104 protein-coding genes and 1 riboswitch are annotated in these 115,343 nt (G+C 62.3%); of the genes, 65 read left to right on the top strand and 39 right to left on the bottom strand.

Features of this window, described 5'->3' with window-relative positions:
• Positions 1-163: 163 nt before the first annotated feature.
• Complete coding sequence (locus GTP45_RS04580) at positions 164-943, bottom strand: substrate-binding periplasmic protein (RefSeq protein WP_161012724.1); 780 nt, start codon at positions 941-943, stop codon at positions 164-166.
• A 121-nt stretch (positions 944-1,064) separates the two neighbouring features.
• Here GTP45_RS04580 and GTP45_RS04585 point away from each other — a divergent pair, with 121 nt between their 5' ends.
• Entirely contained in the window at positions 1,065-1,976 is a 912-nt protein-coding gene (locus GTP45_RS04585) for a LysR family transcriptional regulator (protein WP_161012725.1), read from the top strand.
• On the opposite strand, the gene GTP45_RS04590 is transcribed toward GTP45_RS04585, so the two are convergent.
• From GTP45_RS04590 to GTP45_RS04605, 4 genes are read right to left on the bottom strand one after another with little or no spacing between them, the layout of a single operon-like run.
• Entirely contained in the window at positions 1,977-2,462 is a 486-nt protein-coding gene (locus GTP45_RS04590; RefSeq protein WP_161012726.1) for a Dps family protein, read from the bottom strand. It lies immediately after the preceding gene.
• Positions 2,463-2,506: 44 nt separating this feature from the next.
• Positions 2,507-3,928: an efflux transporter outer membrane subunit gene (locus GTP45_RS04595; protein ID WP_161012727.1), complete on the bottom strand. Its 1,422-nt coding sequence runs from the start codon at positions 3,926-3,928 to the stop codon at positions 2,507-2,509.
• The gene (locus GTP45_RS04600; protein WP_161012728.1) at positions 3,925-5,076 is read right to left on the bottom strand and encodes an efflux RND transporter periplasmic adaptor subunit; all 1,152 of its coding nucleotides are present in this window, start codon (positions 5,074-5,076) and stop codon (positions 3,925-3,927) included. The genes GTP45_RS04595 and GTP45_RS04600 overlap by 4 nt, the downstream gene beginning before the upstream one ends.
• Positions 5,066-8,290 carry an efflux RND transporter permease subunit gene (locus GTP45_RS04605; protein ID WP_161012729.1) on the bottom strand — a complete coding sequence of 1,075 codons (3,225 nt, stop codon included), beginning with the start codon at positions 8,288-8,290 and terminating at the stop codon, positions 5,066-5,068. Before GTP45_RS04605 ends, GTP45_RS04600 begins: the two co-directional genes overlap by 11 nt.
• A gap of 222 nt (positions 8,291-8,512) precedes the next feature.
• Between GTP45_RS04605 and GTP45_RS04610 the strand changes: the two genes are divergently transcribed.
• Entirely contained in the window at positions 8,513-9,247 is a 735-nt protein-coding gene (locus tag GTP45_RS04610; RefSeq protein WP_161012730.1) for an alpha/beta fold hydrolase, read from the top strand.
• Between the two features lie 85 nt (positions 9,248-9,332).
• Here GTP45_RS04610 and GTP45_RS04615 read toward each other — a convergent pair whose 3' ends face one another.
• Genes GTP45_RS04615 through GTP45_RS04625 form a run of 3 tightly spaced genes read right to left on the bottom strand, consistent with a single transcriptional unit; the run spans position 9,333 to position 11,447 of the window.
• Positions 9,333-10,697: a YncE family protein gene (locus GTP45_RS04615; protein ID WP_161012731.1), complete on the bottom strand. Its 1,365-nt coding sequence runs from the start codon at positions 10,695-10,697 to the stop codon at positions 9,333-9,335.
• Positions 10,694-11,101: a DUF305 domain-containing protein gene (locus GTP45_RS04620; protein WP_161012732.1), complete on the bottom strand. Its 408-nt coding sequence runs from the start codon at positions 11,099-11,101 to the stop codon at positions 10,694-10,696. Before GTP45_RS04620 ends, GTP45_RS04615 begins: the two co-directional genes overlap by 4 nt.
• Positions 11,102-11,105: 4 nt before the next feature.
• On the bottom strand, positions 11,106-11,447 hold the full coding sequence (locus GTP45_RS04625) for a CzcE family metal-binding protein (protein ID WP_161012733.1): 342 nt from the start codon (positions 11,445-11,447) through the stop codon (positions 11,106-11,108).
• Between the two features lie 127 nt (positions 11,448-11,574).
• On the opposite strand from GTP45_RS04625, the gene GTP45_RS04630 reads away from it, so the two are divergent.
• The 6 genes from GTP45_RS04630 to GTP45_RS04655 all read left to right on the top strand — a co-directional run bounded on the left by GTP45_RS04630 (position 11,575) and on the right by GTP45_RS04655 (position 16,725).
• Entirely contained in the window at positions 11,575-12,246 is a 672-nt protein-coding gene (locus GTP45_RS04630; protein ID WP_161012734.1) for a heavy metal response regulator transcription factor, read from the top strand.
• Positions 12,246-13,631 carry a heavy metal sensor histidine kinase gene (locus GTP45_RS04635; protein WP_161012735.1) on the top strand — a complete coding sequence of 462 codons (1,386 nt, stop codon included), beginning with the start codon at positions 12,246-12,248 and terminating at the stop codon, positions 13,629-13,631. Before GTP45_RS04630 ends, GTP45_RS04635 begins: the two co-directional genes overlap by 1 nt.
• A gap of 86 nt (positions 13,632-13,717) precedes the next feature.
• A complete protein-coding gene (locus GTP45_RS04640) occupies positions 13,718-14,197 on the top strand; it encodes a VOC family protein (RefSeq protein WP_161012736.1) in 480 nt (159 codons plus the stop codon).
• Between the two features lie 10 nt (positions 14,198-14,207).
• Positions 14,208-14,621 (top strand): YciI family protein, encoded by a 414-nt coding sequence (locus GTP45_RS04645; protein WP_161012737.1) that lies wholly within the window; start codon positions 14,208-14,210, stop codon positions 14,619-14,621.
• A 36-nt stretch (positions 14,622-14,657) separates the two neighbouring features.
• Positions 14,658-15,470 carry a YciI family protein gene (locus tag GTP45_RS04650; RefSeq protein WP_161012738.1) on the top strand — a complete coding sequence of 271 codons (813 nt, stop codon included), beginning with the start codon at positions 14,658-14,660 and terminating at the stop codon, positions 15,468-15,470.
• A 31-nt stretch (positions 15,471-15,501) separates the two neighbouring features.
• A complete protein-coding gene (locus GTP45_RS04655) occupies positions 15,502-16,725 on the top strand; it encodes an RNA polymerase sigma factor (protein WP_161013430.1) in 1,224 nt (407 codons plus the stop codon).
• A 1-nt stretch (position 16,726) separates the two neighbouring features.
• Here GTP45_RS04655 and msrC read toward each other — a convergent pair whose 3' ends face one another.
• The gene (msrC, locus tag GTP45_RS04660) at positions 16,727-17,230 is read right to left on the bottom strand and encodes a free L-methionine (R)-S-oxide reductase MsrC (protein WP_161012739.1); all 504 of its coding nucleotides are present in this window, start codon (positions 17,228-17,230) and stop codon (positions 16,727-16,729) included.
• 157 nt (positions 17,231-17,387) lie between these two features.
• Here msrC and GTP45_RS04665 point away from each other — a divergent pair, with 157 nt between their 5' ends.
• From GTP45_RS04665 to GTP45_RS04715, 11 genes are all read left to right on the top strand, one after another.
• A complete protein-coding gene (locus GTP45_RS04665) occupies positions 17,388-17,561 on the top strand; it encodes a hypothetical protein (protein WP_161012740.1) in 174 nt (57 codons plus the stop codon).
• A gap of 80 nt (positions 17,562-17,641) precedes the next feature.
• The gene (locus tag GTP45_RS04670) at positions 17,642-18,697 is read left to right on the top strand and encodes a ligase-associated DNA damage response exonuclease (RefSeq protein WP_161012741.1); all 1,056 of its coding nucleotides are present in this window, start codon (positions 17,642-17,644) and stop codon (positions 18,695-18,697) included.
• Positions 18,690-20,309, top strand: coding sequence for an ATP-dependent DNA ligase (locus GTP45_RS04675; protein WP_161012742.1), 1,620 nt, complete (start codon positions 18,690-18,692; stop codon positions 20,307-20,309). Before GTP45_RS04670 ends, GTP45_RS04675 begins: the two co-directional genes overlap by 8 nt.
• On the top strand, positions 20,306-22,723 hold the full coding sequence (locus GTP45_RS04680; protein WP_161012743.1) for a ligase-associated DNA damage response DEXH box helicase: 2,418 nt from the start codon (positions 20,306-20,308) through the stop codon (positions 22,721-22,723). The genes GTP45_RS04675 and GTP45_RS04680 overlap by 4 nt, the downstream gene beginning before the upstream one ends.
• A complete protein-coding gene (pdeM, locus tag GTP45_RS04685) occupies positions 22,720-23,367 on the top strand; it encodes a ligase-associated DNA damage response endonuclease PdeM (RefSeq protein WP_161012744.1) in 648 nt (215 codons plus the stop codon). Before GTP45_RS04680 ends, pdeM begins: the two co-directional genes overlap by 4 nt.
• A 113-nt stretch (positions 23,368-23,480) precedes the next feature.
• Entirely contained in the window at positions 23,481-23,912 is a 432-nt protein-coding gene (locus tag GTP45_RS04690) for a KGG domain-containing protein (protein ID WP_161012745.1), read from the top strand.
• Between the two features lie 145 nt (positions 23,913-24,057).
• The gene (locus tag GTP45_RS04695; protein WP_161012746.1) at positions 24,058-24,705 is read left to right on the top strand and encodes a PepSY-associated TM helix domain-containing protein; all 648 of its coding nucleotides are present in this window, start codon (positions 24,058-24,060) and stop codon (positions 24,703-24,705) included.
• 18 nt (positions 24,706-24,723) lie between these two features.
• Positions 24,724-25,233 (top strand): DUF2271 domain-containing protein, encoded by a 510-nt coding sequence (locus GTP45_RS04700; protein ID WP_161012747.1) that lies wholly within the window; start codon positions 24,724-24,726, stop codon positions 25,231-25,233.
• A gap of 14 nt (positions 25,234-25,247) precedes the next feature.
• A complete protein-coding gene (locus GTP45_RS04705; RefSeq protein WP_161012748.1) occupies positions 25,248-26,090 on the top strand; it encodes a DUF4198 domain-containing protein in 843 nt (280 codons plus the stop codon).
• A 7-nt stretch (positions 26,091-26,097) separates the two neighbouring features.
• Complete coding sequence (locus tag GTP45_RS04710; RefSeq protein WP_161012749.1) at positions 26,098-27,108, top strand: FAD:protein FMN transferase; 1,011 nt, start codon at positions 26,098-26,100, stop codon at positions 27,106-27,108.
• Positions 27,105-28,475, top strand: a complete 1,371-nt coding sequence (locus GTP45_RS04715; protein ID WP_161012750.1) for a sulfite reductase subunit alpha — start codon at positions 27,105-27,107, stop codon at positions 28,473-28,475. The genes GTP45_RS04710 and GTP45_RS04715 overlap by 4 nt, the downstream gene beginning before the upstream one ends.
• Positions 28,476-28,540: 65 nt before the next feature.
• Here the strand turns inward: GTP45_RS04715 and GTP45_RS04720 are convergent, their stop codons facing one another.
• The 6 genes from GTP45_RS04720 to GTP45_RS04745 form a co-directional block, all read right to left on the bottom strand.
• A complete protein-coding gene (locus GTP45_RS04720) occupies positions 28,541-29,830 on the bottom strand; it encodes a DUF2325 domain-containing protein (RefSeq protein ID WP_161012751.1) in 1,290 nt (429 codons plus the stop codon).
• A 16-nt stretch (positions 29,831-29,846) separates the two neighbouring features.
• Complete coding sequence (locus GTP45_RS04725; RefSeq protein WP_161012752.1) at positions 29,847-30,179, bottom strand: hypothetical protein; 333 nt, start codon at positions 30,177-30,179, stop codon at positions 29,847-29,849.
• Between the two features lie 107 nt (positions 30,180-30,286).
• Positions 30,287-30,490, bottom strand: a complete 204-nt coding sequence (hemP, locus tag GTP45_RS04730; protein ID WP_174821633.1) for a hemin uptake protein HemP — start codon at positions 30,488-30,490, stop codon at positions 30,287-30,289.
• Positions 30,491-30,669: 179 nt separating this feature from the next.
• Positions 30,670-31,461 (bottom strand): Crp/Fnr family transcriptional regulator, encoded by a 792-nt coding sequence (locus GTP45_RS04735; protein WP_161013432.1) that lies wholly within the window; start codon positions 31,459-31,461, stop codon positions 30,670-30,672.
• Between the two features lie 207 nt (positions 31,462-31,668).
• Positions 31,669-32,313: a response regulator gene (locus tag GTP45_RS04740; RefSeq protein WP_161012753.1), complete on the bottom strand. Its 645-nt coding sequence runs from the start codon at positions 32,311-32,313 to the stop codon at positions 31,669-31,671.
• 89 nt (positions 32,314-32,402) lie between these two features.
• Positions 32,403-32,867, bottom strand: a complete 465-nt coding sequence (locus tag GTP45_RS04745) for a universal stress protein (RefSeq protein ID WP_161012754.1) — start codon at positions 32,865-32,867, stop codon at positions 32,403-32,405.
• 268 nt (positions 32,868-33,135) lie between these two features.
• Here GTP45_RS04745 and GTP45_RS04750 point away from each other — a divergent pair, with 268 nt between their 5' ends.
• The 20 genes from GTP45_RS04750 (at position 33,136) to GTP45_RS04845 (ending at position 54,756) form a co-directional block, all read left to right on the top strand.
• On the top strand, positions 33,136-33,969 hold the full coding sequence (locus tag GTP45_RS04750; RefSeq protein WP_161012755.1) for a protein phosphatase CheZ: 834 nt from the start codon (positions 33,136-33,138) through the stop codon (positions 33,967-33,969).
• Positions 33,969-35,858 (top strand): chemotaxis protein CheA, encoded by a 1,890-nt coding sequence (locus GTP45_RS04755; RefSeq protein WP_161012756.1) that lies wholly within the window; start codon positions 33,969-33,971, stop codon positions 35,856-35,858. Before GTP45_RS04750 ends, GTP45_RS04755 begins: the two co-directional genes overlap by 1 nt.
• A gap of 280 nt (positions 35,859-36,138) precedes the next feature.
• Positions 36,139-37,542, top strand: a complete 1,404-nt coding sequence (gene leuC / locus GTP45_RS04760) for a 3-isopropylmalate dehydratase large subunit (protein ID WP_161013433.1) — start codon at positions 36,139-36,141, stop codon at positions 37,540-37,542.
• Positions 37,543-37,599: 57 nt separating this feature from the next.
• Positions 37,600-37,725 carry an entericidin A/B family lipoprotein gene (locus GTP45_RS04765; protein WP_161012757.1) on the top strand — a complete coding sequence of 42 codons (126 nt, stop codon included), beginning with the start codon at positions 37,600-37,602 and terminating at the stop codon, positions 37,723-37,725.
• A 40-nt stretch (positions 37,726-37,765) separates the two neighbouring features.
• Positions 37,766-38,413 carry a 3-isopropylmalate dehydratase small subunit gene (gene leuD, locus GTP45_RS04770; protein ID WP_161012758.1) on the top strand — a complete coding sequence of 216 codons (648 nt, stop codon included), beginning with the start codon at positions 37,766-37,768 and terminating at the stop codon, positions 38,411-38,413.
• A gap of 11 nt (positions 38,414-38,424) precedes the next feature.
• Positions 38,425-39,495 carry a 3-isopropylmalate dehydrogenase gene (leuB, locus tag GTP45_RS04775; protein ID WP_161012759.1) on the top strand — a complete coding sequence of 357 codons (1,071 nt, stop codon included), beginning with the start codon at positions 38,425-38,427 and terminating at the stop codon, positions 39,493-39,495.
• Positions 39,496-39,521: 26 nt separating this feature from the next.
• The gene (asd, locus tag GTP45_RS04780; RefSeq protein ID WP_161012760.1) at positions 39,522-40,649 is read left to right on the top strand and encodes an aspartate-semialdehyde dehydrogenase; all 1,128 of its coding nucleotides are present in this window, start codon (positions 39,522-39,524) and stop codon (positions 40,647-40,649) included.
• A 323-nt stretch (positions 40,650-40,972) separates the two neighbouring features.
• Positions 40,973-43,657: a motility hub landmark protein FimV gene (locus GTP45_RS04785; protein WP_308494584.1), complete on the top strand. Its 2,685-nt coding sequence runs from the start codon at positions 40,973-40,975 to the stop codon at positions 43,655-43,657.
• 60 nt (positions 43,658-43,717) lie between these two features.
• On the top strand, positions 43,718-44,521 hold the full coding sequence (gene truA / locus GTP45_RS04790) for a tRNA pseudouridine(38-40) synthase TruA (protein WP_161012762.1): 804 nt from the start codon (positions 43,718-43,720) through the stop codon (positions 44,519-44,521).
• Between the two features lie 101 nt (positions 44,522-44,622).
• The gene (locus GTP45_RS04795) at positions 44,623-45,318 is read left to right on the top strand and encodes a phosphoribosylanthranilate isomerase (protein WP_161012763.1); all 696 of its coding nucleotides are present in this window, start codon (positions 44,623-44,625) and stop codon (positions 45,316-45,318) included.
• A complete protein-coding gene (gene trpB / locus GTP45_RS04800) occupies positions 45,296-46,516 on the top strand; it encodes a tryptophan synthase subunit beta (RefSeq protein ID WP_161012764.1) in 1,221 nt (406 codons plus the stop codon). The genes GTP45_RS04795 and trpB overlap by 23 nt, the downstream gene beginning before the upstream one ends.
• A gap of 11 nt (positions 46,517-46,527) precedes the next feature.
• Entirely contained in the window at positions 46,528-47,325 is a 798-nt protein-coding gene (trpA, locus tag GTP45_RS04805) for a tryptophan synthase subunit alpha (protein ID WP_161012765.1), read from the top strand.
• A 69-nt stretch (positions 47,326-47,394) separates the two neighbouring features.
• Complete coding sequence (locus GTP45_RS04810; RefSeq protein WP_161012766.1) at positions 47,395-47,667, top strand: BrnT family toxin; 273 nt, start codon at positions 47,395-47,397, stop codon at positions 47,665-47,667.
• Positions 47,668-47,743: 76 nt separating this feature from the next.
• Positions 47,744-48,616 (top strand): acetyl-CoA carboxylase, carboxyltransferase subunit beta, encoded by an 873-nt coding sequence (gene accD, locus GTP45_RS04815; protein WP_161012767.1) that lies wholly within the window; start codon positions 47,744-47,746, stop codon positions 48,614-48,616.
• 80 nt (positions 48,617-48,696) lie between these two features.
• The gene (gene folC, locus GTP45_RS04820) at positions 48,697-49,986 is read left to right on the top strand and encodes a bifunctional tetrahydrofolate synthase/dihydrofolate synthase (RefSeq protein WP_161012768.1); all 1,290 of its coding nucleotides are present in this window, start codon (positions 48,697-48,699) and stop codon (positions 49,984-49,986) included.
• 22 nt (positions 49,987-50,008) lie between these two features.
• Entirely contained in the window at positions 50,009-50,977 is a 969-nt protein-coding gene (locus GTP45_RS04825; protein WP_161012769.1) for an SPOR domain-containing protein, read from the top strand.
• A 13-nt stretch (positions 50,978-50,990) separates the two neighbouring features.
• Positions 50,991-51,479, top strand: a complete 489-nt coding sequence (locus GTP45_RS04830; protein ID WP_161012770.1) for a CvpA family protein — start codon at positions 50,991-50,993, stop codon at positions 51,477-51,479.
• A 51-nt stretch (positions 51,480-51,530) separates the two neighbouring features.
• Complete coding sequence (gene purF, locus GTP45_RS04835; RefSeq protein ID WP_161012771.1) at positions 51,531-53,057, top strand: amidophosphoribosyltransferase; 1,527 nt, start codon at positions 51,531-51,533, stop codon at positions 53,055-53,057.
• Between the two features lie 2 nt (positions 53,058-53,059).
• A complete protein-coding gene (locus GTP45_RS04840; RefSeq protein ID WP_161012772.1) occupies positions 53,060-54,304 on the top strand; it encodes a cystathionine gamma-synthase family protein in 1,245 nt (414 codons plus the stop codon).
• Between the two features lie 2 nt (positions 54,305-54,306).
• Positions 54,307-54,756, top strand: coding sequence for a hypothetical protein (locus tag GTP45_RS04845; protein ID WP_161012773.1), 450 nt, complete (start codon positions 54,307-54,309; stop codon positions 54,754-54,756).
• Here the strand turns inward: GTP45_RS04845 and lexA are convergent.
• Entirely contained in the window at positions 54,683-55,321 is a 639-nt protein-coding gene (gene lexA, locus GTP45_RS04850) for a transcriptional repressor LexA (RefSeq protein ID WP_161012774.1), read from the bottom strand. The genes GTP45_RS04845 and lexA overlap by 74 nt on opposite strands.
• 213 nt (positions 55,322-55,534) lie before the next feature.
• Between lexA and rpsF the strand changes: the two genes are divergently transcribed.
• From rpsF to GTP45_RS04885, 7 genes are all read left to right on the top strand, one after another.
• Positions 55,535-55,915: a 30S ribosomal protein S6 gene (gene rpsF, locus GTP45_RS04855; protein ID WP_161012775.1), complete on the top strand. Its 381-nt coding sequence runs from the start codon at positions 55,535-55,537 to the stop codon at positions 55,913-55,915.
• A gap of 21 nt (positions 55,916-55,936) precedes the next feature.
• The gene (gene priB, locus GTP45_RS04860; protein ID WP_161013434.1) at positions 55,937-56,242 is read left to right on the top strand and encodes a primosomal replication protein N; all 306 of its coding nucleotides are present in this window, start codon (positions 55,937-55,939) and stop codon (positions 56,240-56,242) included.
• Positions 56,243-56,257: 15 nt separating this feature from the next.
• Positions 56,258-56,548, top strand: coding sequence for a 30S ribosomal protein S18 (gene rpsR, locus GTP45_RS04865; RefSeq protein WP_090176193.1), 291 nt, complete (start codon positions 56,258-56,260; stop codon positions 56,546-56,548).
• 27 nt (positions 56,549-56,575) lie between these two features.
• On the top strand, positions 56,576-57,028 hold the full coding sequence (gene rplI / locus GTP45_RS04870; RefSeq protein WP_161012776.1) for a 50S ribosomal protein L9: 453 nt from the start codon (positions 56,576-56,578) through the stop codon (positions 57,026-57,028).
• A 121-nt stretch (positions 57,029-57,149) separates the two neighbouring features.
• Positions 57,150-58,535 carry a replicative DNA helicase gene (locus GTP45_RS04875; RefSeq protein ID WP_161012777.1) on the top strand — a complete coding sequence of 462 codons (1,386 nt, stop codon included), beginning with the start codon at positions 57,150-57,152 and terminating at the stop codon, positions 58,533-58,535.
• Positions 58,536-58,591: 56 nt separating this feature from the next.
• Complete coding sequence (locus GTP45_RS04880; RefSeq protein WP_161008522.1) at positions 58,592-59,218, top strand: DUF47 domain-containing protein; 627 nt, start codon at positions 58,592-58,594, stop codon at positions 59,216-59,218.
• 18 nt (positions 59,219-59,236) lie between these two features.
• Positions 59,237-60,250: an inorganic phosphate transporter gene (locus GTP45_RS04885; RefSeq protein ID WP_161012778.1), complete on the top strand. Its 1,014-nt coding sequence runs from the start codon at positions 59,237-59,239 to the stop codon at positions 60,248-60,250.
• Positions 60,251-60,276: 26 nt separating this feature from the next.
• On the opposite strand, the gene GTP45_RS04890 is transcribed toward GTP45_RS04885, so the two are convergent.
• Positions 60,277-60,540 (bottom strand): AbrB/MazE/SpoVT family DNA-binding domain-containing protein, encoded by a 264-nt coding sequence (locus GTP45_RS04890; RefSeq protein WP_161012779.1) that lies wholly within the window; start codon positions 60,538-60,540, stop codon positions 60,277-60,279.
• Positions 60,541-60,666: 126 nt separating this feature from the next.
• Between GTP45_RS04890 and GTP45_RS04895 the strand changes: the two genes are divergently transcribed.
• Positions 60,667-61,053, top strand: a complete 387-nt coding sequence (locus GTP45_RS04895; RefSeq protein WP_161012780.1) for a hypothetical protein — start codon at positions 60,667-60,669, stop codon at positions 61,051-61,053.
• A gap of 4 nt (positions 61,054-61,057) precedes the next feature.
• Here GTP45_RS04895 and GTP45_RS04900 read toward each other — a convergent pair whose 3' ends face one another.
• Positions 61,058-61,468 carry a type II toxin-antitoxin system VapC family toxin gene (locus GTP45_RS04900; RefSeq protein WP_161012781.1) on the bottom strand — a complete coding sequence of 137 codons (411 nt, stop codon included), beginning with the start codon at positions 61,466-61,468 and terminating at the stop codon, positions 61,058-61,060.
• The gene (locus GTP45_RS04905) at positions 61,468-61,704 is read right to left on the bottom strand and encodes an antitoxin (RefSeq protein WP_161012782.1); all 237 of its coding nucleotides are present in this window, start codon (positions 61,702-61,704) and stop codon (positions 61,468-61,470) included. Before GTP45_RS04905 ends, GTP45_RS04900 begins: the two co-directional genes overlap by 1 nt.
• A 106-nt stretch (positions 61,705-61,810) precedes the next feature.
• Between GTP45_RS04905 and GTP45_RS04910 the strand changes: the two genes are divergently transcribed.
• The 3 genes from GTP45_RS04910 to GTP45_RS04920 all read left to right on the top strand — a co-directional run bounded on the left by GTP45_RS04910 (position 61,811) and on the right by GTP45_RS04920 (position 63,790).
• A complete protein-coding gene (locus tag GTP45_RS04910) occupies positions 61,811-62,290 on the top strand; it encodes a GNAT family N-acetyltransferase (RefSeq protein WP_161012783.1) in 480 nt (159 codons plus the stop codon).
• A complete protein-coding gene (locus GTP45_RS04915) occupies positions 62,287-63,153 on the top strand; it encodes an alpha/beta hydrolase (RefSeq protein WP_161012784.1) in 867 nt (288 codons plus the stop codon). The genes GTP45_RS04910 and GTP45_RS04915 overlap by 4 nt, the downstream gene beginning before the upstream one ends.
• 70 nt (positions 63,154-63,223) lie before the next feature.
• The gene (locus tag GTP45_RS04920) at positions 63,224-63,790 is read left to right on the top strand and encodes a hypothetical protein (RefSeq protein WP_161012785.1); all 567 of its coding nucleotides are present in this window, start codon (positions 63,224-63,226) and stop codon (positions 63,788-63,790) included.
• On the opposite strand, the gene GTP45_RS04925 is transcribed toward GTP45_RS04920, so the two are convergent.
• Genes GTP45_RS04925 through GTP45_RS04935 form a run of 3 tightly spaced genes read right to left on the bottom strand, consistent with a single transcriptional unit; the run spans position 63,673 to position 67,070 of the window.
• A complete protein-coding gene (locus tag GTP45_RS04925) occupies positions 63,673-65,991 on the bottom strand; it encodes a GspE/PulE family protein (RefSeq protein ID WP_166454545.1) in 2,319 nt (772 codons plus the stop codon). The genes GTP45_RS04920 and GTP45_RS04925 overlap by 118 nt on opposite strands.
• 10 nt (positions 65,992-66,001) lie before the next feature.
• Positions 66,002-66,898 (bottom strand): MBL fold metallo-hydrolase, encoded by an 897-nt coding sequence (locus tag GTP45_RS04930; RefSeq protein WP_161012786.1) that lies wholly within the window; start codon positions 66,896-66,898, stop codon positions 66,002-66,004.
• Positions 66,888-67,070 carry a hypothetical protein gene (locus GTP45_RS04935; protein WP_161012787.1) on the bottom strand — a complete coding sequence of 61 codons (183 nt, stop codon included), beginning with the start codon at positions 67,068-67,070 and terminating at the stop codon, positions 66,888-66,890. Before GTP45_RS04935 ends, GTP45_RS04930 begins: the two co-directional genes overlap by 11 nt.
• 39 nt (positions 67,071-67,109) lie before the next feature.
• Between GTP45_RS04935 and GTP45_RS04940 the strand changes: the two genes are divergently transcribed.
• From GTP45_RS04940 to GTP45_RS05000, 13 genes are all read left to right on the top strand, one after another.
• Complete coding sequence (locus GTP45_RS04940) at positions 67,110-68,726, top strand: HD domain-containing phosphohydrolase (RefSeq protein ID WP_161012788.1); 1,617 nt, start codon at positions 67,110-67,112, stop codon at positions 68,724-68,726.
• Entirely contained in the window at positions 68,726-71,005 is a 2,280-nt protein-coding gene (locus GTP45_RS04945) for a CHASE2 domain-containing protein (protein ID WP_161012789.1), read from the top strand. Before GTP45_RS04940 ends, GTP45_RS04945 begins: the two co-directional genes overlap by 1 nt.
• 215 nt (positions 71,006-71,220) lie before the next feature.
• Complete coding sequence (locus tag GTP45_RS04950) at positions 71,221-78,207, top strand: YDG domain-containing protein (protein WP_161012790.1); 6,987 nt, start codon at positions 71,221-71,223, stop codon at positions 78,205-78,207.
• A 175-nt stretch (positions 78,208-78,382) separates the two neighbouring features.
• Positions 78,383-79,966, top strand: coding sequence for a ShlB/FhaC/HecB family hemolysin secretion/activation protein (locus GTP45_RS04955; protein ID WP_161012791.1), 1,584 nt, complete (start codon positions 78,383-78,385; stop codon positions 79,964-79,966).
• A gap of 15 nt (positions 79,967-79,981) precedes the next feature.
• A complete protein-coding gene (locus tag GTP45_RS28525; RefSeq protein ID WP_229258344.1) occupies positions 79,982-85,558 on the top strand; it encodes a two-partner secretion domain-containing protein in 5,577 nt (1,858 codons plus the stop codon).
• Positions 85,527-86,390, top strand: coding sequence for a FecR family protein (locus GTP45_RS04965; RefSeq protein ID WP_161012792.1), 864 nt, complete (start codon positions 85,527-85,529; stop codon positions 86,388-86,390). Before GTP45_RS28525 ends, GTP45_RS04965 begins: the two co-directional genes overlap by 32 nt.
• Before the next feature lie 67 nt (positions 86,391-86,457).
• Positions 86,458-88,626 carry a heavy metal translocating P-type ATPase gene (locus GTP45_RS04970; RefSeq protein ID WP_229258345.1) on the top strand — a complete coding sequence of 723 codons (2,169 nt, stop codon included), beginning with the start codon at positions 86,458-86,460 and terminating at the stop codon, positions 88,624-88,626.
• Positions 88,623-89,009 (top strand): Cu(I)-responsive transcriptional regulator, encoded by a 387-nt coding sequence (gene cueR, locus GTP45_RS04975; RefSeq protein WP_161012793.1) that lies wholly within the window; start codon positions 88,623-88,625, stop codon positions 89,007-89,009. The genes GTP45_RS04970 and cueR overlap by 4 nt, the downstream gene beginning before the upstream one ends.
• Positions 89,010-89,013: 4 nt before the next feature.
• A riboswitch (cobalamin riboswitch) is annotated at positions 89,014-89,231 on the top strand.
• Positions 89,232-89,368: 137 nt separating this feature from the next.
• On the top strand, positions 89,369-89,965 hold the full coding sequence (locus GTP45_RS04980; RefSeq protein ID WP_161012794.1) for a MotA/TolQ/ExbB proton channel family protein: 597 nt from the start codon (positions 89,369-89,371) through the stop codon (positions 89,963-89,965).
• A 1-nt stretch (position 89,966) separates the two neighbouring features.
• Positions 89,967-90,302, top strand: a complete 336-nt coding sequence (locus GTP45_RS04985) for a DUF2149 domain-containing protein (RefSeq protein WP_161012795.1) — start codon at positions 89,967-89,969, stop codon at positions 90,300-90,302.
• A complete protein-coding gene (locus tag GTP45_RS04990; protein WP_161012796.1) occupies positions 90,289-94,308 on the top strand; it encodes a cobaltochelatase subunit CobN in 4,020 nt (1,339 codons plus the stop codon). Before GTP45_RS04985 ends, GTP45_RS04990 begins: the two co-directional genes overlap by 14 nt.
• The gene (locus GTP45_RS04995; protein ID WP_161012797.1) at positions 94,305-96,350 is read left to right on the top strand and encodes a TonB-dependent receptor; all 2,046 of its coding nucleotides are present in this window, start codon (positions 94,305-94,307) and stop codon (positions 96,348-96,350) included. Before GTP45_RS04990 ends, GTP45_RS04995 begins: the two co-directional genes overlap by 4 nt.
• 24 nt (positions 96,351-96,374) lie before the next feature.
• Positions 96,375-97,082, top strand: a complete 708-nt coding sequence (locus tag GTP45_RS05000) for a glutathione S-transferase (RefSeq protein WP_161012798.1) — start codon at positions 96,375-96,377, stop codon at positions 97,080-97,082.
• Here GTP45_RS05000 and GTP45_RS05005 read toward each other — a convergent pair whose 3' ends face one another.
• The 12 genes from GTP45_RS05005 to GTP45_RS05060 all read right to left on the bottom strand — a co-directional run bounded on the left by GTP45_RS05005 (position 97,083) and on the right by GTP45_RS05060 (position 108,063).
• Complete coding sequence (locus tag GTP45_RS05005) at positions 97,083-97,283, bottom strand: heavy-metal-associated domain-containing protein (protein ID WP_161012799.1); 201 nt, start codon at positions 97,281-97,283, stop codon at positions 97,083-97,085. It abuts the gene before it with no gap.
• 64 nt (positions 97,284-97,347) lie between these two features.
• On the bottom strand, positions 97,348-97,638 hold the full coding sequence (locus GTP45_RS05010) for a type II toxin-antitoxin system HicB family antitoxin (protein ID WP_161012800.1): 291 nt from the start codon (positions 97,636-97,638) through the stop codon (positions 97,348-97,350).
• Between the two features lie 281 nt (positions 97,639-97,919).
• Positions 97,920-99,743, bottom strand: coding sequence for a PhoH family protein (locus GTP45_RS05015; protein WP_161012801.1), 1,824 nt, complete (start codon positions 99,741-99,743; stop codon positions 97,920-97,922).
• A gap of 228 nt (positions 99,744-99,971) precedes the next feature.
• Complete coding sequence (locus GTP45_RS05020; protein ID WP_161012802.1) at positions 99,972-100,427, bottom strand: peroxiredoxin; 456 nt, start codon at positions 100,425-100,427, stop codon at positions 99,972-99,974.
• Positions 100,428-100,448: 21 nt separating this feature from the next.
• Positions 100,449-101,393: a polysaccharide deacetylase family protein gene (locus GTP45_RS05025; RefSeq protein ID WP_161013437.1), complete on the bottom strand. Its 945-nt coding sequence runs from the start codon at positions 101,391-101,393 to the stop codon at positions 100,449-100,451.
• 22 nt (positions 101,394-101,415) lie between these two features.
• Positions 101,416-102,456: a bifunctional UDP-4-keto-pentose/UDP-xylose synthase gene (locus tag GTP45_RS05030; protein WP_161012803.1), complete on the bottom strand. Its 1,041-nt coding sequence runs from the start codon at positions 102,454-102,456 to the stop codon at positions 101,416-101,418.
• Positions 102,457-102,481: 25 nt separating this feature from the next.
• Complete coding sequence (locus tag GTP45_RS05035; protein ID WP_161012804.1) at positions 102,482-103,408, bottom strand: formyltransferase; 927 nt, start codon at positions 103,406-103,408, stop codon at positions 102,482-102,484.
• The gene (locus GTP45_RS05040; protein ID WP_161013438.1) at positions 103,401-104,414 is read right to left on the bottom strand and encodes a glycosyltransferase; all 1,014 of its coding nucleotides are present in this window, start codon (positions 104,412-104,414) and stop codon (positions 103,401-103,403) included. The genes GTP45_RS05035 and GTP45_RS05040 overlap by 8 nt, the downstream gene beginning before the upstream one ends.
• Before the next feature lie 5 nt (positions 104,415-104,419).
• Entirely contained in the window at positions 104,420-105,559 is a 1,140-nt protein-coding gene (locus GTP45_RS05045) for a DegT/DnrJ/EryC1/StrS family aminotransferase (protein ID WP_161012805.1), read from the bottom strand.
• A gap of 62 nt (positions 105,560-105,621) precedes the next feature.
• Complete coding sequence (locus tag GTP45_RS05050; RefSeq protein WP_161012806.1) at positions 105,622-105,993, bottom strand: SMR family transporter; 372 nt, start codon at positions 105,991-105,993, stop codon at positions 105,622-105,624.
• 16 nt (positions 105,994-106,009) lie between these two features.
• A complete protein-coding gene (locus GTP45_RS05055; protein WP_161012807.1) occupies positions 106,010-107,671 on the bottom strand; it encodes a glycosyltransferase family 39 protein in 1,662 nt (553 codons plus the stop codon).
• On the bottom strand, positions 107,671-108,063 hold the full coding sequence (locus tag GTP45_RS05060; RefSeq protein WP_161012808.1) for an Mth938-like domain-containing protein: 393 nt from the start codon (positions 108,061-108,063) through the stop codon (positions 107,671-107,673). Before GTP45_RS05060 ends, GTP45_RS05055 begins: the two co-directional genes overlap by 1 nt.
• A gap of 173 nt (positions 108,064-108,236) precedes the next feature.
• Between GTP45_RS05060 and GTP45_RS05065 the strand changes: the two genes are divergently transcribed.
• Together GTP45_RS05065 and GTP45_RS05070 are read left to right on the top strand one after the other, a co-directional pair.
• Positions 108,237-109,469 carry a pyridoxal phosphate-dependent aminotransferase gene (locus tag GTP45_RS05065; RefSeq protein ID WP_161012809.1) on the top strand — a complete coding sequence of 411 codons (1,233 nt, stop codon included), beginning with the start codon at positions 108,237-108,239 and terminating at the stop codon, positions 109,467-109,469.
• 24 nt (positions 109,470-109,493) lie between these two features.
• Positions 109,494-110,816, top strand: a complete 1,323-nt coding sequence (locus tag GTP45_RS05070; protein ID WP_161012810.1) for a homoserine dehydrogenase — start codon at positions 109,494-109,496, stop codon at positions 110,814-110,816.
• 114 nt (positions 110,817-110,930) lie between these two features.
• Here GTP45_RS05070 and GTP45_RS05075 read toward each other — a convergent pair whose 3' ends face one another.
• The 5 genes from GTP45_RS05075 to GTP45_RS05095 all read right to left on the bottom strand — a co-directional run bounded on the left by GTP45_RS05075 (position 110,931) and on the right by GTP45_RS05095 (position 115,247).
• On the bottom strand, positions 110,931-111,248 hold the full coding sequence (locus GTP45_RS05075; RefSeq protein ID WP_161012811.1) for a BON domain-containing protein: 318 nt from the start codon (positions 111,246-111,248) through the stop codon (positions 110,931-110,933).
• A 191-nt stretch (positions 111,249-111,439) separates the two neighbouring features.
• Positions 111,440-112,840, bottom strand: a complete 1,401-nt coding sequence (locus GTP45_RS05080; RefSeq protein WP_161012812.1) for a sigma 54-interacting transcriptional regulator — start codon at positions 112,838-112,840, stop codon at positions 111,440-111,442.
• On the bottom strand, positions 112,837-113,400 hold the full coding sequence (locus tag GTP45_RS05085) for a hypothetical protein (protein ID WP_161012813.1): 564 nt from the start codon (positions 113,398-113,400) through the stop codon (positions 112,837-112,839). The genes GTP45_RS05080 and GTP45_RS05085 overlap by 4 nt, the downstream gene beginning before the upstream one ends.
• Positions 113,390-114,823, bottom strand: coding sequence for a sensor histidine kinase (locus tag GTP45_RS05090; RefSeq protein ID WP_161012814.1), 1,434 nt, complete (start codon positions 114,821-114,823; stop codon positions 113,390-113,392). The genes GTP45_RS05085 and GTP45_RS05090 overlap by 11 nt, the downstream gene beginning before the upstream one ends.
• 82 nt (positions 114,824-114,905) lie before the next feature.
• On the bottom strand, positions 114,906-115,247 hold the full coding sequence (locus tag GTP45_RS05095; protein WP_161012815.1) for a ribonuclease E inhibitor RraB: 342 nt from the start codon (positions 115,245-115,247) through the stop codon (positions 114,906-114,908).
• Positions 115,248-115,343 lie beyond the last annotated feature (96 nt).

Consider the following 115,343-nt stretch of genomic DNA (forward strand, 5'->3'; position numbering starts at 1 on the left):
CCGGCAGCACAGCCGGCGCTGAAGCTGGCCGCCAAACCAGCCGCCAAGCCGGCCGCCCGTCCCGCAGCCAAGCCAGCTGCACGTCCCGCCGCAGCGCGGCCCGCGCCCAAGGCGCCGGCGGCCGACCGCAACGACGAGTGGGAAGAGTTCTAAGGCGCTGCGATTAAAGCTGGCAGAACTCGCCGCTGCCGGCGACCTGCCATTTTTTCGCCAGGTGATCGAGCTCGCCGCTGTCTTTCAGCTTGCGCAGCGCCGCCGACAGGCGCTGCTGGATGGCAGGCGGCACGTGTGGGCCGACCAGCATATAAGCCTGCGCCTGCCGCATCACGCCGGGCAGCACGCGGATTTGGCGATGTGCGCAGTATTCGCGGATCAGCGGATGGTTGGCGGGCGAGCGGTAGTAGAAAAACCGCCCGCGCCCGATCATCAGCTTGTGAAGATTTTGCCGCACACTGGCCGAGCCGGCGTCCACCCTTAGCGCTGGTATGGTGCTGAGTTGGCGGCTCGGGCCGGTGCCATTCACCGACAGCACCACGTTTTCGCCTCCCATCTGGATGATGTCCTGCCAGCGCGATACGGCCACTGTATCGTCAGCGCGCGCCAACAGCACGTACTGCAAGCTGAACAGGGCCGGTTCCAGCAGCTGCCGATCCTGCCGCTCCGCTGTTTTGGTCATGCCGCAGGCGACATCGAGCAGGCCGGCGTTGAGGTTGGCGTCGATCCGCGCCGACGGGCTCCAGCCTTGGTCACCGCTGAATAGCAAGCCGCTATCGGTTTTCTCGATGGCGCGAAAAATATCAATGCACAAGCCTTGAACGACCGGTTCGCCGTAGTGATCACCGGCGATAAACTTCGGTTCCGCCTCGGTTTGGGCGGCGGTGCGCAGGGTTGTGGCGCATGCGTTGGCGGTCAAGGCCATGAGGGAGATCAGCAACCATTTCATGACGTTCTCTCGGTCAGTGAAGAAGGTGATACCAGCGTATGCGTTGGCGATACCACAAACAATGCAGTTCAGTGGCGGATGTTTACTCTCAGAGTAATGAAAGCGCTATGATTCCCACATCATGATGATCGACGACGTGATCACGCTGAAGAAGCTGGAAGTGCTGTTGACCTTCATGGAGGTCAACAACCTCGCACGCGCGTCCGAAATGCTGGGACAGAGCGTGGTCAGCGTGCACCGCTCGCTGCATTCGCTGGAGGAGGGCTTGCGCTGCCCGCTGTTCAAGCGCGAGGGCCGCAACCTGGTGCCGCTGCCGGCCGCTTTTGCGTTTGCCAATTATGCGCAGCGTGCTTTGGGCGAAGTCGACAAGGGCGTGCGCAAGGCGCGCGAAGTGGCCGGTTTCGCTGCCGACCGCCTGAAAATGGGCTCGCTGTATTCGCTGACGCTGCGCTGCATCCCGCGCCTGATGACCGGGCTGAGCCTGCGCAAGCCGGATCTGCACATTGACCTGACCATGGGTTCCAACCGCGAGCTATTCCAGGGCTTGACCGATGGCCGCCTGGACGCCGCCGTGGTCGGCCTGCCGCCGGATTTCCAGCATGCGGATCTGCAGGCGGTGCCGCTGTTTGATGATGACCTGTATCTGGCCGCAGCGATACCTTCGGCCTATGCCGGAAGGGATAGCATCGATCTGGAAGAACTGCGCGGGGAAAAATTTGTGCGGCTGGCCGATGGCTTTGCCACAGCGGACAGCTTCGACCACGCCTTTGCGGTGGCCGGATACCAGCCCGACATCGCCGTCTCGGTCGGCGACATTTTCTCGCTGATTAACCTGGTGAGCGGCGGCTTGGGCTACAGCCTGTTACCGGGACGCGTGGCTGATTTCAGCCCGCGCATGCAGCTGTTGCCGCTGGCGGCACGTTACGCCAGTTGCCAGCGGGTCACGCTGCTGTTTGCGAAAAACCGCGAGCGTGATCCCAATCTGCTGGCGCTGGCCGCCGAATGCCGCATGTATCGCAATGCGGACGCTTGATTACTCTTCCAGCAGGCTACGCAGCATCCACGCGGTTTTTTCGTGGACGTCGAGACGTTGCGTGAGCAAGTCGGCGGTTGGCTGATCGTCGGCTTCGTCCACTACCGGCAGCAGCTTGCGCGCGGTGCGGGCCGTCGCTTCCTGCGCCGCCACCAGGTGACGCACCATGTCCAGCGCCGCCGGCACGCCTTCGATTTCCTTGATGGTCGCCAGCTTGACGAACTGGGCGTAGGTGCCCGGCGCCGGGTAGCCCAGCGCGCGGATGCGTTCGGCGATCTGATCCAGCGCCGCCCACTGCTCGGTGTACTGGGTCATAAACATCTGGTGCAGGGAGTTGAACATCGGCCCCTTCACGTTCCAGTGGAAGTTGTGGGTCATCAGGTACAGCGTGTAGCTATCGGCGAGCAGGCCGGACAGGCCTGCTGCGATAGTGGCGCGGCTTTCGTCGGAAAGGCCGATGTCGATCTTGATTGCTTTGTCACCCATCACATGCTCCTTCATTAATCAACGCAGACCTTTCCATTGTAGCGCTATGTGGCCGGCTCTGCCTGTACCGCTGACCAGCCGCCGCCGATGGCTTTCACCAGCTGCACGCCGGCCTGGCGGTAGCGCGTGGACAGGTCAAGTTCGCTGCGGCGCGATTGCAGGTAGGCCGTTTGCGCGGTCACTACTTCGAGATAGCTGGCGGCGCCCTGGTCGTAGCGCTTCTTGGCCAGGTCGAGTGCGCGGCCCGCCGCTTCTGCGGCCTGGTGGTCGAACCTGGCCGCCTCGTCGTAGTTGTTGAGCAGGGCGAGCTGGTCTTCCACTTGCTGGAAGGCGGTCAGCACCACCGAGCGGTAGCGCTGGCCGGCTTCGTCCAGCACCGCTTCCGCACCGGCGATTTGCGCTTTGCGGCGGCCGCCGTCGAGCAGGCTCACAGCCAAGGTCGGGCCGACTGCCCAGAACAGGTTGGACGCTTGCGCAAAGCGGCCAAAGTCGCTGCTTTGCAGGCCGGCGCTGGTACCCAGGTTCAGCGAAGGGAATAGCGCCGTGCGCGCCACGCCAACCTGGTCGCTGGCGGCCGCCACGCGCAGCGCAGCGGCGGCGATGTCGGGACGGCGTTGCAGCAGCAGCGACGGCACGCCGACCGGCAGCGCCGGCGTGGTGAAGCTGGCGTCGGTCGTTTCGACTTTGAAGCTGGAAGCGCTGGCGCCCACCAGCGCCGCAATCGCGTGTTCCTGCACGCTGCGCTGCGCCTGGCGCTGGCGCAGCAGGGAGCGCGTCGATTCCAGTTGGGTTTGCGCGCGGGCGAGATCCAGGCCGGAGGCGGTGCCGCCGTCGTGGCGCTGGGTTACGAGATCGGCTTGGCGTTGGTAGGCGGCCTCGGTGTCGCGCAGCAGCTTGATGTCGGCATCGGCGCCGCGCAGGGCCAGCAGCGTGTCGGCCAACTGGATTTGCAGCGACAAGCGCGCCGCAGCCAGGTCGGCATTGGCGGCGCGTTCCTGCGCCACGCCGGCGCTCACTTGCTTGCTGATGCGGCCCCACAGGTCTACTTCGTAGCCAAGGTCGAATTGCAGCGTGCCGCTGTTGTACTCCGACGGCGAGGTCGCGCCGCGCAGCGGCTTGAGGTCGGACTGGCGGATGCGCTGGCCGTTCAGCGAGGCGCCCAGCGTTGGCGATTCGGCCGCGCGCAGCACGCCGGTGGCGGCTTGCGCCTGCTTGTAGCGGGCGAGGGCGCTGGCCAAGTCCGGGCTGTTGGCGATCAGCTGCTGTTCCAGCTGATTCAACTGCGGATCCTGGTACATGGTCCACCATTCGGCCGGCAGCAGCGGCGCTTTGGCGTTGGCGTCGGCCCAGCCGGCGGGAATCTCGCGGAAGCTGTCAGCCATCGGCACTGCCGGCGGCTGCTGCACCGGCGCTTGCGCGCAAGCGGCAAGGGCCAGTGCCAGGGTAGTAGCGTAAAGGATCTTCACAGCTTGGCCTTTGCGTTGTTGGCGGCGGCCACGCGCACCACGTCGCCGGTGGCCACGCCGTCCGGCGGATTGGCGATGACCTGGTCATTGCGGTCGATGCCGGACGAGACTTCGAGCACATTGCCCAGGTCGCGGCTGACGGTAATCTGCTTGAGCACCACGCGGTTGTCCTTGCCCAGCGTTGCCACTTGGGTGCCGGCCTTGTTGAAGATCAGCGCGCTCGGCGGGATGCTCAGCGCATTGCTGCTCAGCGGCGAGTCGAAGTGAATCGACGCGTAGCCGCCCGGCAGCAGTTCGCGGTTATCGTTTTGCACGGTCAGCTGCACCAGCATGGCGCCGGAGCTGGCGTTGATGGCCTGCGACAGCGATTGCACGGTGGCGGTGAAGGTCTTGCCCGGACGTTCAGGCACGCTCAACTCGGCCTTGTCGCCGACCTTGATGGCAGCCACCTGGCGCTGCGGCACGTTGACGTAGACGCGCAAGCGGCTGATGTCGGACACCACGAACAACTCGCTGCCGACGGCGCCGCCGACGTTAATCAGCGCGCCGACATCGGTGTTGCGCGCAGTGACTACACCGTCAAACGGCGCCACCAGGCGTGTGTAGCGCTGCAGCGCCTGCACGCGGTCGACGTTGGCTTGCATGGCGTTGACGGCCGATTGCTTGGCTGCCAGATCGCCGGCTTTCTCATCGGCCTCTTGATGCGAGACGGCGTCCGCCGCCAGCAAGCCTTGCCAGCGCTTGGCGGTGCTGCTGGCCAGCGTCAGGTTGCTGCGCGCGGTGGCCAGTTCGGCTTTCGCTTGCAGCAGTTGCTGGTCGAGATCCGGGGTTTCGATATCGGCCAGCGTCTGGCCCGATTTCACCGGCGCGCCGATGTCGACATTCCAGTTTTTCAGGTAGCCGCTGACGCGGGCGTAGATCGGCGCGCGCGCCCATGGTTCGATGCGGGCCGGCAGTTCCAGCGAGGCGCCGGTCGCCTGGCCGGCGGCCAGTACGCTCACCACCGGAATCACCGGCGTGCTGGCTTCCTTGATTTGTCCGGCGAGCGAACGGCGGCTCATCACACCGGCCGCGACCAGCGCGACGGCAATGACGATGAGTCCTACGGCCAGCGGTTTGTGGCCCTTGCGAATGGTATTAGATGGCATGAGCAGGTGCTCCAGGAAGAGGTTGGTCGTTGGACTTGGTTTTAGGCGCGTGTTTCTTGTGCACGAGGCTGAACACGACCGGCACGAACAGCAGGGTAGCGGTAGTCGCGAAGATCAGGCCGCCGATCACGGCGCGGCCCAGCGGCGCATTTTGTTCGCCGCCGTCGCCGAGGCCCAGCGCCATCGGCAGCATGCCGATGATCATGGACAGGGCGGTCATCAGCACCGGACGGAAGCGCACGGAGCCGGCCTCCAGCGCAGCGGCAGTCGCATCGCCCAATTCATCGAGGCGTTCGCGGGCGAAGGAAATCACCAGCACCGAGTTGGCGGTAGCCACACCCATGCACATGATGGCACCGGTCAGCGCCGGCACCGACAAGGTCGTGTTGGTGGCAAACAGCATCCAGACGATGCCGGCCAGCGCGGCGGGCAGCGCCGACACGATCACCGCTGGATCGAGCCACGACTGGAAGTTCACCACGATCAGCAGGTAGATCAGTACCACCGCGCCGAGCAGGCCAAACAGCAGGCCGGCAAAGGCGCGATCCATGGTTTTCACTTGGCCCAGCATCTGCACGGTCGAGCCTTTCGGCAGCTCGGCCTTGGTTTCTTCCAGCACCTTGTTGATGTCCTTGGCGACGGCGCCGAGGTCGCGGTCTTGCGTGGTGGCGTAGATCTGCACCATCGGCTGGATGTCGTACTGGCTGATCAGCGCCGACGCGGTGCTGCGCTCGAAGCGCGCCACGCCGCCCAGCGTTGCGGTGCCGGTGGTCGCGCCGTTACCGACCGGCAGATTGGCCAATGCCGACAGTGAGTCCAGTTGCGGCTGCGGCGTTTGCATCACGATCGGGTAGCTGACGCCGTTGGCTGGATTGAGCCAGAAGGTCGGCGCCACCTGCGAGGAACCGGCCAGGTTGACCACCATGCTGTTGGTGATGTCGCGCGTGGTCAGGCCCAGTTGCTGCGCCTGGGTGCGGTCTACGTCAACGTTAAACACCGGCGCCTTGTTCGATTGCTGGATGCGCGCATCGGCCACGCCCGGAATGGCGCGCAGGCGTTTCAGCAGCTTCTCGGCGTAGACGTAGTTGTCGCCGATCTTGGCGCCGCGAATCTGTACGTCAATCGGCGCGGGCGAACCGAAGTTCAGAATCTGCGAGACGATGTCGGCCGGCGGGAACGAGAAGGTGGTGTCCGGGAATTCTTCCGGCAGCACCTTGCGCAGCTTGCGCACGTACTCGGCGGTCGGCTGGTGTTCCTCGCTGAGGGCGATCTGGAAGTCGCCGTCCTGCGTGCCCATCATGCCGGTGTTGTTGTAGGTGACGTTGATCGAGCTGGCCGGCATGCCGATGTTGTCGGTCAGGGTGACGATTTCCTCGGCCGGAATCACGCGCCGGATCGCTTGCTCGATGCGGGCAAAGCGCGCCGCGGTTTCCTCGATACGGGTGCCGACCGGCACGCGCACGTGGATCAGCACCTGGCCCGAGTCCACCGACGGGAAGAAGTTACTGCCCAGGAACGGCACCATCGAGAACGACGCCAGCACCACCAGCATGAAGCCGATGATGAACTTGCGGCGGTTAGCAACGGCCGATTCCAGGATGCCCGAGTAGCCGGCGCGCAGGCGCTCGAAGCGGGCTTCGAAAGCGCGCTGGAAACGCACCAGCGGATTGCCCGACGGCGCAGGCGTGCCGTGGCCGCCGTGGCCATGGGCATGGCCCTCGCCGGTGTCGTGCGGTTTCAGCAGGTAGTTGGCCATGGTCGGCACCAGGGTACGCGACAGGATGAACGAGCAGATCATGGCGAAGATCACCGCTTCGGCCATCGGCACGAACAGGAAGCGCGACACGCCGTCCAGGAAGAACATCGGCACGAATACGATACAGATACACAGCAGCGACACGAAGGCTGGCGTGGTGATCTGCGCCGCGCCGTCGAGGATCGCGGTTTCCACCGGCTTGCCGTGCTCAAGGTGCCAGTTGATGTTTTCAATGGTCACGGTGGCATCGTCGACCAGGATGCCGACTGCCAGCGCCAGGCCGCCCAGCGTCATCAGGTTGAGCGATTCGCCGATCGCCGACAAGGCGATGATGGAGCCGAGAATCGACAGCGGGATCGACACCGCAATGATGATGGTCGAGCGCCAGCTGCCGAGGAACAGCAGAATCATCAAGCTGGTCAGCGCAGCGGCGATCACGCCTTCGGAGGCCACGCCTTTAATGGCGGCGCGCACAAACACGGATTGGTCGTTGATCGGCGTAACTTTCAGGGCGTCCGGCCAGCCGGCTTTCAGCGTGTCGATCTTGGCGCGGATGCCGTCGACGATGTCCAGCGTGGAGGCCGAGCCGTTTTTCAGCACCGACATCAGCACCGAACGGCTGCCGTCCACGTGCACCACATTGGTTTGCGGCGCGTTGCCGTCGTGGACGTTGGCGATATCGCCAAGGTAGATGGTGGCGCCGTTGACCACTTTCACGGGCAGGCGCGCCAGATCGGCAATTGCCGACGGTGCGCTGTTCAATTGGATGGTGTATTCAAGCGTATCGATTTTCTGTGTGCCGACCGGGGTCAGCACGTTTTGCGCCGCCAATGCGTTGGCGATGTCTTGCGCCGACAGGCCGCGTGCTTGCAGCAAGGCTGGATCGACGTCGATCTGCACCTGGCGCTGCTTGCCGCCGTACGGCAGCGGGATCGCCGCGCCCGGCACGCTGACCAGCGGCGTACGCACCGTGTTGGTGCCAAGGTCGGACAGCTGCTGTTCGGACAAGCCCTTGCCGGACAAGGCTACCTGCAAGATCGGCACGGTGGCGGCGTTGTAGTTCAGGATCAGCGGCGGGGTAATACCGGCTGGCATTTGCTTAAGCAGCGACTGCGAGATCGCCGTCACCTGCGCGTTGGCCACCGCCACGTTGACGCCCGGCTGGAAGAAGATCTTGACGATGCTGACGCCGGTGTAGTTGTTGGCCTCGATGTGTTCAATGTCGTTGACCGTGGTGGTCAGCGCGCGCTGGAACTGGGTCGAGATGCGGCCGGCCATCTGGTCGGGCGGCTGGCCGGTGTACTGCCACGCCACCGCGATCACCGGGATCTTAATGTCGGGGAAGATGTCGGTCGGCGTGCGCAGCGCCGCCAACGGGCCGGCGATCAGCAGCAGCAAGGCCATGACCACAAATGTATAGGGGCGCCGAAGCGCCACACGGACGATATCAATTAACAAAGGTTACTCCCTGAGACAGGTTGCGGCGGAGTCGCGGCGCGAGGAATGCTACATTAGTGAATTATTCTATCTGGTTAATGGTTATGGCTGACTTAAGAATTGTTTCTGGCATGTATCAAGGTGTATCGGCGCGGCTGTAATCTGTTTGTAATCCGCGCGTCATGTTGCGGTCAGCGGGCGGTTTCTATACTGGGCACATCATCAACCCACAAGGAAATCATCATGAACAAGCTGTTACTTGCCGGCGTATTCGCGGCGGTCTTTTCCGGTGCTGCTTCGGCAGCTGTCAATAATATCGTTTTAGTCCATGGCGCGTACGCCGATGGCTCGGGCTGGAATGAAGTGATCGCTCGCTTGCAGAAAGCCGGCAAGCACGTGACCTCGGTGCAGAACCCGCTGACCTCGCTGGCCGACGACGCCGAAGCCACCCGCCGCGCGCTGGCGCAGCAGGATGGCCCGACGATTTTGGTCGGCCACTCGTGGGCCGGCACCGTGATTAGCGAAACCGGCACCGATCCGAAAGTGAAGGCCTTGGTCTACGTGGCGGCGCGCGCGCCGGATGCGGGCGAGGATTACACCGCGCTGGCCGCCAAGTTCCCGGCGCCGCCAGCCAGCAAGGGCCTGGTCAAGACCCCGGACGGTTTCGCGCAGTTGAGCGAAGAAGCGTTTGTGCGCGATTTCGCCGGCGATCTGGATCCGGCCCAGGCGCGCGTGCTGTATGCAGGCCAAGGCCGCATTTCGCAGACCCTGTTCAGCGGCCGCACCACGCAGGCCGCGTGGAAGGTCAAGCCGACCTACTACGCGGTGTCGACCAACGACCGCACCACCTCGCCGGAACTGGAGCGCTTCCTGGCCAAGCGCATGGGGGCAACAACCATCGAACTGCCATCGAGCCATTTGTCGATGATTTCTCACGCCGACGAAATTACCGCATTGATTCTCGAAGCCGCCAAATAAAACCCCGCAACCTTAAGCGATACGCCAGCCGTACCACTTAGGGGTCTGACCCCGTACGGGGTCAGACCCCACATGGCAGTGCGGGTTAAGGAGCACCAACCAGCACCGCGCCGCCGCCAGCTTCCTTCACCGAAATGGTGGCGGGGCTGGCGGCATTATCGTTGGCTGCCGCCGCGCGCACCGGGCCGATCATGGTGCCATTGGCCATGCCCATGGCGTTGGTGCGGAAGCTGCCGATCGGTGCGGCCTGACTGCTGATGTAGATGTCGTACTGCGTATCCGGCTTCAGCTGGTACAGGAAGGCTTCGATGGCATCCACCACGCCGAGGTTACGCACCACCATGAAGCCCTTGCCGCCGGTGCCGCTTGGCTTGAGCTGGATGTTGTGCGCATCCTGATTCACGCGCGGCGCCAGGTTGGCGCGGTCGTCGGCGCTGGCCGCCACGTTGGACAGGTAGACCAGCGCTTGCGGCGCTTGCCCGCCGCCCATGGTAGCGACGATTTTATTGGTGGCGGTATCGATCACCTGCACACCGTCGCCGTTTTCCAGGCCGATGTAGACGCGCGTATTATCGTCCGACGTCCACGCGCCGTGCGGCAGCGCGCCGCTGGCGATGGTCGCCAGCAGCCTGGCTTCCTTACCGGTGCTGTAGACCTTGACCGCATTCTCGCCGCCCACCGTCACGTAGGCGCGCACCTCGCCGCCCACCTTGGCAAAGGCCAGATGGTTGGTGATAAAGCCGGTGTCGATCACGCCGGTGACTTCCAGCGTCTTGGTGCTGATGCGCGTGACCTTGCCCACATCCTTATGCGTCATCCAGATTTCGCTGAAGTCGGGCGTGAACTGCAGGAAGGGCGAGAACGGGCTGACCACGCTGATGCGCTTGATGATGGTATGCGTAGCGACATCGATAATGTCAACCGTCGGCGTAAAGCTGGAAACGGCAAACGCCAGCTTGCCATCCGGGTGGAACTGCACCATGCCCGGGCCAAGGTCGGTCTGGATGCGGCGCGTCTCCTTGAACGTGACCGGATCGATGACCGAGATATAGTCCTCGCCGCGCACCACTACCCAGACCTCTTTGCCGTCAGCGGTAAAGAAGCCCTCGTGCGGCGAGCGGCCGATATAGGTCTTGCCTTTGACCTTGTTGGTGGCGGTGTCGATAAACGTCACCGAGTTGGAGCCGTTGGAAATGGCGATCAGGGTCTTGTGATCCGGCGAGAAGCCAAGGCCATGGACATTGATCTCGCCACGGTACAGCGGCGACAGCACATCCGGCCGTGCATTTCCCAGCTTGATCTGGCCCAGCAGCGTGTTGCTGGCGGGGCTGAAGACGGAGATGGTGTTGGTATTCTGATCCGCCGTATAAACACGATCCAGCGGCGAGGTGGCGGCGACGGCGCAGGCGCAGCACAGTGCCGCGCCCGCAGCCAGTGCGAGTTGTTTCATTTGGTGGTCTCCTTGGAAGAGTGGCGTTGCAGCCAGGCCTGCATGACGTTGATCTCGTTCTGCTGCTCGGCGATGATGCCCAGCGCCAGGTTGCGGATCTCTGGATCCTGCGTGTGCAGCAGCACGGCTTTGGCCATATCGACAGCGCCCTGATGGTGGGGCATCATCATGGTGACAAAGTCGTGCTCCGCGATGCCGTTCATGGGCGCTTGCTGCATGCCTGCGTCCATGACGGCCATGGCGTCGTCCATCAGCGCGCTGAATGGCTTGGTGCTGCTGGCGACGAAGGGGGGCGGCGGCGCGGCCATGCTGTCCGCGCCGCCGTGGTGATGGTGTTCCTGCGCTTGCGCCCCTGCCGCCATCAGCGGCAGGATGGCGAGGCAGGCGATGATCGCCGGGCGCATTGGCTTAGCCGCGGTACAGCGGGTTGCTGGCGACGTAGACGGTCACCATGCCGGTGTTGATGCCTTCCGGCGCGATTTTCGACAGGTCGAAGGCTTCTTCGCTGTGCAACGTGTCAAAATGCCAGGTGAAGCGCTTGCCGTTGATGTCGAAGGTGACAGTGTCGCCGTTGTTGACGTTGACCCACTTGGTATCGGCGTTGATGGTGATCTGGCGGTCGGCGTTGGCGGCGGCGCTGGCCATGCCGAACTGCGGCTGCGGATTGACCGAGGCGTAAGCGGCGCCGGCGGATATAGCCGCAGCGGCAATGGCGGTAGCGATAATGGTGGTGCGCAGTGCTTTAAACATGATGCTTCCTTTCGTGGTTGAGTGAAGATGTAGCCAGTCTAAGGAGCGGGCACTGACAAGAAGATGACGTCCAGATGACAGATTTGTAATCCCTGCGGCCAGCTAAAAAGCCGACAATGAGCGCATCATGAAAATACTGATTGTTGAAGACGAACCGAAGGCAGGCGACTATCTGGTCAAGGGCCTGCACGAATCCGGCTACGTGGCGGATCTGGCGCGCAATGGCGTCGACGGCCTCGCGCTGGCGCTGGAACACGATTACGAATTGATCGTGCTGGACGTGATGCTGCCGCAGATGGATGGCTGGACGGTGATCAGCCGCCTGCGCGAACGCAAGGAAACGCCGGTGCTGTTCCTGACCGCGCGCGACGATGTGGTCGACCGCGTCAAAGGGCTGGAACTGGGCGCGGACGATTACCTGGTCAAGCCGTTTGCCTTTGCCGAACTGCTGGCCCGCATCAAGACGCTGATGCGGCGCGGGCCGGTGCGCGAGGCGGAAGTGATCCGCGTGGCCGACCTGGAAATCGATGTGCTGCGGCGGCGCGTGACGCGCGGCGGCCAGCGCATCGATCTCACGGCCAAGGAGTTCGCGCTGCTGCACCTGCTGGCCAAGCGCCAGGGCGAGGTGCTGTCGCGCACCCAGATCGCCTCCATGGTCTGGGATATGAATTTTGATTCGGACACCAACGTGGTGGACGTGGCGATCCGCCGCCTGCGCGCCAAGGTGGACGATCCGTTCCCGCTTAAGCTGGTGCAGACGGTGCGCGGCATGGGCTATCTGCTGGAGGAGCGCTCCTGATGCGCCGCCCGCTGTCGCTGACGCTGCGCGTGGCGCTGCTGCTGTCGGCGGTGTCGGTGGCGTCCTTCCTCGCCGTCGGCGCCTACTTGTACGCCACGCTGCAACGGCAAATGGCGCATCGCGACGACGTTGAGCTGATCGCCAAGGTGGATCAGATCCGCCATATCCTGGCGGAGCTGCCGTCGCTGGCTGCCATAGCGCAGGACAGCAAGCCGCTGACCGACACGCTGTTCGGCCACAATGACTTTATGCTCAAGGTGAACGCGCCAGATGGCAAGGCGCTGGTGCAAACCTCGGTCACGTCACGCCCGCTGCCGCACGTGGATAGCGTGCCCGCCGGGCGGCCGCTGACTCTTGATGATATCCACGACTGGCAGCCCGCCGTGGGCATCGGCCGTATGGTGCGCGCGACGGCAACCGTGGGCGGCGTGGATCCGGTACAAGTGACGCTGGCGCGCGAGCGCTCCGACCGGCTTAAACTACTGCGCGCCTACGCGGTGGATTTGCTGATGGCGCTATGCGGCGGCGCACTGCTGGCGACCTTGCTCGGCTACGCGGTGGTGCGCCACAGCATGCGCCGGCTGCGCAGCGTGATCGCCAAGGCCAATGACATCAGCACCAGCCGCATGAACACGCGCTTGTCGGTGCAGGATGCGCCGATTGAATTGCGCGAAATGGGCGAGGCGTTCAACGCCATGCTGAATCGATTGGAAGATGGCGTGCAGCGCCTGTCCGGCTTTGCCGCCGATCTGGCGCATGATATGCGTACCCCGCTCAATACGCTGATGCTGGAAACGCAGGTCGCGCTATCGAATACACGTTCGGCGGAGGAGTACCAGCAACTGCTGGCCTCCAACCTGGAAGAATACGAGCGGCTGGCGCGCATGATCGACAACACGCTGTTCCTCGCCCGCGTGGACAACGCCCAACTGGCCTTGCAGCGCGAATCGCTGGACGTGCAAGTGGAGTTGCAGCGCATTCACGACTATTTCGAGATGCTGGCGGAGGACGTGGGCGTGCAACTGAGCGTGGATGCGCCGCCGCTGCGAGCCGAGATCGATCCGATGCTGTTGCAGCGCGCCGTCAGCAACGTGCTGTCGAACGCGATCCGCCACACGCCGGCCGGCGGCGCGGTGCGGGTATCGGCGCGCGCGCTGGATGATGGCGTGGAATTGGCGGTCAGCAACACCGGCCCCGGCATCGCGCCCGAGCATTTGCCGCATATTTTTGACCGCTACTACCGCGCCGATCCGGCCCGTACCGCCGGTGCAGGCCTGGGCCTGTCCATCGTCCGCGCCATCATGGCCCTGCATGGCGGGAGTATCACCGTGGACAGCCAGCCGGGCGTCAAAACCACTTTTTTCATGATATTTAAAAAAATCTAAAAAAATTCAAAAAACCTGTCGATTTTTGTCGTGCTGCTTCGTCGTAGGTATAGAGTTACCCGTTCAATCACCCAAAGGAGACCGTCATGAATGCAAAAGTAGAGCCGATTCCACAAGACATGCACACCGTCACCCCGCACCTGATCTGCGAGGGCGCAGCCGACGCCATCGAGTTTTATAAAAAAGCCTTCAACGCCACCGAGTTGATGCGCCTGCCCGGCCCGAATAACCGCGTAATGCACGCCGGGATCAAGATCGGCGACTCGGTGATTATGCTGGCCGACGATTTCCCGGAATACGGCGGCCTGGGCCCGAAGGCGCTGAAAGGCAGCCCGGTCACGCTGCACCTGTACGTGGTCGATACCGACGCCGCATTCAAGCAAGCGGTGGACGCCGGCGCCTCGGTGCGCATGCCGCCGGCCGACATGTTCTGGGGCGACCGCTATGCGCAGGTCACCGATCCATTCGGCCATCACTGGTCGATTGCCACCCACATCAAGGATCTGACGCCGGAAGAAATGATGGAGGCGATGAAGCAGCAAGTGCCGCCATCCGACTGCCAATAAGGAGGCTTCCATGCGTTTCATGATTATCGTAAAAGCGACTGCCGACTCGGAAGCGGGCAAGATGCCGAGTACCGAGTTGCTGACGGCCATGGGCAAGTTCAACGAGGAGCTGGTCAACGCTGGCGTGCTGCTGGCGGGCGAAGGCTTGCATCCGAGTTCCAAGGGCGCGCGCATCCGCTACGACGGCGCCAGCCGCACCGTGATCGACGGCCCGTTTGCCGAGACCAAGGAGTTGATCGCCGGTTTCTGGCTGATTCAGGTGAAATCCAGGGAAGAAGCTATCGAGTGGATGAAGCGCTGTCCGAATCCGTTCGACGGCCCGTCGGAAATCGAAATCCGCCAGGTGTTTGAAATGAGCGACTTCGGTGATGCGGCAACACCGGAAGTAGTGGCGCAGGAAGAGGCTTTGCGCGCCCGCTTGTGATACCTTTATGCCTGGTATAGCTTGGAGCACGATGTAATGGAATTCATGGTACTGCGCCGCGCCAATCAGAGTACGGAACGAGGCATACAACCACCCGCGCTGGAGCCAGGTACTTTCCTGCGCCCCAGCGCGCAGGCGGTGCGGCTGCTGCGCCGCGAGGGCGAATGGAGCGAGGTGCGCGGCCCGTTCCCGCCCAAGGAGCTGGTGGCCGGCTTCGTGCTGCTGGAGGCGGAGTCGCGCGAGGACATCATCGAGCAGGTACGGTGGTGGCCCTTGTTCGACAGCGGTGCAGTCTATGAAATCCGCGACGCTGGCTGCCCCGGCAACTGCGTCGGCTTCGATGAACGCGGCACGGCCGCCGGCACCATCCCGCAGCGCAAGGAGGAGCTTACGCGCTACGTGGTGTTCCTGCGGTCGGACGCGGACAGCGAATCGGATGCGGTGCCGCCGCCGGAAGTCATCGATGTGATGAACCAGCATAATGAAAGCGGCGTGCAGCAAGGCGTGCTGCTGGCCGGTGAAGGCTTGAAAGGCACCACCGGCGCGGCACGTGTTCACTACGCCAATTCCAAGACCACCGTGGTGGACGGCCCGTTCACCGAGGTGAAGGAACTGATTGCCGGCTACTGGATGCTGCAAGCGGCGTCGATGGAGCAGGCGATTGCCTGGGCCAAGGCTTATCCGTATCCGCAACCGGGCGACCTCACGCTGGAAGTGCGCGAGGCGTGCGAACGTGTGTCGCACACCGAGTTCACACCGGAGATGGTCGCCGCCGAGGCGCGCATGCGTGCCGAACTGCTGGAGGCGGGCTTGCGCAACGCCTTCAGCAAAGCAGCCCGTGGCGGCTGACGTACACAAAATCGTCGAAGCGGTTTGGCGGATGGAGTCCGCCAGGATTATCGCTACGCTGGCGCGCATGCTGCGCGATGTCGGCCAGGCCGAAGAGCTGGCGCAGGATGCCCTGGTGCAGGCGCTGGAGCGCTGGCCGGAAAGCGGTGTGCCGGAGCAGCCGGCCGCCTGGCTGACCACTGTCGCCAAGAATCGCGCACTCGACGTGCTGCGCCACCGCGCCATGCATGCGGAAAAAGAAGCGGCCATCAGCTACGAGATCGATCATCAGCTACAGGATGCGGCGCCGGATCTGGAGGCCGCCGTCATCGATGCGCTGGAAAATGATATCGGCGATGATTTGCTGCGGCTGGTGTTTGTCGCCTGTCACCCGGTGCTGCCGACCGATGGCCGCGTGGCGCTGACCTTGCGCATGTTGGGCGGCTTGAGTACCGACGAAATCGCGCGTGCCTTCCTGGTGCCGGAGAAGACGGTGGCGCAGCGCATCGTGCGCGCCAAGCGCACGCTGTCGGAAGCCAGGGTGCCGTTTGAAGCGCCACGCGCGCATGAACTGGGCGAGCGCCTGGCCTCGGTGCTGCAAGTGATCTACCTGATTTACAACGAAGGCTACTCGGCCAGCGCCGGCGAGGATTGGATGCGTCCCGCGCTGTGCGAGGAGGCGCTGCGGCTGGGCCGGATCCTGGCTGAGTTGCAGCCGGATGAGCCGGAGGTGCATGGACTGGTGGCGCTGATGGAAATCCAGTCGTCGCGCGCCCGCGCTCGCGTGGGGCCGAAGGGCGAGCCGATCCTGCTGCTGGAGCAGGATCGCACGCGCTGGGATCAACTGCTGATACGGCGCGGCCTGGCCGCGCTGGCGCGCGCCGAGCACACGGAGCGCGGCTTCGGGCCGTATGCGCTGCAAGCGGCCATCGCGGCTTGCCATGCACGCGCGCGGCGTGCCGAGGATACCGATTGGGCGCGCATCGCGGCGCTGTATGACGCACTGGCGCAGTTGTCGCCATCGCCGATCGTGGAATTGAACCGTGCTGTCGCGCTGTCGATGGCCTACGGGCCGCAAGCGGGACTGGAGGTGGTGGATAGCCTGCTCGATGCGCCGGCCCTGAAGAACTACCATCTGCTGCCCAGCGTGCGCGGCGACTTGCTCGCCAAGCTGGGACGGCACGATGAAGCGCGCGCGGAATTCGAGCGCGCCGCGTCGCTGACGCAAAATCTGCGCGAACGCCAACTGCTGCTGGCGCGCGCCTCGTCCAACTAAATTACAGCGTCGCTTCCAGCACTTTGACCAGCGACTCGATGCCGTCGGCGTCGGTTTGGTCGAAGCGGTTCGGCAGCGGGCTATCCAGGTCGAACACGCCGACGATGGCGCCGTCCGGGCCGCGCACCGGCACCACCAGTTCCGAACGCGAGTTGACGTCGCAAGCGATGTGGCCGGGGAAGGCGTGCACATCTGGCACAACGATGGATTTGCCTTCCACCACGGTGGTGCCGCAGACGCCGCGGCCTTTCTTGATGCGGATGCAAGCCGGTTTGCCCTGGAACGGGCCGAGAACCAGTTCGTCGCCTTTGAGGAAGTAGAAACCGGCCCAGTTCAGGCCGGGCATGCTGTTGAACACCAGCGAGCTGAAATTGGCGGTGTTGGCGATCAGGTCGGATTCGCCGTGAACCAGGCCTTGCAGTTGCGGGCGCAGGTCGTTGTACATGGCATTTTTGGCATCGGCACTGTCGGTGCCGTAGACGGTGTCGCTGATGGTGAAGGTCATGATGTGCTGTGCGGTAAATATGCGAAGGGCTATATGGTAGCGCATCCCAACAAATCGCGACGTGTTCCTACCCCTTTTGTAAGCAGTCTCCTATAGCGCGGGCGCGGCGCAGGGATTACTCTGGTGAGCACACCAGTCCTGCCATGGGGAGGAAGACATGAGCACCAAAAGAAAGCGCGCCGTTAGCGCCCCGCCTAAAACGGCCAAGGCCATGCCGCCGCCAGCCATCGACATTGAGCTGCTGCTTACCCTCGGGGAAGACAGGCTGCGCTTTGATTGTGAGGAAAGTGACAATGTTTACTTTATGGCAGAGCTGATTGACCCCATGTGACCACAGAAATTAGTGCGTTGCCTGACAGAGCGTAATGCGGCGCGGAGGTATCATCGGCTATCGTCATTTGAAAGCCGTTTATGTCCGCAGATATGGTGATCGTCCGCCGTGAGGGCCTGTATTGTGTACCCGGCGATTTTTATATCGACCCGTGGCGTCCGGTCGAGCGCGCGGTAATTACCCATGGGCACGGCGATCATGCGCGCGGTGGCCATCAGCATTATCTGACCGCCGCCGAGGGCGTCAATGTGTTGCGCTCGCGGCTCGGCCAGGTCGATATTACCGGCCTGGCCTACGGCGAGCGGGTGCTGCACAACGGCGTGACGGTGTCGCTGCATCCGGCTGGCCACGTGCTGGGCTCGGCGCAAGTGCGGATGGAATACCGCGGCGAAGTGTGGGTGGCGTCTGGCGACTACAAGGTCGAGCCGGATCGCACCTGCACGCCGTTTGAACCGGTGCGTTGCGATACCTTCATCACCGAGTCGACCTTTGGCTTGCCGATTTATCAGTGGCGGCCGCAGCAGGAGATTGAGGACGACATCAATGCTTGGTGGGCTGCCAATGCGGCGCAGCAGCGCACCAGCGTGCTGCTCGGCTACAGCTTCGGCAAGGCGCAGCGCATGCTCAGTGGACTGGACTCCGGCATCGGCCCGATTGTCTGCCATGGCGCGGTGCAAAACCTCAACCAGGTCTACCGTGAAGAAGGCGTGTGGCTGCCGCCGACGCTGATGGTTGACCAGGTCGCCAAGAGCGAGCTTGGCAGTGCGCTGGTGCTGGCGCCGCCGTCAGCGGCCGGCTCGCCATGGATCAAGCGCTTCGGCGACTACAGCGATGCGTTTGCCAGCGGCTGGATGCAGTTGCGCGGCGCGCGCCGGCGCCGGGGCGTTGATCGCGGCTTTGTGCTGTCCGACCACGCAGACTGGCCGGGTTTGCTGTCAGCGATTACCGCCACCGGCGCCGCGCGCGTGATTGTCACCCACGGTTCGATTGCGGTCCTGGTGCGCTGGCTGCAGCAGCAAGGCTTGCAAGCGAGCGGCTTCGACACCGAGTACGGCGACGACGAGGCGGAGGACGCCGCTCCTGCCGCTGCCTCCTTATCGCTGGCAACCAGCGCCGAAGGTGGCCGCGATGCGTGAGTTCGCCCGCCTTTACGCCGCCCTCGACGAGACCACGGCCACCAACCGCAAGCTGGCGGCCTTGCAGGCCTATTTTGCCAGCGCCGCACCGCAAGACGCGGCGTGGGCGGTCTATTTCCTGGCGGGCGGCAAGCCGCGCCAAGCCGTGCCGACCAAGCTGCTGCGCTTATACGCCACCGAGTATGCCGGTCTCGACGAGTGGCTGTTTGATGAGTGCTATCAAGCCGTTGGCGACCTGGCTGAAACGATTGCCCTGATCCTGCCGCCGCCGCGCCATCCGAGCGAGATCGGGTTGGCCGACTGGATTGAGCTCGGTATCGCGCCATTGCGCGGCGCGGCGCCGGAAGCGGTGCGCGCTGCACTGTTCAGCTATTGGGATCAGCTCGAAGCGCGCGAACGGTTTTTGCTGACCAAGCTGATAGGCGGCGGTTTCCGGGTTGGCGTCTCGCGCCTGTTGGTGACGCGTGCGCTGAGCGCCATCGCCGGTCTGGACAGCAAACTGATCGCCCAGCGTCTGATGGGCTGGACCGATGGCAGCGTCAGCCCGACGGCGGCCGGTTATCAGCAATTGATCGCTGCGCACACGGCGCAAGAGCAAGCCGAGCGCGGCGGCCAGCCCTATCCGTTTTTCCTGGCCCACCCGCTGGAACGCGAGCCCTCCACGCTGGGCGCGCTGGGCGACTGGCAAGTCGAATGGAAGTATGACGGCATGCGCGCCCAGCTGGTGCGGCGCGACGGGCAAACCTGGCTGTGGTCGCGCGGCGAGGAATTGATCACCGAGCGCTTCCCCGAGCTGGCGGCGTTGCGCCTGCCGGAGGGCGTGGTGCTGGACGGCGAAATCCTGATCTGGCACGGCGGTGCCGCGCCGGCCCCGTTTTCCGACCTGCAAAAGCGCATGGGCCGCAAGCAGGTCTCGGCGCGCCTGCTGGGCGAACTGCCGGCGGTGATGGTGGTCTATGACTTGCTGGAACTGGATGGACGCGATCTGCGCGCGGCGCCCCAGGCTGAGCGGCGCCGCTTGCTCACGCAACTGATCGGTAGCATGCCGGGCTCGCCGCACTTGCGTCTGGCGCCGCTGATTAAGGCCGATAGCTGGGCGCAGCTGGCCCAGATCCGCACCGAGTCGCGCGCGCGTGGGGTGGAAGGCATGATGCTGAAAGCGCGCGACGCCCAGTACGGCGTCGGCCGCACCAAAAATGCCGGCACCTGGTGGAAATGGAAGATCGATCCCTACAGCGTGGATGCGGTGCTGATTTACGCTCAGGCCGGGCACGGCCGGCGCGCCTCGCTGTACACCGATTACACCTTTGCCGTATGGGACGAACAGCGCAATCTGGTGCCGTTTGCCAAGGCGTATTCCGGCCTGACCGATGCCGAGATTGCCAAAGTCGACCAGGCGATCCGCAAGACCACCATCGAAAAATTCGGCCCCGTGCGCAGCGTCACGCCGAGCATGGTGTTTGAGATCGGCTTTGAAGGCATTGCCAGTTCGCCGCGCCACAAGTCCGGCGTGGCGGTGCGCTTTCCGCGCATCTTGCGGCAGCGCCCGGATAAATCGATCGAGCAGGCCGACACGCTGGCGTCGCTGAAAAGCCTGCTGGCGGCAGCATGAACGGCGAGCAGTGGTTTGCCGCGCGCGGCTGGACGGTGTTTCCGTTTCAGCGCGAAGTGTGGGATGCTGCAGCGGCGGGGCGCTCGGGTTTGCTGCATGCGAGCACCGGCGCCGGCAAGACCTACGCCGTCTGGTTTGCCGCGCTGGAGCGCGCCGCCACGGTACGTTCGCCAGCTGGTCTGCGCATATTGTGGATCACGCCGATGCGGGCACTGGCCGCCGATACCTTGCGCGCGCTACAGGAGGCCGCGCCCGACTGGCAGGTGGAAGTGCGCAGCGGCGACACCAGCTCCGCGCAGCGCGCGCGCCAGAACAAGCGTCTGCCGGACGCCCTGATCACCACGCCGGAAAGCCTGACCCTGCTGCTCAGCCATGCCGATGCCGCCGAGCGCTTCCGTCATTTGCAGATGGTAATCATCGACGAATGGCACGAACTGATGGGCAACAAGCGCGGCGTGCAAACCCAGCTGGCGCTGGCGCGCTTGCGGCGCTGGCAGCCGGGGCTGCTGGTGTGGGGCCTGTCCGCCACCCTCGGCAACCTTGAGTGCGCCCGCCAGGCATTGATGCCGGACGGCGTGATCGTCGAAGGCCACGTCGCCAAGCCGCTGCTGATCGATACGCTGATCCCGGCCGCGCCGTCGCGTTTTCCGTGGGGCGGACACTTGGGCGTCCACATGCTGGCGCCGGTGATCGACGAAATCGAGCGCCACAGCACCACGCTGGTGTTCACCAACACCCGTTCGCAAGCCGAGCTCTGGTATCAGCATTTGCTGGAAGCGCGACCGGACTGGGCTGGGCTGATCGCGCTGCATCATGGTTCGCTGGACAAGGAGGTGCGCGAGTGGGTGGAACTGGGGCTGAAACAAGGGCAGTTGAAAGCGGTGGTGTGCACTTCCAGCCTCGACCTCGGCGTCGATTTCCTGCCGGTGGAACGCGTGCTGCAAATCGGCAGCGCCAAGGGGATTGCGCGGCTGCTGCAGCGGGCCGGGCGCAGCGGCCACGCGCCGGGCCGGGTGTCGCGCTTGACGCTGGTGCCGACGCAAAGCCTGGAATTGCTGGAGGCGGCTGGCGCGATTCAGGCCGTGGCGGCGCGCGACATCGAGGCGCGGCCAGTGCCGCACAAGCCGCTCGACGTGCTGGTGCAGCATCTGGTGACCATCGCGCTGGGCGGTGGCTTTCGCGCGCCGGAGTTGCTGGCGGAAGTGCGCAGCGCCTGGTCTTACCGCGAGCTCAGCGACGAAGAATGGCAATGGGCGCTCGATTTCGTCGCGCGCGGCGGCCAGACGCTGGAGGCGTATCCCGAATACCGCCGCGTGTTGCCGGATGATGAAGGCGTCTACCGGGTGCCGGATGTGGCGCTGGGGCGGCGCCACCGGATGGGCATCGGCACCATTGTTGCCGACGCTTCCTTGCAGGTGAAGTACGTCAGCGGCGGGCGGCTGGGCAGCGTTGAGGAATCGTTTATTGCGCGGCTGCGCAAGGGCGACCATTTCCTGTTTGCCGGCCGCATCCTCGAGTTCGTGCGTTTGCACGAAATGACTGCCTACGTAAGGCGCGCAACGGGCGCGCGGGGCGCGGTGCCGCGCTGGCAAGGCGGGCGCATGCCGCTGTCGTCGGAATTGGCGCACGCGGCGCTGGCGCAACTGGCGCTGGCCCAGGCCGGACGCTACGAGGGGCCGGAAATGCAGGCGCTCAAGCCGCTGCTGGCGATCCAGCAGCGCTGGTCGTCGCTGCCGACGGCGCAGGACACGGTGATCGAAGCCATGCACAGCCGCGAAGGCTGGCATCTGTTCATGTTTCCGTTTGCTGGCCGCTCGGTGCACCTGGGACTGGCGGCGTTGCTGGCCTACCGGGTCGGCCGCCAGCAGCCGGCGACGTTTTCGATGGCGATCAACGATTACGGACTGGAGCTGCTGTCAGCGCAGCCGCTGGACTGGGGAGCGCTGCTCGACGCCGGCACCGGCGCCGACATCGGTCTGCTCAGCACGGAGCACTTGCTGGAAGACGTGCTCGCCAGCCTGAACGCCAGCGAAATGGCGCAGCGCCGCTTCCGCGAAATTGCCCGCATCGCCGGGCTGGTGTTCCAGGGTTATCCTGGACAAGGCAGGAGTGCGCGCCAGTTGCAGGCATCGTCGTCGTTGTTCTTTGCCGTGTTCAGCAAGCACGACGCTGGCAACCTGCTGCTGACGCAGGCGCAGCGCGAGGTGCTGGAGCAAGAGCTGGAACTGGGACGCCTGCGCGCCACCTTGCTGGACTTGCAGGCACGCACGGTGCGTTTCCACGCGATTAAGCGCGCCACGCCGTTCGGCTTTGCCTTGATGGTGGAGCGTTTCCGCGAAAAACTCAGCACCGAAAAACTGTCGGATCGCGTGTCGCGCCTGGTACGCCAGCTGGAACGGGCGGCAGGCCCATGAGCTTGACGATCACAGTGGCCGGCGAGGCATTGCTCCTGCTGCCGCAGAAGGCCGTGTACTGGCCGAGCGAGCAAGTGCTGGTGGTGGCCGATATTCATTTCGGCAAGGCGGCCGCGTTCCGCGCGTTGGGCGTGCCGGTGCCGGCCGGCACCACCGGCGCCAACCTGGCCGCGCTCGATGCGCTGCTGGGGCTTTACCCGGTGCGGGAAATCCTGTTCCTCGGCGACTTCCTGCATTCGCGCACGGCGCGCGCGCCGGCCACGCTGACGGCGATGCAGGCATGGCGCGCGCGCTGGCCGCAAGTGCAGCTGACCTTGGTGCGCGGTAATCACGACGCGCATGCCGGCGATCCTCCCGCTGCACTGGGTATGCTGAGTGTGGATGAGCCGTATCAGCGCGGGCCGTTTGCATGCTGCCATCATCCGCAACCGGTGAGTGGCAGCGTGGTGCTGGCCGGACATCTTCACCCGGTGTACCACCTGCGCGCAGGTTGGGAGACGGTGCGTCTGCCGTGCTTTCTGCTGGCACCGGGGCGGCTGGTGCTGCCGTCGTTCGGCGCTTTCACCGGCGGCCATGCGGTGCAGCCTGAGCCGGGAGAGCGGGTTTTCGTCACCAGCGGCGAGACGGTGCTGGAAATTCCTTGATGCTGTTCTCCTACACTGCTTACTGCACACGTCCTACATCGTGTGCCCGGACGGTGCACTAGGATGACTACTCCTGCGCTGCAAGCAGGGCAGTCTTTAACGAGGAGATCATCATGGCAACCAGCGACAAAGGCAACAAGCAAGACGAGAAATCCGGCAACAAACAAAGCGGCGACACCAGCAAACGCGGTTTCGCTTCCATGGATCCAGAACAGCAGCGCGAAATTGCTGCTGAAGGCGGCCGCGCCGCGCATGAAAAAGGCACGGCGCACGAGTTTACCTCGGAAGAGGCGCGCCGCGCTGGCAGCATGAGCCACAAAAACGATGCGGGGCGCAGCAGCCAGAGCACCTCGTCGGATAGCGGTTCGCGCGGCAGCACTGGCGGCGGCAATAAAGGCAGCGCCGGCAGCTCGGGCAGCACCAAAGACGATGAGGATGAGGACACCGGTGACAACAGCCGTGGCGGCAGCGGTTCGCGCGGCGGCTCGGGCAGCAGCAGCGGTGGCTCAGGCGGTAGCTCGGGTGGTAGCCGTTCCAAGTCTTGACCATCCACAAGTAGTCCAATCGCAACCGCGGGCCATGCGCCTGCGGTTTTTTTTCGCCTGCGACTTTACATAATAGATACACAAGTTGGATTGACTCTTCAAATGATAATCATTATCATTTATGTTTTTCATCGAAGGAAGATCCGTGAGCGTACAAAGCGCCAGCTCCGCCCGCAATGCCAGCCGCGCCGTCTGGCTCAAGCATTTGCACCAGTGGCATTGGATCAGCTCGGCCATGTGCCTGCTCGGCATGTTCCTGTTTGCGATCACCGGCATCACCTTGAACCACGCCTCGCAGATCGAGGCCAAGCCGCACATCGTGCGCCAGCAGGCGCAGGCGCCGCAAGCGCTGACCGCTGAATTGCGCGCCTACGCAGAGCAGCACGACGGCGCCAAGGAGCCGCTGCCGGCCAAGGCTGAAGCATGGCTGGAACAGACCTTCAAGGTGCAGCCGGGCGGCCGCGCTGCTGAATGGTCGGTCGATGAAGTGTACCTGCCGATGCCCAAGGCCGGCGGCGATGCGTGGGTGCGCATCGGGCTGGAAGATGGCGCGACCGAATTTGAAAATACCGACCGCGGCTGGATCTCGTGGCTGAACGACGTCCACAAGGGCCGCAACACCGGCGCGGCGTGGAACTGGTTCATCGACATCTTTGCCGTGGCCTGCCTGGTGTTCTGCATCACCGGCTTACTGATCTTGAAATTCCACGCGGCCAACCGGCCGTTCACTTGGCCGATGGTGGGCCTGGGTGTACTGATTCCCGTAGTAATTGCACTGCTGTTTATTCACTAATCTCACGACAGGACTTCCATGAAATTACGCTACTCCATCGCGCTTAGTCTGCCACTTGCCAGTGCTTCGGCCATGGCTGCCGACCTCGCCCTGAAACTCGACGTGCCGCAACTGAACGTGGCCGAGTACCACCGTCCGTACATCGCCGCGTGGCTGGAGAACGCCGACCAGAAAGTGGTGGCCAACATCGCCGTGCTGTACGACACCAAGAAGAAGGACAACGCCGGCACCAAGTGGCTGAAAGACATGCGCCAGTGGTGGCGCAAGACCGGCCGCGAGCTGAGCATGCCGATGGACGGCGTGTCGGGCGCAACCAAGGCGCCGGGCGAAATCACCTTGAACGCCCCGAAAGGCGCGCTGGACAATCTGCCGGCCGGCCAATACACCGTGCTGGTGGAAGCCTCGCGCGAAGCCGGTGGCCGCGAAGTGGTGAAAGTGCCACTGGCATGGCCGCCAAAATCGGCTGCCAGCGTGAACGGCCAGGGCAAGGAAGAACTGGGCGCAGTTGTCGTGCAAGTCAAACCATAAGAACGGACGGGGATATGTCGAAACTGAATAAAACTGTAGTGGCGCTGGCGCTGGCTGGTTTGTCGATGGTGTCGCTGAGCGCGCACGCGCACAAGCCATGGCTGCTGCCATCGTCGAGCCAAGTGGAAGCGGGCCGCGACGGCAACGCCTGGGTGACCGTGGACGCCGCCATCTCGGAAGGCCTGTTCGATATCGATCACCAGCCGCTGAAGCTGGACGGCATTGAAGTCACCGGCCCGGACGGCGCCAAGGTGGCCATGGAGAACGCCAACAACGGCAAGCTGCGCAGCACCTTCGACCTGAAACTGGTGAAGACCGGCACCTACAAAATCGCGCTGGTGTCGCAAAGCGTGTTCGGCAGCTACAAGGACAAGGAAGGCAATGTGAAGCGCTTCCGCGGCACCGAGGAGTCGCTGGCCAAGGATGTACCGGCGGACGCCACCGAGGTGAAACTGTCGCGTACCGACAGCCGCTTGGAAACCTTCGTGTCGAATGGCGATGCAAGCAAGGAAGTGCTGAAGCCGACCGGTAAGGGACTGGAGCTGGTGCCGGTCACCCATCCGACCGAACTGCGCGCGGGCGAGAAGGCCACCTTCCGCTTCCTGCTGGACGGCAAGCCAGCCGCGAATCAAGGCGTGAGCCTGATTCCGGGCGGCGTGAAGTTCCGTGGCACGCTGGGCGAAATCCGCAAGAGCACCGACGCCAACGGCGAACTGACGTTTGTGCTGCCGGCAGCCGGCGCGTACATGGTCAGCAGCAGCTGGCCGGCAGCGGCGCCGCAAGTGCCGGGCCAGCCGCCGCAAATGCCTGCGCGCCGCGCGACTTACGCGGCCGTGGTCGAGATCCTGCCGGAATAAGGCTGGCATGCGCCGGGTTCTCCTGCCTCACGACATTTCCGACGACCCGGCGCCAGCAGGCGGCGTGATCCGCGACTACGCTGGCCGCAGCATGGGCACCAGCTGGTCAGTGCGGCTGGTGGCCGCGCCGGATGCGGCTTGCGATCATTTACAGGACGGGCTGCAACAGCAGCTCGATTCCATCGTGGCCGAGATGAGCCACTGGGAAGCGGAGTCCGACCTGGGCCGCTTCAACCGCGCGCCGAACGATAGCTGGCAGGTGTTGCCGCCGGCTTTCTTTGATGTGCTGTCTTACGCCATGGGCGTGGCGCGCGACTCCGGCGGCGCTTACGATCCGTGCGCTGGTTCGCTGGTCAACCTGTGGGGCTTCGGGCCGTATGGGCGTTTCGACCAGCCTGATTTTGTCGCCCCTTCGCAAGATGAAATTACCATCGCCCGCGCGCAGTTGGCGGCGCGGCCGGTGCAATTGCAGCGCGACGGCCGCCGCGCCTTGCAGCCGGGCGGCGTGCAGCTGGATTTGTCAGCCGTGGCCAAGGGCTACAGCGTGGACCGGCTGTCTTACTACTTGAAAACGCGGGGCTTTGCGCATCACCTGGTGGAGGTGGGCGGCGAGCTGCGCGGCGCCGGCGTCAAACCGGACGGGCAGCCGTGGTGGGTGATGCTGGAGCAGGTTACCGGCGCCGAGATGGACGAAATGGTGCTGGCGCTGCACGGCTTGTCGGTCGCCACCTCGGGCGACTACCGCCGCTACTTCGAGATGAACGGCCGGCGCTACTCCCACACCATCGACCCGCGCAACGGCATGCCGATCGCGAACGATCTGGCTTCCGTGACTGTGGTGCACCCGCAATGCATGGCGGCCGACGCCTGGTCGACCGCGCTGACCGTGCTGGGCAGCCGCGATGGCTTGCAGTTGGCCGAGCAGCAAGGCTTGGCTGCGCGATTTGTCGTTCGCCAAACGGACGGCAGTTTTACCGAATACCTGAGTTCCCATTTACGCAATATGCTTGACGAATGATTTGGACTAACGACCCCACCCGATTAATGCTGGTGGCAGGCATGGGCGCGGCTTACGCGCTGGTCTGCCTCGCGCCTTACTTGCGCACGCGCCGCAAGCGCTTGGCTGCCGCGCGCGCCAAGGCGGAAGCGGCGGCCATGCCCGACACTGGCTGGATCGTCGCCTACGCTAGCCAGACCGGCAATGCCGAGGAACTGGCGCAGCAGACCGCTGCCACCTTGAAGCTGGCCGGGATTCCGGCGCAGTTGTCCGAATTGTCTGAACTTGGGGCGGAAGATTTACAGCGCGCCGAGCGCGTGTTGTTCTTGGTCAGTACCTACGGCGAGGGCGATGCGCCGGATGGCGCAGCGGCGTTTGTCGGCCGCTTGATGACGACCTCGCTGCCGCTGCCGCGATTGCACTATGCGGTGCTGGCGCTGGGCGACAGTGCGTACGCGCAGTTCTGCGGTTTCGGCCGCGCGCTCGATCAGTGGCTGCAGGCGCAAGGCGCGCAGGCCTTGTTCCCGCGGGTGGAAGTGAATCGCAGTTCGGATGAGGCGATAGCGCAGTGGCGTCAGCAGTTGAGCCACTTGGTAGGCACCAGCGATGCGCCCGATTGGAGTGCGCCGGCGTTTGGCGAGTGGCGCTTGAGCGAGCGTGTGCAGTTGAATCTGGGTAGCGCGGGTGAGCCGATTTATCACCTGGAACTGGAGCCGGTTAGCGGTGTGCTGCCGGAGTGGCAGTCGGGCGATCTGGTGCAAGTTGCTGCACCGGCCGATCCATCGCGCGCGCGCGAGTATTCGATCGCGTCGATTCCTGCGGATGGACGCGTGCATTTGCTGGTGCGCTTGCATACGCATGAGGATGGCACGCATGGCGTGGCGTCGGGATGGTTGACGCAGCAGGCAGCGCTGGGTTCCAGCGTGCAGTTGCGGCTGCGCCAGCATAAGCGTTTCCGTTTGAATGGCAATTCGGAGCGGCCATTGATCTTGATCGGCAACGGCAGCGGCATCGCTGGTCTGCGCGGGCACTTGAAAGCGCGCGCGCTGGCGGGGCAGGGACGTAACTGGCTGCTGTTCGGCGAGCGCAATGCGGCTTACGATTACCACTACCGCGCCGAGCTCGACGGCTGGCAGCGCGATGGCATGCTGGAGAAACTGGACATGGTGTTCTCGCGCGATCAAGCCGAGCGGCGTTATGTGCAGGATCGTCTGGCCGAACAGGCCGACGAGGTGCGCGCGTGGGTGGCGCAAGGTGCGGCGATTTACATCTGCGGTAGCCTGGAGGGGATGGCGGCGGGAGTTGATACGGCCTTGGCAGCAGCCTTGGGCCGTGAAGTCCTTGATGACCTCGCTGCCACCGGCCGCTACCGTCGCGACGTCTACTAAAATTCGGGGTCAGTTCTGCCATTGGTACATGAGTACGTGTGCGATTGGCAGAACTGACCCCGAATTTAGTCTGCACCGGCCTGTTCGAGGCCGCGCGCCAGGCTGGAGATGCTAGGGTTGTCGATGAACACGCAACGCTTGCCGTTGCGCTTGCAGTAGTCTTTCACGCGCCAGTAGGCGCTGTGGCTGATGCAGCCGGTCTGGCAGATCACCAGGTCGGCCGCCGCCAGGCTCGCTTCGAGCCGGTTGGCGTTATCCTCCAAGCCGCCGTCATGATGCGTAAACTGCGCGCCTTCACGCTCGATCAACTCGCGGTAGCTGGCCACATTGCCATTCCTCCCGCCCACGCACAGCACGGCGCGATCGCTCAAGCGCAGCGGCATCTTCATGACGTGCTCAACCACTTGCTGTGCTTCTTCTTGCACTGCAACCGGCGCTTCAGCAGCGCGTGCTAATTCCAGCTTCAGCTCGTTGATCTGATTGCGCATGGCGCGCTCGCGTTCCTCCATCTGCGCCAGGCGCTCGGCCAGCCTGGCGCGCGACTCCAGTCCCGGAATCGACTCGCGCAACTGTTCCAGCTCAATCTTCAGCGAGTCGATCATGCTGTCCTTGCCCACCACTTGTGCGCGCAACTGCATCAGCTGCGCGCCATGCTTCTCGGCCTCGCTGCTTTTCTCGGCCATCAGGGCGGTAGCGCGCTGCTGCGCCTTGTTCAAATCGTGCGCCAGGCGCTTGTTCTCTTCCAGCGTGGCGTTGAACTTGCTGATGTCGGCACGCACACAAGCGCCGGCCTGGTGCTGCACCATGTGCAGGTCGCGGCACATCTGTTCTTCCAGCTCGGAAGTGCAGCGCGGGTGCGTGAGACCGGCCCAGAACGCGCCGGCCACGTCGCCATTCGCCACGGCGGTGCGCCACAGCTCGGCCACCTGCTCGGTGCTCTTGGCGTTGCGGAAGCGCAGCAACACCGGCGCGTAACGGCGCTCCAGCTCTTTTTGCAGTGCCTCGGACAGCCGGTTGCGCGTCGAGCATTCGGTCACCGCGCCGACGTGCACCTCGTAATCATCGGCCACCACCTTGCCATTGGTGACTTTATCGACCAGCTTGCGCAGCACGCCCAGCGGGAAGCCGACACCGACCAGCGGACAATGGCAGGCATGGCCCAGTTCCCACAGCCGGCGGCGGCGCGAAGCCTGCGCTTCCGGCTCTTTCGCCAGCGCGCTCAGCACATTGTTGATGACCGGCTTGATGACTTGCTGCTTGGCTTGTTCCGGCGCGCGGGTGGCGCCCACCGGGCCGCTAACCTGCGGCATGGCGGCGGCAATGATGGCCGCCAATGGATCGTGTTTTTCGCACATGTGAAGCGCTCCCGATTCAGGCCACCGACGGCGCGGTGCGCGCGCGTGCCATGATGCGGCTGAGGAAGTTGGTCTTTTCCTGCTCGTGCATATTGCGCTCCACCTCGTGCGCCCACTGCTCGGACAGCTGGGCGCAGGTTGCGCTCAGCACCGGCGCCAGGTCAGGCAGGCTAGCCAGTGCTTTCAAGTGGCGCTCGATGACCGAGGCCAGCTTGACGCAGCCGCCAGCGTCGTCGCTGCCGGCTGTGTAATGCGACATCAGATGCAGCACGGCGGACAGCATCAGTTCGGGATTGTGGCCGCCATGCGATGGGGCGAGGAAGATCGGGTTGCTTTGTTCGATGGCCATCAGACGCTCCTGATTCGGAAAGAGAGTTTGGCTGGCTAGGTTGGCTGGCTACTCGAGGGGGAGAGTGGGCGCGGCGGCGCCCTTTAACGCACAGTTAATTGGAATGCTTAAGCGGTGAGAATCAATTTATTCAGCTGGGTGATGCGCAAGCGGTAAACGCGGCCGCTGTGTTCGATTTCGAGCTCGCGGCCGCCTTCCATCAGGCTGGCGCTGGTGATGCGCTTGACTGGCTTGACGGCTTGTACGGCGGCAGCTGCAGCAACTGGGTGGGCAGCGATGGCAGGAGGCATGGCAGGGGTCGTTGTAATCATCGTCTGGTTCTCCATAAATAAGAATGATTCGTATTTGCATTCATTATTGTGGAAGCCGCGATGGAATGCAAGCCTTTTTCAGTTATAAATTCATTAAAAAAATGGCCCGGTCAGAAACCGGGCCCAAGGCTGGGTAATACGGGGGGTAATACTGAGTAAGACGACTGAGGTGCTACGTGCTACAAGGCCGCCAGCAACTGGCCGGACGGTACGGTATCGCCGCGCTTGCTGCGCGAAGCAGGGCGGCCGCGCGTGCGCGACGGCGGCAGGCGGCGTAAAGTTTTCAGGGCTTCGGGATCCTTGATGCCGATGGTGCGCTGGTCGACGCTGATCATGCCGATTTCGTTGAAGGCCGACAGCGTGCGGCTCACGGTTTCGAGCGTCAGCCCGAGGTAGCTGCCGATTTCGTGGCGCGTCATGCGCAGGTTGAACAGCTTGCTCGAATAGCCCATCTGCGCGAAGCGTTCGGCCAGCGCCACCAGGAAGCGCGCCACCCGCGCCTCGGCGCTCAGCGCGCCCAGCATGCCGATCATCGATTGCTCGCGTACCAGCTCGCGGCTCATCACGCCGTACATCATGTTTTCCAGCTCCGGGTGGATGCGGCCCAGCGTGGTCAGCTTCTTGAATGGCAGCAGGATCAGGTCGCAATCGGACAGCGCCACCGCTTCCGACGAGTAATGGCGGGTGTGGATGCCGTCCACGCCCAGCATGTCGCCCTTCATCGGGAAGCTCAGCACTTGCTCGTTGCCGTATTCGTCGATGAGCACGGTTTTCAAGAAGCCGGAATTGACGATGTACAGGGTGTCGAACGGCTGGCCGATGGTGTGGATGCGCTGGCCGGTTTTAAATTGCACGTGCTGGAACAGCAGCTCCTCGTTGGCCAGCGAGTTGGCCGCCGGAATGTGCAGGAGGTCGCAGACTTCCTTGAGGTTCGACCAGAGCCGCCCCTGACGCTGGCGGCCGGCTTCCATCGACGACGATTGCAGCGTCGTCGTGGCCGGGCGAATTTCAGTCGTTTGCGTAGACAGCATGGTTATCTCTCCTGTGGGCTAGGTGCTGTGCGGTATGGTTTCAGTATGCCAACACAGGGGAGGGATAGATATCAGCAAAGGCTGAATGTAGACGTAGGACTCACGCCGGCAAATGTAGGAGTTCTCCTACGCCCGAGCTTGCTTCGCTCAGGTCTTGAAGGGGGACAATAATCGATGGGCCACCGCGTACTGAACCATTTCCGACAGCGAACCCATGCCCATCTTCTGCATGATGCGGGTCTTGTGGGTGCTGACGGTTTTCACGCTCAGGTGCAGGCTGTTGGCGATCTCGGTAATGGAGCGGCCGGCCACCAGCAGCGAGAACACCTCGAATTCGCGGTCGGATAATTGTTTATGCAGCAGCGACTCGTGCGGCATCATGATGTTGAGCGCCAATTGCTCCGCCACTTCGGTACTAATATACGGACGGCCGGAAGCGACCTTGCGGATGGCGCCGACCAGCTGGGTGCCGGCGCTTTCCTTGGTCAGATAGCCCTGCGCGCCGGCGCGGATGGCGCGCACCGCGTACTGTTCTTCCTCGTGCATGGTGAGAATCAGGATGGCCAGCTTGGGGGCCTCGGCCTTGATCTGGCGGATCAGGTCGACGCCGCTGCGGCCGGGCATGGACAAGTCCAGCAGCAGCAGGTCGAAGCCGCCTTGGCGCACGTGGCCCAGCACCTCGAAGCCGTCGATGGCTTCGCCCACGATGTCGATGTCCGGCGCACCGTCGAGTATGCGCTTGAGGCCTTCACGCATGATGGTGTGGTCATCCGCAATGACGATACGAATCATAAGGGCCGCTAAAAAAGTGATTAATAGTAAGTGTTATTATGTTTGAATCAATCTTATGATCTTACTACAGAAAAGCGGCCGCACGCTGATTATTTGCCGGGTTCCTTGATTAAGCGGTGCACCAGTACCGGGATTTTGGAGTTGTGCAACACCTTGTTGGTTACACTGCCCAGCAGCAATTGGCCCCAGCCGCTGCGTCCGTGGGAGCCGATGAAGATCAGGTCGCAGCCGTTCTGTTGCGCCACGTCGACGATCTTCAGCGCGGCGCTCTCGTGGAACGCGGTCATGGCCTCGCAGCGCACGCCGCGCCGGGCGCAGGACGCGACCACGTCCTGGGTGTGCTCTTGCCCGGCACGCTGCATGGCGGCGCGGTATTCGTCCTCGCTGGGATAGCTGGGCGGGATGATTTCAACGTAGATCGGGTACTGGTACTCGGGCGCCACGAACAGCGCCAGCACCTCGGCGCCCAGCTGCTCGGCAAACTGCACGCCGGCGCAGGCGGTCTTGCTGGAGACGGCGGAACCGTCGGTGGTGATCAGGATTTTGCGGTACATGATGAACCTCCTTTCTGATTCAGCTCACAGCTTCATTGTAGTCGCGATTTACATTATTGATACTATGGAAAGACTTGATATTTATCAAATAAAAGTGCTTTGTCCTGCGGAGCGCGGTGTGGGCTTTTATGCTTTTTACAGGTTTTTTTTGCACTAAAGCACTACTTTTGTGTCTCGCGGCATACTCCGTTGTTCTATCCAATGTTAGTATCTCCAAATACAGCTAGTTTAGGGCAGCAAATTTACCAAATATGGAGAAGCAGGGATTATGACTAACGCCGCTGACGATTTCGACGCATTATTTGAAGAAGTGTCCGCTCAGAGCAAATCCGCAGCGCCAGCTCCAGCACCAGCACCCGCGCCGGCCGCTGCTGCGGAAGATGACCTGGAAAGCCTGTTCGAAGAAGTCGCCGCCGCCAGGCCGCCCGATGCGGCGGCATCCGCCGCACCCGAAGCCGCTCCTGCGGCTGCACCTGCCGCCGACGGCGGCGAGGGCGAGGGCGGCAAGGACGTGATGTTTGAACGCCTCGGCGGCATCGTGCGCCTGCTGCACGATTCGCTTCGCGAACTCGGCTACGACAAGGCGCTGACCGAAGCCGCGACCCAGATCAGCGACGCCCAAGACCGCCTCGAATACGTCGCCTCGCTTACCGAGCAAGCCGCCAACAAGGTGCTCAACACCCTGGACGAGGGCATGCCGGAGCAGGACGTGCTGTCCAAGCAGTCCAAGGACATGGAAACCCGCTGGGCCGACCTGTTTGCCGGCAAATTGAGCCTGGAACAGTTCAAGCAACTGGCCGGCGACTCGCAGAAATTCGCCGTGGCCGTGTCGGCCGCTACCGAAGCCGAAAAAGCCCGCCTGCTGGACATCATGATGGCGCAGGACTTCCAGGACATTACCGGTCAGCTGATCAAGAAGGTGGTGCACATCACCAAGACCGTGGAGCAAGAGCTGGCGCAGCTGCTGAAAGACAATGCGCCGCCTAGCGTCAAGGAAAAAATTGCGCAGAAAGAAGTGTCCCTGATGTCCGGCCCATCGGCTCCGACCGTGGCGCTGAATCAGGATAGTGTTGACGACCTTCTTGCCGATCTGGGGTTCTAATGGACGATATGCTGAAGGATTTCGTCGTTGAGGCGATGGATCTGGCGGTCAACGTGGAGGAGCACCTGCTGCGCCTCGAACGCGACCCGGACAATAAAGAGACGCTGAATGCGGTGTTCCGTTCCTTCCACACGATCAAGGGCGGTGCTGGTTTCATGGGCTTGCCTGCGCTGGTCGCGGCCTGCCACCTGACCGAAAACTTGTTCGACGCATTGCGTACCGGTGCTGCGCCGGTCACCCCGCTGTCGATCGAAGCGGCGTTGCAGGCCTCCGGCTTTGTGGCCGACCAGCTGGCTGAACTGAACGACGGCGCCGAACCGAGCAGCCTGCCGGCCTTGCCGGGCGACCTGGAAGCGCTGTTGAACGACGCCATTGCCGGCAAGTCCGACTCGGCGCCGGCCAAGCCTGCCGCCGCACCGGCGCCTGCCGCTGCCGCGCCAGCCCCGGTTGCCGCTGCTGCGGTCGCTGCGCCAGCCGCCGCGCCATCGGCCGACGGCCTGGACTGGGAAGGCATGTATGAAAGCGTGATGCCGGCCGGTAGCTATACCCGTTCCGCACCGCCGCCTGCTGCAGTTGCTGCCGCACCGGCCGCTGCGCCGGCCGCGCCTACCTCGGCTGAAATCGCCGCCGTTGCTGCTGAAGTCAAGGCTGCGCCGCGCCGCGAAGCCTCCGAGAAAAAGGAGGAGCGCCCGCAAAGTGCACCGGCCAAGGAAGAATCGATCCGTATCGACGCCGTCAAGCTGGACGCGCTGCTGGAAGTGGCTGGCGAATCGGTGCAGGCCGCCAACCAGGCCGCCGTGCTGCTGGAACGCCTGATGCAGTTCAAGTTTGAGGGCCAGGCGCAAACGCTGATGTCGACGCTGGCTGAAACGCTGGAACGCGCCTCGCGCTACTCGACCGAACTGCAGCGCGCCACGCTGGCAACCCGCATGCAGCCGGTGGGCCGCCTGTTCCAGAAATTCCCGCGACTGGTGCGCGAACTGGCCAAGGATCTGGGCAAGGAAGTCGATCTGAACATCGAGGGTGCGGAGACCGAAGTCGACCGCGTGGTGGTCGATTCGCTGTACGATCCGCTGGTGCACATGCTGCGCAACTCGCTCGACCACGGGGTGGAAACGCCGGAAGAGCGCGCCATTGCCGGCAAGCCGATCAAGTCCTTCATCCAGTTGAAAGCATGGCAGGAAGCCAACAGCGTCATGATCGTGCTGCAAGATGACGGCAAGGGCATGGATCCGGTCAAGCTGCGCGCCAAGGCGCTGCAGAAGGGTCTGATTTCCGAATCAGCGCAGCTTTCCACCGACGATTGCCTGCAACTGGTATTCTTACCGGGTTTCTCGACCAAGGAAGTGGCATCGAGCGTGTCCGGCCGCGGCGTCGGCATGGACGTGGTGAAGACCGCCGTGGAGAAAAACCGCGGCGCGATCCAGATCGAGTCCGAGCTGGGCAAGGGCACCAAGTTCTCCATCCGCCTGCCGATCGAGCTGTCGATTGTGCCGACCATGCTGGTGTCGACCTCGGGCGCCGCGCTGGCGCTGCCGATGGCCGTGGTGCAGCGTGTGGTCGAGCTGCCGGAAGTGTTCATGGAAGTGGGCGGCGCGCCGGTCTTGAAAGACCAGGGCCGTCCGCTGCCGGTGCGCTCGCTGGCCGATTCGCTCGGCTACGAGAGCTGCCGCGAGAAGGTGGGTATTGTTGTCTCGGCACCACAGCCTTACATCCTGGCCGTGGAAGCGGTGGACGGCACTGCCGACCTGGTGATTAAACCAATGACCGCGATTACCGTCGAGGGCATTACCGGCACGGCTCGCTCCGCCGAGGGCGAGCTGGTGCTAGTGGTAGGCCTATCGTTCCTAATGGACGGTTGTCGAGGTAGTGTACGCATGGCGGCCTGAGTCGAAAGACCGGGTTAGAAGGAACCGAAGCCTGCGTCCCACGCAGGCTTTTTTTTTCGGTATCACAATTAGTACCCCGCACGGCGGTATGCCGCGGGGTCTGACCCCGTACGGGGTCAGACCCCTCTCACGTAGTGCGGGGTAGCAGTATCAAGGGGTCATACCAAGTCGATCGGTATGCAGAAGGCGTCGGGCTCAAGAGGCTGGACAGCGGTGGCTGCTATTGCATTGCACAATATGGCATAATCAAGTTGGATAATCGTAGCAGTACGCAAACATCATCATGAAGACGCTTTACGACAAACTCTGGGAATCCCACGTGGTCCGTACCGAAGAGGACGGCACCACGATCCTGTACATCGACCGTCACCTCGTGCACGAAGTCACCAGCCCGCAAGCTTTCGACGGCCTGCGCGCCGCCAATCGCCAGCCGTGGCGCCTATCGGCCAACCTGGCCGTGGCCGACCACAACGTGCCGACCACCTCGCGCGCCGAAGGCATTGCCGACCCGGTCTCGCGCCTGCAAGTGGAAACGCTGGACAAGAACGCCAAGTCCTACGGTCTGACTTACTTCAACATGAACGACAAGCGCCAGGGCATCGTGCACGTGATCGGCCCTGAGCAGGGCGCGACCTTGCCGGGCATGACCGTGGTCTGCGGCGACTCGCACACCTCGACCCACGGCGCGTTCGGCGCGCTGGCGCACGGCATCGGCACCTCGGAAGTGGAGCACGTGCTGGCCACCCAGACCCTGTTGCAAAAGAAATCGAAAGCCATGCTGGTGGAAGTCAACGGCGTGCTGCCGGCCGGCGTGACTGCGAAAGATATCGTACTGGCGATCATCGGCAAGATCGGCACCGCCGGCGGCACCGGCTACTGCATGGAATTTGGCGGCTCGGCCATCCGCGCGTTGTCGATGGAAGGCCGCATGACGGTCTGCAATATGGCAATTGAAGCGGGCGCGCGCGCCGGCATCATCGGCGTCGACGACACCACCATCAACTATGTGAAAGGCCGTCCGTTCTCGCCGGCTGGCCCGCACTGGGATCAAGCCGTCGCTTACTGGCGCACGCTGCACACCGATCCGGGCGCCAAGTTCGACCTGGTCGTGACCTTGAACGCCGCCGAGATCAAGCCGCAAGTGACCTGGGGCACCTCGCCCGAGATGGTGCTGCCGGTCGATGGCCGCGTGCCTGATCCTGATCACGAAAAAGACAGCGTCAAGCGCAACGCCATGGAAAAGGCACTGGTCTATATGGACTTGAAGCCAAACACCGCCATCGAAGATATCCGCATCGACAAGGTGTTCATCGGCTCCTGCACCAACTCGCGCATTGAAGATTTGCGCGCGGCGGCAGCGGTGGTACGCGGCAAGCAGCGCGCATCCAACGTCAAGCTGGCGCTGGTGGTGCCCGGCTCGGGCCTGGTGAAAGAGCAAGCCGAGCGTGAAGGCCTGGATCAGATCTTTAAGGCCGCTGGTTTTGAATGGCGCGAACCGGGCTGCTCGATGTGCCTGGCGATGAATGCCGACCGCCTGGAACCGGGCGAGCGCTGCGCGTCGACCTCCAACCGTAACTTCGAAGGACGTCAGGGCCAAGGCGGCCGCACCCACCTGGTGTCGCCTGCGATGGCTGCGGCAGCCGGTATCGCCGGTCACTTTGTCGACGTACGCGCACTGCACTGACGCAGTTTTATAAATGAAAAACGCGGCTGAGGCGCCGCACAACTGTTAGGAACCATCATGAAAAAGATCTTCGCACTGACCATTATCGCTACCTTCGTACTGACTGGCTGCAACACCATTTCCGGCATGGGCAAGGACATCCAAAAAGCGGGGCAGGCGGTGCAAGGCGCCTCAGGCCATTAAAAATCCGGCGGGCCAGGCGCCCGTCCACAGTAGAACGATCATGGAAAAATTTACGATTTATGAAGGTTTGGTTGCGCCGCTGGATCGCGCCAATGTCGATACCGACGCCATCATCCCCAAGCAATTCCTGAAGTCCATCCACCGCACCGGCTTTGGCCCCAACCTGTTTGACGAGTGGCGCTATCTCGACCACGGTGAACCGGGCATGGACAACAGCAAGCGTCCGCTGAACCCGGAGTTCGTGCTGAACGAAGCGCGCTACCAGGGCGCCTCGATCCTGCTGACCCGCAAAAACTTCGGCTGCGGCTCCTCGCGCGAGCACGCGCCGTGGGCGCTCGATCAATACGGCTTCCGCGCGATCGTCGCGCCGTCGTTTGCCGACATCTTCTTCAACAACTGTTTCAAGAGCGGCTTGCTGCCCATCGTATTAACTGAAGCGCAGATCGATCATCTGTTCAACGAAGTCAAGGCCTTCCCCGGATACAAACTGGTGGTCGATCTTGAGCAGCAGCGCATTTCCACCAGCAACGGCAGCGTCTCCTACCCATTCGAGATCGACGCCTTCCGCAAATACTGCCTGATGAACGGGCTCGACGATATCGGCCTGACCCTGCGTCACGCCGACACTATCCGTGAATTCGAAGGGCGCCATCTGGCAAACCAACCATGGTTGGCTAACGTCATCTAAAGATCGAAAACATGAAAATCGCAATCCTCCCGGGCGATGGCATCGGCCCGGAAATCGTCACGCAGGCAGTCAAGGTACTGAACGTGCTGGGCGAAAAATTTGAGATGGAAACCGCCCCGGTCGGCGGCGCCGGCTACGAAGCCAGCGGCCACCCGCTGCCGGAAGCCACGCTGAAGCTGGCCAAGGACGCCGACGCGGTGCTGTTCGGCGCCGTTGGCGACTGGAAGTACGACACGCTGGATCGCCCGCTGCGTCCTGAGCAAGCGATTCTGGGTCTGCGTAAAAATCTGGGCTTGTTCGGCAATCTGCGTCCGGCGATTCTGTACCCGGAACTGGCCGGCGCTTCGACGCTGAAGCCGGAAGTGGTGTCGGGCCTCGACATCCTGATCGTGCGCGAACTGACCGGCGACATTTACTTCGGCCAGCCGCGCGGCGTGCGCGAGTGCCCTGACGGCCCGTTCAAAGGCCAGCGAGAAGGTTTCGACACCATGCGCTACGCCGAAGGCGAAATCCGCCGCATCGCCCACGTGGCGTTCCAGGCGGCGCAAAAGCGCGGCAAGCGCCTGACTTCGGTGGACAAGGCGAATGTGCTGGAGACTTTCCAGTTCTGGAAAGACATCGTCACCGACGTGCACAAGGAATACCCGGACGTGGCGCTCGATCACATGTACGTCGACAACGCGGCCATGCAGCTGGTGCGCGCGCCGAAGAAGTTCGACGTCATCGTGACCGGCAATATGTTCGGCGACATTCTGTCCGACGCAGCGGCCATGCTGACCGGTTCGATCGGCATGCTGCCATCGGCCTCGCTGGATGCCAACAACAAGGGCTTGTACGAGCCATCGCATGGTTCGGCGCCGGATATCGCCGGCAAAGGCATCGCCAATCCATTGGCAACCATTCTGTCGGCCGCCATGATGCTGCGTTTCTCGCTGAACAAAGTTGAGCAAGCAGACCGCATCGAAAACGCCGTCAAGAAAGTGCTGGCACAAGGCCTGCGCACTGCCGACATCTACGAAGAAGGCGCCACCAAAGTGGGCACCGAAGAGATGGGCAACGCGGTCGTCAAAGCACTGGCATAAAAAATTTATAGACAAGGAAGAGCAAAATGAAACTCGTAGGTCTGGTAGGTTGGCGCGGTATGGTAGGTTCGGTCCTGATGCAACGCATGCAGGAAGAGGGCGATTTCGCCCACATCGAACCGGTGTTCTTCACCACTTCGAATCCGGGCGGCAACGCACCGGCAATGGCCAAGAACGAAACCAAGCTGAAAAGCGCGACCGACATCGACGAACTGAAAAAGTGCGAGATCATCATCTCGTGCCAAGGCGGCGATTACACCACCGAAGTATTCCCGAAACTGCGCGCAGCCGGCTGGAACGGCTACTGGATCGATGCTGCATCGACCCTGCGCATGGAAAAAGACGCGGTCATCGTGCTGGATCCAGTGAACATGCACGTCATCAAGGACGCGCTGGGCAAGGGCGTAAAGAACTTCATCGGCGGTAACTGCACCGTGTCGTGCATGCTGATCGGTTTGGGCGGCCTGTTCCAGCACGGCCTGGTCGATTGGATGACCTCCATGACCTACCAGGCGGCATCGGGCGGCGGTGCACAGCACATGCGCGAACTGCTGACCCAGTTCGGCACCATCAACGGCGCGGTCAAGCCGCTGCTGGACGATCCTGCTTCGGCCATCCTGGAAATCGACCGTCAGGTGCTGGCAACCCAGCACGGTCTGTCGGCTGACGAGACCAAGCAGTTTGGCGTGCCGCTGGCCGGCAACCTGATCCCTTGGATCGACAAAGACCTGGGCAACGGCCAGTCGAAGGAAGAGTGGAAGGGCGGCGCCGAGACCAACAAGATTCTGGGCTTGGGCCCGGACTTCGGTTCGAAAGCGATCCCTGTGGACGGCCTGTGTGTGCGTATCGGTGCCATGCGCTGCCACTCGCAAGCACTGACTATCAAGCTGAACAAGGATGTGCCGCTGGATGAAATTACCGACATCATCGCCTCGGCCAACCAGTGGGCCAAGGTTGTGCCTAACACCCGCGAAGCGTCGATGAAAGACCTGTCGCCAGCGGCGGTGACCGGTAGCCTGACGATTCCGGTCGGCCGTCTGCGCAAGATGAGCATGGGCCCAGAGTACCTGTCGGCCTTTACCGTCGGCGACCAACTGCTGTGGGGCGCGGCTGAACCACTGCGCCGCATGCTGCGCATCGTTCTGGACCAGTAAACCCGCACTGCCACGCAGGGTCGGACCCCGTACGGGGGCCGACCCTGCAGCCGCGCACGCCGCACCATGCTGCAGGTTGTGGGGTTCATCGTCACAAGAGAAGGGCTTTTTCCTATGTGTTCTCATAGGGGAAAGCCCTTTTGTTGGTTTACAGTGGTGCAAAGCTTGCATGCTCCTGAGCATGATGTTATGTTGGTATATCCGGGAAAGTAACATTTTCCCTCTGACAATCATAAAAACGCCACACTATGCCTGTACAAAATCGCCCCTTTGTTTCGTTCGCGTTGAAGTCACTCACCAGCGCCGTTGCCAGCGCTGTTTTGTTGGCCGCGTCTGCAAATGCGGCGGGACTAGGCAAGCTAACTGTCCTGTCGGCGCTGGGACAGCCGCTGCGGGCGGAAATTGAACTCACGGCCGTGACCCCGGACGAAGCGAGCGCTCTGGTCGCCAAGCTGGCGCCGGCCGAGGCCTTCCGTTCGGCGAATATCGATTTCAACCCGGCGCTGATGTCGCTGCGGTTTGAAGTGGAGCCGCGCAACGGCAAGCAAGTAATCAAAGTGACCTCCAGCCAGCCGATCAACGAGCCGTTCGTCGACATGCTGCTGGAACTGAACTGGACTGGCGGCCGCATGGTGCGCGAGTACACCTTCCTGCTGGATCCGCCTGACCTGCGCGCTACCCAGGCGCCGCAAGTGACCGCGCCGGTAGACCTCGGTAACCGCGTGGCGCCGTCCGCCGCGCCGGCCCCGGCCCCGGCGCCAGCGGCAACGCCGGCTCCGGCCGCTGCGGCAGCGCAGCCAGCCCGTCCGCCAGTCGCACCAGCGGCCAAGACCGCCGCCAGCGAATACACCGTCAAAGCCGGCGACAACCTGACTCGCATCGCCAATCAAGTGAAGCCGGTGGATGTATCGCTGGATTTGATGCTGGTAGCGCTATACCGCGCCAATCCTGAAGCGTTCAGTGGCAACAATATGAACCGCCTGAAATCGGGCCAGATCCTGGCCGTGCCGGATTCGGACGCGATCCGCAATGCCGGCAGCGATAGCGAGGCACGCGGCGTGGTGGTTGCACACGCAGCCGACTTCAACGCCTACCGTGCCAAGCTGGCAGGCCAGGTGGCCGCCAGCGCGCCGGCCAAGGAAGCCGATCCAACGCAAAACGTCTCCGGCAAAATCACCGCCAAGGTGGAAGAGAAACCAACCGCCACCAACACCGCCAAGGACAAGCTGACACTGTCCAAGGCCACCGCCAGCGCGCCGCAGCAAGGCAAGACGGGCCAAGCGGCGGAAGAAGACAAGATCGCCAAGCAAAAGCAGGTGGACGAAGCCGCCGCCCGCGTCAAGGAACTGGAAAAGAACGTCAACGATCTTGAAAAGTTGATGGCGGTGAAGAGCAAGGCTGCTGCCGACGCCAGGAAGCCATCGGCTTCCGCCTCGGCTGCTGCATCGGCCGCTTCCGGCGTGGTCACGATGGACGTGACGCCGCAGGAGCACAAACCGAAGCGCACGCTGGTGTTGCCGCCGAAGAAGCTGGCCGAGCCAAGCTTCTTCGAAACCCTGATGGACAACATCAACTACGTTGGTGCTGCCCTGGCGGCCGTGTTGCTGGGCGTGGTCGGCATCATGGCCTCGCGCCGTCGCAAGAAATTCGTGGTGCCGGCGGAAGAACCGTCCATCCTCGGCGACACCGCCATCCCGCCGCAAACGCCGCTGATCGCCGATGCCGGCGGCCAGAGCGTCGATACCAACAACAGCGTGTTCAACTCGAACTTCGCGCCATCGGCCAGCCAGCTCGATACCAATGAGGTTGATCCGGTCGCGGAAGCCGACGTCTACATCGCTTACGGCCGCGACGCACAGGCGGAAGAGATCCTGAAAGAAGCGCTGCGCACCCAGCCTGAGCGTCACGCCGTGCGCCTGAAACTGCTGGAAATCTACGTGGCACGCAAAGATGCGCGCTCGTTTGAAACGCAGGCGTCGGAACTGTACGCGATCACCCGCGGCCAAGGCGACGAGTGGGCGCAAGCCGCCGCCATGGGCCAAAGCCTGGATCCAGCCAATCCGCTGTACACCATGGGCAAGGATAGCGGCGACACGCCGTTTGCTGCCGCCCCGGTTGCCACCGCCGCCGTGGTTGGTGCTGCCGCCGCAGCCGCCGCCGCTGAGCCGGACTTCGGCAATGATTTCGGCGCAACCTATACTCCGGCCGAGGCGCCAGCCGCAGCTGCTCCGCTGGATCTGGATCTGAGCCAGGACGCTGCACCAGCGCCGGCACCTGCGCCAGCCCCGGCAGACCCGCTGGCCGACTTCAACGATCTCGACTTCGGCGCCGATCTCGACACCGCGCTGCCGCAAGCAGCCGATGCCGCAATCTCGCCAGCCTCGGTCGCAGCCGAATCCGACAACCTGATGGACTTCGACTTGGGCGGACTGAGCTTTGAGCCAGTCTCGGCGCCGGCCGCGCCAGCCATCGAAGTGCCAGCAGCTGCGCCGGCCCCAGCCGACGACCTGGGCATGGACTTCGGCCTCGATCTGCCATCGTCCGCGCCGGCTGAAGAGAGCAAGCCTTCGTCCGCCACCGATCCGCTGGATCTGGACTTGGCTGGCTTTGATATCCCAGAAGTACCGGCCCTGAGCGAACCGCCGAAAGCGGACGCCGGCGCGCTCGACTTCGACACCAGCCTCGACCTGCCGCCGGAAGTGGAAAGCATCACCGCCGCACCGCCACCGGCCGCGCAGGAATTTGACCTGTCCAGCATCGATCTGGATCTGGACAACCTGGGCGGCGGCGCAGCCACGGCCACCGAAGCGCCGGCCGCAGCCGCGCCGGTCAGCAACGAGCCGCTGTCCGCCCATCACATGGAAATGGACACCAAGCTGGATCTCGCCGACGCCTACCAGGAAATCGGCGATAAGGAAGGCGCACGCGAACTGCTGGATGAAGTGCTGCGCGGCGGTAATCCAGAGCAGGTTGCCAAGGCCAACCGCATGAAGGCTGCGCTGGGCTGAAGCATAGCCCGACCTGCGCCGTTATATAATCGCTGATTCAGACTTTTGGATTGGGCAGTAGTGAAACGGATAGCAATCGGGCTCCAGTACGACGGCCAGGCGTGGCATGGTTATCAAAAGCAGGATCACGGCCTGACGGTGCAGGACAAGCTGGAGCAGGCGCTGCTGGAATTTGCCACGGTGCCGCTGGCCACTACCTGCGCCGGCCGTACCGACGCTGGTGTGCACGCCTCCGAGCAGGTAGTGCACTTTGATACCGATCTGAACCGCTTGCCGCACGCATGGGTGCGCGGGGTTAATGCCTTCCTACCGCCGTCGATCGGCGTGCGCTGGGCCAAGGAACTGGAAGGCGATCCGGCTGAAGAGAACTTCTTCCACGCCCGTTTCAGTGCGCAGGCGCGCACTTATCACTACGTGTTGTACAACCATCAGGTGCGCTCGCCGCTGCTGAATGGCCGTGCTGGTTTTTACCATCACCAGCTGGACGTGGAGCGCATGCAGGAGGCGGTCAAGCCGCTGATCGGCACGCACGACTTCACCACCTTCCGCGCTGCGCACTGCCAGGCCAAGTCGCCGGTCAAGCTGATGCACGATATTCAGATTCGCAGGCAAGGTGATCTGATTATCTTCACGCTGAAAGCCAATGCTTTCTTGCACCACATGGTGCGTAATTTGGTGGGTTCGCTGGTCTACATCGGGCAGGGCAGGGAAGAGGTTAGCTGGATGGGTGAGCTGCTGGCTGCGAAAAATCGCCAGATCGCCGCGCCGACCTTCATGCCGGACGGGTTGTACCTGGCCAAAATCGATTACGATGAAAAGTGGGCGCTGCCGCAGGAAACCAGCAGCCAGCTGCCGTGGTTCTAAACCTTCACCCCTAACGAAAGGGTCTGACCCCGTACGGGGGCAGACCCTGGCCGCAGCGGTGTGCGGGTTGTATTGGTGCTATCCGCGCTAAAAGGAAAAACATGCGTACACGTATCAAGATTTGCGGTTTAACCCGTGAGCAAGACGTACAAGCCGTGATGGCTTCGGGCGCAGATGCGATCGGCTTCGTGTTCTATCCAAAAAGCCCACGCTACGTCACGCCCGAGCGTGCCGCTGAGTTGATCCGCACTGTGCCGCCGTTCATCACTACCGTCGGCCTGTTCGTCAACGCCTCGCCGGAAGAGGTGGCGGCAACCGTGAAGATCGCGCCGCTATCATTAATACAATTGCACGGCGACGAAACCGTGGCCGAAGGCGCGGCCATCGCCGCCGCCGCCGGACGCCAGTACATGAAAGTGTTCCGCGTCAAACCTGACACGCGCCCGGATGAACTGCTAGAATACGAGCAGGCAAACCGCGCCGCCAGTCCACTCTTCACCAGCCTGTTGCTGGATACCTATGTGGACGCCTACGGTGGTGCAGGAAAGGGTTTTGATTGGTCTCTCGTTCCAAAAGATCTCGCGCCTCGGGTCGTTTTGAGTGGTGGCTTGAGCGTACACAACGCGACTGACGCGGTGGTAGGTGTTCGTCCCTACGCTGTCGACATCAGTTCCGGTGTTGAAGCGTCCAAGGGAATCAAAGATGCCCGCAAGATTGCCGATTTTGTCACGGCGGTGCGGGTTGGAGATGCCACTATCGAAAGCGAAACCCATCATGAAAGCGCTGTTCCACGCTAAAGACTATGAATTACCCGACGCCAAAGGTCACTTTGGCCCCTACGGCGGCAGCTTTGTCGCCGAAACCCTGACTTACGCACTGGCCGAGCTCAACGAAGCCTACGCCAAGTACAGCAAAGACCCCGAGTTCCTCGAAGAATTCCGCTACGAGCTCAAGCACTTCGTCGGCCGCCCATCGCCGATTTATCACGCCAAGCGCTGGTCGGAAATCGCCGGCGGCGCGCAGATTTACTTCAAGCGCGAAGACCTGAACCACACCGGCGCGCACAAGATTAACAACGTCATCGGTCAAGCGCTGCTGGCCAAGCGCATGGGCAAGCCGCGCATCATCGCGGAAACCGGCGCGGGCCAGCACGGCGTTGCCACCGCCACCATCTGCGCGCGCTTCGGCCTGGAGTGCGTGGTCTACATGGGCAGCGAAGACGTCAAGCGCCAGGCGCAAAACGTCTATCGCATGAAGCTGCTGGGCGCGACCGTGGTGCCGGTGGAGTCCGGCTCCAAGACCTTGAAGGACGCTCTCAATGAAGCGATGCGCGACTGGGTCACCAACATTGAAAACACCTTCTACATCATCGGCACCGTGGCCGGCCCGCATCCGTATCCGATGCTGGTGCGCGATTTCCAGTCGGTGATCGGCGAGGAATGCCTGGTGCAGATGCCGGAAATGACCGGCCGCCAGCCGGATTACGTGGTGGCCTGCATCGGCGGCGGTTCCAACGCCATGGGCATTTTCTACCCGTACATCGATGAGAAGAACACCAAGCTGGTGGGCGTGGAAGCGGCGGGCGAGGGCCTCGATGGCGATAAGCACGCAGCCTCGCTGACCAAGGGCTACCCGGGCGTGTTGCACGGCAACCGTACCTATTTGCTGCAAGATACGAACGGCCAGATCATAGAGACGCACTCGGTCTCTGCCGGTCTCGACTATCCGGGCGTGGGCCCTGAGCACGCGTATTTGAAGGACAGCGGCCGCGCCCAGTACGAGTCGATTACGGACGAGGAAGCGCTCAAAGCCTTCCACGATTGCTGTCATATTGAAGGCATCATCCCTGCGCTGGAGTCGTCGCACGCCTTGGCCTACGCGGCCAAGCTGGCGGCCACGCTGCCGAAGGATAAGATTATATTGGCCAACCTGTCGGGCCGAGGTGACAAGGACATGCATACGGTAGCAGAGCGTATGGGTCTGAACTTCAACTAAGGAAACCGACAATGTCCAAAATCGCAGCAACCTTCAGCGCGTTGAAAGCGCAAAACAAAACCGCGCTTGTTACTTTCATCACTGCCGGCGATCCAGCGCCGGAACTGACCGTGCCGCTGATGCATGCCCTGGTGGCAGGCGGCGCCGATATCCTGGAACTGGGCGTGCCGTTCTCCGACCCGATGGCCGAAGGCCCGGTGATCCAGCGTGCGTGCGAACGCGCGCTGGCGCATGGCGTCGGCATCAAGGATGTGTTCGGCTATGTGGCCGAGTTCCGCAAAACCAACCAGACCACGCCGGTGGTGCTGATGGGTTATGCCAATCCGATCGAGCGCATTGGCCCGCAAGCGTTTATCGAGCAGTCGAAAGCGGTGGGCGCGGATGGCGCCATCGTGGTCGATTACCCGCCGGAAGAGTGCGAGGAATTTGCCGCCGCCATGCGCGCGGCCGAGCTGGACTTGATCTTCCTGCTGGCGCCGACCTCGACCGAGCAGCGCATTGAGCAGGTGGCCAAGGTCGGTGGCGGCTTCAGCTATTACGTCTCGCTGAAAGGCGTGACTGGCGCGGGCAATATCGATGTCGTGGACGTTGCCAACCGCCTGCAAGCCATCCGCAAGCACGTGAAGCTGCCGGTTGGGGTCGGCTTCGGCATCCGCGACGGCGCGACCGCGCGTGCCGTGGCCGAGGTGGCCGATGCGGTGGTGATCGGCAGCCGCATCATCCAGGAAATCGAAACTGTAGGCAAAGACCAGGCCGTCGCCGCCGTCCAGGCCTTCGCCGCTTCCATTCGCAGCGCTCTCGACGCCTGACGTCGCTCAAAACCCGACTGCTCACCTTGATACATAGTTAAGTACTCGTTATGTTGAAAGGGAGCGGTTGTGCGCTTCGAATGGGATTCCCGCAAAGCTAAAGCTAACTTGCGCGTACACGGTGTGAGTTTTATAACGTTTCGGCTGGACTTTGATTCGATCAGTTATTTTGAACAATTGGGCCAACAGTACGGCTTGTCTGCCGAGGAAATGATGTATATGTACCTGCGGCATATCGCTGGATCTGGTTATAAAGCTAATCTTGGTATTCTTACTCTGAAAGAACGTGAAGAATTGAAGAAATCACTGGAGGCGGAGGGCGATCTCCCTCTGGAGGGGTAGTAGAAATCCTCTAAAGTTCGACAGGGGGGGCAGAAACGGCTACACTTCGGGCCTAAGTTAGCTGCAAGGAGAATTTATGAGTTGGTTGGAAAAACTGCTGCCCCCACGTATCCAGCGTTCGGACGCGGGCGCGCGCAAGACCATGCCGGAAGGCCTGTGGGTCAAATGCCCATCGTGCGAAGCCGTGCTGTACCGCACCGACCTGGAGTCGAACCTGCACGTTTGCCCTAAGTGCGACCACCACATGCGCATCCGCGCCCGGGAGCGCCTCGACAGCCTGTTTGACGCCGGCGGCCGTTATGAAATCGGCATGGATACCCTGCCGGTCGATACGCTGAAGTTCAAAGACAGCAAAAAATACCCAGACCGCCTCAAGCAAGCGATGGAAGCCACCGGCGAGACCGATGCGCTGATCGTCATGGGCGGCTCCATCATGAGCCTGCCGGCCGTGGTGGCGTGCTTCGAATTCGAATTCATGGGCGGTTCCATGGGCTCCGTGGTGGGCGAGCGCTTCGTGCGCGGCGCGCAGATGGCGCTGGAACAGAAAGTACCGTTCATTTGCATCACCGCTACCGGCGGCGCCCGCATGCAAGAAGGCTTGCTGTCGCTGATGCAGATGGCGAAAACCACCGCCATGCTGACCAAGTTGTCGGATAAGAAACTGCCGTTCATCAGCGTGCTGACCGACCCGACCATGGGCGGCGTGTCCGCCTCGTTCGCCTTCATGGGCGACGTGGTGATCGCTGAACCGAAAGCCCTGATCGGCTTCGCCGGCCCGCGCGTGATCGAGAACACCGTACGCGAAAAGCTGCCGGAAGGCTTCCAGCGCGCCGAGTTCCTGGTGCAGAAGGGCGCTGTCGACATGATCGTTGACCGCCGCAAGATGCGCGAAGAAATCGCCCGCCTGCTGGCATTGCTGCAAAATCAACCTGTAGAGGTTCTGGCCTAAGAATCGGCTATCGCTTCACGCTGCGGCGCGCAATCGGATATCATCCGGCCTGCGCGCCGTTTTCATTTCAGAGTCTCATCATGTCGAACCTCCCAACTACTTTGCCTGCGTGGCTTGCGCTGCTTGAGTCGCGCCACGCCGAAACCGTCATCAACATGGGTCTTGACCGCGTTCTCGCCGTCAAGGAACGCCTGCAGCTGAGCTTTAGCTGCCCGACCATCATGGTGGCCGGCACCAATGGCAAGGGTTCGACCTGCTCGATGCTGGAATCGATCCTGATGCGTGCCGGTTATAAAGTCGGCCTGTACATCAAGCCGCACTTCCTCGATTTCAACGAGCGCGCCCGCATCAATGGCGACATGGCCAGCGATGAAACGCTGGTGGCCGCGTTCAACGCCGTTGAGGCGGCGCGCGGCGATATCTCGCTGACCTACTTCGAGTTCACTACCTTGGCCATCATGAAGCTGCTGTCGGAAGCCGGCATGGATGTGGTGATCCTGGAAGTGGGCCTTGGCGGCCGCCTGGATGCGGTCAACATCATCGATGCCGATGTCTCCATCGTCACCAGCGTCGATATCGACCACACCGACTACCTCGGCGATACCCGCGAGAAGATCGGCTTCGAGAAAGCCGGCATTTTCCGCGCCGGCAAAACCGCGATCTGCTCGGATCCAGTGCCGCCGCAAGCACTGATCGACCACGCCAACACCATCGGCGCCGATCTGTGGCTGATGGGCCGCGATTTCAATTACTCCGGCGACAAGCAACAGTGGAGCTACGGCGGCCGCGGCCAGCGCCGCAATTCGCTGGCTTACCCAAGCCTGCGCGGCGCCAACCAGATCCTCAACGCTTGCGCCGCACTGGCTGCACTGGAAGCGCTGAAGCTGGAACTGCCGGTCGGCGCGCAGGAAGTGCGCACCGGCTTGGTCACGGTGGAACTGCCGGGCCGCTTCCAGGTGCTGCCGGGCCGTCCGACCACCATCTTCGATGTGGCGCACAATCCGCACGCTGCTTCCGCCCTGAATCAGAACCTCGGCAACATGGGCTTCCACCGCTACACCTACGCCGTGTTCGGCTCCATGCAAGACAAGGATATCGACGGCGTGATCGCCGCGATGTCCGAGCACATCGACCACTGGTGCCTCGCCACGCTGCCATCGCCGCGCTCGGCCACGGCGTCGGAGCTGGCGGCCAAGGTGCAAACCGTGCAGCCGGAACGCGACGAACGCACCATCAATGTGTTCGATGATCCTGCCGCTGCATACGCAAATGCCGTCAGCCGGGCCGGTGAGGATGATAGAATTGTGGTCTTTGGATCTTTCCTGACTGTCGCCGGTGTGATGGCGGCGCGAAAATCCTCACTCCACTGAACGCACAGGACTGAAATCACGCATGGGCTTGTTCTCGAAATCCGGTAAAAACAAGCAAGACGCTGGTCAAGACAGCGGCTTTTACACCAGCGCAGATGACCGGGCGGCGACCGAGCACGCCCGCTCCAAGCGCGCCTCGTCGGCCGACGGCGGCGCGACCAAGCGCCGTTCGCGCGACCGCGAAGAGGATGATCCGGTCTTGCCGGAAAAGAAACGTGCACGCCGCCGCCTGGTTGGCGCCATCATGCTGGCGCTGGGCGTGGCCGTCGGCCTGCCGATGCTGCTCGATTCCGAGCCGAAACCGCTGTCGTCCGACATCGATATCAAAATTCCATCCAAGGAAAAAACTGCTGAAGCGATTCCTGCACCAGCGCCGGCGCCAGTAGCGGCTGCCGCTACGCTGGACAGCAAGGAAGAAATCGTTGAAGACGTGAAGCCTGAGGTTAAACCTGCGCCGAAACCAGTCGCGCCGGTAGTGGCCGATACCGCCAAGCAGGAAGCCAAGGCCGAGCAATTGGCCAAGGCCCAGGCCGAGCGCGAATTGAAAGCCCGCCAGGAAGCCGACTACAAGCAGGAGCTGGAACGCAAGCAAGCCGAGGCCAAAGCTGAAGCCAAGCTCAAAGCCGAAAAACAGGAAACCGAACGCAAGCTGGCTGAAGCCAAAGCCGCGAAAGCCGCTGAATCGGCCAAGCCGGCCGAATCCAAGCCTGCGGCCAAGTCCGAGGACGCGCGCGCACTGGCCATCCTCGAAGGCAAGCCAGCCGCCGCTGCTGAAAAATTCGTGCTGCAAGTAGCGGCCCTGAGCGATCAAGCCAAGGCCGACGAACTGCGCGCCAAACTGAAAAACGCGGGCATCAATTCCTTCACGCAGAAAACACCATCGGGCGTTACCCGTGTGCGTGTGGGGCCGTTCAGCAGCAAGGAAGAAGCCGAGAAGGTGAAGGCGAAGTTGAGCAGCATGGGCCTCGAAGGCCGCCTCGAAACCGTTTAACGCGCCGAACGACGTGACGATTTTCGATTACCTGGTGATCTTCGTGCTGGCCACGTCGGTCATTATCGGCGTGGTGCGCGGACTGGTGAAAGAAGTGCTGTCGCTGCTGAGCTGGGTGATTGCCTTTGTGGCCGCCAATGCTTACGCGGCGCCGCTGGCCGCGATGCTGCCGTCGGTGATCCCGGGCGAGGTGCTGCGCCTGATCGTTGCCTTTATCGCACTGTTTATCGGTGCGCGGATTTTAATGGGCCTGTTGTCGCTGGCGCTGGACGCCTTGATCGACGCGGGCGGCTTGAGCCTGCTGGATCGCTTGCTGGGCATGCTGTTCGGTGTCGGCCGCGGGCTTGTAATTGTGTTGGCTGCCGTCATCTTATGTGGGATGACCTCGCTGCCGAAGCAGGATTTTTGGAAGCATGCTGTCTTGAGTCCGTACGCTGAGCAGGGCGCTCGCATGGTCAAGCAATACCTTCCCGCTGCAATGGCGCAGCACGTGAATTTTTGAATTCTTTAAATCTGCGTTTTTAATCTGAAGTACCAGTCCAGGAGCATCATCATGTGTGGCATCGTCGGCGTCGTATCCCATCAACCTGTCAACCAAATGCTGTATGACGCCTTGTTGCTGTTGCAACACCGCGGTCAGGATGCGGCGGGTATCGCGACCAATCACAGCAGCATGTTCGCCATGCACAAGGCCAACGGCCTGGTGCGCGACGTGTTCCGTACCCGTAATATGCGTACGCTGCAAGGCAACTCCGGTATCGGCCACTGCCGCTACCCAACCGCCGGCTCGTCGAGCGAGGAAGAAGCGCAGCCGTTCTACGTCAACGCACCATTCGGCATCACGCTGGCGCACAACGGCAACCTGACCAACTGGGAACAGCTCAAGAAGGAAATGTTCCTGAATGACCGTCGCCACATCAACACCGACTCCGATTCGGAAGTGCTGCTGAACGTGCTGGCGCACGAAATCCAGAAAGCCACCGTCGATATTTCGATCGACGCCAATACCATCTTTGAAGCCGTGACCGTGCTGCATCGCCGTGTGCGCGGCGGCTACGCTGCCGTGGCGCAGATCGCCGGCGTCGGCTTGCTGGCTTTCCGCGATCCGTTCGGCATTCGTCCGCTGTGCCTGGGCATCAACGAAACCCCGGAAGGCGTGGAATACCTGATCGCTTCGGAATCGGTGGCGCTGGAAGGCATGGGCTTCCGCTTCGTGCGCGACATCGCGCCGGGCGAAGCAGTCTTCATCGACAACGACAAGCAACTGCATTCGCGCCAGTGCGCCGACAATCCGACCTTGAATCCATGCGTGTTCGAGTTCGTCTACCTCGCGCGTCCTGACTCGGTGATCGACGGCGCGTCGGTCTACGCCACCCGCCTGAAAATGGGCGAATACCTGGCCGAGAAGATCAAGCGCGAACTGAAAGACATGAAGATCGACGTGGTGATGCCGATCCCGGATTCGTCGCGTCCTGCCGCCATCCAGTTGGCGCTGGCGCTGAACGTAGAGTACCGCGAAGGCTTCATCAAGAACCGCTACATCGGCCGTACCTTCATCATGCCGGGCCAGGCGGCGCGCAAGAAATCGGTGCGCCAAAAGCTGAATGCCATCCCGGACGAATTCAAGGACAAGGTCGTGCTGCTGGTCGATGACTCCATCGTGCGCGGCACCACCAGCCGCGAGATCGTGCAGATGGCGCGCGACTCGGGCGCGAAGAAAGTGATCTTTGCGTCGGCTGCGCCGCCAGTGATCTACCCGAACGTGTACGGCATCGATATGCCGACCCGCGACGAGCTGATCGCCCACGGCCGCACCGTGGAAGAAGTGTGCAAGGAAATCACCGCCGATGCGCTGGTGTACCAGGACATCGACGCGCTGAAACGCGCCATCTCGGATGTGAATCCGGCGCTGACCAACTTTGAGGCGTCGTGCTTCGACGGCGTGTACGTAACCGGCGACGTGACCAAGGAATACCTGGACAAGCTGGAATACGCGCGTCACAACCCGACCAAGGCCAAGGCGCCGGAAGATGCGGCCCGTTCGCAGCTGAACCTGAACCTCGCCGCCACCGAAGCGTAACTATGACCGATAAGAAGAACTACGGTTTCACCACCACCATCCTGCACGGCGACCGCCAGAAGGGCATCGAGCACGGTTCGCTGCACAAGCCGATCCACACCTCCGTGGCGTTCGGCTACGCCGATGCGCGCCAACTGGCTTCTGTCTTCCAAGGCAAGGAGCCGGGCTTCCGCTACGGACGCCAGGGCAACCCGACCATCTCGGCGCTGGAAGAGAAGGTCAACAAGATGGAGCAGGGCGTCGGCACCATTTGCTTCGCGACCGGCATGGGCGCGATTGGCGCCGTGGTGCAGGCGCTGTTGCGCGCCGGTGATCACGTGGTGTCGTCGTCCTTCTTGTTCGGTAACACCAATAGCTTGTGGCAAACCGCCATGAGCCAGGGTATCGGCGTGTCCTTCGTGGACGCGACCGATGTGGTCAACGTCGAGGCGGCGATTACCGACAGTACCCGCGTGGTGTTTGTCGAGACCATCGCCAATCCGCGCACGCAAGTGGCGGATCTCAAGCGCATCGGCGAGCTGTGCCAGGCGCGTGGCATCTTGTACGTGGTGGACAACACCATGACCACGCCGTACCTGTTCCAGCCGAAAGCGGTGGGCGCGGGCCTGGTGGTCAATGCGCTGACCAAATCGATTGGCGGCCACGGCAACGCGCTGGGCGGCAGTCTGACCGATACCGGCGCTTACGACTGGACTCGGTTCCCGAACATCTACGAGAACTACAAGAAAGCTGCGCCTTTGCAGTGGGGCCTGGCGCAGATCCGCGCCAAGGCGCTGCGCGACTTCGGCTCCTCGCTGGCGCCGGATGCGGCGCACCACATCGCGGTCGGTGCGGAAACGCTGGCGCTGCGCATGCAGCGCACCACCGCCAACGCGCTGGCCTTGGCTGAGATGCTGGAGAAGGATGAGCGGGTCGCGGCGGTCTACTATCCTGGCCTGAAATCCCACCCGCAGCACGGCATCAGTTCGGAACTGTTCCGCGCGCACGGCTCGCTGCTGAGCTTTGAGTTGAAGGATGGACTGGATTGCTTCGACTTCCTGAACCGCCTGAAGCTGGCGATCCCGGCATCGAACCTGGGCGACAACCGCACGCTGATCATTCCAGTCGCGCACACCATCTTCTACGAGATGGGCGCCGAGCGCCGTGCTTCGATGGGCATCGCCGAATCGCTGATCCGCGTGTCGGTCGGCATCGAAGATACCAACGACCTGCTGGACGACTTCTGCACCGCGCTGGAAGGCTGCTGACGATGCGCGCGCTGATCGCCACTGGCCTGATAGTCGCAGCCACCGCTGCACAGGCCGGCGATCACCGCGTCGAGATCGATTACTACATGCATCACTACGACGGCGCTGACATCGCGCTGTCGCGCTTCCATTGCGGCGCGCCGAGCGCCGTGCACACGGCAGAAGAGCGCAACGCATGGCTGGCCTGCTACGGCCGCTTCACTGCCAACTACAAGAATGCGCTGCCGGTAGGGCGCAGCATTCCATCCGAGGTGGCGGACGCCATGAGCGACGCCGAGCTAGCGGCCGCGCAGCAACGGATGAATCAGGTATTTGTGCAGGTCGCACAAGAGGCACGCCAGCAAGCCGATCTGGTCTTGCTGGCGCAGGGTGACAGGCTTAGTGCCAAGTCCGCATCAGACCCACTGCAAGGCCTTCCAGTGCAAACTCATCGGCTTCTGGATCAACCTTGATGATCTTGAAGTCCGGGTTTTCCGGCAGCAGCTCGATGGTCGAGCCGGTCTTGCGGTAGCGCTTGACCGTTACTTCGCTGCCGATGCGGGCCACCACGATCTGGCCGTTCTTGGCGCTATCAACTTTTTTCACTGCCAGCAAATCGCCGTCCATGATGCCGGCGTCGCGCATCGACTCGCCGCGCACTTTCAGCAGGTAGTCCGGCTTGGAGGCAAACATGGCTGGATCAACGCTGTAGCTGGTTTCCAGATTCTCTTGCGCCAGGATCGGCGAGCCGGCGGCCACGCGGCCGATCAGCGGCAGCGACATCATCAGCGCGGCCGGCACTTTCGGTGCGGCCGGTTCGGCGTGCGCGCCCAGCAAACGAATGCCGCGCGAAGTGCCGGCGGCGATTTCAATCGCGCCCTTGCGCGCCAGCGCCTGCAAGTGTTCCTCGGCCGCGTTGGCGGATTTGAAGCCCAGTTCGTTGGCGATCTCGGCGCGGGTCGGCGGGAAGCCGGTGTTTTCGATGGCGTCCTTGATCAAATTCAGGATTTGTTCCTGTCGTGCAGTGAGCTTGAGCATGAGTGCAGTGAGCCTGTGTATATGAACAGTCTGTATTTTTGTACAGTGTGGGCCGAAATGCAAGGAAATTTGTTGCTCTGGACGAAATAATTTGCGTTTCCCGTTGCGCTGGCGTTTTTCCACAAAAGCTGCTATAGTCGCGGGCTTACCTCTTCCCACACCTGTCTTGACGCCAGGGTGGGCTATATCATCAAGTCCTTAAGGGAGTTATACATGCGTCACTACGAAATCGTATTTATCGTCCACCCGGACCAGAGCGAGCAAGTGCCCGCCATGATCGAGCGTTACAAAACCACCGTAACCTCGCGCGGCGGCAACGTTCACCGTGTTGAAGATTGGGGCCGTCGTCAAATGGCTTACCCAATCCAGAAACTGGCTAAAGCTCACTACATCTGCCTGAACATCGAAGCAGACAACGAGACCCTGGTTGAGCTGGAAACCGCATTCAAATTCAATGATGCCGTTCTGCGTCACCTGACCGTCAAGATGAAGAAAGCGGAAACCGCTCCTTCGCCGATGATGAAGTCGGTACAACGCGAAGACGCAGCTAAATCGCACCGCGCTGAAGCCGCCGCTGCTGCTCCAGCCGCTTAATTGTCCTGAGAAGGAACCGCGCTGAACCAGCTCCAGTTCATCGCCCTCATCGCCGAGCGGGATGCAATCCGTTACACCCCGGCCGGCATGCCGATCGTGAATGCTGTACTCCAGCACCGGTCGCAGCAGATGGAGGCGGGCATCGCCCGGTTGACCGAGTTTGAAGTGTCCGCAGTCGCTGCGGGCGAAATTTCAGGCCGGTTCAATGCGACGCCGTTAGGCGGGCTGTACGAGTTCACCGGATTTCTCAACAAGAAAAGCCGCAATAGCAAAAGCCTGGTGTTTCACATCATTGATTTTCGTGCTGTCCCAGACAGCTCAATTTAAATACAGGAGCCTAAAATGGCATTCGGTAAAAAGTTCGACAAAAACAAGCTCAAGCTGAAAGAAAAGCGCAAGCAACAAAACCCACTGTTCAAGCGCAAGAAGTTCTGCCGCTTCACCGCCGCTGGCGTTGAGCAAGTAGACTACAAAGACGTAGACACCCTGAAAGACTTCGTCCAGGAAAACGGCAAAATCATGCCAGCACGTCTGACCGGCACCAAAGCACACTACCAGCGTCAAGTTGACACCGCGATCAAACGCGCACGTTACCTGGCCCTGCTGCCGTACACCGATCTGCACAACGCTTAATCGCGGCAGAACATCTGGAGAAGAACTATGCAAATCATTCTGTTGGAAAAAGTTGTCAATCTGGGCAACCTGGGTGAAGTCGTTAAAGTTAAAGACGGCTACGCACGTAACTTCCTGATCCCGCAAAAAATGGCCCGTCGCGCAACCGCGTCGGCTATCGCGGAATTCGAAGCCAAGCGCGCTGAACTGGAAAAAGCTGCTGCCGCCAAGCTGGCTGCTGCTCAAGGCCAAGGCGAGAAACTGAACGGTATGACCGTGACCGTTTCGCAAAAAGCCGGCGTTGACGGCCGTCTGTTCGGCTCGGTAACCAACTTCGACATCGCTGAAGCCCTGACCAAAGCAGGTTTCGCTGTTGAAAAAGCCGCTGTGCGCCTGCCAACCGGTCCTCTGAAGACCACTGGCGAGTTCCCAGTGAGCGTTGCTCTGCACACCGACGTGGTGGTAGAAGTGACCGTTGCCGTTGTGGGCGAAGCTGCCTAAGACTGGACCGGGCGGCAACGCCTGTCTGGTTTTGCAACACCCTTGAAAAAGCCGGGCTTACCCCCGGCTTTTTTCTCGTCATAAATTTTGTACTCCGGCACAAGCAGGTATAATTCGCGCCATGAACGCCCCCTCCGATCCGCAAGTCGAGTCGCTCCGCGTCCCGCCGCATTCCATCGAAGCAGAACAGTCCGTCATCGGCGGCCTGCTGCGCGATAACGCGTCGTTTGACCGCATCGCCGACATGATGCAGCCGGAAGACTTTTACCGCTACGATCACCGCATCATCTTCGAGCAGATCGTGCGCATGATTAACGCCTCCAAGCCGGCCGACGTCATCACCGTGTTCGAGAACCTGACCCAGCTGGGCAAGGCCGAGGACGTGGGCGGCCTGGCCTACCTGAACGCGATGGCGCAGAACACGCCGTCGGCAGCGAATATCCGCCGCTACGCCGAGATCGTGCGCGACCGCTCGGTGCTGCGCCAGCTGATCACCGTGGCCGACGATATCTCGGGCCAGGCCTTCAGCCCGCAAGGCAAAGAGACCAAGGAAATCCTCGACGAAGCCGAGTCGCGCATTTTCGCGATTGCCGAGCAGGGCGCGCGCGGCGCGGCCGGCTGGCTGGCGGTGCAGCCGCTGCTGACCCAGGTGGTCGAGCGCATCGACGAGCTGTACTCGCGCGACAACCAGTCCGAGATTACCGGCGTGCCGACCGGCTTCATCGACCTCGACCGCATGACCTCGGGCTTGCAGCCGGGCGACCTGGTGATCGTGGCCGGCCGTCCGTCCATGGGCAAGACCGCGTTCTCGGTCAACATCGGCGAAAACGTTGCCATCGAAGCCGGATTGCCGGTGGCGATCTTCTCGATGGAGATGGGCGGCGCCCAGCTGGCCATGCGTATGCTCGGTTCGGTCGGCCAGCTCGACCAGCACCGCCTGCGTACCGGCCGCCTGAACGACGAGGATTGGCCGCGCCTGACGCACGCCATCCAGAAGATGAACGACGCCCAAGTCTTCATCGACGAAACCCCGGCATTGAACCCGATCGAGATGCGCGCCCGCGCGCGCCGCCTGGCGCGCCAGTGCGGCAAGCTCGGCCTGATCATTGTCGACTACCTGCAGCTGATGCAGGGTTCCAAGGCCGGTGACAACCGCGCCTCCGAGATCTCGGAGATCTCGCGTTCGCTGAAAGGCCTGGCCAAAGAGCTGGGCTGCCCGGTGATCGCGCTGTCGCAGCTGAACCGCTCGCTGGAACAACGCCCCAATAAACGTCCCGTCATGTCCGACTTGCGCGAATCCGGCGCTATCGAGCAGGACGCGGACGTCATCATCTTCCTGTATCGCGACGAGGTCTACAACGCCGACTCGCCCGATAAAGGAACGGCCGAAATCATTATCGGTAAGCAGCGTAACGGCCCGATCGGCGCGGTACGCTTGACCTGGATCGGCCAGTACACCAAGTTTGGCAATTACGTCGGTAACCTGTCTATCTATCAGGGCGACTAATCCTTGCGCCGGCTTACCATGCCGGCGATCTGCAGTAGTAATAAACGGAGAAAAATATGTTTGGACGTTTGATGCCCACCGAGGGCAAATTCTTTGACCTGTTCAATCAGCACGCTGAACTGTGCGTCAAAGGCGCAAAAGAAATGGTGGGCCTGATGTCCAATTTCGATGACCTGGAAAACCGCGTGCACGCGATTGAAAGCATCGAAAAGCAGGCCGACAAGATCACTTACCTGACGGTCGACCTGCTGCACAAGACCTTCATCACGCCGATCGACCGCGACGACATCCACAAGCTGATCACCCGCCAGGACGACATCCTCGACCTGCTGGAAGATGCGGCCCAGACCGTGTCGCTGTACGACCTGCACTCGGTGACCCCGGAAGCCAAGCGCCTGGCCGAGCTGGTGCTGGCCTGCGCCGAGAAAGTCAAGGAAGCGGTAGCGCTGCTGCACAACATGGACAACTCGCGCCAGATCGTCGCCATCTGCGAAGAGATCGACCGCCTGGAGTCGGACGCCGACCACGTGATGCGCGCCGCCATGTCCAAGCTGTTCCGCGACGAACCGGACGTGCGCAACCTGATCAAGATGAAGGCCATCTACGAAATCCTGGAAACCGTGACCGATCGTTGCGAAGATGTGGCCAACATCATCGAAGGCATCATCGTCGAAAACGCATAATTACAAAGACGAGTTCACATGCAAACCCTACAAATCAGTATCTACGTGCTGGGCATGCTGATTGCCCTGGCGCTGATATTTGACTTCATGAACGGCTTCCACGATGCCGCCAACGCGATCGCTACCGTGGTCTCGACCGGCGTGCTCAAGCCGCAAACGGCCGTTGCCATGGCGGCCTTGTTCAACTTCGTGGCGATCTTCGTGTTCCACCAGCTGACCGTGGCTGCCACGGTGGGCAAGGGCACCATCGATCCCGGCGTGGTCGACCAGTACGTGATCTTTGGCGCGCTGGTGGGCGCCATCGTGTGGAATATCTTCACCTGGTACTACGGCATTCCGTCGTCGTCGTCGCACGCGCTGATCGGCGGCCTGGTGGGCGCGGCTGTCGCCAAGAGCGGCACCGGTGCGCTGATCTCGGCCGGCCTGATCAAGACCGTGGTGTTCATCGTGCTGTCGCCGCTGCTAGGCTTCATCTTCGGTTCGCTGATGATGCTGCTGGTGTCGTGGATCTTCGTGCGCTCGACGCCGCGCCGCGTGGACAAGTGGTTCCGCCGCCTGCAACTGGTGTCGGCTGCTTCGTACAGCCTGGGCCACGGTGGTAACGATGCGCAGAAAACCATCGGCATCATCTGGATGCTGCTGATCGCTGCCGGTTATTCGAGCGCGGGCGCGGCTGAGCCGCCGCTGTGGGTGATCGTCTCGTGCTACACCGCGATCTCGTTCGGCACCCTGTTTGGCGGCTGGCGTATCGTGAAAACCATGGGCCAGAAAATCACCAAGCTGAAACCGGTGGGCGGCTTCTGCGCCGAGACCGGTGGCGCCATCACCCTGTTCACCGCGACCGCCCTGGGCGTGCCGGTGTCGACCACCCACACCATTACCGGCGCCATCGTCGGCGTGGGTTCGTCGCAGAAAATGTCGGCCGTGCGCTGGGGCGTGGCGGGCAACATCGTGTGGGCATGGATCTTCACCATTCCGGCCTCGGCGTTTGTCGCCGCGATCGCGTGGTGGGTGGGACACCACATCATGTAACACCAAGGGAGCTTCGGCTCCCTTTTTTATTGCACCGGCTGGCGCGGGCGAATGCGCAGCTCGTCGCCGATGCGCTCGATCTCCAGCATGATGTCGGGCTGGTCATAAGCGATCTCGGCAGGAATAATGATCGCTTGCTTATCGCCGCTTTGGAATGCCGTGGTGGGCTGCGGCGGCTTGATTGGGAAGAAGTGATCGCGAATAAACGTCATCGCGAGACCAAACGCCACGCTGCCAAGCATTCCTAGGCCAATTAATTCAAAAACTTCCCTGAGCGAGCTCCAGTTCATGTTCTTCTTCCTCTCAGAAGATCCACAAGTACAGCGCATAGCCAAAGTATAAAACCAATCAGAATAGACGTCCGCATGCCAATTTGGATTGCAGTAGAATTGAATAGTCCTTTTGATGATCGGAAGATGATGGCGATCGATTTTGCGGGTTTGAAGCAGTTGGCAGAAACATCGGCTGCGGTGACGGCGCCGTGCAATTGTCACGACGCGGGCATACTGGCATGGCAGGCGATGCCATTGAGCTTGGAGCTGGATCAGTTCGAGGAAGTGGCATCGCTGGTCGAAGACCCATTCGCCGAGCCGACCTTCACCGAATACCACCCGCACGGTACTCGCTACAACAGCGACGACGCCCCCATCGCCCCGCGCTTCTACCCCGCCAACCTCAGCCACGTCCTGCGCTGCGTAAAATGCAACCGCCACTACCTGCGCTACACCGAGGGCGGCGGCTATTTCAGCGAACTCCGCATCCGCGCCTTGCGGCCGCAACTGCTAGTCGACGCATCCCCATAAGGGGTTAAGCAGGCGGCGCTTCTAACCAGTTTTCGATTTCAATGCCGGGATAGTCAGCGAAGTCTTTAACGTTGTTTGTCACGAGGGTAATGCCCAGTGCGATGGCGTGTGCGGCGATCAGCTTGTCGAGTTGGTCACGTTTGCGGGTGCGTGTTGCTTGCCGCACTGGGCCGTAAGCTATCGCGGCGCCTGCATCAAACGATGCGACGGGGATGGACTGGATCATATTGGCCAGATTCCGTCGTTGAGCCAGCGGATTGGCGCTGGTCAAAACGCCGTACTCCAGTTCAGCAAATGTAATCGCTGATATCACGACGTCGCCGACATAGCATTTGTCGAATCGCGCTGCTATCTCAGGAGGTTGATCCTTCATCAGGTAGATGCAGATATTCGTATCCAGCATGAACTGAGCCATTAGAGCTCCTCGCGCTCTTGCTGCTCGTCTTGATCTCTGCCGGCAATCATGAAGTCGTCAGAGAAACGCGCGAATTTCTTTAGCACGCCCTTGAGAGATTTTTTGGCAGGGCGAATACGGAGCTCATCGCCGATGCGCTCGATCTCCAGCATGAGATCGGTTCGCTCATACGCTAGTTCCGCCGGGATGCGCACCGCTTGCGAGTTGCCGTTTTTGAATAGACGAGTTTTACGCATTTGTGCCTCCTTTGCTTTCAATTTAGGCCGCAAGCGGGAGGATGTAAATCTATAGATGTACAAAGCTTGATCTACAATACGCTCTGCTATTCGAAAGGGCGCGGCCATGGCTTATGACATTCAACTTGCAGAAGAAGATCCGGGGGCGGCCGATTCGGTGGCCTTGATGGACGAGTTGTCGACCGCACTGGAGGCGATTACCGGCGATGGCGGCAGGGCGTCGTTCGATGTCGAGGACGTGCGCGGCCCAATGGCGTGCTTCGTCGTTGCCCGCGACGATCACGGCATGCCCGTCGGCTGCGGCGCGCTGCGGCCGCTGGAGCCGGGCGTGGCCGAGATCAAGCGCATGTACGCGCGCCACGGCACCAGCGGCGTCGGCAGCGCGGTGCTGCACTACCTGGAGGAAGAGGCGGTCGCCATGGGCTATCAAGCGGTGTGGCTGGAGACCCGCCTGGTCAACCGCCGCGCAGTCGATTTCTACGAAGCGCGCGGCTACACCCGCATTGCCAACTACGGCAAATACATTGGCAACCCACTGGCGGTCTGCTTCGAGAAGCAATTGCCGTCCTCGCTGGAACTGGCATGAAGCACTTCCTCCTCCTTCCGATGCTGTTGCTTGCCCTGCCAGCCCGCGCCGCATCTCCGGGCGAGCTGGAGGACGACGATACCAGCGCAGCTTTTTCCTTGCCCAAAGGCGTCCGACTGCTGGCCGATCAGGATTACGGCCCGGATCCCCGTCAACGCTACGACGTCTACCTGCCGGCCAAGGCCGATCACGCGCCGGTGATTTTCATGGTTCACGGCGGCGCGTGGCGCACCGGCGATAAGGCCAATGCCCAAGTGGTGCAAAACAAGGTGCTGCACTGGACCCAGCGCGGCACCATCGTGGTCTCGATCAACTATCGATTGTTGCCGGCTTCCAGCGTGGCTACGCAAGCCGAAGATGTCGCCACGGCACTGGCGGCAGTGCAGGCCAAGGCCGCGAATTGGGGTGGCGACCGCGCCAAGTTCGTGCTGATGGGCCACTCGGCCGGCGCCCACCTGGTGGCGCTGCTGGCAGCTTCGCCATCATCGGCCCTCGCGCGCGGAGCGACGCCGTGGCTGGGGGCTGTGTCGCTCGATAGCGCGGCGATGGACGTGGAAGGCCTGATGCAGCAGCGCCACTTCCCGTTGTACGACCGCGCCTTTGGCAGCGATGCCAGTTATTGGCGCAGTGTGTCGCCGCTGGCACAATTGAAGCAGGGCGGGGCGCCGTTGCTGGCCGTGTGCTCGTCGCGCCGCCGCGATTCCTGTCCGCAGGCGCAAGGCCTCGCCGCGCGCGCCGCCACGCTGGGGATGCGCGTACAGGTCTTGCCGCAAGCGCTCAGCCACGGCGATATCAATGGCCTGCTGGGGCGGCCCGGTGCTTATACCGAGGCCGTAGACGCCTTCCTTGCCAGCCTGATGTAAGCATCGTCTTACATGCTGTCGCGCCGGAGGCTGCTTTCGTGCGGGCGATGCCGGGGGCACAATACAGTCCATGAAAATCATTGATCAACGCTACCTGGATAGCGACAACCGCTACTCCACCGAACCGTGCTTACTCAGCATCCTGGAACTCGACGACGTCACGCCCGAGGCTACTGAGACGCTGCAAGCACGCCTGTACACTGTCTTGCCTGGCCTGCGCCGCTTGCGCGGCGTAATCGGCAAGCGTGCCGACGCTGTGCCGCCTGTGGTGGAGCTGGTGCAGCAAACTGCCATTGAATTGCGCCGCCTGGCATTGAATGATATCGCCTTCGGCTTTATCGGCATCGTGCCGCGCATGCAGGGACGTTACCGCCTGGTGCTGCCATCAAGTGCAGCGGCGCCGGCGCTAGCCATGGCTACGCAACTGGTGAACGCCATGCTGGCCGGCCGCTCCTACAACTTAAAAGCCGGCCTGGCGCGCCTGCGCGCATTGGCGGATCGCCGCCAGAAGCCACGCGGTCACTTAATGCAGACGGCCCGTACCATTTTGATGTCGGTGATCCCCAAGAGGACTTTCTCTATGCCGTCCATTTTGAGGGTGAGCATGCCGTCCTCCAGCGCGGCTGCCAGCAGTTGAGCGACGCGGGCGTGTTCCTGAAGTAGCTTTTTCACCTTGTCGGTGCCGATCATCAGCTCGTGCAGGCCGACGCGTCCCTTATAGCCCTTGTTGCACTCGTCGCAGCCGACGGCGCGGTACATGGTGAATTTGCCGTCCTTGGTGTATTGCTGCCGCCAGCGCGCGAGGATGGTGTTCTTGTCGAGCAGGTCTTCGCAGTATTCGGACAGCAATGCATCAAGCTCCTCGGCCGATGGCTCGTAAGCTTGCTTGCATTTACCGCACAGGCGCTTGGCCAGCCGCTGCGCCAGGATGCCCAGCAGCGCATCGGAGAAGTTAAACGGATCCATGCCCATATCCAGCAGCCGCACAATGGATTCCGGCGCGCTGTTGGTGTGCAGCGTGGAGAATACCAAGTGCCCAGTGAGTGACGCTTCAATCCCCATGCTCACGGTTTCCTTGTCGCGCATCTCGCCGACCATGATGATGTCGGGATCGGCGCGCAGGAAAGCGCGCATCACGGTCGCGAAATCCAGTCCCGCCTTGCGGTTGACTTGCACTTGCCGCAAGCCTTTCTGTGTGATCTCGACCGGGTCTTCAGCGGTCCAAATCTTGGTGTCCGGCGTGTTCAGATAGTTGAGCACGGAGTGCAGGGTGGTGGTCTTGCCGGAGCCAGTCGGGCCACAGACAAAGAACAATCCGTACGGCTTGCTCACCGTCTCACGCAAACGCTCAAGGTTGAACGGCAGCACGCCCAGCTTGTCCAGCGGGATCGGCTCGCCGGCCGCCAATATCCGCATCACGATATCTTCCACGCCGCCCGACGACGGAATCGTCGCCACCCGCAACTCAATATCCAGCGGCCCGTATTTCTTGAACTTGATCTTGCCATCCTGCGGCTTGCGGCGCTCGGAGATGTCGAGGTCGCACATGATTTTCACGCGCGCCACCAGTGCCGCGCGGTAGCTGGCCGGAATCTCGATGTACGGCACCAGCGTGCCATCCTTGCGGAAGCGGATGCCGGTCTTGCCCTTGCCCGGCAGCGGTTCGATATGAATGTCCGACACGCCCTGCCGGTACGCATCCATGATGATTTTGTTGAGCAGTTTGACCAGCTCGTTCTCCACCGCCTCCGATACTTCGCCCGAGCCTTCGCCATCCTCGTCATAAGCGTCGTCCATGCCCGACAGCAGGTCGCCGACGCTGCCGCTATCGCCATGGCCGTAGAACTGTTCCACCATTTGCCGGAATTCGCGGTGCGAGGTCACGCGATACACTGGCTTGGCGCGCGGGAAGATTTGCTCAACGATGTGGGTATGCGCCACCCGTTCCGGGTCCAGCGCCGCCACCAGCAAGCCTTCCTTGCCATCTTCCAGCGGCAGCCAGCCGGATTCCTCCACGTACTGGCGCTTGAGATTTTTCAGCAACTCCACCGGCTTCAGGCGATCCGGCTTGAAGTGCTCATACGGCACGCCGAAATGCTTTTCCAGCGACACGCCTATCGCCGCAGGCTTGATCTCGTACTCGTCGATGAGCACATCCTCGATATCCACCGCCTTGGCGCGCGCGCTGCGGGTCGCTTGTTCCAGTTCTTGCGCCGAGATCACCGCCTCCGTCACCAAGCCGTCATACTTGGTGCGTACCATCTGCGGTGGTTTCATGCGCTGCGAAAACGCCACCGACAAGGTCTCGCACAATTCCTTCACGCCGTCCTCGGCGATGGTGGAGAAGGGCACGCGGTCGCGGTTGTTGATGAACTGGACCACGCCCAGCAGCTCGCGCGATTGCACCGCGATCAGCGGCGCCACCAGCATTTGCTTGGTGCGATAACCGGTGCGCTGGTCCACGCCTTGCTGGAAGCGCAGCTCCGGCGAGTAGCGGCCCAGCTCGGCCTGGTCGTAGACATCGGCAATGTTGACAGTCTTGCGGGTCAGCGCCACGTAGCCGGCGATACTGGCCGGGGTGATCGCCAGCTTCAGGTCGCGGAAGGAAGTCAGGCCGGTCTTGACCTTGGAGACGATGTAGTCCTTCTGCACGTCCAGCGCGTACAGGGTGAAGCGGTCGCAGTTGAACAGGTCGCAGAATTCCATGCCGAGGTCCAGCATGATCTCGTCGAGATTGCTGGTGGCGTGGATCTTGGTGGTAACGGCTTGCAGCTTCTGGAAAAACGCCAGCCGCAGATCGACATCAGTAGGTCGTACACTGGGTTGGCCGGCGTCCATGATCGCTCCGCTATGTCAGAGTTACTTCCATGCCTTCGTATGCGAGGAAGACCTGCAACTTGCCCAGTACCGGGGCGTGGCGCGCCATGACTTCGGCGAAGACGGCTTCCAGTTCGTCGTCGCTGCGCGTCGGTTCGTGATGGGTGCAGTATAGCGCTTTGACGCCGGTGCGCAGCGCCAAAGCAAACGCCGAGTCGAAAGTGCCGTGGCCCCAGCCCTGCTTGGCCGGATATTCTTCGCGGGTGTAGGAGCAGTCGACGATCAGTGCATCGACGCCTTGCACGGTGGCGTCGATTGCGGCGTTGCGCTCAGCCATCCATTGCTCGTAGGCGGCGTGTTCCGGGTGATCGGCTGGGTGGATGTTGTAGTGCGGCTCGTGGTCGCCGGTGAAAAACAGCGAGCGGCCGTTGCATTCGATGCGGTAGCCGAGGTCGGTGACTGGATGGTTCATCACCACGTTATTGACGGTGGCGTCGCCGACCTGGATCGGCTGGCCTACTTGCAGCGTTTGATATTCGATGGTGGCGTCCATCTGCGTTTCGCTGACCGGGAAGTAGCTGTTTTGCAGCTGCACGCCCATCACGTGCTCGATGCCGTTGCCGGTCACCGGATCGGTTACGCCATGCAAGCGCACGCGGCTGCCGCGGATGAACAGCGGGGTGAAGAACGGTAGGCCGTGGATATGGTCCCAGTGGCTGTGGGTGATGAAGATGTTGGCGTGGATCGGTTTGGTCTTGTTTTGAATCAGCGATTGCGCCAGCGAGAAAATACCGGTGCCGCCGTCGATCACGATCAGGGTATCGTTGTCGGTGCGTACTTCGATGCAGGTGGTGTTGCCGCCATAGCGCGCAGTGCGCGGGCCGGGGGAGGGAATGGATCCGCGAACTCCCCAAAATTTAAATTTCATACGCAATTCCCTGGCAATCGCTCTCTTTGTTGTTGGTTTGTTGCTGTCGATAATAGCTTTTTTTTCCAATAACAGGGAAAAGCCGATGCAAATTCGTCGCATCGGCAATTTCCTGATGTACAACAGCTTGCGTGAGAGCTACACTCTTCAACTGCGCTTGCAAGTTGCGCACTGTTGCGCCTCGTCCAAAACGTTGTATAAAAAAACAACCATGCAAGAGTTGAATCAAATCCAAGTAGCCGAGCGACTGGACCAGCTGACCGAGCTTAGCGTCCAGCTGGGGAGCAATCACGATACCGATTCGCTGCTGGAGCGCATCCTCATGGTGGCCAAGGGCATGACCAATGCCGACGGTGGCACCTTGTACCGTCCCAGTGAGGACATGCAACGGCTCGACTTTCACATCCTGCTGAACGACACGCTGAAGATCCACCAGGGCGGTTCCAGCGGCCAGCCCGTTTCGGGCGGCGTGCCGCTGTATGACGAGCACGGCGAGAAAAACCTGTCGGCGGTGGCGGCCTACGCGGCCCATTTCGGCCTGTCGGTCAACATCGAGGACGTCTACAAGGCCGACGTGTTCAACTTCTCCGGCATGGTCAAGTTCGACCAGATGCGCGGCTACCACTCGCAGTCGTTCCTGACGGTGCCGATGAGCGACCACGAGGGCGAGCTGGTCGGCGTGCTGCAACTGATCAACTCCAAGGACACCGAGACCGGCGAAATCCGCGCCTTCACCCAGACCGACCAGCGCTTCATCGAAGCCCTGGCGGCGCAAGCGGCGGTGGCGCTGACCCACCAGCGCCTGATCTTCCAGTTGGAAGAACTGCTGGAATCCCTGGTCAACCTGATCAACATCGGCATCGACGAGAAGTCGCCGTACACCGGCCGCCACTGCCAGTTTGTGCCGGAACTGACCATGATGCTGGCCGAAGCCGTGCACAACACAGAGACCGGCCCGCTGGCCGATTTCCGCATGAACGACGGCGATCGCAAGGAGCTGTGGCTGGCCGGCCTGCTGCACGATTGCGGCAAGATCACTACGCCGGTGCACGTGGTGGACAAGGCTACCAAGCTGGAGACCATCTTCGACCGCATCGCCATGGTCGACACGCGCTTCGAAGTGCTGCTGCGCGACGTTGAAATCGCCGCCCTCAAGCGCAAGCTGGAGCCGGGTGCAAACGTTGCCATGATCGATGCAGAACTGGCGGCGCAGCAAGCCGCCTTGCGCGCCGAGCGCGACTTCATCCGCATTGCCAACGTCGGCGGCGAGGGCATGAAGCCGGAAGACCAGGAGCGCGTGCGCGAGATCGCCAAGCGCCGCTGGATCGGCCCGGACGGCGCCGAGCGCGACTTCCTCGACGAAAACGAGTTGATGAACCTGACCATCAAGTTCGGCACCCTGACCGATGCCGAGCGCAAGGAAATCAACAACCACATCGTCATGACCATCAAGATGCTGGAAGCGCTGCCGTGGCCTAAGCATCTGAAGAACGTGCCGGAATACGCGGGCGGCCACCACGAGCGCATGGACGGCAAGGGCTATCCACGCGGCTTGACCAAGGATCAAATGTCGGTGCAGGCGCGGGTGATGGCGATTGCCGACATCTTCGAGGCGCTGACCGCCAAGGATCGCCCGTACAAGAAGGGCAAGATGCTGTCCGAGTCGCTGCGCATCCTCGGCAACTTCTCGCTCAACGGCCACATCGACCCGGACTTGTTCGACATCTTCATCCGCAAAAAAATCTACATGGAATTCGCCCATAAAAACATGGACGAAAAACAGATCGACTTCATCGACGAAGCCAAGATTCCCGGCTACACGCCCTGATGCGATTGCTGCCTGAAAAAGTCACCAAGATCCTGTCCAAGTATGGCTGGCGCTGGCTGCTGGGCATCCTGATCACGGCGCTGGGCGTGGCCTACTCGCTGGCGCTGTTCAGCAACGACACCGTGGCGCGGCTGGACAATCTATGGGCCGGCGAGCGCATGAAGCTGGAGCCGGCCACGCTCGACAAGCGCATCGTGATTGTCGATATCGACGGCAAATCGCTGACCGAATTCGGCCGCTTCCCGTGGAGCCGCAACGTCCACGCTACCTTGATTTCGCAACTGGTCGATCACTACAAGGTGGCGGCGGTCGGCTACGATATATCGTTCCCCGAGCCGGACACTTCGTCCGGCTACAACGTGCTGGAAAAACTGGCCAGGACCTCGCTGAAAGACGTGCCGGTACTGCGCGAGCGGCTTGACGAACTCAAGCCGATGCTCGATTACGACGGCGTGTTTGCCGGTGCGCTGGAAGGCAAGCCGGCCATCCTTGGTTTCAACTTGTCGCCGGATCAGGTCAAGGGCGCGCTGCCCAAGCCGCTGTTCTCCGAGGCCGACCTCAACGGCCGCGAACTGATCGCCTACAACGCGCCCGGTTACGAGGCCAACGTGCCGGTGCTGACCAAGGCCGCTGCCGGCGCGGGCAGCTTCTCGGTGGTGACCGACCCGGACGGCATTGTCCGCAGCGCCTACCTGATCCAGCAAGTGGGCGACGACTACTATCCATCGCTGTCGCTGGCGACGGCCTCGCTGTACCTGAAAGCGCTGGCGGTCAAGCCGCTGATGACGGAAACCGCCGATGAACTGTCGCAAAGCCAGCTCGACAGCGGCGGCTTCGATGCGCTGACCATTTTGCTGCCGGGCCGCAAGCAGCGCGTGATCCCGGTCGGCGAGGCGATGAGCACGGTGGTGCAATACCGTGGCCGTGGCGGCCCGCATGGCGGCTCCTTCCGCTACGTGTCGGCGGCCGACGTGATGACCGGCCGCGCCCAGGCCGATCTGCTGAACGGTACGGTGGTGCTGATCGGCACCACGGCGCCGGGGCTGGTCGACTTGCGGGCCACGCCGGTCAATCCTGAATATCCGGGGGTGGAGATCCACGCCAACCTGATCAAGTCCATTCTCGACAACCGCTTCAAGTCGCGCCCGTACTGGGCATTCGTGGCCGAGGCCGGCGAAATCCTGCTGGTCGGCCTGGCCTTGAGCTTTGCGCTGGCCGCCTTGTCGCCGCTGCGCGCCAGCGTGCTGGGCGGCGTCGCACTGGCGGCCACCGTGGGCCTCAACTACTACATGTACAGCGAGCAAGACCTGATCCTCAACCTGGCCATGCTGGTGCTGGTGATTTTCAGCCTGTTCGTGCTCAACGTGGTGTGGGGCTACTTCGGTGAGGTGCGCCGCAACCGGGGGCTGGTGCTGCGCTTCGGCGAATACGTGGCGCCGGAGCTGGTCGAGCAAATGTCGGAAGACCCGGACAAATACAATATGGACGGCGAGAGCCGCGAGCTGACCGTCATGTTTGTCGACGTGCGCGGCTTCACCACCATCTCGGAAGGCCTGACGCCGAAAGCGCTGCGCGAGTACATCAACCTCTACCTGACGGCAATGTCGGAAGACATCCGCAGCGCCCACCAGGGCACGCTCGACAAGTACATCGGCGACGCCGTGATGGCGTTCTGGGGCGCGCCGGTGGCGTTCGATGATCACGCCAGCCGCGGCGTCGCCACCTCGCTGCTGATGCAGGCCAGCGCCAAGCGCCTGAACGAAGACTTCCTCGCGCGCGGCTGGCCGGAATTGAAAATCGGTATCGGCCTCAACACCGGCATGATGCACGTGGGCGACATGGGCTCCAACATTCGCCGCGCCTACACGGTGATGGGCGATGCGGTCAACCTCGGCTCGCGCCTGGAGGGCATTACCAAAGTCTACGGCGTTGGCATCACGGTGGGCGAGAGCACCCGCGCCGCCGCGCCGGAATTCACTTACCGCGAACTGGATCTGGTGCGTGTCAAGGGCAAGAACGAACCGGTCGCCATCTTCGAACCGGTCGCGCTGGTGCAAGACACCGATGAGGCCACCAAGCACGAGGTGCAGCGCTGGCACGAAGCGCTGGCCGCTGTGCGTGCCCAGCAGTGGGACGAAGCCTGCGCCATCATCGCCGAGTTGCAGGCACTGTCGCCGCAGCGCGGCCTGTACCACCTGTACGTTGAACGCATCGCCTACTACCGCGAACACCCGCCGGGCGAGGGCTGGGATGGCGTCACCACCTTCGAAACCAAGTGATGTTATTCCGGCAAACATGATGCCGGAATAACGCAGCCACAGTTTTCCAAAAATATCGTGGCGATCCCGGCAAACGGGATTAAACTTTATAGAACATAAGTTTCCTACTGGCACCCCGCCCCTGTGCCGACTATCTTGATCTGAATCAACAGCCGCTTGTGGCGACTATTCGGACACGGGCGGAATTAAATCCGCCTGTGCAAGAGGATGTCGTCATGAAAGCTACTGCCCCGTCCCATCGCCGTAATCTGCGCCGCAAAGCCATCGCCGTGCTGGTGGCCGCCTGCTACAGCAACGCTTATGCCGCGCCCGTGAGTCCGACCGTGGTGGCTGGGCAAGCCAGTTTTAATATACAGGGCAAGACCTACACGATTACCAATACGCCTAATGCCATCATCAACTGGCAGGGTTTTTCGATCGCCGCCGATGAGCTGACCCGCTTCGTTCAGCAGAGCAGCGACAGCAAGGTGCTCAACCGCATCACCGGGCAAGATCCCAGTGTTATCCTCGGCTCGCTGCAATCGAACGGCAAGGTGTTCCTGATTAATCCGAACGGCGTGATGTTTGGCGCCGGTTCGCGCGTGGACGTGCATGGCCTGGTGGCGTCGAGCTTGAATATTTCCAACGCCGATTTCCTCGCCGGGAAAAACAATTTCGATGGCGCGGCGGGCGCGGGCAAGGTCAGCAATCAAGGCACGATTACCACGCCTTCCGGTGGGCAGATTTTCCTGATTGCGCCGGCGGTGGAAAACAGCGGCGTGATCTCGTCGCCAAATGGCGATGTGGTGCTGGCGGCGGGTCACAGCGTGCAGCTGTTCGATGCCAAGGATCCGAATGTGCAGGTAGTGGTGTCGTCGCCGTCCGACCAGTCGCTCAACCTCGGGCAGATTGTGGCGCAGGGCGGGCGCATCGGCGTGTATGGCGCGCTGATTAAGCAGCGCGGCGCAATCAATGCCAACAGCGCGGTGCGCGGAGCTAACGGCAAGATCGTGCTCAAGGCCAGCGGCACCACGCTGGTGGAGGCGGACAGCACCACCACCGCCACCGGCAGCAATCTGAACACCGGCGGCGACATCTTGCTGCTCGGTCAAAAAGTCGGCGTGGCCGGCAATGCCGTGGTGGACGCCAGCGGCGAGAGCGGCGGCGGCACGGTGCTGGTCGGCGGCGACTACCAAGGCAAAAATCCAGCCGTGATGAACGCGCAGCAGGCTTACTTGAGCAAGGACGCTGTACTCCGCGCCGATGCGACCGATAAGGGCAATGGCGGCAAGGTGGTGGTGTGGAGCGATCAGGCCACGCAGGTGCACGGCGCGATCTCGGCGCGCGGCGGCGCGGCCGGCGGCAACGGCGGGCTGGTGGAAACCTCCGGCCACTACCTCGACATGCAGGGCACGGTGGATACGCGCGCACCGAGCGGCGCCAATGGTTCGCTGCTGCTGGATCCGAGCGATGTCTACATCGCGGTCGATACCAGCACGGCGACCACGGCTGGCTGGAGCAGTAGTAGCCAGTTGTCGCTGAATGGCAGCCAGTTCCTCGAAACCGGCGCAGTGAAGGACTCGCTGCTGCTGACCGGCGTGCTGGAAACGGCGCTGCTGACCACCAACGTCACGGTCAGCACGGCTAACACCAGCGGCACCGGCACTGGTACGATCAAGGTGCTTAGCCCCCTGTTGTGGGCGACCTCGCGCAACTTGAGCTTGCAGGCCGATGGCGATATCTCGCTGAAGTCATCGATCACCGGCATCAACGGCACGCTCAACTTGACGGCGGGCGGCAGCATTGTTCAAGTCACCAGTCCCATCGATGCACTAGCCGTCAGCAATCTCAATGCGATTGCTGCTGGCGACATCATGTTCGACAACAACGCCAACACCATCGGCGGCACGGCCACGCTGGCTTCCAGCGGCGGTAGCGTCAAGCTGACGGCAGTTAACGTCAATCTGGGCGCCAGCAATGCGGCCGGCACGTTCGACGTTACTGCTTACAACGGCGACCTCAATATTAACGGCGACATCAGTGCCGGCAGCGACATCGCGCTGCAATCGAGCAAGGCCAACGGCACGTTGACCATCGCCAGCGGCCGCACGGTCGACGCCTCGGGCGGCGGTATCAGCCTGGTGGCCGACAAGATGAGCTTGCTAGGCGATATCACCGGTTCTACCTACCACGAGGTGCGGCTGACGCCTTACCAAGATGCCGTCAACGTGCTGATCGGCGGCAGCGCGGCTGACGCCACCGGCACGCTGGGCTTGAGCCAATCTGAGTTGCAGCATATTTCGTTGCCGAACAACAGCTTGCTATCGATCGGCACCTCGTTCACCAATCCCTCCGCCACCGGTAACTTGACTGTCAACGGCGCGCTCGACTTGACCGGCTCGCTGGGCAACGGTTCGATGCTGCTGCAAACCAAGGCCGGCGATCTGACCATCAACAGCGGCGCCAGCCTGGCCACCAACGGCATCATCAGCTTACAGGCCTTGCCGTCGGGCGACCACCGCGTGACCAATGCGGGTACGGTTACGTCCAATGTCGGCATCAATATTTTCGCCGGCAAGATGACGCTGGCGGGCGGTACGCTCAACACGGGCTCGGTGAGCCTGAGCACCGGCAACCAGATCGACCTCGGCGCCACCGGCAATCCGGCCAACACGCTGGCGCTGACCAATGCCGATATCAACAGCGTTCACGCCGACCACCTTGATATCTCGATCAACAGCGTGCACACCGGCACCGGCGATATCGTGCAGAGCGCGCCCATCACATTTGGCCAGCAAAGCGTGATGCTGAATGCGCAGCGCAACATCGATTTGCAGGCTGCGCTCAATGCCGGCGACTTGTTGCAGCTCGATGCCGCCGGCGCCATCAGCGCCACCGGCGCGGTCGCGGTCAGCGGCAAGTTCGAGCTGGTGGGCGGCAACTGGGTGCAGAACAGCGCCACCTTGCCGGCCTTCTCCGCGCATGACTTCGCGCTGACCGGCGGCAGCTTTGTGCGCGCGCTGGGCGGCAATGGCCTGATCAACACGCCCTACCAGCTGACCGACGTGTTCGGCCTGCAAGGCGCGGCCTCGCTGAACCAGTCCAATTCCTATGTGCTGGCCAACGATATCGACGCCAGCGCCACCGGCTACTGGAGCAACCACTTCGTGCCGATCGCCGGCAATGGCGTCTACACCGGCGTGTTCGATGGCGCCAACCACACCATCTCCGGCCTGACCATCTATCGTCCCGGCGAGCAGAACGTCGGCATGTTCTCGGCGCTGGATACCGGCACCATCCGCAACCTCACGCTCAGCAGTGTGGACGTGCAGGGCAGCTCCAACGTCGGCGCGCTGGCCGGCTATGTCACGGACGGCGTTGGCTCCATCGACAACGTGCATGCCAGCGGCGAGGTGCGCGGCATCGGCAATACCGGCTTGCTGATCGGCCGCAATGGCGGGCTGGTCGGTTTTGCCACCACCAGCGGTACGGTCAAGGGACTGTCCGGCTACAACGCGTCGAATATCGGCGGGCTGATCGGCCAGAATGTGGGCCAGGTCAGCGACAGCTCGTCCAGCGCCGTCATCACCACCACCGGTGACGGCTACGCGGGCGGCCTGATCGGCAGCAACGCCAAGACCGGCAACTTCATCGGCGCTGTGACGCGTTCCTACGCCACCGGTAACGTGAGCAGCACCGGCGAAATCGTCGGCGGCCTGATCGGCGATAACAATGGCGGCACGCTGACGCTGTCCTATGCCAGCGGCAATGTCAACGGCGGCCGCAACGTCGGCGGCCTGGCGGGCCGCAACGCCAACGGCAGCACCATCAACAACGCCTATGCGACCGGCGACGTCAGCGGCAACAGCACCGCCAACAACATCAGCCATGGCAATATCGGCGGCCTGATCGGCGATCTGTTTGCGGGCAGTGTCAGCAATGTCTACAGCAAGGGCACGGTCTCCCCGAGCGGCTTCTTTGGCTATCACGGCCTGGTCGGCGCGGTTGAAAACGGTTCGCTCACGCACGGCTATTTCGACGGCACCCAGGCCGGCACCTTCAGCGATGCGGCGGGCGGCGTGGGCCTGACCACGGCGCAGATGCAGCAGCAAAGCAGCTTCAGCGGCATGGACTTCAACAACACCTGGCGCATCTACGATGGCCATACCGAGCCGATGCTGAAGACCTTCCTGACGCCGTACACGGTGGCCGTTACCGGCGGCGCCAGCATCGAGAAGGTATATGACGGTGAATCTGCGGCCTTCACCGGCACCACCGGCGCCTTGCCGGCCGGGATAGAAGGCGATCTGGGCTTCAGCAACGCCGTCAATGCCGGCACCTATTCGGTCGGCGGCCTGTATTCTACCAAGTACGACATCAGCTACACCGGCGCAAGCGCGCAGCTGACCATCACACCGCGCACCGTCACCGCCGTCGCCACCACGGAAAAGACGTACGATGGCACGGTCTACGTGACCGACACGCCGCACTACACCTTCAGCAACCTGGTCGGTTCGGATAGCTTGAGCCTGTCCGGCTACGTGCTGTTCAACGACAAGCACGTTGGCATCGACAAACCGCTGAGCATCAGCGAGCTTATGCTCAGCGGGAATAGCCACGGCAACTACACGCTCGGCAGCGTGACCGGCACTGGCACCATCAGCCCGGCCGCGCTGGCGATCAGCGGGCTCAGCGTCGCTAGCCGCGTGTACGATGGCGGCGTCGCGGCGCCGCTGTCCGGCTCGCCAAGCGTGAACCCGGTCTATGGCGACGATGTGTCGATCAGTTTGATCGGCAGCGGCACCGCCACCTTCAGCAACAAGAACGTCGGCAGCGGCAAGCTGGTGACGGTGAATACGTCCGGCTTCAGCCTGAGCGGCAGCGATGCCGGCAACTACGTGCTGGTGTCGCCTGGCGACCTGACCGGCGAGATCACGCCGGCGCCGCTGACGGTGAATGGCATGACGGCGCAAAGCCGCGTCTACAACGTTGACTTCGATCCGGTCTCGCACAGCTACGGCCGCAAGGCGACTGTTACCGGCGGCTCACTGTCGGGCGTGCTCGGCAGCGACCAAGTCAGCATGGCCAGCACCAACGCCACCTTTGCCGACAAGAACGTCGGCACCGCCAAGTCCGTCACCGTCAACGGCGTGACCCTGAGCGGCACCGACGCCGGCAACTATACGGTCACCACCTATCCGCAGGACTTGACGGCGGATATCACGCCCGCCACCTTGACGCTGACACTGGCCAGCCGCCAGTACAACAACAGCGCCGCCGGCAGCTTTACCGACGCCGTGCTGACCGGCGTACTGGGGCAAGGGCAGGAAGTACCCGACAATGTCACGCTCAACAGCGGCGGTGCGATCGCCACCTACGCCGACAAGAACGTCGGCACGGCCAAGGTGGTAACGGTGAGCGGCGAGCCCTTGAGCCTGGGCGGCTATGACGGCGGCAACTACGTGCTGTCGACCAACATCACCGGCGACATCACGGCGCGGCCGGTAGCCACGTGGATCGGCACTGCGCCGGGCGCGTGGAGTGCATCCGGCAACTGGGCCGACGGCGTAGCGCCGGACGCCGCCAACGTGCTCAAGGCCGAGCTTGGCAGCAGCGGCGGCCTGGTGACCTACGACAGCGCGGCCGGCAACGTCACGCTGGTCACACTCAGTTCCAGCGGCACGCCGCTGACGCTGACCGGCGGCAAGCTGACTCTCACCGGCAACGGCAGCGATTACTCCAACTTCGGCAGCACGCTGACCCAGAATGGCGGCGGACTGGAAGTGCAGGGGCGGCTGCGCGCCAGCAACCTGGTGTTGAGCAGCGGCGCGCTGAAGGGCATCGGCGCCAACAGCGAGATCAACGCGTCCGCGCTGAACCAGAGCGGCGGCGGCATCATCGATAGCACCGGCCTGGTCACGGTCGGCGGCGGCAATGTGGTGGTGGGGAATATCCGCGCCCACCAGCTGACCATAGACGTGGGCGAGGGCGGCACCGTATCGCAACTGAGCGGCAGCCAGCTCGACGTGGGCAAGGTCAGCGTGAGCGCCAACGGCAACATCACGTTCAACAACGCCAACAACCATGTCAACGAGTTCGAGGCGACGATTTACGGCTCGGGCAATATCGGGCTGGTGAATAGCGTCGGCACCGGCGAACTGCTGCTCGGGCCGCTGACCACCCACGGCAACATCATCATCGACAACCACGGCGCCATCCGCACCGTGGGCGCGATTACGGCGCACAGCAACGGCGCCGGCAGCGGCCAGATTTCGATTACCGCGCACAGCCCGGTCACCATCGGCAGTTCCCTCATCGGCACCGACATCGGCCTGTCGGCCAGCACCGACATCGTGCTCGGTAGCGGCGCGCTGCTGGACTCGGTGCACAGTATTGCCATGACGGCCGGCACCAATATCGTACTGGGCGGCACCCTGACGGTCGGCTCCGGCGGCAGCATTTCGGCGGTGGCCACCACCGGCAATATTTCCACCTCCGCCGGCACCCACATCAACAGCAACGGTTCGCCGCTGACGCTGTCGGCGCCGCAGGGCTCGGTCAACACCACCGGCACCGCGTTTGGGACCGGCACCGTGCCGATCATCAGCGATGGCGCAGCCCAAGCCGCCGCCGATGCGGCCGCCAAGGCTGCTGCCGATGCCGCTGCCAAAGCTGCAGCAGACGCCGCCGCCAAGGCCGCTGCCGATGCGGCTGCCAAGGCCGCCGCTGACGCCGCCGCCAAAGCAGCTGCTGATGCCGCCGCCAAGGCCGCCGCCGATGCGGCTGCCGACGCTGCCGCCAAGGCTGCCGCCGATGCCGCTGCCAAAGCCGCTGCCAAAGCCGCTGCCGATGCCGCTGCCAAGGCGGCCGCCGATGCCGCCGCTGCCGCTGCCGCCAAGGCCGCTGCGGATGCCGCCGCCAAAGCCGCCGCCGACGCTGCTGCCAAGGCCGCCGCCGACGCCGCTGCCCAGGGCCAGCAAACTCAGCCGGTGACGCAGGCCATCAATTCAACGGTCAACATCATCAACAGCTCGGTCAACAGCAGCCAAAACAAGAGCGGCACGCAGACGGTACCGGAGCAGAAGATCGTGTCGACAGGCGGCAGCAGTTCCGGCAACAGCGCGCCCGATGAAAAAGTACCGGATGAGAAGAACGCCGACGGCAGCAGCAAAACCACGACTACCGCTGCCAAGGAGCAAACGAAGAAGATGTATTGCAACTAATTACACGCAGAAATCCAACACTTGCGGTCATGGCAGGAAAGATCACCGCGCAGTGGAGGGCGGCTATGCTAGCATCGGGGAAAGATTGTTAATGTAAATTAACATAATACCAAGATTGACAGTGCTACCGCTAAATACCGCCAGATACTGCCAGATAAAACCAAGAGTCCATAACATGAGATATAGCCTAACGCGCTTGCTTGCAGGTTCCGTTCTCGCCGTCGCCGTTGCCTCGGCATGGGGCGCCGATACCGCAGACGACAGTGCCATCCGCTTCGAAATTTCCCGCTTTGAAGTCAAGGGCAACACCCTGTTGCCGCAGGCGCAGATCGACACCTTGCTGGCCGGTTTCAGCGGCAAGCAGCGCGATTTTGGCGACGTGCAGCGCGCGCTGGAGGCGCTGGAAGCAGCCTACCATCAACGCGGCTACAACGTCGTCACGATTGAATTGCCGGAGCAGGAATTGAATGGCGGCGTGGTGGTGCTGCGCGTGGTGGAGACCAAGATCGGCCGCGTCTCCGTCAAGAACAATCAATACTTCGACGAGGCGAATATCCGCCGCAGCCTGCCGGCGCTGCAAGAGGGCCAGTCGCCCAATCTGAAAGCGGTGTCGGCCAACCTGAAGCAGGGTAACGACAACCCGGCCAAGCAAGTCACCATGAAGCTGCAAAGCGGCGAAAAGGAGAACGAGGTCGACGCGGTGCTGGACGTCAAGGACGAGTCGCCGTGGAAGGTCATGGGCAACGTCGACAACACCGGCACCGAGGCCACCGGCAAGACCCACGTTGGCGTGATCCTGCAACACGCCAACCTGTTTGGCCGCGACCACCTGGCCTCGCTGCAATACACCACCTCGGCGGAAGAACCAGGCCGCGTCAAAGTGTACGGCGCCGGCTACCATATTCCGCTGTATGGCAGCGGCGACTCGCTGGACTTCTTTGCCAGCTACTCCAACGTCGATTCCGGCACCATTACCGCCGGCGCCTTCGACCTGGCGGTGAGCGGCAAGGGTGCGGTCTACGGGGCGCGCTACAACCAGGCGCTGGACAAGCGCGGTGATATCGACCACAAGCTGACCTATGGCGTCGATGTCAAAGCCTTCAAGAACAGCGTGCAGCTGCAAGGCACCGAGTTGGGCAACGACGTCACGGTGCACCCGGTCAGCATCAGCTACCAGGTCAGCTCGCCGATCAAGCAGGGCGACATCGGCGGCCAGGTCACCTTGCTGCGCAATATCTCGGGTGGCTCCAACGGCGGGCAGAATTCCTTTACGCTGGCGCGCACCAACGCCAAGGCCGACTACACCATCTTGCGCTTTGGCGGCAGCGTCACGCGCGCGCTGGCCAACGAATGGCAGTTGCGCGCCATCGTCAACGGCCAGTACACCAGCGATGCGCTGATTCCGGGCGAGCAGTTCGGCGCCGGCGGCGCGACCTCGGTGCGCGGCTTCCTCGAGCGCGAGATCTCCAACGACTCCGGGGTTGGCGTCAACCTCGAAGCCTACACCCCCAACCTGTGCTCGCGCGCCGGCTGGAATTGCCGCTTGCTGGGCTTCTACGATAGCGCCTACATCCGCCGCAACAAGGCCTTACCGGCCGAACTGGACAGCACCTCGATCGCCAGCGCCGGCCTCGGCGCCCGCTTCGTGCTGTCGACTTATGTGAACCTGCAACTGGACTATGGCCATGTGACCAAGGCCGGAGCCACCACCCGCTCCGGCGCCAACCGTCTGCACGTCCGTCTTGGCTTGGCTTATTGATTGAAGAAGAGTGAAATGAAACCACAAAACTCATTTAAATTGCGCCGCAAGGTGCTGGCTGTGGTGGTGGCCGCTGCCTTCAGTACTGCCCAAGCCAACCCGGTCGCGCCGACCGTGGTGCACGGCATGGCTACCTTCAATCAGCAAGGCGGCTTGTACTCGATCACCAATACCCCCAACACCATCATCGACTGGCGCAGCTTCTCGATTGCACCGGGCGAGATTACCCGCTTCATCCAGCAAAACAGCGACAGCAAGGTGCTGAACCGCATCACCGGCCAAGACCCGAGCCAGATCCTCGGCTCGCTGCAATCGAACGGCAAGGTGTTCCTGATTAACCCGAACGGCGTGCTGTTCGGTGCTGGTTCGCGTGTCGACGTCAATGGCCTGGTGGCGTCGAGCCTGAATATTTCCAACGCCGATTTCCTGGCTGGCAAGAACAACTTCGACGGCGCCGCCAACGCGGGCAAGGTCAGCAACGCGGGCACCATCACCACGCCGTCCGGCGGCCAGATCTTCCTGGTGGCGCCGGCCGTGGAAAACAGCGGAGTGATCTCGGCGCCGAACGGCGAAGTGCTGCTGGCCGCCGGCCGCAGCGTGCAGCTGTTCGACTCGGCCGATCCGAACGTGCAAGTGGTGGTATCGGCGCCGTCCGACCAGGCGCTCAACCTCGGCAGCATCGTGGCGCAGGGCGGCCGCGTGGGCGTGTACGGCGCGCTGGTCAACCAGCGCGGCAGCATCAACGCCAACAGCGCCGTGCGCGGCCAGAATGGCAAGATCGTGCTCAAGTCCAGCGTCACCACGCTGGTGGAGGCGGGCAGCAGCACCACCGCCACCGGCAGCAATCTCAACACCGGCGGCGACATCCTGCTGCTGGGCGCGCAAGTGGGCGTGACCGGCAACGCGGTAGTGGACGCCAGCGGCGCAGCGGGCGGCGGCAAGGTGCTGGTCGGCGGCGATTATCAAGGCAAGAACCCGGACGTGATGAATGCGCAGGCCGCTTACGTGGCCAAGGAAGCCACCATCAGCGCCGATGCTACCGTCCAGGGCGACGGCGGCACGGTGGTCGTCTGGGCCAAGGATACCAACCGTAGTTACGGCGCGCTGTCGGCGCGCGGCGGCGCGCAGGGCGGCAACGGCGGCCTGGTGGAAACCTCGGCCGATTACCTCGACGTAGCCGGCGCGCGCGTCGACACCCGCGCCGCCAAGGGCAAGACCGGCACCTGGCTGCTCGATCCGTACAATATCGAAATCGTCTCCGGCCGCGGCGGCAGCATCGATAGCGGCGCGCCATTCGGCAGCGCCACCAGCGGCACCACCTCGATAGGCGCCGACCTGATATCCGAGGCGGCCAGCGGCGTGCTGCTGCAAGCCAAGCACGATATTACCTTCAGCAGCCTGATTCAAAACACCGATACCGTCAATCGTCCAAGCCTGACGGCGCAGGCCGGCAATGACATCAAAGTCAACGCGCCGATCTACATGAAGGGGGATATCACGCTCAGCGCCAATGATGCGGCCAGCGGCAGCGCCTCCGGCGTGGGCGGCGTGACGATCGCTAACCTATCCGACAGCAGCGTCCTCCATACAGACGGCCGCAAAGTGACCTTGAAGGGCTCTTACGTCACCGTCAACGGCTGGATCAGTTTGGAAGGCGGCGACCTCGATGCGCGCGCCACCGTGGCCGATGGCTACATCACCATGGGCTCCAACAGCGCGGTCTATGCCAGCAGCGATCTGGGCGGGCTGATTTCCTTCCTGGCCGATAACATCAACCTCAACGGCGCCGAGTCCACCATTGGCGGCGGCGGTGGCGGCTTTGACTCGGTCTCGTTTGGCGGCTTCACCAGCAACCGCCCGATCGTGCTGGGCGCTACCTCCAGCGGCAAGCTGGGCCTCACTACCAGTGGACTCGCTTCGGTTGCCACCGGTACGCTGCAGATCGGCCACAGCAGCGCCGGCAGCATTACCACCGCTGCCGATGTCAGTCTGAGCGGGGTCAGCAATTTGGTGCTGGAAAGCGGCAAGGACATCACGCTGAGCAAGGCAGTGAGTGGCGCCAGCCGTATCGTCGTCAGTGTAGACGGCACCGGCACGCTGGCCACCACCACTGGCGCCAACGTCAGCGCCGGCACGGTTAACCTGATCGGCAACAAGATGGACTTGGCCGGCGGCGTCATCTCGGCCGAGGGCATCACCGTCGATACCTACGGCAGCAGCACCGGCATCAGCCTTGGTAGCGAGGCCAGCGGCAAGCTCAGCCTGACGCAAGCGGAGCTCAATACCCTGCATTCCGGCTATCTGGATATCGGCGCGGCCGAACTCTATACCGGCAACATCACCGTTGGCGGCGCCGTTGACCTGAGCCAGGGCAATACCGCGAGCAGTGCGCTGCTGCTGCAGGGCGGTTCGCTGACCTTCAGCAACACGCTGAAAGCCGCAAATGAGCTGACCCTTCAGGCGCAGACCGGCGCCATTAGCGGCGCCGGTGCGATTAGCTCCAACTACCTGGCGATCGATGGCAAGACGGTAGCGCTGTCCGGCGTGCTGTCGACCAGCGAATTGCAGGCCGTTGGCGATTCCGTGGCGCTGACCGGCAACAACATGGTGGAAAGCATCAGCGGCCATGCCTATGCAGGCAGCTTTGCCTTTACCTCGGCGGCCGGCTATGGCATCACCCTTGGCGGCAATCTCAGCGGCTCCACTGCTGTTATCCTCAAGTCCGGCGGCAGCATTTACCAGAATAGCGACACCAGTCTGAACACACCGCTGCTGACGCTGACCGCAGCCGGTTCGGTGAACCTGACCGAATTCAGCAATCAAATCAATGCGCTCGGCGCCTCCAGCGTCGGCTCGCTGGATTTGAAGAGCATGAATAGCTTGGCGTTGAATAATCCGGTTACCGTCAGCGGCAGCGGCGACAGCAAGCTGTCGATCGCCTCCAATGGCCAGCTGACCGTGGGCGGCGCGCTGAATGCCGGCAGCCAGGCGATTTCGCTGAGCGGCTCTAGCATCAGCGGCAGCGGCGTGCTGACCGGCGGCAGCCTGATGGCCAACGCATCCAACGGTATGAGCCTGACCGGCAGCAACAAGATCACCAAAATCAGCGGCCATGCCAACGAGGGCAACTTTGTCTTCACTGCCGCCGGCAGCCTCGACATCGTCGGCGATCTCTATAGCCTGGGAGGGATGACCCTGACCTCGGGCGGCTACATCAAGCAGTCCGGCAATGCGGTGATCGATACGCCGTCGCTGACCTTGAACGCCAAAGGCGCCGTGGACTTGGGCGGCAGCGTCAACGTCACCAACCACATCGATGCCTTGACCGCCACCAGCGCCGGCTCGCTGCAAGTGAAAAATACCGACGCCATGGTGCTGAATGCGATCACCATTACCGGCACCACCAGCAGCGACAAAGTGGCTGTGACAGCCGGCGGTGGGCTGTCGGTGAACGGCGTGCTGAACGCCAAGGCACAGAACGTGGACTTGCAGGGTTCGAGCGTGACCGGCAGCGGCGCGATTACCGGCGGCAGCCTGTCGGCCTCGGCCAGCAGCGGCGATGTTAGTCTGACCGGCGCCAACAAAGTCAGCTCCGTGGGCGGCTCGGCCTATAGCAGCTTCAGCTTCAATAACACCGGCACCACCGAGCTGGTGCTCAACAGCCTGTCGACCACCGGCAGCCTGACGCTCAGCAGCGGCGGCAATATCCGCCAGACCGGCGCCATGAGCGCCTCGTCGCTGGCCGTCACCACGCCGGGCACGGTGCAAATCGCCGGGGATACCAACGCCATCGGCGCGCTGTCCGCCACCAGTGTCGGTTCGCTGGTGGTCAAGAACGGCACCACATTGAATGTAGGCGCGGTGACGCTGGCCGGCACCCAAAGCACCGGACTGGTGTCCATTTCGGCGCCGACCATCAATGTGACCAACGCCATCGATGCCAAGTCGCAGGCCGTCGAGCTCAGCGCCAACTCGCTGACCTTGGGTGCCGACGTTAACGCTGGTATCGTTAGTATCCATCCGAACAGCAGCGGCTACAGTATGATGATCGGCGGCAGCAGCGGTTGCAGCACCAACTGCCTCGCGGTAGAAAACCTGTGGCATATCGTGGCGCCGACGCTGGGCCTGGGCTCGACCAGCAGCACCTATAACGTCGGCGATATCGTGGTCGATAGCATCATCGGCGGCGGCGGGCAGACGGCGGCCAGCCGCAGCACCACGACCACCCGCATCGGCCTGCTGAACAGCAACGGCAATATCTCCCAGAACGCCATCATCAACGTGCGCGACCTCGGCATCGAAACCAAGGGCACCATCACGCTGAACAACGCCGGCAACGGCGTCACCAACCTTGCCGTGTCGCAGGGCGGCTCTGGCGATATGACCTTCGCCAACACCGGTCCGTTGAATATTGCCACTTTGCAGGGCGGCACCAACAACGCCAACCAGCTGTACAACATCGCCGGCGTAACCAGCAATGGCGACGTCACGCTGGACATCGTCAGCGGCGGCCTGAACAAGGGCAGCGGCTCGGTGCCGGGCGGTATCCTGACGGCCGATGCCTTGACCATCAACACTTCCGGCGGCGTGGGCGCGACCAAGCAGCTGGAGACCAAGCTTAATGAGCTGACCGTGACCAACACGGCCGGCAGCGGCAGCAGTGCCGCCATCAATATTAAGAACACCAACCGGACTACCGGCAGCAGCTCGCTGCTGGTCGTGCACGACGTCAAGCAGGTCGATGCCGGCGGTGGTAATAGTGGTTCTATCACCATCGACAACTACGGCGGCATGAAGATTGCCGGCACGGTGGAAACCACCACCGGCGGCATTACGCTGCAAACTCACAGCCCGTTGATCATCAACGGTTCGGTGCTGTCCGATAGCGGCGATATCACGCTGGCGGCGGGTACTGGCTATGGCGCCGATAACAAGATCACCATCGGCAGCGGCGCTATCGTCGCCTCGCCGGGCGGTGATGTACAAGTGACCTCCAGTTTCTACGATAACCAGGGCGGCACGGTGAGCGATGCGCAGGGGCCAGTGCAGCCAACGCTGATTTCGCCGACGCCAACGCCAACGCCGACTCCTACCCCGACGCCAACGCCGACTCCTACGCCAACCGAGCCGACCCCAACGCCGACACCGACTGAGCCGACCCCGACGCCAACGCCGACGGAGCCTACCCCGACGCCAACGCCTACCCCGACGCCAACGCCGACTCCTACTCCAACGCCGACGCCGACGCCGACGCCGACTCCTACCCCGACGCCAACGGCCGACATCTGCACCATCGCGCCGAATTCGGCGCTGTGCCAAGTGTTGTCGCCGCCAACCGCGTCCGAGCCGACCAAGCCGGTGCAAAGCGCGTCCAACGAGGTGATTAAAACGTTGAACTACACCACGCTGAATGAAGATGAATACAAGAACGGCACCAAGTCCAGCAGCGGCGGCTCCAGCTCGGGCGGCAGCAAGACTTCGTCCACACCTGACGACAGCAAGTCTGACAAGACGGCCGACAAGAGCGACGGCGCATCCACTGACAAGACCGGAACTAAAAATGATGCAACTAAAAAACTCTACTGCAATTAAGGCGCTGCTGTTCCTGTTGCTGTGCTGGACGGCCGGCGCAAGCTGGGCGGCGCAGGTGGCCGGCACCGTGGTGCAACTGAGCGGCCCGCTGTTGGCCAAGAAGGCCGACGGCGCGGTGCGCATTCTCTCCATGAAGTCCGAGGTGGAGAGCGGCGACACGCTGGTGACCGAGAAGAACACCTACGCCATGGTGAAATTCATCGACAACAGCGAGATCACGCTCAAGCCATCGACCACGTTTAAAGTGGAGAACTTCAGCTACGATGCCGGCAAGCCGGATGGCGACAATGCTTCGTTCAATCTGGTCAAGGGCGGGTTGCGCTCGGTGACCGGGCTGCTGGGCAAGCGCAACAAAGAAAAGTTCGCGATGAAGACGCCTAGCGCGACCATCGGTATTCGCGGCACCACCTTCATTGCGGAGTGGGTTGAGCCGACAGCGGAAGAGGCGGCGCGCGCGGTAGCGCAAGCGGCCGCTGCACGACAGGCATGGCTGATGGCCAGCACGGCGGCCGTTGGCGATAGCTATCCGGTGCAGCCGCTGATGCTGGTGCAGGGGCCGATCGTGCCGCCGCAGAGCCCCAGCGGGTTGAGCCCGGGCCTGTACGTGCAGGTGATCGATGGTTTGATTCAGTTGAGCAACCGCGGCGGCACGCTGCAGTTCAGCGCCGGGCAGTTCGGCTTTACGCCTAGCTTTACCCAGCCGCCGGTCATCGTACCGCAGAATCCCGGCTTGAAGTTCACGCCGCCGCCGGCCTTCAGTTCGTCTAGCGGCCCGCAGAGCAACAACAACAGCAGCTCCAAGTCGAATAGCGTGGATTGCGAAGTCCGCTAAAAAAACCTTGACCTTCCAACCGTGGGATACTTGATGCTGTAAGTGATAAAACAGCATTGGGTGTCCCATGAATCAGCAAGCGATCAAAATTGAGGGCATGAGCTGCGCTTCCTGCGTCGGCAGGGTAGAGCGCGTGTTGGCGGCCGTGCCGGGCGTCGACAAGGTGAGTGTCAATCTGGCAACCGAGATGGCGCGGGTAGAATCCGCCACGCCCGTCGATTTCGCCGTGCTGGCGCAAGCCATCGACAAAGCGGGCTACCAAGCTTCGTTGCCGATCCCAGAGCGGCAGGCGGTTGCTGTTGCACCTTCCCTCATTCCGGCTGGTGGACTCGCTGTTGTGCTGGCTGCGCTGTTCTCCTTACCGTTGCTGCTCCCCATGCTGCTTGAATTCGCCGGCATTCACTGGATGCTGGACGGCCGCGTGCAATGGCTGCTGGCCACGCCGGTGCAATTCTGGCTGGGCGCGCGCTTCTATCGCGCTGGCTGGCTAGCCGTTCGCGCGCGCAGCGGCAATATGGACTTGCTGGTGGCGCTCGGCACCAGCGCCGCCTACGGTCTAAGCATCTACCAGCTGCTGGCCAGCCACGCCATGCCGCATCTGTACTTCGAAGCCTCGGCCGTCGTCATCACGCTGGTCTTGCTCGGGAAATGGCTGGAAGCACGCGCCAAGCGCCAAACCGCCGCCGCCATCCGCGCGCTGCAAACACTGCGTCCCGAATCCGCCCGCGTGCGTCGCGGCGATCAGGACATCGATGTCGCCATCAATGACGTGCGCGTGGACGACATCATCGTCAGCCGTCCCGGCGAACGTATCGCCGCCGACGGCGTCATCACCGAAGGCGCCAGCCACGTCGATGAAGCGCTGATCACCGGCGAAAGCCTGCCGGTCGCCCGCCACGCCGGCGAGCGCGTCACCGGCGGCGCAATCAACGGCGAAGGGCTGCTGCTGGTGCGCGTGACGGCGGTCGGCGCGGAAAGCACGCTCGCGCGCATCATTCGATTGGTGGAGGACGCGCAGGCAGCCAAAGCGCCGGTGCAGCATCTGGTGGATCGCGTCAGCGCAGTGTTTGTGCCAGTGGTGCTGGTGCTGGCGCTGCTGACCTTTGCCGGCTGGTGGCTGATCGGCGGCGATGCCGAGCAGGCCATCATCAACGCCGTAGCGGTGCTGGTGATTGCATGTCCGTGCGCGTTGGGATTGGCGACACCGGCTGCCATCATGGCCGGCACCGGCGTCGCCGCGCGCTACGGCATCTTGATCAAAGACGCGGAGGCGCTGGAACTGGCGCACCGCATAACCACCGTGGCTTTCGACAAAACCGGCACCCTGACCGAAGGCCAGCCATCGCTGACTGAAATAGCCGCAGCACCGGGCACCGATGAAGCGCAGCTGTTGCAACTAGCGGCAGCCGTCCAGCGCGGCAGCGAACACCCACTAGCCCGCGCCGTCCAACAAGCCGCTGGCGCCACGACGTTGCTCGCCGCCGACATCACCGCGCTGCCGGGACGCGGCGTGGCGGCGACGGTGGAGGGCGCCCGGCTGGTATTGGGCAGCACGCGCCTGATGCAGGAACAGGGCATCTCCCTGCAAGCGCTGTCCTCCCGCGCTGAAGCGCTGGAGCAGGCTGGCCATACCATCTCCTGGCTGGCCGACACTAGCACGCACCAACTCCTTGGCCTGCTCGCCTTCGGCGACCGCATCAAACCGCAAGCCCGCGCCGCCATCGAAGCACTGCACGCGCTGAACATCCACACCGTCCTGCTCACCGGCGACAACCAAGGCAGCGCCAACGCCGTCGGCCAACAACTGGGCGTGCAGCGCATCGTCGCCAACATGCTGCCGGCCGATAAAGCCAGCACCGTCGCAGCGCTCAAACAAAGCGGCCAAACCACCGCCATGGTCGGCGACGGCATCAACGACGCTCCGGCGCTAGCTGCTGCCGATGTCGGCATCGCCATGTCCAGCGGCACCGACGTCGCCATGCACGCCGCCGGCATCACCCTGATGCGCGGCGACCCGGCGCTGGTGGCGGCAGCCATCAGCATCTCGCGCCGCAGCCACAACAAAATCCGCCAGAACCTGTTCTGGGCCTTCATCTACAACCTGATCGGCATCCCGCTGGCGATTGCCGGCCTGCTCAATCCCATGGTGGCCGGCGCCGCGATGGCACTCAGCTCGGTGAGCGTGATTAGCAATGCACTGCTGCTGCGCCGCTGGAAACCGGAGAACCAAGCATGAACATCGGCCAAGCTGCGAGTGCCACCGGCGTCTCCGCCAAAATGATCCGCTACTACGAGAGCATCGCCTTGATCCCAGCCGGCAAACGCACCGACGCCGGCTACCGGATCTACGGCGAGAACGACTTGCACACGCTGCGCTTCGTCAAGCGCGCGCGCCAGCTGGGCTTTTCGCTCGACCAAATCCGCGACCTGCTGTCGCTGTGGCAGAACAAGGAACGCGCCAGTGCCGACGTCAAAACCATCGCCCTAGGCCACGTGGCACAACTCAACCAGCGCATCGCCGAACTCACCGAAATGCGCGACACCCTGCAAACACTGGCTAGCTGCTGCCACGGCGATCATCGCCCGGACTGCCCAATTCTCCAAAGCCTCGCCGACTAACGTATAATCCCGTCACGTTTTGGTGCCCGCGCGTCTGTCCAGATGCGCAGTTAAACGGGAAACAGGAGCCGTCACCGGCCAACCTGTGCTGCCCCCGCAACGGTAAACAAGCGTCGTCCACGCGACGACAATCCGCTTCGCTATGCCACTGTGCCTCGTGCATGGGAAGGTCAGGCGGATTTGCTTGCGAGCCCGGATACCGGCCAAACAGGTGGAAGCGCCGCAAGCGCTTCTGTTCAATCCACTCACGGGGAGGTGAGTGGTTTGCATCTGTAGTCAACTCAATCTATGCATTTATTCAGCGCGACACGGCTGTGCCGTCCGTGCGTCGTTGCGCGCTGCTTTTTCGGGATCCGTCCATGTTAAACCTGCCCACCGACGCAGCTATCCACTCTATCGAGACGCTGCTTTACTCCATCTCCAATGTGCTCTACCTGCCGGTATTGCTCGGCATCGCTGCGCTGGTGCTGCACATGCTGGTGTGCTTCGGCACCTTCGCCGCTGAATGGCTGGAACGCCGACGCGGCGTGCGCATCTTGGTCGCTACCGCCAAGCAGGAAATGGCTGCCACGCTGACCGCGCAGGAAGGCGAGCCCGGATTGGACGCTCGCCTTGAGCGCGTGGTGCAGCGCGCCGACACTAGCGGCGTGCGCCGCCTAGACGGCGTGCGCTTTGTGGTGCGCGTCGGCCCGGCACTCGGTTTGATGGGCACCCTGATCCCGATGGGCATCTCGCTGGCCGGTCTGGCGCAAGGGAATCTGCCGAAGATGGCCGAATCGATGACCACCGCATTCACCGCAACCGTAGTCGGCTTGGCGTGCAGCGTTAGCGCCTACGTATTGACGCTGGTTCGCGAGCATTGGCTGCGCAGCGATTTGACCGAGATCGCATTTGCCGCTGAAGCGTTGCTGGCGTCGCACGGCGCCAAGCCGCACCTGGTGCGCGCGGAGGCTTGAGATGCGCTACTTGAATAAGCATCGCTACTCGCGCCTGGGCGAGCATGGCGAGGATCCCTTGTCGGGCGTGGCCAATCTGTTCGACGCCAGCATCGTTTTCATCGTGGCGATGATGCTCGCGCTGTTCTCGGCTTGGAACATGATGGATCTGCTGGATCCGAATTCCGAAGTGACCATCGCTAAAAAATCCGCCGACGGCCGTGTGGAAGTGCTGACCAAGAAGGGCGCGGAAATCAAGGTGAGCAAGGTTAGCGACAAGCCGCTGTCCGGCTCCGGCAAGCGCTTGGGCACTGCGTATCAGCTGCCGGATGGGAAGGTGGTCTATGTACCGGAATAAGCTTTGGGCCTTGGCCCTGTTGGTGGTGTCGCTGCTGTCCTTGTGCATCGGCGGCTACGTGCACTCGGCGCAGGCGCCGCGAACGCTGGCACTGATGCTGGGCGATGTGGAATCGCGTCCGGCCGTGCTGGCGGTGCGCGGTTTGCAGGATGAGTTGAAGGCGCTGAATGTCGCCATCCGCATCATCCCGGTTAATGGTTTGACGCCGGCTGACCGCAGCGCATTGGCTGCCGCCGATGTCGCGGTTATCAACGTCAAAGGCCGTCAGGCCATGGTGGGCTTGACCACCGAACTGCAAGCGCTGCAAAAGGCGCGCAAGCCGGTGTTCGCGGTTGGCGCGATTGACGACAACTTGCGCGAGTTGGGCGTACGCGATGATAAGACGATACAGGCTTATCACGCCGAGGGCGGCGTCGAGAATATCGGCAATCTGCTGCGCTACATTTTGCGCAACAGCTTCGGTTCCGCAGTTAGCGTGGCGCGGGTGCATGCGATGCCGGAGGCGGGCTTGTATGACGTGCAGGCCAACCGCACCGTGAATAGCTACGACGATTATGTGCGCGGCTATGCGCATCACAAACCGGGCGCGCCGTGGATTGCAGTGCCGTTCTATCGCGCTAGTCTGGTGGCGGGACAAACGCTGCCGCTGGCCGCTATCGTTGCACGGCTTGAGGCCAGTGGCTACAACGTGGTGCCAGTGTTTGGCTATCCCTACGATGTGCCGCTAAAGCATCTGCTGGATGAAAACGGCAAGAGTCGCGTTGACCTGATTGTGGCGCTAGGCATGAAGGTGGGCGGCACCGCCAGCGTAGGCGCGATCCTCGACCAGATCGGCGTGCCGGCAATTAACGCCATTACCTTGAGCCAGCAGACTTACGCGCAATGGCAGGACTCCAGGATTGGCCTGGATATCATTGAGCGCACCTGGCAACTGGCCGGCGCTGAAGCGGCAGGCCTGATTCAGCCGACCGTGGTGGCCAGCCGTGAACGCATCAGCGATGCGCAGACCGGCCTCGCGTACGTGGAAGAGACGCCGATTGCAGAGCGCATCGAGCGCTTGAATGAACGCGTGGCCGCATGGCTGGCGCTGCGCAAGCAAGCCAATGGCGATAAGCGTGTCGCCATGATCTACTTTAACTATCCGCACGGCTCCGAGACCATCGGCGCGGCCTACCTGAACGTGCTGCCGGAAAGCCTGTGGCAAATTGTCCAGCGCTTGAAGCATGATGGTTATCGTACCGGCGATGCCTTGCCGGCTTCTGAAAACGAGCTGCAAGGCGAGATTCAGAAGTGGGGTAATTATCCCGGCAAGTCCAAGGGCGATTACATGGCGGGCTTGAAGCACTTGGCGGAAAGCGGCCAAGCCTTGCTGGTGCCGCTGTCCGATTACCAGCAGTGGTTCGCCAAATTATCGCAGCCGCTGCGTGCATCGATTGAACAATCGTGGGGCAAGCCAGAGAAGGCGCCGGTCTTGTGGCGCAATGCGAAAGGCGAGGCGTTCTTCGTCTATCCTGCGCGCCGCTTCGGCAATGTGCTGATGGCGCCGCAGCCGGGCCGCGCGTGGGAGCAGAATCTGGAGAAGCTGCACAATGAAGTCAGCATGCCGCCATCGCACGAGTACATCGCGTTTTACCTGTGGCTGCAAAAGGACTTCCAGGCCAACGCTGTGATGCACATCGGTACGCACGGCACGCAGGAATGGCTGACCGGTAAAGAGGCCGGCCTGTCCGATAGCGATCCGACCGAGGCACTGATCGGCGCCATGCCCAATATCTACCCCTACGTGATGGATGACGTGGGCGAGGGCATTCAAGCCAAGCGCCGTGGCATGGCGACCATTATCGACCACATGACGCCACCGTTTGACGTGGCGGGCTTGAATCCCGACCTGCGCGAATTGGGCGCGCTGCTCAACGACTATCGCGTGGCCGAGCAGAAAAGCCCATTGCTGGCGGCTAGCCACCTGAAGGCCATCAATCGTCTTGCAGCCAAGAGCGGCGTATTGAAGGATATGAAGAAGGCCGAGCTGAAATCGGAGGCCGACATGGAAGGTCTCGAAGAATACCTCGATGACACCGGCAACAAGCTGACGCCATTCGGCTTGCACACCTTCGGTGTAGCGCCGGCGGCCGAGCAGCGCAACGCCACCGCGCGTGCCGTGGTCAGTCTCGATAACACGTCCACGCCAGAGCAGAAGACCAAGCGTATCGCGCAGCTGGAAGCGGACATCGAGCAGAGCGCGCAACTGGAATTGGATCGCTTGATGCAGGCGCTGTCGGGCCGCTACATTCCGACCGGCGCCAGCGCGGACCTGGTGCGCAATCCGAATGCGCTGCCGACTGGCCGCAACTTCTTCGGTCTCGATCCATCGCGGATTCCAAGCAAGACCACTTACGAAGCCGGTGCGAAATTGGCGCAGCAATTGGTAGACGATTACCGCAAGCGCCATGGCGCCTACCCGGAAAAGCTCAGCATGAATTTGTGGGGCGTCGAGACCTCCCGCCACGAGGGCGTGATGGAAGCGCAGGCGATGTCGCTGATGGGCGTGCGTCCAACGTGGGATGAGCGAGGCCGCGTCACCGGCGTGGAAGCCTTGAGCCGCAAGCAACTGGGCCGCCCGCGCGTAGACGTGACGCTGGTGTCGTCTGGCTTGTTCCGCGACCTGTTCCCGAACTTGCTCACGCTGATGGATCAAGCCGCACAACTGGCGCAGCAGCAGAGCGACGAAGGCGGCAACGTGATGGCGGTGCATAGCCGCAAGGTGGCCGCTGCATTGACTGCGCGCGGCGTCTCGACTGAAGAGGCGCAGCGCATGGCGTCGGTACGCATCTTTGGCGTGCCGAGTGGCGCATACGGTACACAGATCGAAAAGCTGATCCCGCTCACCAACGCTTGGCAGAACGAAAAGGAAGTGGCGGATGTCTTCATCAATCGCATGAGCCATCCTTTCGGCGCGGGCTACTGGGGCGATGACAAGGCCAATCCTGAACAGCGCCGCGAGTTGTTCAAGCAGGCGCTGTCCGGCAGCCAGATCGCGCTGCACAGCCGTTCCAGCAATCTGTTTGCGACGCTGGACAACGATGACTTCTTCCAGTACCTCGGCGGCACCGCAATGGCGATCCGCAGCGTGGACGGCAAGACGCCGGAGGTGATGGTCAGCGACCTTGCCAACCCGCGCCGCGCGACGCACAAGACGCTGGAGCAGTACATGGGGCAGGAGATGCAGTCGCGCTACCTGAATCCGCGCTGGGCCGACACCATGCTGAAAGAAGGCTACTCCGGTGCACGCTACATCAACCGCGTGGTCGATTACCTGTGGGCGTGGCAGGTCACGGTGCCGGAAGTCGTTGACAACGGCAAGTGGCAGCGCATGTACGACACCTATGTCGAAGACCGCCATGGTTTGAAGGTGCGCGAGCGTTTTGCCAGTGCCGGCAACCTGCGCGCCTTCCAGGCGGTGACCGACCGCATGCTGAGCGCCATCGAGCGCGGTTACTGGAAGCCGAGTGAGGCAGTACGCACCAAGCTGACGCAGATGAACGCGCAGGCCATCAAGGATGCTGGCGTGTCGTGCAGCGCCGATTCGTGCAGCAAAGCGACCTTGAAGGCGGCGCCCCAGTTCAATGCGGACTTCGTGCCGAACGTAGGCTCGAACGCTGCCATCGTGCGTGGCGTCCATGCGGCTGCGCGTCCCGGCGGCGCCGCACCGTCGCCACAAGCGGCGATGCAGAACGCGGCCGCCGAGCTGCAAGCGCTGCAAGCCAAGGCCGAGACGCAAACGCCGCCGCCAGCGCCCGCCAAGACCAAGCCGGCACCGCAGCCAATGGCCAAGCCGGAAGCGGCTGACGCGAAGGTGAACGGCTTTGAAATGCAAACCCTGAGCAATCTCACGCCGGTACAGAAAACCGTCGGCACGCTGGCATTGCTGGCATTGGCCGCCGCGCTGGTCGGCATCGGCTACATCAGCCGCCGTAACAAACTTCGTAAGTTGAAAGGCTTTGTATGATCAGTAAGTCCATCGTTGCGCTGGCGGCCGCATTGCCGCTGGCTGCGTTTGCCGATCCGGCCGATACCACCGATAGCACGGTGGAGGTACGCGGCCACTACGACAACGGCGTCGGTACGTCCGGCGCTGCCAGTCAAGGTGCGGTTACTGCGGAGCTGATCGCCAATCGTCCAGCTCTGCGCGCGGGCGAATTGCTGGAGTTTGTGCCGGGCGTGATCGTCACGCAGCACAGCGGCGATGGCAAGGCCAATCAATACTTCCTGCGCGGCTTCAACCTCGATCACGGCACCGACTTTGCGACTTTCGTTGACGGCATTCCGGTCAATATGCGCACGCACGCGCACGGCCAGGGCTACACGGATTTGAACTTCCTGATTCCCGAACTGGTAGATCGCATCAACTACAAGAAAGGCCCGTACTACGCAGATGAAGGCGACTTCGCATCGGCCGGTGCGGCGCATATGACGCTGGCGAACAAGCTGAAAGAAAACACTGCCAGCGTCACTGTCGGCCAGAACCAGTACATCCGTTCTGTGCTCACTGGTTCGACGCCGCTGGGCGCGGGCAGCTTGGTATATGGCGTGGAGCTGGGCCACAACAATGGCCCATGGGTGGAGCCGGAAGCTTTTCACAAGAGCCTCGGCGTGCTGCGTTATTCGCAGGGCGCGAGCGATGACCAGTTCAGCGTCACCGGCATGTTCTACAAGGGCGCGTGGCACGCGAGTAATCAAATCCCGCTGCGCGCGGTGCAGGGCGGCGAGCTTGATCCGTATGGCGCGCTCGATGCGAGCGATGGCGGTGCGACGTCGCGTTACAGCGTGTCGGCATCGATGCGCAAGCGTACCAGCGATTCGCTATTGCAGGCCAACGCCTATCTGGTGCAATCGAGCCTGACGCTGTTTAACGACTTCACCTACTTCCTTGATGATCCGGTCAATGGCGATCAAGCGCGCCAGACCGAGAAGCGCCGCATGGGCGGCTTCGATGTGGCGCAGACGTGGTTTAGCCACTGGGGCGGGCTCGATGTCAGCAACAAGGTTGGCGTGCAGGGGCGTTACGATTATCTGTCGCCGCTGGCTTTGCACGCCACGCGCAACCAGCAGGTGCTACGCACCATCAGCGAGTCCAAGGTAAAAGAGGGCAGCGTTGGTGCATATCTGGAAAATACCGTGCAGTGGCGCGAGTGGCTGCGCACCACGGCTGGACTGCGCTACGACCGCTATCGCTTTGACGTGAACAGCAATATCGCGGAGAACTCGGGCAAGGTGAGTGCCGGTACGACCTCGCCGAAATTCTCGGTGGTGTTGGGGCCATGGGCCAAGACCGAGTTCTTCGTCAACTACGGCGAGGGCTTCCATAGCAATGATGCGCGCGGCACCACCGTGCATTTGACGCCGAAAGAGCTTGAGCCGATAGCTCCGGTCACGCCGCTGGTGAAAACGCGCGGCGCGGAGATTGGTGCGCGTACTGAGTTCCTGGCTGGCCTCCAAAGCTCCGTGGCCTTGTGGAAGCTGCGTTCGGATTCCGAGCTGGTTTTCTCGGGGGATGCCGGTGATACCTCGCCGAGCCGTGGCAGCTACCGTTCCGGCATCGAGTGGAACAATCACTACATCGCCAATTCGTGGCTGCTGTTTGACCTGGACTTGGCGTACTCGCGTGGTCACTACACCGAGCATGACGAGGCGGGCGATCACATTCCGGGGGCGATTGGCAAAGTGGCGTCGTTCGGCGCGACGGTGATGGATCTCGGCCCGTGGTCGGGCGCATTCCAGATGCGCTACTTTGGCCCGCGTCCGCTGATCGAAGATAACAGCAAGCGTTCTGCCACCACGGCGATTGCGTACGCGCGCGTTGGCTACAAATTCAATCGCCGCTGGTCGGCGCAGCTGGATGCCTTCAATCTGTTCGACCGCAAGGTGAGCGACGTGGATTACTACTACGCCTCACGCCTGCCGGGCGAACCAGCGGAAGGCGTGGACGACATCCACTACCATCCAGCTGAGCGCCGCTCGTTCCGCTTGACGGTGAAGGCGACGTTCTAACGGCATCGGTGCTACCATGGCCGCATGACGGTACCCTACCAACTCCTGTACTGGCCCGGCCTGCAAGGCCGCGGCGAATTTGTCCGGCTGGCGCTGGAGGAGACGGGCGTGCCTTACGTGGACGTGGCGCGGCAGAAGGGCGGCATGCCGAAGCTGATGGCGAGTCTCGATGGCGACCAGTTTGAGCATCCATCGTTTGCGCCGCCGGTGCTGCTGGCGGGCGAACTGCTGATCGGGCAGACGGCGAATATCCTGATGTACCTGGGCGCGAAGCACAAGCTGGCGCCGCGTTCGGAAGCGGGGCGCTTGTGGGCCAACCAGCTACAATTGACGGTCGCGGACATCGTCAACGAAGCGCATGACGTGCACCACCCGATCTCCACCAATTTGTACTACGAAGATCAGAAGAAGGAAGCCAAGGCGCGCGCCAAGGACTTCCGCGAGCAGCGCATTCCGAAGTATCTGAATTATTTTGAAGGCGTGGTGCGCGGCGGTTATGCGGTCGGTTCGCGCCTGTCGTACGTGGACCTATCGCTATTCCAATTGATCGAAGGCTTGCGCTACGCCTTTCCGAAAACGATGGCGCGGCTGGAACCATCGTATCCCAATCTAATCGCCCTACACGACAAGGTAGCGGCCCGTCCCAACATCGCCACCTACCTGCAATCCAAACGCCGCATCCCGTTCAACGAAACCGGCATCTTCCGCCACTACCCGGAGCTGGACAAATAATCAGGCCGCGCTGGTGACTGGGTAGCCGGCGTCGGCGATGGCGGATTTCAATGGGGCCAGCGGCGTGGCGCTGTCGATCTTGACTGACTTGGTCGCCAGATCAATTTCCACCTTGGCAGCCGCATCCACCGCCTGCACAGCCTTGGTCACTGCGCCTACGCAGTGGCCGCAGCTCATGTTTTCTACCTGAAGCTGATACATCCTGTACTCCTAAAACAGTTTCGATGAGTACACTTTAATCCTTCCAGCGGTGGGAAGGTCAAGCTTAATCTTCTGGTGGGTCGTCGAGGCGGGCGAGGTCCAGACTGACCAGGGCCCAGATGCCGTCGGCGTAGTCGGGTTCCTGGGACAGGGTTTCCACCTCGGAGGCTCGGATTTCGAATGGTTTGCCTTGCTCTAGCAGCTGGCCGACATGGCCGTAGATGGCTTTTGTGGCGTTGCTCATGGCCTTGTCCACGGTTTCGGCCGTCGCGACGCAGCCGGGAATGTCAGGCACCGTGACGCCGTACTTTTTCTGGGCGCCGACCGTCTTCTGAATCAGGATAGGGATGTCCATGATGTCTTACCTCAGCTAGCGCGAAAGACGGGCAAAATCAATGACTTGGGTGTTTAGTGTTATACAGGTCGCCGCCGGTTTCAAGCACTTTCTTGGGTGCCTTGAACGTCAATTTGCGTGATTGCTATCGAGTGTTGCCACCGGAAATCATCCCGCGCTATGAGGAGGACGTTGCACGCCGCTGCACGCGCCTGTTGCCATCAACCGACAGCCACAAAAAATCAGCCCCGCCGGCATCGCTGCGGGCGGGGCTGAAGAAACGAGCTAAACGGTTTAGCTCGTTATAGGACTTCGCTGGCGTGGTCAGCCAGGCGCGAGCGTTCGCCGCGCGCCAGGGTGACGTGGCCGCTATGCGACCAGCCCTTGAAGCGGTCGACCACGTAGGTCAGGCCGCTCGAACCCTCGGTCAGGTACGGCGTGTCGATCTGCGCGATATTACCCAGGCAAATGATTTTGGTGCCAGGGCCGGCGCGCGTCACCAGGGTCTTGACCTGCTTCGGCGTCAAGTTCTGCGCCTCGTCGATGATCAGGAATTTGTTGACGAAGGTACGGCCACGCATGAAGTTCAGGGACTTGATCTTGATGCGCGAACGGATCAGGTCTTGCGTGGCCGCGCGGCCCCACTCGCCGCCATCCGAATCGGACTTGTTGAGCACTTCCAGGTTGTCGTCAAACGCGCCCATCCACGGCGACATTTTCTCTTCCTCGGTACCCGGCAGGAAACCGATGTCTTCACCGACCGGCACCGTCACGCGGGTGACGATGATTTCGTTGTAGAGCTTGGTTTCCAGCACTTGCGCCAGGCCGGCCGCCAGTGCCAGCAGGGTCTTGCCGGTACCGGCTTGACCGAGCAGGGTGACGAAGTCGCACTCTGGATTCATCAGCAGGTTGAGGGCAAAGTTCTGCTCGCGGTTACGTGCCGTCACGCCCCACACATTGTTCTTGTTGTGGCTGAAGTCGCGCAGGGTTTGCAGCACGGCGGTCTTGCCATTGATCTGCTTGACCTGGCCATAGAACGGCGCTTCGCCATTCTTCGGTTCCAGGAACACGAACTGGTTGACCAGCATCGACGGCACGAACGGGCCGGTCACGCGGTAGAACGTTGCGCTCTGGCCGTTTTTATTTTCCTGCCACGATTCCAGATCCTTGCCGTGCTTGTTCCAGAAATCGTCCGGCAGCTGGACGATGCCCGAGTACAGCAGGTCGGTATCTTCCAGCACGTGGTCGTTGAAGTAGTCTTCAGCCGGCAGGCCCAGCGCGCGCGCCTTGATGCGCATATTGATGTCTTTCGACACCAGTACGATGGCGCGGCCTTCCTGCTCCGCTTCCAGCGAACGCACCACCGACAAAATCTGGTTGTCGGCCTTGCCCGACGGCAGGCCCACCGGCAGTTCCGCCGTTTGCAAGCGGGTCTGGAAGTACAGGCGGCCCTTGGCGTCCTTGTTGCCCAGCTTGGACAGCGGGATGCCGTTCTCGATGGCGTCGTCGTCGGTGTTGGAAACCAGCGCGTCCAGCGTGCGCGAGACCTGGCGGGCATTGCGCGCCACCTCGGTCATGCCTTTCTTGTGGTTGTCCAATTCTTCCAGCGTCATCATCGGCAGGTAGACGTCGTGTTCTTCAAAGCGGAACAGCGACGATGGATCGTGCATCAGCACGTTGGTATCGAGCACGAACATCTTGGTAGCGCCGGTCTGGTCGGCGTGGCGGCTGGTGGACGATTTGATCGCCACTTCGTTCGGCTTGTGCTTGGCCGGATGCGGCGCTTCGGCCGTAATCGGCGTCACCTTGCCGCGTGGCGAGGACTTGCCCTTGGCTTCGACGGTGTCGGCGGCAGCCTTCAGCACGGCCGGTGCAGCTTTCAATACGGCGGCCACGGCTTTGCCCTTGGCGCTCGGCTTCGCAGCCTCGCTCTTGGCTGCGGCTGGTTTCTTTGCTACAGGTGATGGGACGGCTTTAACGGTTGCCGCTTTCTTCGGCGCTGGTGCAGGCTCGGGGGCGATATCGGCGACTGCCGCGAGGGCAGGCGTCACGCGGCCGGTGGCCTTGGGGTAATCTTTTGCCAACAGTATAGTCGCTGGCTTACTTGGTATTTTTGGCAGTGGCATCAGGATCTCAATTGGAAAAATAAAGGAGGAATCCGCCATGGGGCGCGCGGCCGCATGGGGTGGATGCTTTAGGGGAAAACAGGTGAAAGACTGCCGATGGGCATAGTTTCAGCCCGGTGAGTACCGCAAGGTGGCCGGCTGGCCACCGAGGAGGGTAAAAGGTACAGTGATGACTCAAAATGTGCTTAAGTTCCTGCTAGTTGAGCAAACCGGAACTGCAACGCACCGTTAAGCCTGACGCGCTACAAATTCCAGCACTTCGTCGACGTGACCCGCTACCTTCACGCCTCTCCATTCTTTCACCAATTGACCATTAGCGTCAATCACAAACGTACTGCGCTCGACCCCACGGACAGTCTTACCGTACATTTGCTTCATCTTCATGACGCCGAACTGCTGGCAGACCGCTTCTTCGGGGTCGGAAATCAGTTCGAACGGCAGGCCAAGCTTGGTTTTGAAACCTTCGTGCGAGCGCAGCGAGTCGCGGCTGATGCCGTAGATTTCAGCACCGGCAGCGGCAAACTGCTCGTGCAGGTCGCGGAAAGCGATGTTCTCGGTGGTGCAGCCGGGCGTGTTGTCCTTCGGGTAGAAGAACAGCACGGTGTAACGCGCCGGACGGCCGGACAGCTGGAAGGTTTGGCCGCTGGTCATCGGCGCGGAAAAATCGGTTACTACGTCAGCCACAGGCGTCTCCTGAAGGGTTTGTTAGGCTCGGGCCGGGCCTTGGGTAATCAAGGCGCCCGAACGTCCCGGCAGCTCGCCCCAGGTGATGGGGCAAACCGGCATCGGCAGGTCTCGTATCTTCTGATAGTAGTCAGCCATGGACGCCAGTTGGTATCCCTGTGCTTGCCATCCTGCCAATAGCTGCTCGAATATGGGGGCAAGTTTCTGCCCTTCAAGCTCAGCGTGCAAAGTATAAACGTGGTCGCGCGTTGCGCCTTCCGTTAGTTTCAGCAGGAAGGCGGCGATGTTGTGGGGGCCGATGGTGACGCCGTCGATCTCGCAGCCGAGGATTTCGTCCAGCGTCGGCAGGGTGGTCGGCATCTGGATGTGCTTGAGCACCGTGTCGCCATCGGACAAGCGGTGCGGGCCGTCGGCCGGATTGGCCAGCGCGCCGTTCTCCTTGAGCACGCAGCGGCCGTCGGAGGCATAGCCGTAACCGGCGGTGTCGTGCTCGGCAAACGCGCCGTTATTCATCTGCCAGCCGGCCGCGCCGTGGGTGCGCGGCGCCACGCCGAACACTTGCGTGAAGCGGGCGGCGGCCTTGCGCATCATGGCCTTGGCCCATGCGGCGTCGCGCTTGGCGACATTGTCCTGCCACAGCACGTGATCCCAGGTGTGGATGCCGCATTCAAAGCCGGCGTCCTGCACCGCGCGCATTTCGGCGGCGCATTCCTTGCCGATGTCCGGGCCGGGCAGCAGCACGCCGTACATCAGGGTCTTGAAGCCGTAATGCTCCACCACCGAGGTGCGCGACACCTTGCTGAAGAAGCCGGGACGCAGCGCGCGGCGCATGGCCCAGCCGGTGTGGTCTTTGCCGAGCGAGAACAGGAAGGTCGCACCGGCCTGATGCGCCTTCAGCATGCGCACGAGGTTGGGTACGCCTTCACGGGTGCCGCGGTAGGTGTCGACGTCGATCTTCAACACCATCAGTGGTTTAGTACTCAATGCTTTAGTCCACCAGTTTCTGTGCTTCAGCCACTTGGCTGCGGTAGGCGTCGAAGATTTTCTTCAGGGCGTCGGCCATGGTGGTGGTCGGTTTCCAGTTCAGTTCTTCGCAGGTGTTGGTGATCTTCGGCACGCGGTTCTGCACGTCCTGGTAGCCCGAACCGTAGTAGGCGCCGGACGTGGTCTCAACGATTTTGACCTTGGCCGCGCCTTCGGCGTACTCCGGGTACTTGGGCGCCAGTTCCAGCATCATATTGGCCAGTTCGCGGATCGAGTAGTTGTTGACCGGGTTGCCGATGTTGTAGATCTTGCCGGTGGCGGCACCGTTCTTGTTCTCGATGATTTTCATCAGCGCGTCGATGCCGTCGTCGATGTCGGTGAAGGCGCGCTTCTGGTGGCCGCCGTCCACCAGCGAGATGTTTTCGCCACGGACGATGTGGCCGAAGAACTGCGTCACCACGCGCGACGAACCTTCTTTCGGGGTGTGGATCGAATCGAGGCCGGCGCCGATCCAGTTGAATGGACGGAACAGCGTAAAGTTCAAGCCTTCCATGCCGTAGCCCCAGATCACGCGATCCATCAGCTGCTTGGCGTTGGAGTAGATCCAGCGCGGCTTGTTGATCGGGCCGCAGATCAGTTCCGAGTTCTCGGGATCGAACTCTTCGTCATGGCACATGCCATACACTTCCGAGGTCGACGGGAATACCAGATGCTTGCCGTACTTGGCGGCCGAGCGGACGATAGGCAGGTTGGCTTCGAAGTCCAGCTCGAACACGCGCAGTGGCGCTTTGACGTAAGTCGAAGGGGTCGCGATGGCGACCAAAGGCAGGATCACGTCGCACTTCTTGACGTGGTATTCCACCCATTCCTTGTTGATGGTGATGTCGCCTTCAAAGAAGTGCATGCGCGGATGCGTGAGCAGATCGGAGATGCGATCAGTACTCATGTCCATGCCATAGACGTGCCAATCCGTGGTCTCCAGGATGCGCTTGGACAGATGGTGGCCGATAAAACCATTGACGCCGAGAATGAGTACTTTTTTCATGTTTTGGTTCCCAATATCTATATTTTTATGCCGCCAGGCGGGCTTGTAATTGTTCTGCGGTGATCGGTTCACCATCTGCCGTCAGCGAGGAAATCGTCAGCATGCGGCCATCGCCGCAGACACCAAAGATACAATTATCAACGACGGTCAATCCCAGTGGCAAACCGAGGGAAACGACGTTGCCGAAGTTGCCGTTCAGGCGTGCCCGCTGAATGACATAGCGTACACCGTTGATGTCGGTAAAGGCGCCCGGATAAGGAGGGGCGACGGCCCTGTGCAAGTTGTAGACCTGCTGCGCCGGCAGGTTCCAGTCGATGCGGCCGTCTTCCGGCTTGCGGCCGCTGAAATAGCCGCCTTTCGTCAAGTCGTTGCGCAGGCGCGGCGCGCTGCCGTCCAGCAGCGACGGCAGCACGCGCCATAGCGCTTGCTCGGCCGCCACCTGCACCTTGCCGAATACTTCGTGCGCGGTGTCGTCCGGCAGGATCGGCACCTCCATTTGCGAGACGATGTCGCCGGCGTCCGGCTTGACGGTCATCTCATGCAAAGTCGCCCCAGTGACGGTAGCGCCGTGCAGCACCGCCCAGTTGACCGGCGCGCGGCCGCGGTATTCCGGCAGCAGCGAACCGTGCATATTGAAAGCCGGCGCCACCGCCAGCAGTTCGGCCGGCAGCATGTGGCGGTAGTAAAAGCTGAACATCAAGTCCGGCTTGGCCGCTTGTACTTGCGCCAGCAACTCCGGCGACCTGGCGTCGGCCGGCGTGATATAAGGGATACCCTCAGCCTCGCAGAGCGAGATCACCGATTCGAACCAGATATTTTCGCTGGCGCTGTCTTCGTGCGTGACGACCAGTGCCACGTCGACGCCGCCGGCCAGCAAGACCTTGAGGCAGCGTACGCCAACGTTGTGGTAGCCAAAGACGACAGCGCGCTTGGGCGTGTCAAAGTCACTCATGTGGACGGCCCACCGTACGTTTTTCCACGCCGGGCTGTGCGCTATCTGCGGACTCGCCTTGCTTCTGCTGCAAAATGGTTTGCACCACGTAGCGCGGACGCGCGCGCACTTGCTGGAAAATGCGGCCGACATACTCGCCCAGCAAGCCAATGCCGAACAAGATGATGCCCATGAAGAAGAAGGAAATCGCGAACAGCGTGAACACGCCTTCCGCTTCCGCGCCGAGGAACAGGCGGCGCACCAGCAGCACCACCACCAGCAGGGCCGACACCAGCGACATCAGCATGCCCATCATGGAGTAGAACTGCAACGGGATCAGCGAGAAGCCGGTCACCAGGTCAAAGTTCAGGCGGATCAGGCTGTACAGCGAGTACTTCGATTCGCCGGCCGCGCGTTCCTCGTGTTCCACCACGATCTCGGTCGGGTTGCGGGCGAAGCGGTAGGCCAGCGCCGGCACGAAGGTATTCACTTCGGCGCACTGGTTCATCAGGTCGACGATGTTACGGCCGTAGGCGCGCAGCATATTGCCCTGGTCGGTGATCTTGATGTTGGTGATGCGCTCGCGCAGGCGGTTCATGGCCTTGGACGCGTAGGTACGCCACGCCGAGTCCTGGCGCTTGCGGCGGATCGAGCCGACGTAGTCGTAGCCTTCGCGCATCTTGGCGACCAGGTTGGCGATTTCTTCGGGCGGATTTTGCAGGTCGGCGTCGAGCGTGACCATGATCTCGCCGCGCGCCGCCTCAAAGCCGGCCAGGATCGCCATGTGCTGGCCGTAGTTACCGTTGAACAGCACCACGCGCGTGACGTCCGGGCGGGCGCGGAATTGTTCGGCCAGGATCGATACCGAGTTGTCGCGGCTGCCGTCGTTGACGAACACGATCTCGTAACTCGTGCCCAACTTGTCGAGCGCCGGGTACAGGCGCGCGAACAGGGCGGCCAGGCCGGCCTGCTCGTTGTAGATCGGGATGACGACCGAGATTTCCGGCTTGGTGTGCGCAGTCAGCATGGCGGTCATTTGATCAGGATCGCTTTCACGGCAGCGACGGTGCGGTCGACGTCGGCGATGGTCATGGCGTAGAACATCGGCAGGGTCACGGTCAGGCGGCCGATCTTTTCAGCGACCGGGAACATGCCTTCCTTGAAGCCGCGCTCGCGGTACATGGTGAACAGGTGGATCGGCGCGTAGTGGTAGCCGGTGCCGATGTTGAAGCGGTCTTTCAGCGCGTTCATAAAGTCGGCGCGCGTGGTCGGGCCGTTGTCCGGCAAGATGATCTGGAACAGGTGGTAGTTACTGCTATCAAAGGCTTGCAGCGGCAGCTGCGCGCCCGACAGCGCTTCAAAGTCGGCGCCAAACTGCTCGTAGTAGCGGCGCGCCAAGGCGCGGCGATGCGCCGTGATGTTGTCGATATTGGCGAACTGGCCCAGGCCGATAGCGGCCATGATATCGCTCATATTGTATTTGCCGCCCAACACGTCGACGTCGATGCCGTCGACGCCGCTGCGGGTCACGCCTTGCAGGCGGTACTTCTCGGCCAGTTTGGCTTCTTCCAGATTGTTCAAGACCAGTGCGCCGCCTTCGCCGGTGGTGATGTTCTTGTTGGCCTGGAAGCTGAACGAGACGAAATCGCCAAACGCACCGATGCGCCGGCCTTTCCATTCCGAGCCGAAGGCTTGGGCCGCATCTTCAACCACGCGCAGATTGTGCTTGTTGGCGATGGCGTACAGGCGATCCATATCGACCGGCAGGCCGGACAGGTAGACCGGGATGATGGCCTTGGTGCGCGGCGTGATGGCCGCTTCCAGCTTGTCGAGATCGATGTTGCGGGTCACCGGATCGATATCGGCAAACACCGGCGTGGCGCCCACTTCAATGATGACGTTGGCGGTGGCCACCCACGAAATCGGCGTGGTAATCACTTCGTCGCCGGCGCCGATGCCGGCGATGCGCAGCGCGATCTCCATGGTGCAGGTGCCGGAATTGAAGGTACGCACCGGGCGGCCGCCGAAGTACTCCGACATCTGGGCTTCAAACGCCGCCACTTTCGGGCCGCTGGTGATCCAGCCCGAGCGCAGGACTTCGCCCACGGCGGTAATGGTGGCCTCGTCTATCGTAGGCTTGGAGAAGGGCAGGAAAGGCAGATCAGCACTCATGAGGTGGTTTGCTCGTTATCGTAGTTTCATGTAAAAACGTATGGCGCATTCTAAAGTGTTCGTCAGGTGCGCGCCAGCCATGCGACACCGATCAGGATGACGAAAATAGCAAGCAAGCGCTGCACGGACAGTGCTTCACCGAACAGATACCAGGCGCCGATGGCGGTCACCACGTAGCCCAGCGACAGCATCGGATAAGCCACGGAAACATCGACGCGCGACAGCGCAATAATCCACAGCACCACCGACAGCACATAGCAAGTAAGCCCGCCAATAATGGGCAGCTGGCTTGCGACCCGCAAGCCGACGCTGAACAGATTGCTCAAGGTCAGGTGGATTTCACCGACGTTGCGGGCGCCCGCCTTGAGCAGCAATTGCGCCACGGCGTTGAGTAAAACGCCAAAAACAATGAAGCCAAAAGTTGCGATATTCATTTTGTGGTTTTGTTCATTACAGATTGGTAATGACGATACGGCGCGAGTCCTCCGTCACCACGCGCATGGGAATGCCCTTGGTCTTCAGCAGCTCGTAGACGTCCTTGCTGGTGATGGCCATGGCCTTGACCTTGTCGGCGCTGTGCTGCTTCCATTTCTCGACAAAACCGTCGAGCGAGGGAATCGATAGCTCCGGCTGCTGGCGCAGGCCGAAAGTGAATTCGTCCCAGTAATCGACCAGCACCACGGTGCGTTGCAGGTAGAAGGTCATCGACTGCTCGTAGGTGCTCACCGAATAGATTGGCGTGTTGGCCTCCAGTTCCGGCAGCATTTTCAGGGCCAGCGTTTTACCGGCGCGCAGATTGCCGTACGGCTCGAAGCCGGCCAGGATCAGCTGCACCGACAAAAAGCCAGCCACGGCCATGGTCAGCACCGCCAGGTCGCGGCGCAGGTGGCGCGCATGGAACAGGGCCAGTGCGCCACCAGCGGTGGCGATGATGGCGGCGGTCAGCACCCACGGCTGATAGGCTTCCAGCAGCGCGCGTTCGTCCGGGTGGCGCACCGCCGAGCCAGCCATCTGCGGCACGGCGGCCAGGGCGATCAGTCCGCCCACGATCAGCACCCCGGCAGCCAGGCTGCGCTGCAGGCGCGAGGCATGCTCCAGGTACACCGCCGCCAGCATGGCCAGGGCCGGGAACACCGGCACGATGTAGCCCGGCAGCTTGGAGCTCGAATAGCTGAAGAAGAAGGTGATGAACACGGCCCAGATCACCAGCATCAGCTTGGGCTGGAACACCGCCTGCTGGTCGCGCTTGAAGCCGTTGACCAGTGCCTGCGGCGCCACGCCCAGCCATGGCATCAGGCCCGGCAGCATCAGCAGCAGGAAGTAGTACCACGGGCCTTCGCGGTGGTGAGTCTTGAGGAAGAAGCGTTCCCAGTGTTCGTGGATAAAGAAGAAGTGCGGCTGTTCCGGGTTCTTCAGCGCCACCAGCACGAACCACGGCGCGGCGATCGCCAGGAACAGCAGCAGCCCTTTGCCGAGGTGCAGGCGCTTCCAGATCGCGAAGTCGCGCGACAGCGCGGTGTAAATCACCAGCACGCCGCCCGGCAGCACCAGGCCGATCAGGCCCTTGGCCAGCACCGCCAGCGCCATGCCGGCCCAGCACAGCAGCATCCAGTTGCGCCGTTCCGCCGCCGTGGCGCCGTCGCGCTGGGCGACCAGCATGCTGCCCAGGGCCAGGGTCATCATGCCCGACAGGCCCATGTCCAGCGAATCGATCTGGCCCGAGGCGACCCAGAACAGGGTGGAGCCCAGCACCAGCGCGGCGTAGAAGCCGGCACGGGCGCCGAACACGCGTCCGGTTGCATAGCCGGTGAACGCCACGCCGCCCAGGCCGCACAAGCCGGTCCACAGGCGCGCCTGCCATTCGCCGTAGCCGAACAGGCCGAACGACAGCGCATTCATCCAGGTTTGCAGCGGCGGCTTTTCAAAATACTTGATGCCGTTCAGGCGGGTGGTGATCCAGTCCTGGCTGGCCCACATTTCGCGCGCCATTTCAGCGTAGCGGCCTTCATCCGGCGGCACCAGCGTGCGGATGCCCAGCACGTACAACCAAACAATGGCAAATGCCGCCAACAGTCCCCAGGTGAATTTTTTAGAGTTATACAGGTCGTTCATCAGGCGCTTTTGCCCTCGTTAGCGTCGATTACCAGGGCCAGCGTGACCTTGCGGCCCTCGCCCATCAGGATGTTGTAGGTGCGGCAGGCGGCCTGGCTGTCCATGCATTCCACGCCGATGCGGCGCATGGTCAGGGCGGCGGTCAGTTTAGGATGGATGAAGCGCTGCCTGGTGCCGGTGCCGAGGATGACCACGTCCGGATTGTCCTGGCCGATCAGGTCGAAATGCTCGGCGGTGAGCGATTCAAAAGTAGGGGCGTTCCACGCGCGCGCCGGGGTTTCCGGCAGCACGATCAGGCTGTAGTTATAACGCTCGGCGTTGATCTCAACGCCGGTTTCATCGTAGCCGGTGACGGTCTGGTATTTTTGGGTATCGCTTTGGTGGAGCTTCATGGCAGAAATCGTTATTTAGACGGCAAAAGAAGCATCATTGTAGCGTTTTAAAGATGAAAGGTTGATTAAATCAGGGCCTTTCGGCAGAATGGTTCTTTTCGCATTGCAGCATGGGCCAGCGCCGGTGTTTTGGCAGGTCTTGGAAGTTTGCCTCACATAAACAGGATTTTATTTTGCGACCGATTCAAAAATCGAACAAACTGGCGGAAGTCTGCTACGAGATCCGCGGCCCGGTGCCGGAAAAAGCCCGGCAAATGGAGGAAGAAGGCCACAAGATCACGAAGTTGAACATTGGCAACTTGGCCGTGTTCGGCTTTGATCCGCCGGATGAAATCGTGCAGGACATGAAGATGAACCTGTCCAACGCGGCCGGCTACACCGATTCCAAGGGCATGTTCGCGCCGCGCAAGGCGGTGATGCACTACACGCAGGGCAAGAATATCCGCGGCGTGTCGATTGACGATATCTACCTCGGCAACGGCGCGTCGGAGCTGATTGTGATGTCGATGAACGCGCTGCTCAACAACGGCGACGAAGTGCTGGTGCCGGCGCCCGACTATCCGCTGTGGACGGCGGCGGTGTCGCTGTCCGGCGGCAAGCCGGTGCACTATATCTGCGACGAGCAGCAGGACTGGTATCCCGACATTGAAGACATGCGCAGCAAGATCACGCCGAACACGCGCGCGATCGTGGTCATCAATCCCAACAACCCGACCGGCGCGCTGTATCCGGTCGAGCTGCTGCTGCAAATCATTGAACTGGCGCGCCAGCACGACCTGATCATCTACGCCGACGAAATCTACGACAAGGTGCTGTATGACGGCGCCGAGCACGTGTCGATCGCCTCGCTGGCGGACGACATCCTGTTCGTGACCTTCAACGGCCTGTCGAAAAATTACCGCGCCTGCGGCTACCGTTCCGGCTGGATGGTGGTGTCGGGCGAAAAATCACACGCAAAAGATTACATCGAAGGCCTCAACATGCTGGCCTCGATGCGCTTGTGCGCCAACGCGCCGGGGCAGTTTGCGATCCAGACTGCGCTCGGCGGCTACCAGTCGATCGACGACCTGGTGGGCCCGGGCGGGCGCCTGTTGAAGCAACGCGATCTGGCTTACAAGCTGCTCACGGAGATTCCGGGCGTCAGCGTGGTCAAGCCGAAAGCGGCGCTGTACATGTTCCCGCGCCTTGATCCGAAGATCTATCCGATCGCGGATGACCAGCAGTTTGCATATGAATTGCTGGCCGAAACGAAAGTGCTGATCGTCCAGGGCAGCGGCTTTAACTGGATCGCACCGGATCACTTCCGCGTAGTGTTCCTGCCGAACTCGGACGATATGGTGGAAGCTTTCGGCCGCATGGCCAAGTTCATGGAAAGCTACCGCAAGCGCCACGGCGCCAGCTTCTAAGCATAGATCTCTGGATACACGAATATGAAACCAATCAAAGTAGGCCTGTTAGGCGTCGGCAATGTCGGCGGTGGTACGTTTGACGTACTGGAGCGCAATCAAGAAGAGATCCGCCGCCGTGCGGGCCGCAGCATCGAGGTGGTGGCCGTGTCGGCCCGCAACCTCGAACGCGCCAAGACGCGCACCGGCGGCAAGGTGGCCGTGGTGGCGAACCCGATGGACATCGTCAACGATCCGGAAATCGATATCGTCGTCGAACTGATCGGCGGCTACGAGCAGGCGCGCGAGCTGGTGCTGAAGGCGATTGAAAACGGCAAGCACGTGGTTACCGCCAACAAGGCGCTGCTGGCCGTGCACGGCAACGAGATTTTCGCCGCGGCGCAAGCCAAGGGCGTGATGGTGGCGTTTGAAGCGGCCGTGGCCGGCGGCATCCCGATCATCAAGGCGCTGCGCGAAGGCTTGACCGCCAACCGCATCGACTGGCTGGCCGGCATCATCAACGGCACCACCAACTTCATCCTGTCCGAGATGCGCGACAAGGGCCTGGACTTCGCCACCGTGCTCAAGCAGGCGCAGGAACTGGGCTACGCCGAAGCCGATCCGACCTTCGACATCGAAGGCGTGGACGCGGCCCACAAGGCCACCATCCTGGCCGCGATTGCATTCGGCATTCCGGTGCAGTTCGACAAGGCGCACGTGGAAGGCATCTCCAAGCTGAACGCGGTGGACATCAAGTACGCCGAACAGCTGGGCTACCGCATCAAGCTGCTGGGCATCGCCAAGCGCGCCAAGGTGGGCGGCAAGGAAGGCGTCGAGCTGCGCGTGCACCCGACCCTGATTCCGTCGAAACGCCTGATCGCCAACGTGGAAGGGGCGATGAACGCGGTGCTGGTGCAGGGCGACGCCGTTGGCGCAACGCTGTACTACGGCAAGGGTGCAGGCTCGGAGCCGACTGCTTCGGCCGTGATTGCGGATCTGGTCGACATCACCCGCCTGGCAACCGCCGATCCAGAACATCGCGTGCCGCACCTGGCGTTCCAGCCAAACGCCATGACCAACATCGAGATTCTGCCGATGTCGGAAGTAACGACCAGCTACTACCTGCGCATGAACGTCAGCGATCAGCCAGGCGTGATGGCGGACTTGACGCGCATCCTGGCTGACGCCGGCATCTCGATTGACGCCATGCTGCAAAAAGAACCTGCCGACGGCGAAACCCGTACCGACATCATCTTCTTGACGCACCAGACGCAAGAGAAGAACGTCACCTCGGCCATCGCCAAGATGGAAGGCCTGTCGACCGTGTGCGGCAGCGTCACCAAGATTCGCCTGGAAAACCTGAGCTAATCAAAAAAACCCGGACAGTGTCTACGCACACTGTCCGGTAAAGGGTAAAGGGCAGCTACTCCTATTAAGCGCCCGGTGCTACTACTGCTCTGCTGCTGGCTACTACTTCAGTTCTTACTTCGAAGCGACGGTCAGTTCGCTTTTCACTTCCTTCACGCCCGGCACGGCCGATGCCACCTGGATAGCCTTGGTGCCGACGTCGGTGCTGGCAACGCTACCGGACAGGGTGACTACGCCGTCTGCGGTGGTCACGCCAATCTGCTTTTGATCTGCCAGGGAAGCCTTGATCTTGCTGGTGATCGCCTCATCGGTGGAGGCGGCGCTGGTTTTCGCTGCGCCGGCCAATGCGCCTTCCTGTTGTGCGTAAGCGGCGCCGGTAACGGTCAGGGCGGCGGCAATCATCAGGCGGGTGATCAGTTTGCTGGTTTTCATGGTTTGCTTCCTTTATTTCAGTTGAGGGTAACCACCTCTTTGCAAACCGCGTGCCAGCTCTATTTTTCCCTTTATATTCAAATGCTTATACGTGTTTTTCTAATGGGAAATCATAAGCCCATGGATTTTTCGGCCATATTGCCGGGAATTTGTCGGGAAATGGCGACACGGACGTGCCGCCTTATGCTAAGTCATTGATTTTTAAGCGGGTCGTCTTGTCGCTCGGTGGCGACATCGCCCCGGAACAGGCTGGCGTCCAGCTCGTGTTTTTGCAGCAGGCGGTAGAACTCTGTGCGGTTGCGCTCGGCGAGGCGGGCGGCGTCGGCCACGTTGCCATCCGTGAGTTTCAGCAGCTGTACCAGGTAGTTGCGCTCGAAGCGGCGGCGCGCCTCGTTATAACTGAGCACTTCCAGCGACGGCACACGCAGGGCGCGCTGGATCAGCGACAAGGGCACCAGCGGCGCCGTCGCCAGTGCGCAAACGTGTTCGACCACGTTGTACAGCTGGCGCACATTGCCGGGCCATGCCGAGGTGGTGAGCGCCTCCAGCGCATCGGGCGCGAAGCCGTGCACGGTCTTGCCGTACTTGGCGGCCAGCGCGTGCAGGAACTGCGTTGCCATCGGTGCGATGTCCTCGCGCCGCTGCGCCAGCGGGGGCAAGGTCAGCGTGATGACGTTGAGGCGGTAGTAAAGGTCTTCGCGGAACTGGCCTTCGTGCATGGCCGCGTCCAGATCGCGGTGGGTGGCGGACAGGATGCGTACATCGACCGGCCGCGCCACGTCTGAACCGAGCTGGCGCACCACGCGTTCTTGCAGCACACGTAGCAACTTGACTTGCAGCAGCAGCGGCATATCGCCGATTTCATCGAGGAACAGGGTGCCGCCGTCTGCCGCCTGCAGCAAGCCTTCGCGGCTGGAGACGGCGCCGGTGTAGGCGCCCTTGACGTGGCCGAACAGTTCCGACTCCAGCAGTGCCTCCGGGATCGCGCCGCAATTAACGGCGATGAAGGGCGCTTGCGCGCGGCGGCTGGCGCGGTGGATGGCTTGCGCCAGCAACTCTTTGCCGGTGCCGCTTTCGCCGCGGATGAGAATGCTGGCGTCCGAGGCGGCCACCAGGCGCGCTTCGGCCAGCAGCTCGTCCATACATTGGCTGCGGCTGATGATGGCGGCGCGCCACTGCTCGTCGCCGTCTGTGGCACGCGCGGCTGGCGCTGCCAGGCTCAGCGCCTGGGCGATGCGTTCCAGCAGCAGCTTGGCGTCGAACGGTTTGGTCAGGTAGGCGTAAGCGCCGAGCGTGGTCGCTTCCACCGCATCCGGGATGGTGCCGTGCGCGGTCAGCAGGATCACCGGCAGCGCCGGGTAGCTGCGGCGGATTTCCTGGAACAGTGCCATGCCGTCGCGGTCGGGCAGGCGAATGTCGCTGATGACCAGGCGCGGCAGCTCAATCGATAGCCGCGCCAATGCAGCCTCGGCGCTGCCGACGGCGGTGACGCGGTAGCCATTGGCGCTCAGGCGCATCGACAGCAGGCGCAGCAGGTCGTCGTCGTCATCGACCAGCAGCAGGTGGGCGCCTTGTCCTTGTTGTGGGCTCATTTGTTCCCCTGTGGCGCGGGCGCCGGGCGTACCGGCAAGGTGCGCTCGATGGTCTTGAGCGCTTCCAGCGTGTCGTTGAGTTGATCGATGCGGCGCTGATTGTCCTTTTGCTGCACGCTCAGCTTGTCGACGTGGTCGTACAGGCGGCGCGTTTCGGCGCAATTGCTGGACAGTAGCTGGGCCAGCGGGCGGAATGGCGCGGCTTCGATGTCGGCCGAGCTGGCCACGCTGTCGAGCAGCGCTTGCGCGCGCGCGAGGTCGCCGCTGCCGCGCGTCAGCATCAGGGCCATGCCCATTTGAATTGCCACCCGTGGGCTGCGCTGTTGCAGGCCGAGCCCGCTTAATTCTTTCAGCAACTCGCCCTGGCTCATGCGGCGCAGCGACTGGTGATAGCTGAGCAGCGGGCCGATTTCATCGGGCGGCGCCGGCGGCGTGGTGATCACGTGCACCACTTGCGGCGGCGCGGGCGCGGGCGCCGGATCGTCGGGCAGCGGCGAATTCAAGGTGCAAGCCGCCAGGGCCAGGCAGATCAGCAGGAGTGGAAGCGGCTTAGCGTTCATAAGGCAATTCAATGCGGAAGTTCGCACCCCGGTCGGAGGGCAAGAGTTTTAAAACGCCGCCATGCGCGGTCACGTATTCCTGCACAATGGACAGGCCAATGCCGTTGCCGCGCCGCGCGCCCGGCGGCTGGCGCTGGCCCTGGTAGAACGGCTCGAAGATGCGGGCCGCATCTTCCGGCGCCACGCCCGGCCCCTGGTCGGCGCACTCCAGCAGCAGCTTGCCGTGCAGCTGGCCGAGGCGGAAACTGATCAGTCCGTCTGCTGGGCTGAAGCGTACCGCGTTCGACAGCAAGTTGCCGACCACCGTGGCCAGCTTGTCGGAGTCGGCCGCGATCGGCTCGGCCTTGCCTTCGCTGACCACGGTCAGCCGCGCTGCCTGCCATTGCAGGCGCTGGCTGTCGATGGCCTGCGCCAGCACCTGCTCCATATCGACCGGCTGGCGCTGCAAATGCTGGGCGTCGAAGGCGGCCGCGTTGTAGCGCAGCAGCGCCTCGATCTGCGATTGCAAAGCCGCCGTATTCTGGTTGAGGATGCCGGCAATCTCGCGCTGGTCGGGCGACAGCGCGCCGGCCACGCCGTCCTCCAATAAAGCTACGCCTTCGCGCAAAGCGGCCAGCGGGGTCTTTAGCTCGTGCGAGATGTGGCGCAGGAAGCGCGCCTTGTCCGCCTCGAGATCAGCCAAACGCTGGCGCAGCCAATTCAACTGCTGGCCGACGCGCTGCAAGTCCTTGGGGCCGCGCACGGCAATGGCCTGGTCGTAGCGGCTTTCGCCCAGCGTGTCGATGGCTTGTTCGATCTGTTCCAGCGGACGCGATAGCCACAGCCCGAAACCGCCGGCCAGCAGCGCGGCCAATATGACAGAGGCTATCACCTGCGCCTTGAGCACGGCGCGCCGTTGGTCGAGTTCGGCCAGCAGCTCGCCGTTGCGGCGATCCACTTCGCGTTTGACTTCGTCGGCCAGCTGCTGACTCACTTCAGGCAGCGGCGCCAGCATGCGTTCCAGCGCCTGCTGGCGGGCGCTGCGGCCGTTGGCGGGCCGGGGCGATGGCTGTTGCAAGATATCCCATGCGTGTTCGCCGGCCTGGCGCCAGCGCGCGAAGAGTTCGGGCGGCGTGTAGGGCAGGGCGGCAGCGACCGCGTCGAGCGAGGTGAGCGCGTCGCGCCATGCATCGGCATAGCGCTTGCGGAAGGCGGGATCATCCAGTACGAGGTATTGGCGGGCACTGCGCGTCATGGCGACGCTGCGCTCGGCCAGTTGCTGGGTGTTTTCGGTCAGGGCCAGCGCGTGGCGTCCGCTGTCGCGACTATGGGCCGCGAGGCGATCCAATGTCCACAGGGCGTGCAGCGAGGCGGCGCTCAGCAACACGGCAATCAGCAGGAAAACGCCCAGCAGCAACTGGCGAAACGACAGTTTCGAGAGCATGTGGGTAGAAAAATGGCTATGTTGACCGAATCATATGGCCAAACAGCCGCGGTAGCCTGTTCGATTGACCGTGGGAGCGGTCTTAAGCGGCCGGGCCGACGTCCATGCCGTCGTAGGATTCCAGCTGGTGTTCTTCGGCGAGCTTGTAGAACTCCTGATTGCGGGCGTGCAGGGTGTCGACCGTGTGCTTCTCGACTTTTTCAATGTGCAGCCACCACAGCGCGGGATTGCCGGCTTCCGGCTTGGAGTCGTAGATGCCGACGAGCTGGTAGCCCTTGGCTTTCAGGGCGGTGGCGGCGCCTTCCAGCTTGGCCTTGTCGGCATCCGCAAAAAAATAACCCCACAACAGCGGCTTGGTGATATCCCACGGGGCATTTTGCTTCATGTCGGCGAACAGCGCGACCATTTCTTCTTTGGTAATCATTGTTTATTCCTTGGACGTGTGGCGACGGCGTTGCGGGGTTGACGCTGTTTGTCGCCTTATAAGTTTGCGGCACCACCCCAACCCGCACACCGCTGC

The organism is Duganella rivi (genome assembly GCF_009857435.1).
Taxonomy (GTDB): domain Bacteria; phylum Pseudomonadota; class Gammaproteobacteria; order Burkholderiales; family Burkholderiaceae_D; genus Rugamonas; species Rugamonas rivi.

Excerpts from the sequence above, each read along its gene's own strand:
- GTP45_RS04580 (WP_161012724.1), bottom strand. The coding sequence starts at position 943 with ATGAAATGGTTGCTGATCTCCCTCATGGCCTTGACCGCCAACGCATGC.
- GTP45_RS04585 (WP_161012725.1), top strand. The coding sequence starts at position 1,065 with ATGATGATCGACGACGTGATCACGCTGAAGAAGCTGGAAGTGCTGTTG.
- GTP45_RS04590 (WP_161012726.1), bottom strand. The coding sequence starts at position 2,462 with ATGGGTGACAAAGCAATCAAGATCGACATCGGCCTTTCCGACGAAAGC.
- GTP45_RS04600 (WP_161012728.1), bottom strand. The coding sequence starts at position 5,076 with ATGCCATCTAATACCATTCGCAAGGGCCACAAACCGCTGGCCGTAGGA.
- GTP45_RS04610 (WP_161012730.1), top strand. The coding sequence starts at position 8,513 with ATGAACAAGCTGTTACTTGCCGGCGTATTCGCGGCGGTCTTTTCCGGT.
- GTP45_RS04615 (WP_161012731.1), bottom strand. The coding sequence starts at position 10,697 with ATGAAACAACTCGCACTGGCTGCGGGCGCGGCACTGTGCTGCGCCTGC.
- GTP45_RS04620 (WP_161012732.1), bottom strand. The coding sequence starts at position 11,101 with ATGCGCCCGGCGATCATCGCCTGCCTCGCCATCCTGCCGCTGATGGCG.
- GTP45_RS04625 (WP_161012733.1), bottom strand. The coding sequence starts at position 11,447 with ATGTTTAAAGCACTGCGCACCACCATTATCGCTACCGCCATTGCCGCT.
- GTP45_RS04630 (WP_161012734.1), top strand. The coding sequence starts at position 11,575 with ATGAAAATACTGATTGTTGAAGACGAACCGAAGGCAGGCGACTATCTG.
- GTP45_RS04635 (WP_161012735.1), top strand. The coding sequence starts at position 12,246 with ATGCGCCGCCCGCTGTCGCTGACGCTGCGCGTGGCGCTGCTGCTGTCG.
- GTP45_RS04640 (WP_161012736.1), top strand. The coding sequence starts at position 13,718 with ATGAATGCAAAAGTAGAGCCGATTCCACAAGACATGCACACCGTCACC.
- GTP45_RS04645 (WP_161012737.1), top strand. The coding sequence starts at position 14,208 with ATGCGTTTCATGATTATCGTAAAAGCGACTGCCGACTCGGAAGCGGGC.
- GTP45_RS04650 (WP_161012738.1), top strand. The coding sequence starts at position 14,658 with ATGGAATTCATGGTACTGCGCCGCGCCAATCAGAGTACGGAACGAGGC.
- GTP45_RS04655 (WP_161013430.1), top strand. The coding sequence starts at position 15,502 with ATGGAGTCCGCCAGGATTATCGCTACGCTGGCGCGCATGCTGCGCGAT.
- msrC (WP_161012739.1), bottom strand. The coding sequence starts at position 17,230 with ATGACCTTCACCATCAGCGACACCGTCTACGGCACCGACAGTGCCGAT.
- GTP45_RS04665 (WP_161012740.1), top strand. The coding sequence starts at position 17,388 with ATGAGCACCAAAAGAAAGCGCGCCGTTAGCGCCCCGCCTAAAACGGCC.
- GTP45_RS04670 (WP_161012741.1), top strand. The coding sequence starts at position 17,642 with ATGTCCGCAGATATGGTGATCGTCCGCCGTGAGGGCCTGTATTGTGTA.
- GTP45_RS04675 (WP_161012742.1), top strand. The coding sequence starts at position 18,690 with ATGCGTGAGTTCGCCCGCCTTTACGCCGCCCTCGACGAGACCACGGCC.
- GTP45_RS04680 (WP_161012743.1), top strand. The coding sequence starts at position 20,306 with ATGAACGGCGAGCAGTGGTTTGCCGCGCGCGGCTGGACGGTGTTTCCG.
- pdeM (WP_161012744.1), top strand. The coding sequence starts at position 22,720 with ATGAGCTTGACGATCACAGTGGCCGGCGAGGCATTGCTCCTGCTGCCG.
- GTP45_RS04690 (WP_161012745.1), top strand. The coding sequence starts at position 23,481 with ATGGCAACCAGCGACAAAGGCAACAAGCAAGACGAGAAATCCGGCAAC.
- GTP45_RS04700 (WP_161012747.1), top strand. The coding sequence starts at position 24,724 with ATGAAATTACGCTACTCCATCGCGCTTAGTCTGCCACTTGCCAGTGCT.
- GTP45_RS04705 (WP_161012748.1), top strand. The coding sequence starts at position 25,248 with ATGTCGAAACTGAATAAAACTGTAGTGGCGCTGGCGCTGGCTGGTTTG.
- GTP45_RS04710 (WP_161012749.1), top strand. The coding sequence starts at position 26,098 with ATGCGCCGGGTTCTCCTGCCTCACGACATTTCCGACGACCCGGCGCCA.
- GTP45_RS04715 (WP_161012750.1), top strand. The coding sequence starts at position 27,105 with ATGATTTGGACTAACGACCCCACCCGATTAATGCTGGTGGCAGGCATG.
- GTP45_RS04720 (WP_161012751.1), bottom strand. The coding sequence starts at position 29,830 with ATGTGCGAAAAACACGATCCATTGGCGGCCATCATTGCCGCCGCCATG.
- GTP45_RS04725 (WP_161012752.1), bottom strand. The coding sequence starts at position 30,179 with ATGGCCATCGAACAAAGCAACCCGATCTTCCTCGCCCCATCGCATGGC.
- hemP (WP_174821633.1), bottom strand. The coding sequence starts at position 30,490 with ATGATTACAACGACCCCTGCCATGCCTCCTGCCATCGCTGCCCACCCA.
- GTP45_RS04735 (WP_161013432.1), bottom strand. The coding sequence starts at position 31,461 with ATGGAAGCCGGCCGCCAGCGTCAGGGGCGGCTCTGGTCGAACCTCAAG.
- GTP45_RS04740 (WP_161012753.1), bottom strand. The coding sequence starts at position 32,313 with ATGATTCGTATCGTCATTGCGGATGACCACACCATCATGCGTGAAGGC.
- GTP45_RS04745 (WP_161012754.1), bottom strand. The coding sequence starts at position 32,867 with ATGTACCGCAAAATCCTGATCACCACCGACGGTTCCGCCGTCTCCAGC.
- GTP45_RS04750 (WP_161012755.1), top strand. The coding sequence starts at position 33,136 with ATGACTAACGCCGCTGACGATTTCGACGCATTATTTGAAGAAGTGTCC.
- GTP45_RS04755 (WP_161012756.1), top strand. The coding sequence starts at position 33,969 with ATGGACGATATGCTGAAGGATTTCGTCGTTGAGGCGATGGATCTGGCG.
- GTP45_RS04765 (WP_161012757.1), top strand. The coding sequence starts at position 37,600 with ATGAAAAAGATCTTCGCACTGACCATTATCGCTACCTTCGTACTGACT.
- leuD (WP_161012758.1), top strand. The coding sequence starts at position 37,766 with ATGGAAAAATTTACGATTTATGAAGGTTTGGTTGCGCCGCTGGATCGC.
- leuB (WP_161012759.1), top strand. The coding sequence starts at position 38,425 with ATGAAAATCGCAATCCTCCCGGGCGATGGCATCGGCCCGGAAATCGTC.
- asd (WP_161012760.1), top strand. The coding sequence starts at position 39,522 with ATGAAACTCGTAGGTCTGGTAGGTTGGCGCGGTATGGTAGGTTCGGTC.
- GTP45_RS04795 (WP_161012763.1), top strand. The coding sequence starts at position 44,623 with ATGCGTACACGTATCAAGATTTGCGGTTTAACCCGTGAGCAAGACGTA.
- trpB (WP_161012764.1), top strand. The coding sequence starts at position 45,296 with ATGAAAGCGCTGTTCCACGCTAAAGACTATGAATTACCCGACGCCAAA.
- trpA (WP_161012765.1), top strand. The coding sequence starts at position 46,528 with ATGTCCAAAATCGCAGCAACCTTCAGCGCGTTGAAAGCGCAAAACAAA.
- accD (WP_161012767.1), top strand. The coding sequence starts at position 47,744 with ATGAGTTGGTTGGAAAAACTGCTGCCCCCACGTATCCAGCGTTCGGAC.
- folC (WP_161012768.1), top strand. The coding sequence starts at position 48,697 with ATGTCGAACCTCCCAACTACTTTGCCTGCGTGGCTTGCGCTGCTTGAG.
- GTP45_RS04825 (WP_161012769.1), top strand. The coding sequence starts at position 50,009 with ATGGGCTTGTTCTCGAAATCCGGTAAAAACAAGCAAGACGCTGGTCAA.
- purF (WP_161012771.1), top strand. The coding sequence starts at position 51,531 with ATGTGTGGCATCGTCGGCGTCGTATCCCATCAACCTGTCAACCAAATG.
- GTP45_RS04840 (WP_161012772.1), top strand. The coding sequence starts at position 53,060 with ATGACCGATAAGAAGAACTACGGTTTCACCACCACCATCCTGCACGGC.
- GTP45_RS04845 (WP_161012773.1), top strand. The coding sequence starts at position 54,307 with ATGCGCGCGCTGATCGCCACTGGCCTGATAGTCGCAGCCACCGCTGCA.
- lexA (WP_161012774.1), bottom strand. The coding sequence starts at position 55,321 with ATGCTCAAGCTCACTGCACGACAGGAACAAATCCTGAATTTGATCAAG.
- rpsF (WP_161012775.1), top strand. The coding sequence starts at position 55,535 with ATGCGTCACTACGAAATCGTATTTATCGTCCACCCGGACCAGAGCGAG.
- rpsR (WP_090176193.1), top strand. The coding sequence starts at position 56,258 with ATGGCATTCGGTAAAAAGTTCGACAAAAACAAGCTCAAGCTGAAAGAA.
- rplI (WP_161012776.1), top strand. The coding sequence starts at position 56,576 with ATGCAAATCATTCTGTTGGAAAAAGTTGTCAATCTGGGCAACCTGGGT.
- GTP45_RS04875 (WP_161012777.1), top strand. The coding sequence starts at position 57,150 with ATGAACGCCCCCTCCGATCCGCAAGTCGAGTCGCTCCGCGTCCCGCCG.
- GTP45_RS04880 (WP_161008522.1), top strand. The coding sequence starts at position 58,592 with ATGTTTGGACGTTTGATGCCCACCGAGGGCAAATTCTTTGACCTGTTC.
- GTP45_RS04885 (WP_161012778.1), top strand. The coding sequence starts at position 59,237 with ATGCAAACCCTACAAATCAGTATCTACGTGCTGGGCATGCTGATTGCC.
- GTP45_RS04890 (WP_161012779.1), bottom strand. The coding sequence starts at position 60,540 with ATGAACTGGAGCTCGCTCAGGGAAGTTTTTGAATTAATTGGCCTAGGA.
- GTP45_RS04895 (WP_161012780.1), top strand. The coding sequence starts at position 60,667 with ATGATGGCGATCGATTTTGCGGGTTTGAAGCAGTTGGCAGAAACATCG.
- GTP45_RS04900 (WP_161012781.1), bottom strand. The coding sequence starts at position 61,468 with ATGGCTCAGTTCATGCTGGATACGAATATCTGCATCTACCTGATGAAG.
- GTP45_RS04905 (WP_161012782.1), bottom strand. The coding sequence starts at position 61,704 with ATGCGTAAAACTCGTCTATTCAAAAACGGCAACTCGCAAGCGGTGCGC.
- GTP45_RS04910 (WP_161012783.1), top strand. The coding sequence starts at position 61,811 with ATGGCTTATGACATTCAACTTGCAGAAGAAGATCCGGGGGCGGCCGAT.
- GTP45_RS04915 (WP_161012784.1), top strand. The coding sequence starts at position 62,287 with ATGAAGCACTTCCTCCTCCTTCCGATGCTGTTGCTTGCCCTGCCAGCC.
- GTP45_RS04920 (WP_161012785.1), top strand. The coding sequence starts at position 63,224 with ATGAAAATCATTGATCAACGCTACCTGGATAGCGACAACCGCTACTCC.
- GTP45_RS04925 (WP_166454545.1), bottom strand. The coding sequence starts at position 65,991 with ATGGACGCCGGCCAACCCAGTGTACGACCTACTGATGTCGATCTGCGG.
- GTP45_RS04930 (WP_161012786.1), bottom strand. The coding sequence starts at position 66,898 with ATGAAATTTAAATTTTGGGGAGTTCGCGGATCCATTCCCTCCCCCGGC.
- GTP45_RS04940 (WP_161012788.1), top strand. The coding sequence starts at position 67,110 with ATGCAAGAGTTGAATCAAATCCAAGTAGCCGAGCGACTGGACCAGCTG.
- GTP45_RS04945 (WP_161012789.1), top strand. The coding sequence starts at position 68,726 with ATGCGATTGCTGCCTGAAAAAGTCACCAAGATCCTGTCCAAGTATGGC.
- GTP45_RS04950 (WP_161012790.1), top strand. The coding sequence starts at position 71,221 with ATGAAAGCTACTGCCCCGTCCCATCGCCGTAATCTGCGCCGCAAAGCC.
- GTP45_RS04955 (WP_161012791.1), top strand. The coding sequence starts at position 78,383 with ATGAGATATAGCCTAACGCGCTTGCTTGCAGGTTCCGTTCTCGCCGTC.
- GTP45_RS28525 (WP_229258344.1), top strand. The coding sequence starts at position 79,982 with ATGAAACCACAAAACTCATTTAAATTGCGCCGCAAGGTGCTGGCTGTG.
- GTP45_RS04965 (WP_161012792.1), top strand. The coding sequence starts at position 85,527 with ATGATGCAACTAAAAAACTCTACTGCAATTAAGGCGCTGCTGTTCCTG.
- GTP45_RS04970 (WP_229258345.1), top strand. The coding sequence starts at position 86,458 with ATGAATCAGCAAGCGATCAAAATTGAGGGCATGAGCTGCGCTTCCTGC.
- cueR (WP_161012793.1), top strand. The coding sequence starts at position 88,623 with ATGAACATCGGCCAAGCTGCGAGTGCCACCGGCGTCTCCGCCAAAATG.
- GTP45_RS04980 (WP_161012794.1), top strand. The coding sequence starts at position 89,369 with ATGTTAAACCTGCCCACCGACGCAGCTATCCACTCTATCGAGACGCTG.
- GTP45_RS04985 (WP_161012795.1), top strand. The coding sequence starts at position 89,967 with ATGCGCTACTTGAATAAGCATCGCTACTCGCGCCTGGGCGAGCATGGC.
- GTP45_RS04990 (WP_161012796.1), top strand. The coding sequence starts at position 90,289 with ATGTACCGGAATAAGCTTTGGGCCTTGGCCCTGTTGGTGGTGTCGCTG.
- GTP45_RS04995 (WP_161012797.1), top strand. The coding sequence starts at position 94,305 with ATGATCAGTAAGTCCATCGTTGCGCTGGCGGCCGCATTGCCGCTGGCT.
- GTP45_RS05000 (WP_161012798.1), top strand. The coding sequence starts at position 96,375 with ATGACGGTACCCTACCAACTCCTGTACTGGCCCGGCCTGCAAGGCCGC.
- GTP45_RS05005 (WP_161012799.1), bottom strand. The coding sequence starts at position 97,283 with ATGTATCAGCTTCAGGTAGAAAACATGAGCTGCGGCCACTGCGTAGGC.
- GTP45_RS05010 (WP_161012800.1), bottom strand. The coding sequence starts at position 97,638 with ATGGACATCCCTATCCTGATTCAGAAGACGGTCGGCGCCCAGAAAAAG.
- GTP45_RS05015 (WP_161012801.1), bottom strand. The coding sequence starts at position 99,743 with ATGCCACTGCCAAAAATACCAAGTAAGCCAGCGACTATACTGTTGGCA.
- GTP45_RS05025 (WP_161013437.1), bottom strand. The coding sequence starts at position 101,393 with ATGGTGTTGAAGATCGACGTCGACACCTACCGCGGCACCCGTGAAGGC.
- GTP45_RS05030 (WP_161012803.1), bottom strand. The coding sequence starts at position 102,456 with ATGAAAAAAGTACTCATTCTCGGCGTCAATGGTTTTATCGGCCACCAT.
- GTP45_RS05035 (WP_161012804.1), bottom strand. The coding sequence starts at position 103,408 with ATGAGTGACTTTGACACGCCCAAGCGCGCTGTCGTCTTTGGCTACCAC.
- GTP45_RS05040 (WP_161013438.1), bottom strand. The coding sequence starts at position 104,414 with ATGCTGACTGCGCACACCAAGCCGGAAATCTCGGTCGTCATCCCGATC.
- GTP45_RS05045 (WP_161012805.1), bottom strand. The coding sequence starts at position 105,559 with ATGAGTGCTGATCTGCCTTTCCTGCCCTTCTCCAAGCCTACGATAGAC.
- GTP45_RS05050 (WP_161012806.1), bottom strand. The coding sequence starts at position 105,993 with ATGAATATCGCAACTTTTGGCTTCATTGTTTTTGGCGTTTTACTCAAC.
- GTP45_RS05055 (WP_161012807.1), bottom strand. The coding sequence starts at position 107,671 with ATGAACGACCTGTATAACTCTAAAAAATTCACCTGGGGACTGTTGGCG.
- GTP45_RS05060 (WP_161012808.1), bottom strand. The coding sequence starts at position 108,063 with ATGAAGCTCCACCAAAGCGATACCCAAAAATACCAGACCGTCACCGGC.
- GTP45_RS05070 (WP_161012810.1), top strand. The coding sequence starts at position 109,494 with ATGAAACCAATCAAAGTAGGCCTGTTAGGCGTCGGCAATGTCGGCGGT.
- GTP45_RS05075 (WP_161012811.1), bottom strand. The coding sequence starts at position 111,248 with ATGAAAACCAGCAAACTGATCACCCGCCTGATGATTGCCGCCGCCCTG.
- GTP45_RS05080 (WP_161012812.1), bottom strand. The coding sequence starts at position 112,840 with ATGAGCCCACAACAAGGACAAGGCGCCCACCTGCTGCTGGTCGATGAC.
- GTP45_RS05085 (WP_161012813.1), bottom strand. The coding sequence starts at position 113,400 with ATGAACGCTAAGCCGCTTCCACTCCTGCTGATCTGCCTGGCCCTGGCG.
- GTP45_RS05090 (WP_161012814.1), bottom strand. The coding sequence starts at position 114,823 with ATGCTCTCGAAACTGTCGTTTCGCCAGTTGCTGCTGGGCGTTTTCCTG.
- GTP45_RS05095 (WP_161012815.1), bottom strand. The coding sequence starts at position 115,247 with ATGATTACCAAAGAAGAAATGGTCGCGCTGTTCGCCGACATGAAGCAA.